Annotated in this window: 82 protein-coding genes and 1 rRNA gene; 30 read left to right on the forward strand and 53 right to left on the reverse strand. The window is 64.1% G+C overall.

Going from position 1 to position 90853, the window contains the following annotated elements; genetic code table 11:
* Window positions 1-283: 283 nt before the first annotated feature.
* Both FV139_RS21325 and FV139_RS19970 read right to left on the reverse strand, forming a co-directional pair.
* Window positions 284-415, reverse strand: coding sequence for a hypothetical protein (locus FV139_RS21325; RefSeq protein ID WP_268939995.1), 132 nt, complete (start codon window positions 413-415; stop codon window positions 284-286).
* 197 nt (window positions 416-612) lie between these two features.
* Complete coding sequence (locus FV139_RS19970; RefSeq protein WP_148070265.1) at window positions 613-981, reverse strand: YbaN family protein; 369 nt, start codon at window positions 979-981, stop codon at window positions 613-615.
* Between the two features lie 231 nt (window positions 982-1212).
* On the opposite strand from FV139_RS19970, the gene FV139_RS19975 reads away from it, so the two are divergent.
* A complete protein-coding gene (locus FV139_RS19975) occupies window positions 1213-1962 on the forward strand; it encodes a proteasome-type protease (protein WP_148070266.1) in 750 nt (249 codons plus the stop codon).
* On the opposite strand, the gene FV139_RS19980 is transcribed toward FV139_RS19975, so the two are convergent.
* From FV139_RS19980 to FV139_RS20005, 6 genes are all read right to left on the reverse strand, one after another.
* On the reverse strand, window positions 1934-2956 hold the full coding sequence (locus tag FV139_RS19980; protein WP_148070267.1) for a zinc-binding metallopeptidase family protein: 1023 nt from the start codon (window positions 2954-2956) through the stop codon (window positions 1934-1936). The two genes, FV139_RS19975 and FV139_RS19980, sit on opposite strands and share 29 nt — an antisense overlap.
* The gene (locus FV139_RS19985; protein WP_148070268.1) at window positions 2956-3849 is read right to left on the reverse strand and encodes a transglutaminase family protein; all 894 of its coding nucleotides are present in this window, start codon (window positions 3847-3849) and stop codon (window positions 2956-2958) included. Before FV139_RS19985 ends, FV139_RS19980 begins: the two co-directional genes overlap by 1 nt.
* Window positions 3846-6395 (reverse strand): circularly permuted type 2 ATP-grasp protein, encoded by a 2550-nt coding sequence (locus FV139_RS19990; protein WP_148070269.1) that lies wholly within the window; start codon window positions 6393-6395, stop codon window positions 3846-3848. The genes FV139_RS19985 and FV139_RS19990 overlap by 4 nt, the downstream gene beginning before the upstream one ends.
* A gap of 59 nt (window positions 6396-6454) precedes the next feature.
* Window positions 6455-9790, reverse strand: a complete 3336-nt coding sequence (locus tag FV139_RS19995; RefSeq protein WP_148070270.1) for a transglutaminase family protein — start codon at window positions 9788-9790, stop codon at window positions 6455-6457.
* Between the two features lie 120 nt (window positions 9791-9910).
* The gene (locus tag FV139_RS20000; protein WP_148070271.1) at window positions 9911-10846 is read right to left on the reverse strand and encodes an alpha-E domain-containing protein; all 936 of its coding nucleotides are present in this window, start codon (window positions 10844-10846) and stop codon (window positions 9911-9913) included.
* Window positions 10843-12297 carry a circularly permuted type 2 ATP-grasp protein gene (locus FV139_RS20005; protein WP_148070272.1) on the reverse strand — a complete coding sequence of 485 codons (1455 nt, stop codon included), beginning with the start codon at window positions 12295-12297 and terminating at the stop codon, window positions 10843-10845. Before FV139_RS20005 ends, FV139_RS20000 begins: the two co-directional genes overlap by 4 nt.
* A 227-nt stretch (window positions 12298-12524) precedes the next feature.
* Here FV139_RS20005 and FV139_RS20010 point away from each other — a divergent pair, with 227 nt between their 5' ends.
* The 4 genes from FV139_RS20010 to FV139_RS21270 all read left to right on the forward strand — a co-directional run bounded on the left by FV139_RS20010 (window position 12525) and on the right by FV139_RS21270 (window position 17880).
* Complete coding sequence (locus tag FV139_RS20010; RefSeq protein WP_148070273.1) at window positions 12525-14672, forward strand: molybdopterin oxidoreductase family protein; 2148 nt, start codon at window positions 12525-12527, stop codon at window positions 14670-14672.
* Between the two features lie 63 nt (window positions 14673-14735).
* Window positions 14736-15332, forward strand: coding sequence for a LemA family protein (locus FV139_RS20015; protein WP_148070274.1), 597 nt, complete (start codon window positions 14736-14738; stop codon window positions 15330-15332).
* Between the two features lie 40 nt (window positions 15333-15372).
* Window positions 15373-17328, forward strand: coding sequence for a M48 family metallopeptidase (locus FV139_RS20020; protein ID WP_148070275.1), 1956 nt, complete (start codon window positions 15373-15375; stop codon window positions 17326-17328).
* A gap of 138 nt (window positions 17329-17466) precedes the next feature.
* Window positions 17467-17880 (forward strand): helix-turn-helix transcriptional regulator, encoded by a 414-nt coding sequence (locus FV139_RS21270; RefSeq protein WP_235898740.1) that lies wholly within the window; start codon window positions 17467-17469, stop codon window positions 17878-17880.
* A gap of 38 nt (window positions 17881-17918) precedes the next feature.
* On the opposite strand, the gene FV139_RS20030 is transcribed toward FV139_RS21270, so the two are convergent.
* From FV139_RS20030 to FV139_RS20090, 13 genes are all read right to left on the reverse strand, one after another.
* Entirely contained in the window at window positions 17919-19784 is a 1866-nt protein-coding gene (locus FV139_RS20030; protein WP_148070276.1) for a sensor domain-containing diguanylate cyclase, read from the reverse strand.
* Window positions 19785-19926: 142 nt separating this feature from the next.
* The gene (locus FV139_RS20035; protein WP_148070277.1) at window positions 19927-21228 is read right to left on the reverse strand and encodes an adenylosuccinate synthase; all 1302 of its coding nucleotides are present in this window, start codon (window positions 21226-21228) and stop codon (window positions 19927-19929) included.
* 6 nt (window positions 21229-21234) lie between these two features.
* Entirely contained in the window at window positions 21235-22419 is a 1185-nt protein-coding gene (locus FV139_RS20040) for an ATP phosphoribosyltransferase regulatory subunit (protein ID WP_148070278.1), read from the reverse strand.
* Window positions 22419-22610 carry a DUF2065 domain-containing protein gene (locus FV139_RS20045; protein ID WP_148070279.1) on the reverse strand — a complete coding sequence of 64 codons (192 nt, stop codon included), beginning with the start codon at window positions 22608-22610 and terminating at the stop codon, window positions 22419-22421. Before FV139_RS20045 ends, FV139_RS20040 begins: the two co-directional genes overlap by 1 nt.
* Before the next feature lie 220 nt (window positions 22611-22830).
* Window positions 22831-23706, reverse strand: a complete 876-nt coding sequence (hflC, locus tag FV139_RS20050) for a protease modulator HflC (RefSeq protein WP_148070280.1) — start codon at window positions 23704-23706, stop codon at window positions 22831-22833.
* A gap of 1 nt (window position 23707) precedes the next feature.
* The gene (hflK, locus tag FV139_RS20055) at window positions 23708-24868 is read right to left on the reverse strand and encodes an FtsH protease activity modulator HflK (RefSeq protein ID WP_148070281.1); all 1161 of its coding nucleotides are present in this window, start codon (window positions 24866-24868) and stop codon (window positions 23708-23710) included.
* A 94-nt stretch (window positions 24869-24962) separates the two neighbouring features.
* A complete protein-coding gene (gene hflX, locus FV139_RS20060; protein ID WP_148070282.1) occupies window positions 24963-26234 on the reverse strand; it encodes a ribosome rescue GTPase HflX in 1272 nt (423 codons plus the stop codon).
* 61 nt (window positions 26235-26295) lie between these two features.
* Complete coding sequence (hfq, locus tag FV139_RS20065; RefSeq protein WP_116367153.1) at window positions 26296-26544, reverse strand: RNA chaperone Hfq; 249 nt, start codon at window positions 26542-26544, stop codon at window positions 26296-26298.
* Between the two features lie 174 nt (window positions 26545-26718).
* Window positions 26719-27669 carry a tRNA (adenosine(37)-N6)-dimethylallyltransferase MiaA gene (gene miaA / locus FV139_RS20070; protein ID WP_213004192.1) on the reverse strand — a complete coding sequence of 317 codons (951 nt, stop codon included), beginning with the start codon at window positions 27667-27669 and terminating at the stop codon, window positions 26719-26721.
* Window positions 27670-27718: 49 nt separating this feature from the next.
* Complete coding sequence (mutL, locus tag FV139_RS20075; protein ID WP_148070284.1) at window positions 27719-29575, reverse strand: DNA mismatch repair endonuclease MutL; 1857 nt, start codon at window positions 29573-29575, stop codon at window positions 27719-27721.
* Window positions 29576-29599: 24 nt separating this feature from the next.
* Window positions 29600-30937 carry an N-acetylmuramoyl-L-alanine amidase gene (locus tag FV139_RS20080; RefSeq protein ID WP_235898741.1) on the reverse strand — a complete coding sequence of 446 codons (1338 nt, stop codon included), beginning with the start codon at window positions 30935-30937 and terminating at the stop codon, window positions 29600-29602.
* Window positions 30938-30964: 27 nt separating this feature from the next.
* Window positions 30965-31447 (reverse strand): tRNA (adenosine(37)-N6)-threonylcarbamoyltransferase complex ATPase subunit type 1 TsaE, encoded by a 483-nt coding sequence (tsaE, locus tag FV139_RS20085; RefSeq protein ID WP_148070285.1) that lies wholly within the window; start codon window positions 31445-31447, stop codon window positions 30965-30967.
* A complete protein-coding gene (locus FV139_RS20090; protein WP_148070286.1) occupies window positions 31444-32952 on the reverse strand; it encodes an NAD(P)H-hydrate dehydratase in 1509 nt (502 codons plus the stop codon). Before FV139_RS20090 ends, tsaE begins: the two co-directional genes overlap by 4 nt.
* A 142-nt stretch (window positions 32953-33094) precedes the next feature.
* Here FV139_RS20090 and queG point away from each other — a divergent pair, with 142 nt between their 5' ends.
* Window positions 33095-34198 (forward strand): tRNA epoxyqueuosine(34) reductase QueG, encoded by a 1104-nt coding sequence (gene queG / locus FV139_RS20095; RefSeq protein WP_148070287.1) that lies wholly within the window; start codon window positions 33095-33097, stop codon window positions 34196-34198.
* Here the strand turns inward: queG and FV139_RS20100 are convergent.
* Window positions 34195-34941 (reverse strand): FHA domain-containing protein, encoded by a 747-nt coding sequence (locus FV139_RS20100; RefSeq protein WP_235898742.1) that lies wholly within the window; start codon window positions 34939-34941, stop codon window positions 34195-34197. The two genes, queG and FV139_RS20100, sit on opposite strands and share 4 nt — an antisense overlap.
* Window positions 34942-35177: 236 nt before the next feature.
* Window positions 35178-35726, reverse strand: a complete 549-nt coding sequence (gene orn, locus FV139_RS20105) for an oligoribonuclease (RefSeq protein ID WP_148070288.1) — start codon at window positions 35724-35726, stop codon at window positions 35178-35180.
* A gap of 89 nt (window positions 35727-35815) precedes the next feature.
* On the opposite strand from orn, the gene rsgA reads away from it, so the two are divergent.
* Window positions 35816-36844 carry a small ribosomal subunit biogenesis GTPase RsgA gene (gene rsgA / locus FV139_RS20110; RefSeq protein WP_148070289.1) on the forward strand — a complete coding sequence of 343 codons (1029 nt, stop codon included), beginning with the start codon at window positions 35816-35818 and terminating at the stop codon, window positions 36842-36844.
* A gap of 9 nt (window positions 36845-36853) precedes the next feature.
* On the opposite strand, the gene asd is transcribed toward rsgA, so the two are convergent.
* Both asd and FV139_RS20120 read right to left on the reverse strand, forming a co-directional pair.
* Window positions 36854-37702 carry an archaetidylserine decarboxylase gene (asd, locus tag FV139_RS20115; RefSeq protein ID WP_148070290.1) on the reverse strand — a complete coding sequence of 283 codons (849 nt, stop codon included), beginning with the start codon at window positions 37700-37702 and terminating at the stop codon, window positions 36854-36856.
* A 109-nt stretch (window positions 37703-37811) separates the two neighbouring features.
* Window positions 37812-39248 carry a PhoH family protein gene (locus FV139_RS20120; protein WP_148070291.1) on the reverse strand — a complete coding sequence of 479 codons (1437 nt, stop codon included), beginning with the start codon at window positions 39246-39248 and terminating at the stop codon, window positions 37812-37814.
* Window positions 39249-39720: 472 nt separating this feature from the next.
* Here FV139_RS20120 and FV139_RS20125 point away from each other — a divergent pair, with 472 nt between their 5' ends.
* Window positions 39721-41700, forward strand: coding sequence for a ribonuclease R family protein (locus tag FV139_RS20125; RefSeq protein WP_148070292.1), 1980 nt, complete (start codon window positions 39721-39723; stop codon window positions 41698-41700).
* Between the two features lie 94 nt (window positions 41701-41794).
* Here the strand turns inward: FV139_RS20125 and FV139_RS20130 are convergent, their stop codons facing one another.
* The 4 genes from FV139_RS20130 to FV139_RS20145 all read right to left on the reverse strand — a co-directional run bounded on the left by FV139_RS20130 (window position 41795) and on the right by FV139_RS20145 (window position 45345).
* A complete protein-coding gene (locus tag FV139_RS20130; protein ID WP_148070293.1) occupies window positions 41795-42142 on the reverse strand; it encodes a hypothetical protein in 348 nt (115 codons plus the stop codon).
* 138 nt (window positions 42143-42280) lie between these two features.
* Window positions 42281-43678 (reverse strand): asparagine--tRNA ligase, encoded by a 1398-nt coding sequence (gene asnS, locus FV139_RS20135; RefSeq protein WP_148070294.1) that lies wholly within the window; start codon window positions 43676-43678, stop codon window positions 42281-42283.
* Window positions 43679-43779: 101 nt separating this feature from the next.
* Window positions 43780-44334, reverse strand: coding sequence for a lipid-binding SYLF domain-containing protein (locus tag FV139_RS20140; protein ID WP_148070295.1), 555 nt, complete (start codon window positions 44332-44334; stop codon window positions 43780-43782).
* A gap of 12 nt (window positions 44335-44346) precedes the next feature.
* A complete protein-coding gene (locus FV139_RS20145; RefSeq protein WP_148070296.1) occupies window positions 44347-45345 on the reverse strand; it encodes an SDR family NAD(P)-dependent oxidoreductase in 999 nt (332 codons plus the stop codon).
* A gap of 149 nt (window positions 45346-45494) precedes the next feature.
* Between FV139_RS20145 and FV139_RS20150 the strand changes: the two genes are divergently transcribed.
* A complete protein-coding gene (locus FV139_RS20150) occupies window positions 45495-45884 on the forward strand; it encodes a PPOX class F420-dependent oxidoreductase (RefSeq protein ID WP_148070297.1) in 390 nt (129 codons plus the stop codon).
* A gap of 6 nt (window positions 45885-45890) precedes the next feature.
* On the opposite strand, the gene FV139_RS20155 is transcribed toward FV139_RS20150, so the two are convergent.
* From FV139_RS20155 to FV139_RS20165, 3 genes are all read right to left on the reverse strand, one after another.
* Complete coding sequence (locus FV139_RS20155) at window positions 45891-46976, reverse strand: transglutaminase domain-containing protein (protein ID WP_148070339.1); 1086 nt, start codon at window positions 46974-46976, stop codon at window positions 45891-45893.
* 169 nt (window positions 46977-47145) lie between these two features.
* A complete protein-coding gene (locus FV139_RS20160) occupies window positions 47146-47598 on the reverse strand; it encodes a GAF domain-containing protein (protein ID WP_148070298.1) in 453 nt (150 codons plus the stop codon).
* 262 nt (window positions 47599-47860) lie between these two features.
* Window positions 47861-48487 (reverse strand): phosphoadenosine phosphosulfate reductase domain-containing protein, encoded by a 627-nt coding sequence (locus tag FV139_RS20165; protein ID WP_148070299.1) that lies wholly within the window; start codon window positions 48485-48487, stop codon window positions 47861-47863.
* Between the two features lie 269 nt (window positions 48488-48756).
* Between FV139_RS20165 and FV139_RS20170 the strand changes: the two genes are divergently transcribed.
* On the forward strand, window positions 48757-49881 hold the full coding sequence (locus FV139_RS20170) for a nitronate monooxygenase (RefSeq protein ID WP_148070300.1): 1125 nt from the start codon (window positions 48757-48759) through the stop codon (window positions 49879-49881).
* Here FV139_RS20170 and FV139_RS20175 read toward each other — a convergent pair.
* The 7 genes from FV139_RS20175 to FV139_RS20205 form a co-directional block, all read right to left on the reverse strand.
* Window positions 49878-51416, reverse strand: coding sequence for a cryptochrome/photolyase family protein (locus FV139_RS20175; RefSeq protein ID WP_148070301.1), 1539 nt, complete (start codon window positions 51414-51416; stop codon window positions 49878-49880). The two genes, FV139_RS20170 and FV139_RS20175, sit on opposite strands and share 4 nt — an antisense overlap.
* A gap of 46 nt (window positions 51417-51462) precedes the next feature.
* The gene (locus FV139_RS20180) at window positions 51463-52905 is read right to left on the reverse strand and encodes an aldehyde dehydrogenase family protein (RefSeq protein ID WP_148070302.1); all 1443 of its coding nucleotides are present in this window, start codon (window positions 52903-52905) and stop codon (window positions 51463-51465) included.
* A 204-nt stretch (window positions 52906-53109) separates the two neighbouring features.
* Window positions 53110-54018 (reverse strand): dienelactone hydrolase family protein, encoded by a 909-nt coding sequence (locus FV139_RS20185; RefSeq protein ID WP_148070303.1) that lies wholly within the window; start codon window positions 54016-54018, stop codon window positions 53110-53112.
* A 58-nt stretch (window positions 54019-54076) separates the two neighbouring features.
* Window positions 54077-54874 carry a ParA family protein gene (locus FV139_RS20190; RefSeq protein WP_148070304.1) on the reverse strand — a complete coding sequence of 266 codons (798 nt, stop codon included), beginning with the start codon at window positions 54872-54874 and terminating at the stop codon, window positions 54077-54079.
* A gap of 113 nt (window positions 54875-54987) precedes the next feature.
* Complete coding sequence (locus FV139_RS20195; RefSeq protein ID WP_148070305.1) at window positions 54988-56148, reverse strand: iron-containing alcohol dehydrogenase; 1161 nt, start codon at window positions 56146-56148, stop codon at window positions 54988-54990.
* Between the two features lie 15 nt (window positions 56149-56163).
* A complete protein-coding gene (locus tag FV139_RS20200; RefSeq protein WP_148070306.1) occupies window positions 56164-56799 on the reverse strand; it encodes an FKBP-type peptidyl-prolyl cis-trans isomerase in 636 nt (211 codons plus the stop codon).
* A gap of 182 nt (window positions 56800-56981) precedes the next feature.
* Window positions 56982-57557: an NUDIX hydrolase gene (locus FV139_RS20205; protein WP_328592298.1), complete on the reverse strand. Its 576-nt coding sequence runs from the start codon at window positions 57555-57557 to the stop codon at window positions 56982-56984.
* A 119-nt stretch (window positions 57558-57676) separates the two neighbouring features.
* On the opposite strand from FV139_RS20205, the gene FV139_RS20210 reads away from it, so the two are divergent.
* Complete coding sequence (locus FV139_RS20210) at window positions 57677-58963, forward strand: CinA family nicotinamide mononucleotide deamidase-related protein (protein WP_148070307.1); 1287 nt, start codon at window positions 57677-57679, stop codon at window positions 58961-58963.
* Between the two features lie 18 nt (window positions 58964-58981).
* On the opposite strand, the gene FV139_RS20215 is transcribed toward FV139_RS20210, so the two are convergent.
* Window positions 58982-59452 (reverse strand): lipocalin-like domain-containing protein, encoded by a 471-nt coding sequence (locus FV139_RS20215; protein ID WP_148070308.1) that lies wholly within the window; start codon window positions 59450-59452, stop codon window positions 58982-58984.
* A gap of 19 nt (window positions 59453-59471) precedes the next feature.
* Complete coding sequence (pdxH, locus tag FV139_RS20220) at window positions 59472-60110, reverse strand: pyridoxamine 5'-phosphate oxidase (RefSeq protein WP_148070309.1); 639 nt, start codon at window positions 60108-60110, stop codon at window positions 59472-59474.
* Between the two features lie 47 nt (window positions 60111-60157).
* Here pdxH and FV139_RS20225 point away from each other — a divergent pair, with 47 nt between their 5' ends.
* On the forward strand, window positions 60158-60793 hold the full coding sequence (locus FV139_RS20225; protein ID WP_148070310.1) for a GNAT family N-acetyltransferase: 636 nt from the start codon (window positions 60158-60160) through the stop codon (window positions 60791-60793).
* A 23-nt stretch (window positions 60794-60816) separates the two neighbouring features.
* Here the strand turns inward: FV139_RS20225 and FV139_RS20230 are convergent, their stop codons facing one another.
* Together FV139_RS20230 and FV139_RS20235 are read right to left on the reverse strand one after the other, a co-directional pair.
* A complete protein-coding gene (locus FV139_RS20230) occupies window positions 60817-61368 on the reverse strand; it encodes a DUF4136 domain-containing protein (protein ID WP_148070311.1) in 552 nt (183 codons plus the stop codon).
* Window positions 61369-61713, reverse strand: a complete 345-nt coding sequence (locus FV139_RS20235; RefSeq protein WP_148070312.1) for a hypothetical protein — start codon at window positions 61711-61713, stop codon at window positions 61369-61371.
* A 90-nt stretch (window positions 61714-61803) separates the two neighbouring features.
* Here FV139_RS20235 and ggt point away from each other — a divergent pair, with 90 nt between their 5' ends.
* Window positions 61804-63552, forward strand: a complete 1749-nt coding sequence (gene ggt, locus FV139_RS20240; protein WP_235898743.1) for a gamma-glutamyltransferase — start codon at window positions 61804-61806, stop codon at window positions 63550-63552.
* A gap of 452 nt (window positions 63553-64004) precedes the next feature.
* On the opposite strand, the gene FV139_RS20245 is transcribed toward ggt, so the two are convergent.
* The gene (locus FV139_RS20245; protein ID WP_235898744.1) at window positions 64005-64814 is read right to left on the reverse strand and encodes a thioesterase family protein; all 810 of its coding nucleotides are present in this window, start codon (window positions 64812-64814) and stop codon (window positions 64005-64007) included.
* 95 nt (window positions 64815-64909) lie between these two features.
* On the opposite strand from FV139_RS20245, the gene FV139_RS20250 reads away from it, so the two are divergent.
* The 14 genes from FV139_RS20250 (at window position 64910) to FV139_RS20315 (ending at window position 79580) form a co-directional block, all read left to right on the forward strand.
* Window positions 64910-66307: an energy transducer TonB gene (locus FV139_RS20250; protein WP_148070314.1), complete on the forward strand. Its 1398-nt coding sequence runs from the start codon at window positions 64910-64912 to the stop codon at window positions 66305-66307.
* 69 nt (window positions 66308-66376) lie between these two features.
* The gene (locus tag FV139_RS20255; protein WP_148070315.1) at window positions 66377-66691 is read left to right on the forward strand and encodes a hypothetical protein; all 315 of its coding nucleotides are present in this window, start codon (window positions 66377-66379) and stop codon (window positions 66689-66691) included.
* Between the two features lie 13 nt (window positions 66692-66704).
* Window positions 66705-67490 carry a hypothetical protein gene (locus FV139_RS20260; protein WP_148070316.1) on the forward strand — a complete coding sequence of 262 codons (786 nt, stop codon included), beginning with the start codon at window positions 66705-66707 and terminating at the stop codon, window positions 67488-67490.
* The gene (locus FV139_RS20265; RefSeq protein ID WP_148070317.1) at window positions 67487-68704 is read left to right on the forward strand and encodes a hypothetical protein; all 1218 of its coding nucleotides are present in this window, start codon (window positions 67487-67489) and stop codon (window positions 68702-68704) included. Before FV139_RS20260 ends, FV139_RS20265 begins: the two co-directional genes overlap by 4 nt.
* Window positions 68705-68748: 44 nt before the next feature.
* Window positions 68749-70275 carry a tetratricopeptide repeat protein gene (locus FV139_RS20270; RefSeq protein ID WP_148070318.1) on the forward strand — a complete coding sequence of 509 codons (1527 nt, stop codon included), beginning with the start codon at window positions 68749-68751 and terminating at the stop codon, window positions 70273-70275.
* The gene (locus FV139_RS20275; RefSeq protein WP_148070319.1) at window positions 70276-72345 is read left to right on the forward strand and encodes a PEGA domain-containing protein; all 2070 of its coding nucleotides are present in this window, start codon (window positions 70276-70278) and stop codon (window positions 72343-72345) included.
* A 3-nt stretch (window positions 72346-72348) separates the two neighbouring features.
* Window positions 72349-72570: a hypothetical protein gene (locus tag FV139_RS20280; RefSeq protein WP_148070320.1), complete on the forward strand. Its 222-nt coding sequence runs from the start codon at window positions 72349-72351 to the stop codon at window positions 72568-72570.
* Between the two features lie 31 nt (window positions 72571-72601).
* Complete coding sequence (locus FV139_RS20285) at window positions 72602-73387, forward strand: MotA/TolQ/ExbB proton channel family protein (protein ID WP_407946835.1); 786 nt, start codon at window positions 72602-72604, stop codon at window positions 73385-73387.
* Entirely contained in the window at window positions 73387-74661 is a 1275-nt protein-coding gene (locus tag FV139_RS20290) for a hypothetical protein (protein WP_148070322.1), read from the forward strand. Before FV139_RS20285 ends, FV139_RS20290 begins: the two co-directional genes overlap by 1 nt.
* 15 nt (window positions 74662-74676) lie before the next feature.
* The gene (locus tag FV139_RS20295) at window positions 74677-75768 is read left to right on the forward strand and encodes a vWA domain-containing protein (RefSeq protein ID WP_187276664.1); all 1092 of its coding nucleotides are present in this window, start codon (window positions 74677-74679) and stop codon (window positions 75766-75768) included.
* Window positions 75768-76766 (forward strand): vWA domain-containing protein, encoded by a 999-nt coding sequence (locus FV139_RS20300; protein ID WP_148070324.1) that lies wholly within the window; start codon window positions 75768-75770, stop codon window positions 76764-76766. The genes FV139_RS20295 and FV139_RS20300 overlap by 1 nt, the downstream gene beginning before the upstream one ends.
* Entirely contained in the window at window positions 76738-77430 is a 693-nt protein-coding gene (locus FV139_RS20305) for a hypothetical protein (protein ID WP_235898745.1), read from the forward strand. Before FV139_RS20300 ends, FV139_RS20305 begins: the two co-directional genes overlap by 29 nt.
* A gap of 2 nt (window positions 77431-77432) precedes the next feature.
* Window positions 77433-78098: a hypothetical protein gene (locus tag FV139_RS20310; RefSeq protein WP_407946836.1), complete on the forward strand. Its 666-nt coding sequence runs from the start codon at window positions 77433-77435 to the stop codon at window positions 78096-78098.
* Between the two features lie 12 nt (window positions 78099-78110).
* Window positions 78111-79580, forward strand: a complete 1470-nt coding sequence (locus tag FV139_RS20315) for a M48 family metalloprotease (protein ID WP_235898746.1) — start codon at window positions 78111-78113, stop codon at window positions 79578-79580.
* Here the strand turns inward: FV139_RS20315 and FV139_RS20320 are convergent.
* The 5 genes from FV139_RS20320 to FV139_RS20340 form a co-directional block, all read right to left on the reverse strand.
* Window positions 79577-79894: a DUF2288 domain-containing protein gene (locus FV139_RS20320; protein WP_148070326.1), complete on the reverse strand. Its 318-nt coding sequence runs from the start codon at window positions 79892-79894 to the stop codon at window positions 79577-79579. The genes FV139_RS20315 and FV139_RS20320 overlap by 4 nt on opposite strands.
* Window positions 79887-80537, reverse strand: a complete 651-nt coding sequence (locus FV139_RS20325) for an MBL fold metallo-hydrolase (RefSeq protein WP_148070327.1) — start codon at window positions 80535-80537, stop codon at window positions 79887-79889. The genes FV139_RS20320 and FV139_RS20325 overlap by 8 nt, the downstream gene beginning before the upstream one ends.
* A gap of 56 nt (window positions 80538-80593) precedes the next feature.
* Window positions 80594-81886, reverse strand: coding sequence for a dicarboxylate/amino acid:cation symporter (locus FV139_RS20330; RefSeq protein ID WP_148070328.1), 1293 nt, complete (start codon window positions 81884-81886; stop codon window positions 80594-80596).
* A 15-nt stretch (window positions 81887-81901) separates the two neighbouring features.
* On the reverse strand, window positions 81902-82180 hold the full coding sequence (locus tag FV139_RS21330; protein ID WP_148070329.1) for a Kazal-type serine protease inhibitor family protein: 279 nt from the start codon (window positions 82178-82180) through the stop codon (window positions 81902-81904).
* A 97-nt stretch (window positions 82181-82277) separates the two neighbouring features.
* The gene (locus FV139_RS20340; protein ID WP_148070330.1) at window positions 82278-82772 is read right to left on the reverse strand and encodes a SixA phosphatase family protein; all 495 of its coding nucleotides are present in this window, start codon (window positions 82770-82772) and stop codon (window positions 82278-82280) included.
* 210 nt (window positions 82773-82982) lie between these two features.
* Here FV139_RS20340 and FV139_RS20345 point away from each other — a divergent pair, with 210 nt between their 5' ends.
* Window positions 82983-83384: a CBS domain-containing protein gene (locus FV139_RS20345; protein WP_148070331.1), complete on the forward strand. Its 402-nt coding sequence runs from the start codon at window positions 82983-82985 to the stop codon at window positions 83382-83384.
* A gap of 139 nt (window positions 83385-83523) precedes the next feature.
* Window positions 83524-85848, forward strand: a complete 2325-nt coding sequence (locus FV139_RS20350) for a Tex family protein (protein ID WP_148070332.1) — start codon at window positions 83524-83526, stop codon at window positions 85846-85848.
* 33 nt (window positions 85849-85881) lie between these two features.
* On the opposite strand, the gene FV139_RS20355 is transcribed toward FV139_RS20350, so the two are convergent.
* From FV139_RS20355 to rrf, 4 genes are all read right to left on the reverse strand, one after another.
* Entirely contained in the window at window positions 85882-87111 is a 1230-nt protein-coding gene (locus FV139_RS20355; RefSeq protein ID WP_148070333.1) for an HD-GYP domain-containing protein, read from the reverse strand.
* 124 nt (window positions 87112-87235) lie between these two features.
* A complete protein-coding gene (locus tag FV139_RS20360) occupies window positions 87236-89104 on the reverse strand; it encodes a hypothetical protein (RefSeq protein ID WP_148070334.1) in 1869 nt (622 codons plus the stop codon).
* Window positions 89105-89180: 76 nt separating this feature from the next.
* Window positions 89181-89969, reverse strand: coding sequence for a hypothetical protein (locus FV139_RS20365; protein WP_148070335.1), 789 nt, complete (start codon window positions 89967-89969; stop codon window positions 89181-89183).
* Between the two features lie 487 nt (window positions 89970-90456).
* A 5S ribosomal RNA gene (rrf, locus tag FV139_RS20370) occupies window positions 90457-90572 on the reverse strand.
* Window positions 90573-90637: 65 nt separating this feature from the next.
* Between rrf and FV139_RS21170 the strand changes: the two genes are divergently transcribed.
* Window positions 90638-90853: hypothetical protein (locus FV139_RS21170; protein WP_213004190.1), on the forward strand; the 216-nt coding region annotated here is incomplete at its 3' end.

Genomic DNA, 90853 nt, shown 5'->3' on the forward strand with positions numbered 1-90853 from the left:
GGAGACGTCGAGCAAAGACGGTGGTATTCCGAAAACAACAAACCCCGGCTAAATAACCGGGGTTTGTCAGCAGTCTGGCCAGTCATTCGACTGGCCTTTTTTGTTTCCAGAACCCGCTAAAAACCAATACGTTCGGGTACAGCGCACCCGGACCGGGCCTGCTATGGGCGTCGAGTACGCGAGGGACTACTCCAGAAGAGCCGGCTAGCGTTATCGCCACAAACGCTCACCACACGGCAAGCGCGCCGGCGCGCACCTGCCGCGTAGCAAGGCGTTGTTCATCTCAGCCTGCGATCAGCGTAATCGTCGTCGCAAGTGCAGCAGTAGCCAGCATGAAGCTGCCGATGACTATGGCAAGACGACGCATGATCTGCACGTCTTCGCGGGTATCCTGTTCGAGAATGTGCTGGGTCATTATTGATCTCCTTTTCCCGATTTTGCCGTTACTGGCACCTCGGCCAGCTTGCAGCCCATGGTGGTCAGAAATGCCGGACAACGCATTGACCCAGATCAAGGAAATCGGCCACGCTCACCGTTGACCGAAGCGGTTTCGCGGCAAGTATCCCGTCAGGGGCAGTCTTGCAGCCGATCAAAACGTAAACCGGTAGAGCCCTAGCGATCAGGCCGCTGCCAGATCCAGCAGGCCACGCAGACCAGCACCGCCGGCAGGGCGATTCGCAGGGCGGTCGGCGCCGGCCACAGCCACAGCGACGCCGAGCTCAACGCCATCATGGCCGTGGCAGCCCATTTCGCCTTGCGGGGTATGGCGCGGTGCTCACGCCAGTGCTGGATGGTTTCACCGTAGCGGGGATGGGCCAGCAGCCAGGACTCGAGTCGGGGCCAGCCACGGCTGCCACACCAGGCGGCAAGCAGCAGGAAGGGAACCGTCGGCAGTCCGGGGACGACAATACCGACCAGGCCCAAAGCCAGGGTCAGCAGCGCGCCCAGCCGCCACGCCAGTATCGACAAGCCCCGTATCATGCCGCCATCACCCTTTTCCCTGCCCTGCCAGCCACCTGCTCACCCGCGGAGTCGTGCAGTGTAGCCACTCCCGGGCCGATCCGCAGCGGGCGGAACCAGGTCACATCCCTGTCATACAGATATGAACCACCCCGCCCATGCCCCCAAGAGGGTAGTAGCAATGTCCCGATAGAGGCTATATCCTTCGCGGCTCAGAGTTTTTCCCCGCCCCGGGGCCAACCGGTTTCGCCCATGACCTACTGCCTTGCCATCACCCTCAACGAGGGCCTGGTGTTCTGTTCCGACTCCCGCACCAACGCCGGGGCCGATCGGGTCAGCACCTACAGCAAAATGCACCGCTTTTCGGTGCCTTTTGACCGTTCCCTGATACTGCTGACCGCCGGCAACCTGGCGACCAGCCAGGCAGTCGTTGCCCAGATCCAGCGGGACCTCGAGGAGGAGACGGAATTCAACCTGCTCAAGGCAAAGTACGTGTCCGAGGTGGCGGATTACATCGGCAAGATGAGTGTACGCGAGCAGTCCAAGCACACCGGTGACAATGCCCCGATGGCCGGATTTGACGCCGGCGCCACCTTCATCCTGGGCGGCCAGATCAAGGGCCACGCGCCCGAGCTCTACATGATCTATCCCGAGGGCAACCACATCACCGCCTCGGAGCAGCACCCCTACCTGCAGATCGGCGAGACCAAGTACGGCAAGCCCATCCTCGACCGGATCATCCGCCCGGACACCCCCTACGAGACAGCCATGCGCTGCGCCCTGGTGTCCATGGACTCCACCATTCGCTCCAATGCCACCGTGGGCCCGCCGCTGGAGTGCCTGTTCTACCGCGCCGACAGCCTGCAGCCCCAGGCCCAGTACTTCAAGCTGGACGAACACCACCCCTACCTGGCGCGTCTGCGCCAGTCCTGGGATGACAACATCCGCCAGGCCTTCGACAACCTGCCTTCGCTCAGCGAAGTGTTTGAAACAGTGAAATAACCCGGTCGACGAAGGTCAGCTTGAGCTCGACCGCCGTGTTGAGCACAAAGGGGTAGGCATCCGAGAGCCCGATACTGCGGTTCAGTTCATTCAGGGTCACGCTCAGATCCCGCCAGCGTGTGATGCGCTCCTGCACCGTCATTTCCTCCGGTCCCTGCGGTACCAGCCCGTGGGCCGCCGCGGTTTCCAGGGCATCGTATATATGCAGGTAATGCCCCCAGCTCTCAGCCCAGTCCTCTGAAGGGTGGGCGCTGGCATAGGCACTGATGAAACGGCTCGACCAGTCCTGCGGTGGCCCCTGGGTGTAGTGCGCCTCCAGCGCGGCGGCGTAATCCTCAAACTCGTCGCCAAACAGCGCCTTGAATGCCCCGGCGATATCGGCATCCGGCTGCAGCAGGTGCCAGAAATAATGCCCGGACTCATGGCGTAGGTGGCCGAGCACAGTGCGGTAGTCCTCCCGCAGGAATTCCCGCTGCTCCTCGCGTGCCACGTCATCCGCTTCCAGCAGGTTGATGGTGACGATCCCCGCGGCGTAGCCGGTGTGGGCGAAGGACTCGCAAAACCCCTGACCGCTACGCTGGTCCTCCACAAAGTCAAAGGCCAGGCCTCGCTGCGGCGACTCCGCGAGCGTCGCGAGGGGCAAGCCGAGCTGCAGCAGGGTGTAGAACAGCCGCTTCTTGGCCTGCTCGAGTCGCGCCCAGCGCTCTGAATTAGCCGGCTGCTCCAGATTGGGCACGGTGCGGTTGAACTGGCAGGCCCGGCACAGGGGGCTTTCCTGGTCCGCATGCAACAGCCAGTTACACACGCCGTGCTGGATGGCGTTGTCGCACAGCAGCCAGGTCGCTCCGTCTTCCGACACCCACTGGCCGTCGTCCGGCTGCAGTGCGCGCATCACCAGTGCCTCGGAGTCGAACCCGAGGCGGGCCCCACAGGCAGTGCACTGGGCGTTGTCAAAAAACACGGGTTGGCCACAGCGGCAGGTGAAACGCTGCATCAGGCCGGCATGCCTTCCAGTCGGGTCACATCCACCTCCACCTCCAGCCCGTGGCTGTCGCCACCTCCCTGTATGGTGCCCTTGAGGGGGGTGACGTCGGCGTAGTCGCGCCCCCAGGCGGTGGTGATGTGCTGGTCGGCGGCCAGCAGGTTGTTGGTGGGGTCGAAGTCGCACCAGCCCTCGGCGGGCGAGTACACGGAAAACCAGGCGTGACTGGCATCGGCGCCCTGCAATTTGGTCTCGCCGGGCGGCGGCAGGGTTTCCAGGTAACCACTGACATAGCGCGCCGGAAAACCGAGGGTGCGCAGGCAACCGATGGCGAAATGGGCGAAGTCCTGACATACCCCGCGCCGGTGCTGGATCACCTCGGTCAGGGGTGTGGCCACATCGGTGTAGTGGGGGTCATAGGCGAAGTCGGTGAAGATGCGATGGGTGAGATCGCGCACGCCCGACAGGAAGGGCCGGTCACTGGCAAAGCTGTCAGCGGCGTACTCAGCCAGTTCCGGACCACAGGCGACCAGCGGCGAATCGAGCTGGAACTCCCGCACCAGCAGGTTGCTCTCGACGCTGGCATCCTCCAGTTGCGCGAGTACTTCCGCACAGGTGGGGCCGAAGTCGAGCGCGAGGCTGCTGCGCCCCTCCGACACATCCACCTCGCTGACCGCCGTAATCTCCAGCACTTCATGGGGCTCCTGCACCGAGAAGTGGTAGCTGCGATTGCCAAAATAGTCGCGCCGGTCCGCGGCCAGCACGGGCAAGGGGTTAAGCAGCACTTCGGCCCGGCTGCACTGCTGGTAGGGCGTATCCCGCGGCAGCAGGTGGGCGACACTGTGACACTGGTTCACCGTGTCGCGGTAGAGATAGCGGGTGGTGTGGGTAACCCGGTACTTCATCGCGGTTCCTCCCCGCTCCACCCGGTACCCAGCGGGCGCGGGCCACCGGTGTGGTCGAAGCAGCTGTCGCTGATCGCGGTGGCGATGGCGCCTACCAGGCGGTGACTGCGGGACAGCAACTGGTCGAGGGCGCTGCGCAGGTACTTGCGGTCGATGGCGGCCAGCTCCGGCAGATCCGCCAGCTGCAGATTGGTGCCGGCTTCCAGCAGCAGGCGCTGGGGCAGGCTCAGGCGACTGCCCTCGTCAAATCCGGGAATACGGTCGAGGTGGAGCTTGAGGTCGTCGAACTGGAACATCACCGAGCGCGGATTCTCGGTATCCAGCAGCAGGTGTTCGAGCCCGTTCGCCACATCCAGGTAGCGCTGGTAGCGGCGGCGGTGGGTAATCAGCGAATCCATGCACAGCAGCACGGTCTCCAGCAGCAGGTCCTGGTCCTCGCCCGAGGTGTTCTGGACCCACAGGGAACGCATCAGGGACAGGGTCTGCAGGGCTCGCTCAATCCGTCGCCCGGCCTGCAGGAAATGCCAGCCCTGGCCGCGGATCATGGATTCCTGGACCAGCCCGGCGAGGGCCAGCAGCGAGGTCACCAGGGCATCGAGCTCTTCCTCGCGGACCAGGCCGAATTCGGACCCCAGGCGCTCGGGCAGTACCTGCATATGGTCGCTGAGGTCATTGAGAATGCGCTGGGTATCCCCCGACATGAAGTCCTTGACCTGGTCCACGGTATTCAGCAGGGAGGTCACCGAGTGGGCTACGGTACCGGGGCGGTCGCCGTCCAGCACCACCGAGCGCAACTCCTGCAGGGGATCGCCGCCACTGACTGCCTCGTCCATGAAGCCGGGGTAGGTACAGGTGAGCTGGGTAACCGCCCGCAGCAACAACTGGCGGCTCTCCGCCCCCGGCGGTGAGGCGCCGGTGAGCTTGCCGAACACGATGCGCAACAGGCGCAGCGCGTACTCGGCCCGCTCCATGTAGCGCCCCATCCAGAACAGGTTTTCCACCACCCGGCTGGGCAGCTCGGCGCCGGCACCCCGTTCGCTGTCGGTAGCGACGAGCACTTCCGGCAGTTCCGGCTCCGAAGCGAGCACCCAGGTATCCTTGCTGGGTGAACCGGCGCGGTTGGAGATCTCGAAGCCGCCGTCGGCGGGCGCCACCCGGGTGAGCCCGCCAGGCATCACGATGTAGGACGACTCTCCCGCCACCGCGAAGGTGCGCAGGATGGCCGGGCGTGCCGCCTCGTTCTGCCCCCACACCGGAGCCAGGGACGGCGCTATGTATTCCTGGGCGCAGTAGTCCCCGGGGCGGGCCTGGATCGCCGCCCGCAGGGTTTCCCGCTCCGCCTTCGACAGCGAGCCGGCGTGCACCGTACGGCTGTCTATGGCGCGCCAGACCGGCTTGATGACCATCTGCTCCAGGTTGGCGAGCACCGCGGCCAGGTCTTCCCGGTCTCCGCACCAGCGCGTGGGCACCGCTTCCAGCGCCGGTTCACGGCCCAGCAGGTGGCGCGCCGCCGCGGGCAGGTACTTGAGCAGGGCGGTGTTTTCCAGTACCCCGCTGCCCAGGGGATTGGCCACCACCACCCGACCGGCGCGTACCACCTCCAGCAGGCCAGCCACCCCGAGTTGGGAATCGGGCTTCAGTTCCACCGGGTCGCAGTAGTTGTCGTCGACCCGGCGCAGGATCACGTCGATACGGCGCAGCCCGTTGAGGGTTTTCAGCCAGACGTAACCGTCGCGCACGGTGAGGTCGTTGCCCTGCACCAGGGAATAGCCCAGGTGGTTGGCCAGGAACAGGTGTTCGTAGTAGGTCTCGTTGTAGATCCCCGGCGTGAGCATCACCACCCGCGGCAGGCCGCCGTTGGGCCCCAGGGCATTGAGCCGCGCCCGCAGGCTGTTGAAATACAGGGACAGGCGATGCACGTGGCTGTCGCGAAACAGGCTGGGGAACACCCGCGACATGACAATGCGATTTTGCAGCGCGTAGCCGGCGCCGCTGGGCACCTGGGTACGGTCGGAAATCACTTTCGCCCTGCCATCCGGCCCGCGCAGCATATCCACCGCGTACTGGATCAGGGGCTGGTCGCCGGGCAGGCTGATGCCGTCGCAAACGCGCAGGAAGCCGGGGTGGCCAAACACCAGCTCCGGCGGAATGATGCCAAGGCGCACCAGGGAGCGCGGACCGTAGAGGTCCTGCAATACCAGGTTCAGCAGTTCGGCGCGCTCGCGCACCCCCGACTCGATATTCTGCCACTCGCGGCTGTCCAGCAGCAGCGGCACCGGGTCCAGCCGCCAGTCGCGCCCGCTGCCGCCGGTGGTGTAGTCGTTGTAGGTAACCCCGTCGTCGCGCAGGATGCGCTCGACCATCCGCTGGCGCTCGCCGCGTTCATCGGGGTTGAATTCCCCAAGGCTGCCAAGCAGGTACTCCCAGTGCGGCCGCACCTCGCCCCCGGGGCTGTGGGCCTCGGTGTAGGCAAACCCCGCAGCCGCCGGTGGAACCGGGCGCCCGGGCGGGGTTTGCAGGCTCTGGTTCTGGTCCTGGGATCCCATGGCGGGGCCTGTCAGCGAAATACTCGCGCCATTATCACGCACTCATCCACTGGCAGCCATCACGGGCCGATCGGCCGCCGCAGGTCGAGGGTGTGGGGGTATTCTTCCGTGGGCTCCTCCGGGGGCGGCGCCATGGGCCGCGGCGGCTGCTGGTTGGGGAAGAACTCGCGAATGCTGTCCAGCCCTCCCACCGGCGGCAGGATGCTCTGGCTGTGGCCGGACTCCCAGAAACGACTGACCCGGCGGGACTCCGCCTCGAAGGCATTGATGGGGAAGGTGTCGTAACTGCGCCCACCCGGGTGGGAAACGTGGTAGGTGCAGCCGCCAACCGAGCGCCCGTTCCAGGTATCGATGACGTCGAACACCAGCGGCGCGTGAATGCCGATGCGCGGATGCAGGGCCGAGGGCGGCTGCCAGGCGCGATAACGCACGGCGGCCACGTACTCCCCCTGGCGCCCGGTATTGCGCAGGGGCACACGCCGACCGTTGCAGCCCAGCACATAGCGGCCCGGGGTGAGACCGGTCAATTTCACCTGCAGGCGCTCCACCGACGAATCCACATAGCGGGAGGTGCCGAAGCTGCTGACTTCTTCGCCCAGCACATGCCAGGGCTCGATGGCCCAGCGCAGCTCAAGATTGATATCGCCGATATCCATGTTGCCGTAATGGGGGAAGCGAAACTCCTCGAACGGTGCCAGCCAGTCCAGCTGGAACGGCAGGCCGTGCTCATTGAGGTCCTCCACCACGTCGCGAATATCCGACCACACGTAGTGGGGCATCATGAAGCGGTCGTGCAGCAGGGTACCCCAGCGCACCAGGGGCGCCTTGTAGGGCGCCTTCCAGAACCGCGCCACCAGGCTGCGCAGCAGCAGCACCTGCACCAGGGCCATCTGCGGGTGGGGCGGCATTTCGAAGCCGCGGAACTCGAGAATCCCCTGGCGGCCGCTGGCGGTGCCGGGGGAGTACAGCTTGTCGATGCAGAATTCCGAGCGGTGGGTATTGCCGGTAATATCAATGAGCAGGTTGCGCATCACCCGATCCACCACCCAGGGCTCGGCGATCTCCCCCTGGGGCAGCTGGCTGAAAGCAATCTCCAGCTCGTAGAGCATCTCGTCGCGCCCCTCGTCCACCCGCGGCGCCTGGCTGGTGGGGCCGAGGAACAGGCCGGAGAACAGGTAGGACAGGCCGGGGTGATGCTGCCAGTAGGTCACCAGGCTCTGCAGCAGGTCAGGGCGGCGCAGCAGCGGGCTGTCCTCTGGACGCCAGCCACCCAGGGTGACGTGGTTGCCGCCGCCGGTGCCGGAGTGGCGACCGTCGAGCATGAACTTCTCGGTGCCGAGGCGCGACTGGCGGGCCTCCTCGTACAGAATGTGGGTGTTGTCTACCAGCTCCTGCCAGCTGTCCGAGGGGTGAATATTCACCTCGATCACCCCCGGGTCAGGCGTCACCAGCAGGCGGGTCAGGCGCGGATCCCGAGGCGGTTCGTAGCCCTCGATGATCACCGGCAGGTCCAGTTCGCCCGCCACGTTCTCGATGGCGTGGACCAGGTCCATGTAATGCTCGAGGTATTCCAGCGGCGGCAGGAAGATATGCAGCTTGCCGTCCCGCGGCTCCACACACAGGGTGGTGCGGATGATCCAGGGCACGGGGGGGTTGGCTTCGGCGTCGGGCTCGCTGTCCCCCTCGCTGGACGTCTGCAGGCGGGTGGCCGCAGGCAGCGGTTCACGCGGCGCGAAGGGGTCGCGCTCGGGCACCAGCAAGTCGTTCTTGTCCTCCGGTTGCTCCAGGGAATCCAGCGGCAGACGCAGGCCCATGGGGGAGTCCCCGGGAATCAGGTTGATGCGGTCGGCCCGCAGCTGCCAGCGACTGGACAGCCAGGGGCCGGTACCCTGGCGCTCCACCGGGAGAATAAACCCGGTGGCCTCGTTGAGCCCGCGGCTGAGCAGGCGCGCCAGCCGGCGCCGCTCCTGGTCGTCCTTCAGGTCGGCCTTGGCCGGATCGACGTTATCGGGGAGTTGCTGCTCCCGCCACAGGTAGTAGAGGTTATCCTCGTAGGCAGGTTGCACGCAGTCTGGCGCTACGCCCAGGCGCCGGGCGAGGGCCTGGACAAAGGCCTCCGCCTGGGGCAGTTCGTGGCCGTAGTCCTTGTCCACCCGCGCCAGCAATTCGGGACGCCGCCACACAGTGTCGCCGTCACCGCGCCAGAAGCAGCCCAGCGCCCAGCGCGGGGTCGGTTCACCGGGATACCACTTGCCCTGGCCGTAGTGCAATAGCCCGCCCGGCGCGAAGCGATCCCGCAGGCGCACCAGCAGGTCCTTGGCGAGCTTGAGCTTGTGAGCACCCAGAGCAGCCACGTTCCACTGGGCCGAGTCCATGTCGTCGATGGAAACAAAGGTGGGTTCGCCACCCATGGTCAGGCGCACGTCGCCCCGCTCCAGCTCCTCGTCCACCGCCTGGCCCATGGCCTGGATAGCAGCCCACTGGTTGTCGCTGTAGGGTTTGGTGACCCGCGGGTCCTCGTGAATGCGCTCGACCTCGTTGACGAAGCTGAAATCCACCTTGCACTTGGTGGTGGCACCGGTGATCGGAGCGGCGGAAATCGGTGAGGGGGTACAAGCCAGGGGAATATGGCTCTCCCCGGCAAACAGGCCGGAGGTTGGATCCAGGCCCACCCAGCCCGCTCCCGGCAGGAACACCTCACACCAGGCGTGGAGGTCGGTAAAGTCCTCCGCCGGGCCGGAAGGGCCATCCAGTGACTTCATGTCCGGCGCCAGTTGCACCAGGTACCCGGAACAGAAACGCGCGGCCAGTCCCAGGTGGCGCAGAATCTGCACCAGCAGCCAGCCGGTATCGCGGCAGGAACCGCGGCCCAGTTCCAGGGTCTCCTCGCAGGTCTGGACCCCGGGCTCCATCCGCACGTTGTAGTCGATATCCCGCTCCAGCCGCTGATTGAGTTCGACCAGGAAGTCGTTGATCGGCTTCTTGTCCCGGGACACATTTCCCAGCCAGGCTCTCAGCAGCGGGCCGTCGTCGGTGATCTCCAGGTAGGGAGCGAGTTCCTTGAGGCTCACCGCGTCGTATTTGAAGGGGTAGTGCTCGGCGTGCTCCTCGACGAAAAAGTCGAAGGGGTTGATCACCGTCATGTCGGTGATGACTTCCACTTCCACGCTCAGGTGATTCTGCTTCTCGGGGAACACCAGGCGGGCGAGGAAGTTGCCGAAGGGGTCCTGCTGCCAGTTGATGAAATGCGGCTCCGGCTGCACCTTGAGGGAATAGCTGTAAATCCGGTTCCGACAGTGGGGCGCAGGCCGCAGGCGCAGAATGTGCGGCGCCAGGGTCACATGCCGGTCAAACTTGTAGTAGGTGTTGTGTCGAACCGCGACGCGGATACTCATGCTCGATTCCTGCCTTGCTGTCGCCTAAATCATGTGTCGTCAGAGACACCCTACCGCTTGCGTGTTACGCGGCGGATACGCTGGTTGGTATTAACGGCCCTCCAACAGGAGGGCCAGAACTCAGGTTTCCGGGCGAAACCAGGTGTCACTGACAATCTCGTGCAGCTCGTTGATCAGCAGCTGGAAATTGTCGATAAAGCCGTGGAACTCGTCCGGGCTGATTTGCTCCACATGCAGCCGGGACAGCTTGCGCCGCATACGCTCGATCTGCCGCAGCGCGTCTTCATTTCTGGCGAGCCCCTTGACCGCATCGCGCATGCCCCGCAAACAGTACACGACCGAGCGCGGATGCTCCCGGTCCTTGAGCACGAATTCTGCGACCGAGCCACCTTCCAGCAGAGGGCCGACGACCCTGCGGTAGGCACCCAGCGCCGACAGGGACTGCAGCAGCGAACTCCAGATGAGTGGGTCAAAAACGGCAAAGCGTGCGTCCCGCTCCATCAGCTCCATCACGCCGACATCGACCACTCGGGTGGTCATGTCACAGCGCTCGATCAGGTGGCCAAGCAGGGTGAAGCGGTAGGCGTGGTCCCGACTCAGGGTGGTCTGCAACAGGCCGGATATCATCTGGCTGTGACTGATCACCTCATTCAGGAAAGCCAGTCGATTGCGCCGGCCGATCGATTTCTCCGCCGCCTCCCTGACGAACAGGTGCAGCTCGTTGACCTGCTCCCAGGTCTCCTCGGGCAGTACGTCGCGGGTGGTACGCACATTCTCACGGGCAGCGCGCACGGCGTAGGCCACGCTCCCCGGATTGTCCGTGTCTGCCACCAGGAACTTGACGATATTCTGCTCACTGGCCACCCGGTACCGGCTGTAAAACTGGGGCTCGGCGTCGAGGATGCGCAACAGCACTTCCCAGCCCAGGTCGGCGCCCCGGGGGATGTCCATGATCAGCATATGGTAGCTGCTGACCAGGCGTGCGGTGTCTTCAGCACGCTCAAGGTAGCGGGATTTCCAGTACAGGCGGTCCGCCACACGGGACAGCATGGTCATGACTTGCCCTCCACGATCCAGGTGTCCTTGCTGCCGCCACCCTGGGAAGAATTCACTACCAGAGAACCTTTGACCAGCGCTACCCGGGTCAGCCCTCCGGGTGTTACCCAACTGTCCTTGCCCTGCAGAATGAAGGGCCGCAGGTCAAGATGGCGCGGCTCTATTTCACCATCGCAGTAGGTGGGCGCGGTGGAGAGCGACAGCGTGGGCTGGGCAATGTAATTGCGCGGGTTTTTCTCTATCAGCCCGGCAAACTTGCGCCGGGTCGCAGCGCTGGCGTGGGGGCCGACCATAATGCCGTAGCCGCCTGACTCATTGGCGGGCTTGACCACCAGCTTGTCGAGGTTGGCCAGTACGTATTCGCGGTCTTTCTCGTTCATGCACAGGTAGGTGGGCACACTGTCGACCAAGGGCTTCTCGCCGAGGTAGTAGCGGATCATCTCGGGGACGTAGGCGTAAACCACCTTGTCGTCCGCCACCCCACTGCCGGGGGCATTGGCAATAGCCACCTTGCCCGCTTTCCAGGCCCGCATAAGACCGGCAACACCCAGCACCGAATCCTCGCGGAAGGCTTCCGGGTCCATGAAGTCCTCGTCGATACGGCGATAGATCACATCGACCCGCATCGGGCCGTCCACGGTACGCATGTAGACGCAGTCGTCGTCGCCCACCATCAGGTCCGGCCCTTCCACCAGTTCAGCACCCATGCCGTGGGCCAGGAAGGCGTGTTCAAAATAGGCAGAGTTATAAATACCCGGCGTCAGAACAACGATGCAGGGACGTTTGCGCTCTCGCGCCCGGGGCGACAGGGAGGCCAGCGTCCGGTACAGCTGGGAGGGATAGTCGTCCACCGGCAGGATACTGTAATTCTCGAACAGTTCCGGGAGCACGCGCTTGGTGATCTCCCGGTTCTCCACCATGTAGGAGACCCCTGAGGGCACCCTGAGGTTATCTTCGAGCACGTAGAACTTGCCGTCGAGATCACGCACCAGGTCGGAGCCGCAGATATGGGCCCACACCCCGTAGCGTGGGGACATCCCCTTGCACTGGGGCTTGTAGTTGGTGGACTCCAGCACGATATCGGCAGGCAGGATACCGTCCGCCAGAATGCGCTGTTTGTTATATATGTCATCAATGAAGCAGTTCAGTGCCTTGCTGCGCTGGATCAATCCGCGACTGACGCTCTGCCACTGCTTGCTGGAAATGACACGTGGAATGATATCGAAGGGCCAGGCACGATCGATATTGCCGCCCTCGGTATACACGGTAAAGGAAATGCCCATCTCGCGGATGGCCAGTTCCGCCGCCTCCCGCCGTGCAGACATATCGTCCGCACTGAGCTGCTGGAAGAGGTTCACGGCTGCACGGGCCGCCATTCGCGGTGAGCCCTTGTCCGTGATCAGTTCGTCGTAGAACCCTTCCGCCTGGTAGTTAGCCCACTTGCTGTTCATCGCTGTCGTATTCGCTCCTTGTACCGGCGCGGCGCGTTGGTTGCCGCCAGGAGCCGGAGACCGCTGACCACTGGAGACTATCGAGAGTACCCGAAAGATCTGGCCTCCGCCATACGGCTCAACGAGACGCACCGAATCAAGTCACGCCGCTTCAAAGTGCACCACTTCAAGACAGGAGGGCCAGACGCTACACTCCAAGATAGATAATCAGAATACGGAACGCCACTATGCCGCTCACGCTTCATTCCCACGATACCAGCGAAACCCGGACTCACTATCGGGCATGCCACCTCTGCGAGGCCATCTGCGGCCTGGTCATCGAAACCCGCGACGAAGAAGTCATCAGCATCAAGGGCGACCCAAACGATCCGCTGAGCCGTGGCCACATCTGCCCCAAGGCGATCGCGCTCAAGGACATCCACGAGGACCCGGACCGCCTGCGCGGCCCGGTGAAAAAAGTGACTGCAGGAGCCGGTGAGGTCGAGTGGCAGGCCATCAGCTGGGAGGAAGCCTTGGATACCACGGCCGAATGGCTGGTCGCCATTACCCGCGAACACGGAGTCAATGCCCTGGGCATCTACATGGGCAACCCCACCGTACACAACTACGGCATGATGACCCACCAGGGCCAGCTATTCCGTCACTTCCGCACCGACAACCGCTTCTCCGCCACCTCAGTGGACCAGTTACCGCACCACCTGGTGGCCCTGTGGCTGTTCGGGCACAAGTTGATGTTTCCGATCCCGGATATCGACCGCAGCGATTACTTCCTGATGCTCGGCGCCAACCCGGTGGCCTCCAATGGCAGCATCTGGACGGTGCCGGATATCCGCAATCGCATCAAGGCGTTCAAGCAGCGCGGCGGCAAGCTGGTGGTGGTCGACCCGCGCCGCACCGAAACCGCGGCCCTGGCCAGCGAGCACCTGTTTATCACCCCGGGAACCGATGCGCTATTCCTCGCCGCCGTACTGCAAACCCTGTTTGCCGAGAAGCTGGCCGACCCGGACCACCTCGGCGCCTTTACCTCTGGCCTCGACACCGTGGCGGATGCACTGGCGGACCTCACCCCCGAGTTCGCCGCTGCGCACTGCGGCATAGACGCCAACACCATCCGCACCGTGGCGCGGGAACTGGCCGCCGCGGGCGCCGCGATCTGCTACGGCCGCATGGGCGTCTCGACCCAGCGTTATGGCACCCTGTGCCAGTGGCTGATACAGGTCATCAATATCGCCACGGGCAACCTCGACAAGCCCGGGGGCTCCCTGTTCACCCTGCCCGCCGTGGACCAGATGCAGAGCGTCAGCCCCGGTGGTTTTGGCCGCCACACCAGCCGGGTACGCGGCCTGCCGGAGTTCGACCGCGAACTGCCCGCCTCCACCATGGCCGAGGAGATCACCACGCCGGGCGAGGGCCAGATTCGCGCGCTGTTCACCGCCGCCGGCAACCCGGTACTCTCCACTCCCAATGGACGGCAGTTGGACGCGGCGCTGGATCAGCTGGACTTCATGGTATCGCTGGACCCCTATATCAACGAGACCACCCGCCACGCCGACATCATCCTTCCCCCCACCTCGCCGCTGGAGCACGACCACTACGACCTCGCCTTCCACGTGAACGCGATGCGCAACACCACTCGGTTCAGCGAGCCGGTGTTCGACAAACCCGAGGGAGCCCTGCACGACTGGGAGATATTCAACGCCCTGGCGGCCCGGGTCGCCGCGGCGCTCGGTACCGAGCACCAGGATGCGCCCGCGCCGGACAGGATCATCGACTTCGGCCTCAAGCTCGGCCCCTACGGCGACCAACACCCGTTGAAGCTCGATCTCGCCCGCCTCAGGGACAACCCCTCCGGTATCGATCTGGGCCCGCTGCAGAGCCAGCTCCCGGAGCGCCTGCGCACCGCAGACAAAACCATCAACTGCGCGAGCGCGAAGCCCCTCGCCGACCTCGAGCGCCTGAGGGAGGAATTCAGTGCCGGCCGGGACGACGACCTGCGCCTGATCGGCCGCCGGCACGTGCGCTCCAACAACTCCTGGATGCACAACTACCACCGCCTGGTGAAAGGCCCCGAACGCTGCACCCTGCTGATGCACCCCGAGGACATGGCCCTGAGGAATCTGCAGGACGGGATGGATGTCACCCTGCGCTCCCGGGCCGGGGAAGTCCGGGTCGCCGTGGAGGGCAGTACCGACATGATGCCCGGCGTGGTCAGCCTGCCCCACGGTTTCGGCCACCACCGCAGCGGTATGCAGGTAACAACCGCCAGCCAGCACGCCGGGGTGAGCTGTAATGATGTCACCGACGAACTGGCGCTGGACGCCCTCTCGGGGAATGCCGCTGTGAACGGGGTCCCGGTTTCCGTCACCGCCGCCTGAACCGCGCTTTGTGTGGTCGTGTGACTCGGATACACTCGGGGGAAACCTGCAGGGAGAAGACCCATGGAAGTGTCGACCATCGTATTCTGGCTGGTAGTACTGGGACTGGTGATCTATGTCATCAGCATCTACAACAATCTGGTGACCCTGAAGAACCGCTACCTCAACGCGTTCTCCCAGATCGAGGTACAGCTCAAGCGGCGCTATGACCTGATTCCCAACCTGGTGGAAACCGCCAAGGCCTACCTGAGTCACGAGCGGGAAACCCTCGAGGCGGTGACCACCGCCCGCAACGACGCCGCCGCCATCCTCAAGGCCGTCAGCGACGGCAATGTCGGTGGCGAGGCGATGCACAAGCTCGCCAGTGCGGAGAACGCGCTGCAGGGCGCCCTGGGCAAGCTGAACGTCACCATGGAAGCCTACCCGGACCTGAAAGCCTCGGAAAACATGCAGCAGCTGTCGGAAGAACTGACCAACACCGAGAACCGGGTGTCCTTTGCCCGCCAGGGTTACAACGATGCGGTGATGGCCTACAACACGTTCCGCCAGAGCTTCCCGCCGGTGTTTTTTGCCAGCAAGTTTGGCCACCCCAATGACGCCGAACTGCTGGAGTTTGACGACTCGGCCCAGATCCAGGCAGCCCCCAAAGTCAGCTTCTGAGGATAGCGCCGCAGCCCCCGGCGGCGCTCACTGAGCAGGCGTGGATTTTTTCCAGCACCAGGATATCGCCAGGCGCAACGCGCGTCTGCTGACCGTACTGTTCCTGATCGCAGTGCTGCTGCTGATACTGCTGACCAACGCAGTGGTCGCCGGCTTCCTGTTCTTCAACCAGGACTACAACGTCTACAACGGCAGCAATGACGCCCAGGGCTTTTTTTCGTTCTTCAGCTGGGCCCGCTTCGGCGGCATCGGCGTGGCCATCACGGCCACCGTCGCCTTTGTGATCATGCTGAAATGGTTCCAGCTGTCCACCGGCGGCAAGGTCGTGGCCGAGGCCATGGGCGGTACTCGCCTGCTGCCCCAGACCCGTGACCGTTTCGAGCGCCGCTGCCTGAACGTGGTCGAGGAGATGGCCCTCGCCGCCAACATGCCGGTGCCGGCGGTCTACGTACTCAACGGCGAGCGCGGCATCAACGCCTTTGCCGCCGGGATCACTCCCGCCGATGCCGTGGTCGCCGTTACCCGGGGCACCCTCGAGCATCTCAAGCGCCACGAACTGCAGGGCGTGATCGCCCACGAGTTCAGCCATATCCTGAACGGCGACATGCGGCTGAATATCCGCCTGGCGGCCATGCTCAAGGGCATTACCTTCGTCGGTGACGTCGGCCACTTCCTGCTGCGCTCTTCCAACCGGGTGCGCACCGGGGCACGCGCTCGCAGCGGCGAAGGCACCGCAGGGCTGCCCGTGCTGGGCCTTGCGTTGCTGGTTCTGGGGTGGATCGGCGGTCTGGCGGCCGGCTTTATCAAGGCGGCGATTTCCCGCCAGAAGGAATTCCTGGCGGACGCCTGTGCCGTGCAGTACACCCGCGACCCCGAAGGGATCGGCGATGCCCTCAAGGTGATCGGCGGCTACCTGCCCGGCACCCTGGTGCACGCGGCGCGGGCGGCGGAAATGTCCCATATCTTCTTCGGCCAGATCGAGCACTCCCTGTGGCAGCTGTTTGCCACCCATCCTCCCCTGGAGCAGCGCATTCGCAAAATCGACCCGCGCTGGGATGGCAGTTACATCGAACGCCAGATCCAGCAGTACCCCACTGAGCCGACCCGACCCGGCAGTGGCGCCGTCGGTGTAGGACGGGCCACCTTGGTCGCCGCCGCGATCGCCGGAGCCGCGCTGGAAGACGAGGAGCAGGAAGCCGACAGCGACACCCAGGAGCAGGCCGCAGCACAGCGCTACCAGTTACCCCTCGCCTTTGTACAGCAGGCCCATAACCCGGTAGGGGCCCAGGCCCTGACCCTGGCCCTGCTGATCGCCACCGACACGGAAGTGAGAGACCGCCAGCTGCAACACGTAGAGGCCACTGGAATCCAGGGGCTGAGCGACCTCGTACATACGCTGGCTCCCGGAGTGGCGGAACTGCAGAGTAGCCAGCGCCTGCCGCTGGTGGAGCTGTGTCTGCCCGCCCTCAAGAGCATTTCCGCCGACCAGTACCAGGCCTACAAACGCTGCCTGCTGCAGTTGATTCGCGCGGATCAGCGCACCGACCTGCTCGAGTGGTGCCTGTTCCAGTTGCTGCGCCACTACCTCGACCCGGAGTTTTTCCGGGTCAAACCGAGCCGCCCGCGCTACGCCCGGCTGGGGCGGGTCAGCCGGGCCCTTGCGGTGGTCCTGTCGGTGCTGGCCAGGGAGAGCTCCGAGGACCCGGAGCGGGCGCTGGCCCTGGCCGCCGGGGAACTGGAATTACCGAAACTGGCACTGCTTCCCCCCGAGGAAAGTGGGGTAGCCGAGTTCAGCAAGGCTGTCGCGACCCTCGCGGACTGCTACCCCCTGCTCAAGCCCCGCATACTCAAGGCCATGGCCCTGGTGGCCGGTATGGACCAGAGCATTACCGGTGCCGAGCGCGAGATCATCCACAGCGTCGCCGCGGTAATGGACTGCCCGGTACCGGACGAGTCCGCCTGGATCAGCCGGGCGACGACGACTGATTCACCATAAGTGACCACCACCCCCCATCACGCTGGCGACGAACCGCGGCTCTGCTAAGGTAAAAAACAGGCACCAGCCCAGGGACGGGCCGGGCCTGAAAGGCACGACACACACTCCAGTCACAGGACCGAACAAGGATGTTTGGCTATGGAACTCAATACCGCCGCAGATCGCGGCTGCCGGGATGTGGGGCCGGCGGCCGATAAACCCCCGTACTTTCCCCTCTCGCGCACCACCGACCGGGTGCTGGATATTCTCCTCGACGGCGACCTGTCGCGCCTGCGGGCAGAGAGCGTGGCCGAACAACTGGGCATGAGCTGCACCACCCTGCGGCGGCGCCTCCGGGCCGACCATACCCACTACCAGTTCCTGCTGGACCGCGCCCGGCAGTACCGCTGCGAGCAGTGCCTGAAATCAGTCTGGCTGCCGGGGAAGTGCCTGGCGGACGAACTCGGGTATCTGGAGGTGAACAGTTTCTATCGCGCTTTCCGGCGCTGGACCGGCTTCAGTTACAGCGAGTACAAACTGCGCCGGGAGCGCGGCCAGACCTGGCTTCACTGATCCCATTGCCCCCGACGTCTGCCTGTGCCGGGTTGTCGTCAGGGTGTGGCGGCGGCGCGGCGCTCAATGTCCAGAACCACGCGATTGCGGCCGGCATCCTTGCCGCGGTAGAGGGCGGCGTCGGCCCGGGCGACACAGTGGTCGAGGCTTTCGCCCCGGCGGTACTCTGTGGCACCGAAGGTCATGCTGATGTGCAGGCGGGTGCCCTGGAAATCGAACAGGTGCTCCTCCAGCCGCTCGCGCAGCTTTTCCGCCACCCGGGCAGCACCTTCGCCGCCGGTTTCCGGCAGCAACAGGATAAACTCCTCTCCGCCCCAGCGAGCCACCCTGTCGACATCGCGCACCCCGTCGCGCAGCAGACTCGCAACGCGGGCCAGCACGTGGTCGCCACAGGCGTGCCCGTAGCGGTCATTGATCGACTTGAAGTGGTCCACATCCGTGAGAATCACACTGAATCCACGCCCACCCCGAAACAGGCGCTTGATCTCCACTTCGGCCTCTGCGGTAAACCCGCGGCGGTTGAACAGGCCGGTGAGAGGATCAACCAGGGCGGCCTCCGTCAGGCGCCGGTTGGCTTGCTCCAGTTCTGCCGTCCTCTGGGCCACCTCCTCTTCGAGATGGCCAAGGGCCGCCGTCATCCTATTCGCCAGCGACACGGCCATGAACGCCACAAACACCAGAAAGCCCCAGTGCAGCAGGCGTGGGTCGCTGAGCTGAAACTGGTCCACGGCGATATCGTGCAAGCACGCAGCGATGAATAGCATCGCGCCCAGCCCCAGCGTGCGCGCCTCCTCGTGCCCCTCCAGGGCGCTTTGCGAAATTCGCCAGCCGGTCAGGGCCAGGGCCGGCAGGGTCCAGAACTGCCAGCCCGGCAGGGTCCGCCAGTGAATTTCCAGGCCCGGCGTGACAAGAAAGGCCGCCCCCGCCAGCAGAAAGCTGAGCTGGTAGATGCGCAGGACACGGCCGACCGGCCGGTCCAGTAGCGACCAGACCCCCTGCAAGCACAAGGGCGGCACCAGGTAGAGCGCCGCGTATTCAATTTTCTTGTAGGCCACGAAGTCCCAGCCAAGCAGATAGCGCCACTGGCTGAGGGAGAGCGCGTAAACACCGATCACAATCGCCGTCAGGCCGAACCAGAGGAAACTCTCCAGGTGGCGATTACGGTAGTAGATGTAGATGTGGTAAAGGCCAAACACGAAGCACAGGACTCCGGCGAGCAGGCCCGGTATTTCGTCGATGACCATGCCGAGCAGCAAGCGGTCCTGCCGACCCAGTTGAAACTGCCCCCGGTAAGGCCCCGACCCCCAGTTGGCCTCCACCGTGTGTTCCCCACCCCACACCCTGAGGGCGAGAACCAGTTCACCATTGGCATCAATCGCCGAGGCCGGCAGGCTGATTATCTGGTGACGGTCGTAGTCGATAGCCGGGTCGGGGGTCGGCGGGAGGCGGCCCAGACTGCCTACCAGTTTGCCGCCGGCATAGAGTTCGTAGGCACTGAGGACCGCCCCCATGCGCAGGGCCAGAGACTGCCCTGTCAGCCAGTCTGGCTCACTGCTGAAGCGGATATGCAGCCGGTACCAGCTGTAGGCGCCAGCGTCTTCGCCCGCGGAGGGTTCCCAGCGGTGCGGCAGATTGACCTCGCCCCAGTCCCGATCGTCATACCCTGGGCGGGCCCAGGCAAGGTCGTCACCCACCCTGAACCGCCAACCCGACTTGAGCTTCTGCCCTTCCTGCGCCTGAGCCGGGTCCAGCACCACGATCCCGGAAGCGCGCTCGGCTCCCAGGGCGGGCAGGCCGAGGAAAACGCCGGCCAACAACGCGACCAGAAGGCAAGCGGCAGCACGCGGGAAAATGGGCTGGCTGTTAACGAGTGAAAACATGGCGCCATTATAAATGGCGGGCACCAATGGCACCCCCGTACCAACGAGGGTTTTAGACGGCCGTCACAGTTTCCATCGCTGGAATGGGTCAACAACCCTGAAACGGAGGGCTAGCGGAGGGGTCGAGAGGCCCGGAGGGCAATGCCGCCCTCCGGACTGCGTATGATCAGGCCGATTCGCCGAACGGATTGCGCAGGACGATGGTTTCCACCCGGTCGGGGCCGGTGGAAATGATGTCGATGGGCGCACCCACCACGTCCTCGATCTTCTGGATGTAATCGAGGGCCGCCTGGGGCAGCTCGGCGAGGGATTTGGCACCCAGAGTCGATTCCTGCCAGCCCGGGACGACCTCGTAGACCGGGACCAGGCCGTCGTAGTCGTCGGAGTCTACCGGGTTGGGGACCGCATTGCCGTCTTCGTCGGCGTAGCCCACACAGATCTGGATGCTCTCCAGGCCGTCGAGCACGTCGAGCTTGGTCAGGCACAGGCCGGAGACCGAGTTGATATTGACCGCATTGCGCAGCGCTACGGCGTCGAACCAGCCACAGCGACGGGGGCGGCCGGTGGTGGCGCCAAATTCATGGCCGCGCTCGGCCAGGCGGGCACCCGTTGCGTCGAACAGTTCGGTCGGGAAGGGACCGGAACCCACCCGGGTAGTGTAGGCCTTGGTAATACCCAGCACGTAGTCGAGGTACAGGGGGCCGAAGCCGGACCCGGTGGCGGTGCCACCTGCCGTCGTGTTGGAGCTGGTGACGAAGGGGTAGGTACCGTGGTCGATGTCCAGCAGTGAACCCTGGGCGCCCTCGAACATGATCCGGGCGTTGGTCTTGCGGTATTCATGCAGGATGGCGGTCACGTCGGCCATCATCGGCAGCAGTTGCTCGCCCATGGCCAGGGTCTCCGCCAGCACCTGCTCCACATCCAGCGGCTCCACCTTGTAGTAGTGCTCGAGCTGGAAGTTGTGGAAGTCCATGACCTCGCGGAGTTTGCGCGCGAACCGGGCCTCGTCCTGCAGGTCACCCAGGCGCAGGCCACGGCGGGCGGCCTTGTCTTCGTAGGCCGGACCGATACCGCGACCGGTAGTGCCGATTTTTTCCTCGCCGCGGCGCGCCTCGCGGGCCTGGTCCAGAGCCACGTGGTAGGGCAGGATCAGGGGGCAGGCGGGAGAGATCCGCAGACGTTCGCGAACCGGAACACCCCTGGCCTCCAGCTCGGCGATTTCCTTCAGCAGGGCGTCCGGGGCCAGTACCACACCGTTGCCAATGAGACACTGCACATGTTCACGCAGGATGCCCGAGGGGATCAGGTGCAGTACCGTCTTCTCACCTTCAATCACGAGGGTATGGCCGGCGTTGTGCCCGCCCTGGAATCGCACTACGGCGCTGGCCTGGTCGGTCAGCAGGTCGACGATCTTGCCCTTGCCCTCATCACCCCACTGGGTGCCCAGGACCACTACGTTCTTGCTCATGCGGATTTAACTCGTTGCTTGGTCGATAGTCAGGGACTGCAGGTCCCACTCCCCCTCGCGCTCCACCAGCTCGCGGTCGCAGCGGGGGTCCGGCACGCCGGAGAGGCAGTTGATCACCACCTCTCCCGCGGCACGCAGGGCGTTGACCCGGTCCAGCAGGGCCGGGTCATCACTGTCAGGCATACTGATGGCGCCGCGCCCGGTCTCCTCCGCGGGCAACAGCGCCATCAGCGCCTTTAAATCGGTGGCAAAGCCGGTAGCGGGACGCGCCCGGCCGAAGACCTTGCCTACATCATTGTAGCGCCCGCCATTCGCCAGCGCCTGCCCGTGGCCGGGCACATACGCAGCAAACACGATGCCAGTGTGATAGTGGTAACCGCGCAACTCGGCGAGATCAAAGTAGATCGCCACGTCGGGGCGCTGGCGGCAGATATCGGTGGCCACGTCCTGCAGGGCCTCAATGGCCGCCAGGGCCCTCGGGGCGCGCTCCCCGAACAATTCCCGGGCCCGGGTCAGCACCGTCTCGTCGCCGTGCAGTTCCAGCAGGCTGAGAATCAGTTCCCGGGTCGCCTCGTCGGCGCCGGCCAGGGCCAGCTCGAGATCGGGCCGGGACTTGCGCTGCAGGGCGTCGAAGACGGCGTCTTCCTGCTCCTGTTCGAGGGCGGCAGCCTCCAGCACGGCACCGTAAACACCCACATGACCGAGGTCCAGGGTAATGTCCGACAGGCCGGCAGAAGCCAGGGTGGCCAGCATCAGGCGAATGATTTCCACGTCAGCAGCCAGGCTGTCGTCGCCATAGAGCTCGGCACCCAGCTGGATCGGCGACCGCGAGCCGGTGGGTGTGCGGGGCCTGGTGTGGAGAATGGAGCCGGCATAGCAGAGGCGGGTCACCCCCTCCTGGCCGAGACTGTGGGCATCGATCCGCGCCACCTGGGGGGTAATGTCGGCCCGCACCCCCAGAGACCGGCCACTGAGCTGGTCGGTCATTTTGAAGGTGAGCAGATCCAGATCGGCTCCAAGGCCGATCAGCAGGGATTCGGTAAACTCCACCAGCGGCGGGATTACCAGCTGGTAGCCCCAGCTGCGATAGAGGTCCAGCAACTGCCGGCGCAGACGCTCGGCGGCGGCCGCCTGCTGCGGCAGCACCTCCTCCACGCCATCGGGTAGTTGCCAGCGATCCACGCTTGTCATCAATTCACCCAATACAATAACAACAGCCCCGCCAGCATACTGCCGAGGCCGATTTTGCGAATCACCCGGTCGTCCAGCCGCCCCACGGTTTGCAGCATCTCGCGCCAGGCAGCGGGGCTCAGAAAGGGCAATACGCCCTCAATAATCAGGACCAGAGCCAGGGCGACCGGGAGTACGTGCCAGAAGTCCATATTGGGTCCTGAGGTGTTCGACCTGTTGTGGATCATCTTCGACGGACTGGAGCCAGCGGAGAGATCCCGATCGCTACCGGCATCCATGCCTCCCGCGATCTACCGTACATCCTGTACATAAAAAAACCGCGAGGGGCTGGTGCTTTAAAAAAACACCAGTGCTCACGGTTGCGGAATACTACCACAGGCACCGCGAGAGGTACCTGTGATTATTTGGGTATTACTGCCCGCCCTTGGGGTCCTTCAGGTAGCGGAAGAACTCGCTATCCGGACGCAGCAGCAGCATGTCGCCGCTATCCTGGAAGGCCTCGCGGTAGGCCCGCAGGCTGCGGGTAAAGGAGTAAAACTCCGGATCCTCGTTGAAGGCGCCGGCGTAGATGGCGGTGGCCTGGGCGTCGCCCTCACCGCGAATCAGCTCCGCATCCCGGTAGGCGTTGGCCTCGATCACCGTCACCTCACGATCGGCGGCAGCGCGGATCCCCTCGGCCAGCTCCTGACCCTGGGACCGGTGCTCACGGGCTTCCTTCTCCCGCTCGGCGTTCATCCGCCGGTAGACCGACTCGGAAACGTCCGGCGGCAGGTCAATCTGCTTGACCCGCACATCGACCACCTCGACACCCAGTTCGGTCAGGGCGACCTCGTTGAGCTTGTTGGTGATGTTCTCCATCAGCTGGTCACGTTCACCGGACACCACCTCCTGGATGGTGCGCACGGCCACCTGGTTGCGCAGGCCGTCGTTGATGCGCTGGGACAGCAGGCCCATGGCGCGAGTCTCTTCACCGTTGGTGGCGGTGTAGAACTTGGCCGTGTCCGCGACCCGGAACTTGGCGTAGGAATCCACAATCACCGCTTTCTTCTCCTGGGTGAAGAAGCGCTCGGGCTGTGAGTCCACGGTCAGCACCCGGCCGTCGAAGCGGCGCACGTTGTTGACGAAGGGAATCTTCCAGTGCAGGCCCGGCTCGATGTTCGGATTGACCACTTCACCAAACTGCAGCATCACCGCGCGCTCGGTCTCGCGAATCACAAACACGGAGTTACTGACCACAAACAGCACCAGCACCGACAGCAGGATGATGGTCACATTGCGTCCTGACATATCAGCGTCCTCCCCGGCGGCTGCTGGAGCTGGCGTCGTCGCGGCGCATCTGCTCGGCCACGGCATTGGTCAACTCGCGAATATTGGAACTGTCGATCTGCAGGCGGCGGCTGCCGCCGGTAACGCCCGACTTCTCCGCCAGCTTGTCGAGGGGCAGGTACATCACGTTATTGCCACCCTCCACATCAACCATGACCTTGCTGGTGCTGGAGTACACGCCCTGCACCGCATCCAGGTACAGGCGTTCGCGGGTCACCTCGGGCGCCTTGTTGTACTCCGCCAGCAGCTTGCTGAAGCGCTCCGCCTCACCCTCGGCGTTGGCGATCACCTGCTCCTTGTAGGCGCTGGCCTCCTCGATCTGACGCTGGGCGCGACCGCGTGCCTCGGGCACGATGCCGTTGGCGTAGGCCTGTGCCTCGTTCTTCAGGCGCTCCTCGTCCTCCCGTGCCTTGATCACGTCATCAAAGGCGGCCTGGACCTGGCTCGGGGGCTTGGATTCGTCCACGTTCACCTTGGACACGCGAATACCGGTTTCATACAGGTCGAGATAACTCTGCAGGCGGCTGCGGACATCCGTGGCAATCTGGGCCCGACCCTCGGTGAGCACCAGATCCATGCGGGTATCGCCGACCACGTGGCGCACGGCGCTCTGGGCGGCGTGTTGCAGGGAATTTTCCGGTGCCCGCACCTTCAGGACAAACTTGGTGGGGTCGTCAATGACGTACTGCACCGACATGCGGACCTCGACGATATTCTCGTCCTTGGTCAGCATGATTTCGCGGAAACTGGCGGCACGCACCTTGGTGGTATTGACCTTGACCACCTCGTCAATCAGCGGCGGATTCCAGCGCAGACCCGGCTGGGCGGTCACGTGGTACTTACCAAAGCGCAACACGACGGCGCGCTCCTGCTCGTCCACCTGGTAGAAGCCCATCAGTGCCCACACCACCAGCGCACCGGTGAGCAGCACTAGCAGGAGGGAGCCTGACAGGCCACCTCCGGAGCCGCCGGAGGAAGCGCCTCCGCGACCACCACCGAACAAACCGCCGAACTTCTCCTGCAGTTTCTTCAATGCCTCGTCCAGATCGGGTGGCCCCTGATCGCCCCCGCCCCAGGGGTCCCTGGGCTTGTTGTTGCCACCGCCCGGCTCATTCCAGGACATACCTGTCTCCTAGTGTGAAAGTGCTCGAAGTCTAACATTATTCGCTGGGGTAGACAGGCGCGGAGCACATCGCCTGCCTGTGTTTTCGAGTGCCTCAGAACAGCGGCTCCGGCCCTTTTTTCATCAACCGGTTCCAGTCCGAACGGGGCAGGCGCACATGCAGATGCGCCACGCCATCGTCGCCATAGGCTTCCGACTGGACCGCCCCCATGCGATACAGGGCGGCGCGCAGACCGCCCTGGTCCGGCAGCAGGCTCAACTCTTCCTGCACCATGTCCTCGCCTACCAGTTCCGCCACCGCCTCCAGCAACAGGCCACACCCCTCACCGGTCACGGCGCTCAGCCACACCCGTTGCGGCCGGCCGGCCTCATCGCGATCAATACGCGCAGGCTGCTCCAGCAGATCGAGTTTGTTGAATACCTGCAGCCGGGGAATGTCGCTGGCACCGATTTCTTCCAGCACATCTTCCACCTGGTGGATGTTGTCCTCCCGCTCTTCCGAGGCCGCATCGATCACGTGCAGCAGGAGGTCGGCATTGCGCGTCTCTTCCAGGGTGGCCTTGAAGGCCTCTACCAGCTTGTGTGGCAGGTGCGCGATAAAACCCACCGTGTCGGCCAGCACCACCGGCCCCACCTGTTCCAGTTGCAGTCGGCGCAGGGTGGGATCGAGGGTGGCGAACAACTGGTCGGCGGCGTACACCTCGGCCTCGGTCAGGCGATTGAACAGGGTCGATTTGCCAGCGTTGGTGTAGCCCACCAGCGACACCGTCGGCATCTCTGCCCGGCGGCGGGAGCGACGCCCCTGGTCGCGCTGGCGCTGCACCTTTTCCAGACGCGCGGTGATCGACTTGATGCGGGCGCGCAGCAGCCGGCGGTCAGTCTCCAGCTGGGTCTCACCCGGGCCGCGCAGGCCGATACCACCCTTTTGCCGTTCCAGGTGGGTCCAGCCTCGCACCAGGCGGGTACTCATGTGCTGTAGCTGGGCCAGTTCGACCTGCAGCTTGCCCTCGTGGGTGCGGGCGCGCTGGGCGAAGATGTCCAGGATCAGCCCGGTGCGATCAAGCACCCGGCATTTCAGTTCCCGTTCGAGGTTGCGTTCCTGGCTGGGGCTGAGGGCGTGATTGAACATCACCACTTCGGCATCGAGGGCCGCCACCTCGGCAGCGATCTCCTCCAACTTGCCCTTGCCGACGAAGGTGCGGGAGTGCGGTACATCGCGCTGCCCCATGACATATGCCACCGGGTCGCCGCCCGCGGACAGCACCAGTTCCTCAAATTCACGGGGATCTTCCCGCTCTGCTTCGCTTGCGAGGTTCAGGTGAACGAGCACAGCCCGTTCGCCCGATTCGGGCCTGTCAAAAAACAATGGAACCTCGGTAAGTCACTTCAGAGCCGCGAGTGGCGAATGCCACTCGCGGCGAAGGGGCTCAGTTTCCACCCTCTTCCTCGGGCGGATTCTGCATCGGCAGCCGCACCACGCGGGAAGGGACAACGGTGGAAATGGCATGCTTGTACACCATCTGGCTGACGGTGTTTTTCAGCAGTACCACAAACTGGTCAAAGGATTCGATCTGGCCCTGCAGCTTGATGCCGTTTACCAGGTAAATCGAAACGGGAACGCGTTCCTTACGCAGAATATTCAGGTAAGGGTCTTGTAGAGTGTGCCCTTTTGACATAACTCTCTCCTCGGTCGGCTCAACTCGAGCCCAAAAAATGAAAAAACGACCTCTTGTTCAATCCGGTGGTGTCAACGGCCCCCCACCGGGGATGACATCGGGTCTTCCGTCGGCGCCAACTACCCTGTTCAGGGGATGATAACGCACAGTGGAACAGTATAGATCACTCCAACATCAGTGAAATGGGGCCTCGTCAATAAATTTCAAGGCCTGTTGAAGAAGATTCTCCACGCACTGCTCCACCGCTGAATGTGACCGCAGGGGTGGCAGAACGTTCCCGGCGGCGTCGGTTTCCAGCCAGTTCAGGCCCGGCCACTTGCGCAACCAGGTCAACTGGCGCTTGGCCAACTGGCGGGTGGCGGCGACAGCGCGCTCCACCGCCTCTTCCAGACTGCAGTCGCCATCCAGGTAGTGCCACAGCTGGCGGTAGCCCACAGCCCGTATCGCGGGGAGTTCCGGATGCAGTTCCGGACGGGCATGCAGCGCGCGGACCTCGTCCAGGAAGCCCCCCGCCATCATCTGCTCGAAGCGCAGGGCAATGCGCTGGTGGAGCACGGCCCGGTCCCGCGGACAGATTGCCAGCTGGCAAAGTCGGTAGCGGCTGGCCGCACCGCCACCCTGCTGGCGCCGCTGCCACTCACTGATGGGAATCCCGCTGCTGCGATAGACCTCCAGGGCCCGCGACAGGCGCTGGGAGTGATTGGGGTGGATGCGCGCGGCGGCTTCGGGGTCGACTTCCTGCAACTGCGCGTGCAGGGCGGGCCAGCCCTGCGCCGCCGCCTCCGCTTCAATCGCAGCCCGAATGGCGGGGTCGGCCGCGGGCATGTCCGCCAGCCCCTCCAGAAAGGCACGAAAATAGAGCATGGTGCCCCCCACCAGGAGCGGGGTTTTACCCCGGGCGACGATGTCGTTGACCACCCGCCCGGCATCTGCCGCAAAATCGGCCGCCGAATAGGGCTGGTCGGGGTCGCGGATATCCACCAGGTGATGGGGGTAGTCCGGCTTGGCACTGCCGATATCCAGGCCCCGGTACACCAGGGCGGAATCGACACTCACCAGTTCACAGTCCAGCACCCGGGCGAGGTCGATGGCGAGATCGGTCTTGCCCGAAGCCGTGGGGCCCATCAGGCAGATCAGCCGGGGGCGGGTTGTGTCCACTGGCTCAGCCATCGGCTCAGCGGCCGCGCAGAAACAGACGGTCGAGCTCGTCCAGACCCAACTGGGTCCAGGTGGGGCGGCCGTGATTGCACTGGCCGGCACGCTCGGTCTCTTCCATGTCGCGCAGCAGGGCGTTCATCTCGGGAATCGTCAGGCGCCGGTTGGCCCTCACCGAGCCATGGCAGGCCATGGTCGAGAGGATTTCGTCCATGTGGGCTTCGATACGGTCGGAACTGCCGTACTCCGCCAGGTCCGACAGCACGTCACGCAGTAACTGTTCGACGTTGGAGTCCCTGAGGGCCACCGGGATCTGACGGATCAGCAGACTCTCCTCGCCGGCGCTGTCCACCTGCAGGCCCAGGCGCTCAAACAGCCCGGCGTGCTCCTGGGCCAGGGTCACCTCGCGGCTGCTTACCGCCACCGCCTGGGGCACCAGCAGGGGCTGGCTGCGGATACCCTCGGCGTCGCGGGCCTGTTTCAGGCGCTCGTAGGTGATGCGCTCGTGGGCGGCGTGCATATCCACCAGCACCAGGCCGTGGGCGTTCTCGGAAAGAATGTAGATGCCCTTGAGCTGGGCCAGGGCGTAGCCCAGCGGGGGCACTTCCTCGGCCTCGGACTCCGGCAGGGGAGCCGCGGGCGGATGCAACTGGCCGTAGGCCCGCACCTGCTCCGCGGTACGCGCCGGCGACACCGCCGGGGCACTGTAGCCGCCAGCCGGCATGGCGCGCCCGCTGCCCAGCGGCGCAGCGCCGGGGCTGCCCCAGGCCAGGGCCGGCTGACTGCGAATCTCCCCGGTCTGCAGGTCCACGGTCTCTCCCGTTCGCGCCCCGTCCTCTGACACTGGCACCTCGACGCCGGGCTGCCCGGGCCGCACATCCGCCAGCGCCTTGTGCAGGCTGGAAAAGATAAAGTTGTGCACTTCCCGGCCGTCGCGGAAACGCACCTCGTGCTTGGTGGGATGCACATTGACGTCCACCAGCGCCGGGTCCAGTTCCAGGTAGAGTACAAATGCCGGGTGGCGGCCGTGGTACAGCACATCGCGATAGGCCTGCTTGACGGCGTGGGCCACCAGTTTGTCGCGAATGACCCGGCCGTTGACGAAAAAGTACTGCAGGTCCGCCTGGCTGCGGGAGAAGGTGGGCAGGCCGACCCAGCCCCACAGACGCAGGGCGCCGCGCTCGTGCTCCACGTACACCGCCTGCTCCATGAAGGCCGGGCCGCAAACTGTCGCCACCCGCCGCTGACGCTCTGCGGTGCTATCGGCGGCCCGCAGGCTGTGAATCCCGCGGCCGTTGTGGCGCAGGCTGAAGCCGACATCGAAGCGGGACAGGGCCAGCCGCTTGACCACCTCCTCGAGGTGGTTGAACTCGGTTTTTTCGGTGCGCAGAAACTTGCGCCGCGCCGGGGTATTGAAGAACAGGTCACGCACTTCCACCGTGGTGCCCCGGGGATGGGGTGCCGGCTTGACCGTCACTTCCATGTCCCGCCCCTCACACAGGGCGCTGCTGCCTTCACTGCTGTCGTCCCGGTGGTTGGAGGTCAGGGTCAGGCGCGACACCGAGCCGATACTGGCCAGGGCCTCGCCGCGGAAACCGAGGCTGCCGACCCGTTCGAGGTCTTCCAGGGAACTGATCTTGCTGGTGGCGTGACGCGCCAGGGCGAGGGGTAAATCCTCCGGCTCCATGCCCTGGCCGTTGTCGCGGATGCGGATCAGCTTGACGCCGCCCTCTTCCACATCCACGTCGATACGGGTGGCGCCGGCGTCGACAGCGTTTTCCAGCACCTCCTTGACCACGGAGGCGGGGCGTTCGACCACCTCACCGGCGGCAATCTGGTTGGCGAGCCTCGGGCTGAGGCAGTGTATTCGAGCCATGGGATCGGTCTGGGGTGCTCTGGATCAGCTAGTGGGTATTTTCAGCGTCTGCCCGACCATGATGCGGGTGCCGGACATGCCGTTGGCGCTCTTCAGGTCGGTGACCGAGACGTTGAAGCGCTGGGCGATACCCGACAGTGTATCACCCCGGGCAATGGTGTACTGCTGCGCGCCCTGCTGTTTCTGCCAGGCCAGCAGGGTACCCGCCGGAGGATGCTGGCTGAACCAGTCGCGGATGCCGCTGTGGATGGCACTGGCCATCTGCTTCTGGTAGCTGCGGGTATTGAGGCGGCGGGCCTCACTGGGATTGGAAATGAACCCGGTCTCTACCAGGATCGAGGGAATATCCGGTGATTTCAGCACTGCGAAACCGGCCTGCTCCACGCTGCGCTTGTGCAGGCGGGCAATGGTATCCATGCGCGACAGCACCCGCCCGCCCATTTTCAGGCTGGTATCCAGGGTGGAGGTCATGGACAGGTCGGCCAGCACGCCCGCGAGCACGTCGTCCTTGTCCGACAGGCTGACACCGCCCACCAGGTCGGCGGCGTTTTCGCGCTGGGCCAGGTAACCGGCAGCGGTACTGGTGGCGCCTTTGGTGGACAGGGCATACACCGAGGCGCCATTGGCCTGGGGTTTGGTAAACGCATCCGCATGAATGGAAACGAACAGATCGGCCTGACGCTGGCGGGCCAGGTCCCGGCGCCCCTTCAGGCTGACGTAGTAATCACCGCTGCGGATCAGGGTGGGCTTGAAGCCGCTGTCCTGTTCGAACAGCCTGAACAGCTCTTTCGAAATGGCCAGCACGACATCTTTCTCGCGCAGGCGGTTGGGGCCGAGCGCCCCCGGGTCCTCGCCACCATGACCGGCGTCAATGGCCACGATCAGGTCGCGCCGCCCGTTGGCGTCCACCTGTTTCCTGACCGGTTGCGGCTCACTCTGGCTGGCGGCCTGCAGGTCGTACAGGTCCAGTACCAGGCGATCACCCGCCTGCTGGTTGGCCTTGAGGGCAAAACTGCGGGGCTTCACCTCCTCGCTCATATCGAAGACCACCCGCAGGTCGTCACCCTCGCGGATACCGGAGCGGATAGTGCCAATCGGGGTCTTGTCGAGTTTGAGGCTGGCCAGGCTGGCCTTGAGGCTGACATCGCTGATGTCCAGCACAATCCGGCTGGGGTTCTCCAGGGTGATGAGCCGGTGTTCGGCGGGCCCGGTCAGGTCGAAAACCACCCGGGTGTGATCTGGCGCGCGCCAGAGACGGACGTCGTGCACCTCCGTCCCCCACGCGGGAACGGCAGAAACGAACGCCAGCCACCACAGGACCGCAAAGGTCCAGCACACCCTGCCCATATCACTCCAAGCCATTCTCGTTATCGAGCGTGGTCCCCGGGCTCAGGCGGCCCCTAGCCACCGCCCCAGCACGGTATTCCCCAACACCGTGTTGGCACACACCTCAAGCTGGCGGCCCAATCCCGCTGGGCTTATGGTAATCCCAATGTCTGCCGGGGGCAAAACGCCACGCCCCCGCCCCGGCCACTCCACCAGACACACCGCATCGGGGCGGAAGTAATCGCGAATCCCCATGAACTCGAGCTCCTCCGGATCCCCGAGCCGGTAGAGGTCGAAGTGATACACATCGAGCCCCTGTAGCTCATAGGGCTCGACCAGGGTGTAAGTGGGGCTCTTCACCGCACCGCTGTGCCCGAGGCCCTGGATCAGCCCCCGGCTGAAGGTGGTCTTGCCCATGCCGAGGTCGCCCTCGAGGTAGATCACCAGCCCCGGAGCAAGGTTCCGCGCGAGAGCCTCGCCCAGCGCCACCATGGCTGTTTCATCAGGGGCCTCGACCTGCCGCGCCCCCTGCGCACCTCCGCTCATCCCAACAGCTCCCGCATCGGCGCCATCAGGTCCGCTGCCAGCAATCCGCGCTGCCCCGCGGCCGCGGCGTGATCCGCCGCGGCACCGTGCAGGCACACGCCAAGCGCGGCGGCATCGACCGGCGCGAGGCCCTGGGCCAGCAGGCCGGCGATGACACCGCTCAGCACATCCCCCATACCCCCGCTGGCCATCCCGGGATTGCCATAGTCACTCAGCAACAGCAGCTCCGCGCCACACACCAGGGTGCCGTTGCCCTTGAGCACCACCACCCCGCCGTAGCGCGATTGCAGGGCCCGGGCCGCGGCATAGCGATCGGCCTGGACCGAGGCAGTATCGGTTTCCAGCAGGCGCGCCGCCTCCCCCGGGTGCGGGGTCAGCACCCAGTTGTCACGCGGCGGTGTCACGCCACCGCAACCGCGCACCAGCAGATTCAGGGCGTCCGCGTCCAGCACCATCGCACCGGCGTCACCACTGCAGGCCGCCTGAGCGCAGGCCGTCTGGAACAATTGCTCCGACCAGCTGCTTTGGCCGAGACCGGGACCGAGTGCCAGCACGTCGGTCCCGGCAACCAGGGACGCCAGGTCCTGGCCACCGCGCACCGCATGAGCCATCACTTCGGGACGCCGCGCCAGCAGCGCCGCCACGTGGACATCCCGGGTGGCAGCGCTCACCAGGCCAGCACCACAGCGCAGGGCCGCTTCCGACGCCATGATGGTCGCGCCTCCCATCCCGTGATCACCGCCAACCACCAGCACCCGGCCGCAGTGTCCTTTGTGGGTATCGGGCAGGCGCGGCGCAAGCTGGGCCAGCAGACTGCGAATCTCCAGCCGGCGCACCCCGGGGGGCAGGTGTCGGATCAAACCCGGGGGCACGGCGAGATCGGCGAGCTCGAGTTCACCACAGTGACCCGGCCCAGCCGCGGTAAAGAGCCCACGTTTGGCGACGATAAAGGTGATGGTTGCACTGGCCCTCACCGACACACCGAGTACACGGCCGGTGTCGGCACACAGGCCGGAGGGAATATCCAGCGCCAGCACCGGCAACCCGGAGGCGTTGATCGCCTCGATAGCCTCGCGCTGGACGGGCCGCACCTCGCCCCCGAGTCCGGTGCCGAGCAGTCCGTCGACCAGCACCCCCTCCGGTTCGAGACAACCCTGGTGCCAGGGGGTGACAGGCACGCCGCTGGCCAGGGCCTGGTTACGGGCATGCAGGGCATCACCGCTAATCCGCGCACTGTCCCCCAGCTGCCAGACCATCACCGGGTAGCCGCGCTTGTGGGCGATATCCGCCAGTAGATAGCCGTCACCGCCGTTATTACCGGTGCCGCAGATTACCTGTACCCGGGCCGGGTCGGGCCAGCGCGCCAGCAGTGACTCCCAGGCGGCCGCGGCCGCGCGCGCCATCAATATTGGCCCGGGAATCCCCCCGAACTCGATGGCGTGGCGGTCCAGCGCGCGAGTCTCTTCGGCACTGTACAGGCCCTGCTGTGCGCTGTAGTCGAACATGGCTTCCTTCGGTTATGTCTGCGGGAAGGACAGCTCGCGGCATGGCGAGGCGCCCTCTCTGACAGACCCGTCTGATAGAATTGGGCCTTCCCGGCCCTGTGCCGGCAAATTATAGGCGCCAGGCCAATTTCGTCACAGCCCGATGACCCCGGACAAGCCAACAACTGACACACCCACCCTGTCCCCGGAAGCGCAACAGGATCTGCTGGGCCGAATCCACGCCTGGGCGGCGGAGCTGGGATTTCAGCAGGTCGGCGTGGCCGATGTCGACCTGGGCGAACACCGCGAGTACCTGCAGAAATGGCTCGATGCGGGTTATCACGGCAGCATGGACTACATGGCCCGCCACGGCAGCAAACGCAGTCGCCCGGAAGGGCTGGTACCGGGAACCTGTCGTGTCCTCAGCCTGCGCATGGACTACCACCAGAACGACACCCAGCCGCTGGCGGTTCTGGACAACCCACAGCAGGCCTATATTTCGCGCTACACCCTGGGGCGGGACTACCACAAACTGATCCGCAAGCGCCTCGCCCAGCTGGCCAGACGCATCGAACAGGAGGCTGGCGGTGGACACTTCCGCGCCTTTGTCGACAGCGCGCCGGTACTCGAGCGCGCAATTGCCGAACGCGCGGGCCTGGGCTGGATCGCCAAGAACACCATGCTGATCAACGACAAGGCCGGGTCCTGGTTCTTCCTCGGGGAAATCTATACCGACCTGCCCCTGCCCGCCGGGCCGCCGCAGACCAGCAAACACTGCGGTACATGCACCGCGTGCCTGGACGTCTGCCCCACTAACGCCTTTGTCGGCCCCTACCAGCTCGACGCGCGGCGCTGTATTTCCTACCTGACCATCGAGCACGACGGCCCCATCGACCCGGCGCTACGCCCCCTGATGGGCAACCGGGTATTCGGCTGCGACGACTGCCAACTGGTATGCCCCTGGAACAAGTTTGCCCGCCCTACGGCGGAAAGCGACTTCCGCCCCCGCCACAATCTGGATGCCCCGGATCTGGTAGAGCTGTTCCTGTGGGATGAAGAGACCTACCTGGCGCGCACCGAGGGCTCTGCCCTGCGGCGCATCGGACACGAGCGCTGGCTGCGCAATCTCGCCGTCGCCCTGGGCAACGCTCCCGGGAGCCCCGCAATAATGGCCGCACTCGACAGCCGCCGGGAGCATCCTTCAGCACTGGTCAGGGAACATGTGGAGTGGGCACTGGCGCGCCACCGGGGGACCCAGGGGGATTAGCTGGTCTTGTCCTCGTCCGGGCCGTCCCCGGCTTTCATGTCGTGCCGGGTGGTGTCGATGAACGTGGTCATGCTCATGGCGTCGTGTTCCGCGCGGCCTCCGCTGAAGTGCTCCGATACACGGAAAATGATGTCGTGAAAGCGCACTTCGTCATCGTTTTGCAGGCGGTGGCGACCCTGGGTCTCCTTGCCATTGACCACGGTGCCGTTGGATGACCCCAGGTCCTCGATAAACAACCGATCGCCTTCCAGGTCCAGCCTTGCATGCATGCGGGACACGTGGGGGCTCACCACCGCCACATCGCAGTCCAGGGCTCGCCCCATGGTCAGGGGCCGGGTCACGCCAAAGCTCAGGCCGGACAGGGGGCCGGTTTCCGCAGAGAGCACCCAGCGAAAGTCGGGATGCTCCTCACCGCGGCGAAAGTAGGTCGACACGGCCTTGCCGCGACGGTCGTTGATGGGAGAGATATTGGTCAGTACCCGCCGCTCGACGAACGACGGAGTCTTGACGATCCCCTGGGGCGTGATCTGGAAAAACCACGCCAGGGCGAAGGTGACGGGAAAACCGAGGATTGCGCCAACCAGTAGATAGCGTGAGGCCACTTCATCGTCCAGCCCCATGGCCGGGAAGACGATATCCCCCACCTGCAACGCACCCCAACAGACCAGGATATACAGCGCGCAGGTACGGACGACCTTGCGTCGCTTCAGCTCTCTGAGAAACGAATTAATGCCGCCACTCACCGGGTCTTAATCCTTGTTGGCAAGCCGCGCGAGCGCGTGAGGCGCCGTTGCGTCCGGGGTGTATTCAGGAAACGCCAACAGCCGTCCATCGCAACGCTGACTCACCACTTTCACACTCTCCCCTGATTCGCACCTGCCGCCTACACCCCCACAGTGCTCGCTGCAAGCTTGCAGCTCGGCCAGGCACGCTGATTATTAGCGAACACTTGCCAATATTGACGATAACCCGGGCGAGTTCAAGCCTCGGTACGCAGAAAATGCGCCCGGTAATAGCGCAACTCGTCGATCGATTCTCGAATATCGTCCAGCGCCAGATGGGCAGCGGTCTTGCGAAACCCGGCGTCGAGCTCTGGCCGCCAGCGCTGCATCAGGATTTTCAGGGTGCTTACGTCGAGGTTGCGGTAGTGAAAGTAACGCTCCAGTTCCGGCATGTGCCGGGCCAGGAAACGGCGATCCTGGCAGATGCTGTTGCCACACATGGGTGAAGCGTCGGCTGGCACCCACTGGCGCAGGAATTCGATGGTCTGCCGGGCGGCCTCCTCCTCATCGACACGACTGGCGCGGACCCGCTCCACCAGGCCCGACGCCGTATGGTGGGTAGTATTCCACTCATCCATGGCCGCCAGGCGCTCATCGCTCTGGTGCAGGGCCAGCACCGGCCCCTCGGCAAGGGTGTTCAGATCGCTGTCGGTGACAATGGTGGCAATTTCGATAACGACGTCACGATCCGGATCCAGCCCGGTCATTTCCAGGTCAATCCAGATCAGGTTGGCTGGATTCTGCATGCCCTGTCCCCTTGGTTTTGGCGCCAGTTTAACAAATCGGGGGTCGAATAGTATTTGCGCCATTTCTACCCGCCGCGAATAATGGCGCGATGGGAAAACGCAAACTCAGCCGGCGACAGGCCTGGCGGGTCAAAAAAATCCAGGAGGAACGCGCAGAACGCGCCCGCCGCCGGGAGGATATCGCCGAGGAAAACCTGGGCGGCGGTGCGCTCGGGCCCGAGCAGCAGGGCCTGGTAGTGGCCCACTTCGGCACCCAGGTAGAGGTGGAGTCCGCACCCGGTGAAACCCGCCGCTGCCACCTGCGCGCCAACCTGGGCAGCCTGGTGACCGGCGATAGGGTGATCTGGTGCGACGGCGACCCGACCGGGGTGGTTGTCGCCCAACTGGACCGTGACAGTGAGCTGTGCCGGCCGGATAACTACGGCCAGCTCAAGCCCGTAGCCGCCAATATCGACCGCATTTTTATTGTCGTCGCGGCGCGGCCTGAACCCCATGCCAACCTGATCGACCGCTACCTGGTGGCCAGCGAAACCGTGGGTATCGAGCCGGTACTGGTACTGAACAAGGTTGACCTGCTGGAGGCTGAACCGGAACTGGCGAGTGCACTGGCTGCAATGCTGCAACCCTACAGCGACCTCGGCTACAGCACGCTGCGGGTCTCGGCCCGGGAGGGAGGCACCCAGTCGCTGCAAGCGGCCCTGCTGGAACACACCAGTATCTTTGTCGGCCAGTCGGGGGTAGGCAAGTCCTCACTGGTCAACAGCCTTCTGCCCGGCCTGGACCTGCGGGTCGGCGCCCTGTCGGAACTGACCCAGAAAGGCACCCACACCACCACCACGGCCCAGCTCTTTCACCTGCCCTGCGGCGGCAGCCTGATCGACTCCCCCGGGATTCGCGAATTTGGCCTGTGGCATATGACCCGGGAACAGGTAGAGCTGGGGTTCCGTGAGTTTCGGCGGCACCTGGGCCACTGCCGCTTCCGCGACTGCCAGCACCAGCAGGAGCCGGGCTGCGCAATCCTCCAGGCGGTTGAACAGAGCGAGATCAGCGCCGAGCGCCTGGCGAGCTACCGGCGTATTGTCGCCAGCCTGGACGAGGGCCAGGGCGGCCCTGGCTAGGCGGCAGCGCTAGCCTGCTGTGGCAAGCGCCTCACCGAGCCGGGTGGTACTACCGGCGGTGTAACCCTCATCCCAGCTGACCGCACCGTCGGCAAACAGCAGGATTACCGTGGAGCCCAGCTTGAAACGCCCCATCTCCGCACCCTGCTCCAACTGGACGGATTCCGGCGGGGCGGCGTAGTCACGGTGGGCGATCCGGCGTGGCGGGGGCGCCTCCTGGCCCGACCACACAGTCTCGATGCCCGCCACGATCATGGCGCCCACCAGCACCATAGCCATCGGACCACAGGCCGTATCGAAGTAGCACACCAGCCGCTCATTGCGCGCAAACAGGCGGTCGACATTGTCTGCCGTCGTGTTGTTCACCGAAAAAAGATCGCCGGGAATGTAGCGCGTTGCCAGCAGTCGGCCGGCCACCGGCATGTGGACCCGGTGGTAGTCCCGGGGTGACAGGTAGATGGTGGCAAAGCGCCCGTTGTGAAACTGGGCCGCCCGCTCCGTATCGCCACCGAGTAATGCCCAGGTCGAATAGCGCCGGCCCTTGGCCTGGAAAATACTGTGCTCCTCGATACTGCCGATCTGGCTGATGGCGCCATCGGCCGGGCACACCACCGCGGCGTCTGCCATCGGGCGGGCGCCCTCTTGCAGCGCCCGGGTGAAGAAGGCGTTGAAATTCTCGTAGCGTTCCGGGTTCGACTCCGCCGCCTCACTCATGTTGACGTCGAAATGGCCGACAAAGCGGCGAATCACCCAGTTTTTGAGCCACAGGGGCGAGCGCAACTCGGCAAGCCAGCCCACCAGTCGGGACAGCAGGTGCTGGGGAACAATGTGCTGAAAAGCAATGAACAGCGAATCCATGGCGCCAGGGATATCCTTGATTGCAGTTTGTTGTTATGCGGTGCGGGGTCGGCCGCGGGCGCTAGTGTAGCACCCGTGACCGCCGCAGAAAGGCGCAATAAACCCGGCCCTAGAGATTTTCCTCGGCAAAGGCCGCCAGCCGCGAGCGCACGATGCCATTGACGTGCATGATGCCGGCATGAGGGTAGGCCTTGGTCTTCTCGACCAGGTAGGTCAGGCCGGAGGTCAGTGGTGAGATGTACTTGTTGTCGATCTGCGCCAGGTTGCCCAGCACCACGATCTTGGAGTCTGCTCCCACCCGGCTGATCACGCTCTTGAGCTGGAACTGGGTCAGGCCCTGGCTCTCGTCGATGATGATGTAGGCGTTGTTGAAGGAGCGCCCGCGCATGAAGTTGAGCGACTTGAACTGGATATTCGCCCGTTCTTTCACGTACTCGATGCTGCCGTGGCAGGACTCGTCGGCGCCGTGGAGGATCTCCAGGTTGTCGTCGAAAGCTGCCAGCCAGGGGGCCATCTTCTCCTCCTCGGTACCCGGCAGGAAACCGATATCCTCGGCGATGGGCGGGGTGGAGCGGGCCACGATCAGCTTGTTGTAGCGTTTCTGCTCGAGAATGGCATGCAGGCCATAGGCCAGCGCCAGCAGGGTCTTGCCGGAACCCGCGGGGCCGGTCATCACAGTCATGTCGACGTTGTCATCCTCCAGCAGGGCCATGGCCATGGCCTGCTCCAGGTTGCGCGGGGCCAGGCCCCAGAAACGGCGGTGCATGAGGTTGTCGCGGCTGTCACAACGCAGGTACACATAGTCGCTGTCGATCCGCTTCACGAAGGCCATAAAGTCGTTGTCGTCGAACAGGAACATGTTGGGGTAGGCCTGGGGCAGGGACTTGCGCGGCACCCGGTGCAGGGTGCAGTCCCCCTCGCGCAGGGTGTCGACCTCCGAAATACCGGCCCAGAAATCGCCCTCGAGGTGTTCGTAGCCCTTGGCCAGCAGGTCGATGTCGTCCAGCACCCGGTCGCGGCGGTAGTCCTCCACGTGCAACAGGCCGGAACCCTTGGCCTTGATGCGCATGTTGATGTCCTTGGTGATCAGGCACACGAACTCATTGGGTCGCTCGGCCTGCAGGCGCAGGGCCACATTGATGATGCGGTTGTCGTTGGCCTGGTCCTGGGTGGCGTCGAGGAAGGGAATCTCCGAGCTGTCAGTCAGCAGTTGGTCCGGGTAGATCGCCAACGTGCCGAGAATGCCCTCGATATTGCTCCCGGGGACCTCCACCCCCTCCTGGATCTCCTGGGGTGAGGCGGCGTCCACTACCTTGTCGATCATCTGGATGGCTATGCGGGCTTCGCGGCTCACGGTTTTGTCGCGGCGGTCCTTGATGTGGTCGAGTTCCTCCAGCACCGTCATCGGGATGACCACGTGGTGCTCGTTAAAGGCGGCTATGGCGGTGGGGTCGTGCAACAGGACGTTCGTATCCAGAACGTAGGTCTTCTTGATGACGGGTTTCAGGTTCGGTTTTTCTATGCGCAGGGTGGAGCCTGAGTCCATGAAGGATTCCTCATACGGATTGAGTCTGGAATGCTTGCTGCTCTCGTCGGAGGTGAGGAGAGTGCTGGGAGTACAGCGGGGGCCGGCGCGCGAAGCCGGGTCTGGAGTGGTAAGGAGGGGTGTAGGGTCCCGCCCGGAGCGGTCCGTGAGTGATTCGGCGTTGAGACCGCGGCGTGCGGAGGGTAGGCCGAGTCGATTCCGAGCGGTGAAAACTCTGTACGATATGGCTGGCGCTGTAGGTAAGACTCCGGACCGGAACAGGTGCAGGGGCCGGCCGGGGTCCGGAAATTCTTCAAAAGGCGGTTCCCGGATGCTGTGCAGCGACGTTCCCCCGATTATTAGGCCCGCCGCCGGCGACTGTCAACGACGGATCACGGGAATCGCTTCATCCGGTCATGGTCACTGACAGGGAGCCCCTTTTCCGCTAGGATAGCCCGCTTGTGTACCCATTATGTAAGACTCTGTATCCGCAATGCTCAATCAGGACTCGCTCGCCCAGCTGAAGGGCCTCAAAACGCAAATGGAGGCCGAGAAAGAGCGGGCCGAGGCCGTGGTCAAGGGCACACAGGCCCGCTATGGCTTCGCCGTCCTGGATGACGGCCGGGAAATTTTCATCCCCCCGGACGAGATGCTCAAGGCCTTCCCCGACGACCGCGTCCAGGTTTGTATCCGGCCCGCCAAGGACAACAAGACTGTCGCCGACATCGAAAAGCTGCTGGATAGCCCGCTCACCGATTTCACCGGCCGCTGCGTACGCAAGGGCAAGGCCTTTTTCGTGCAGCCCGACCTGCCCCAGCTCAAGCGCTGGCTTTTCATTCCCCCCCACGCCCGCAATGGCGTCAAGGAGGGGGATTACGTGCGCTGTGCGATCCTGCGCCACCCCATTCGCGACGGCAAACCCCAGGCCAAGATCCTGGCGGTACTCGGCAACGACGATACCCCGGGGATCGAAAACCTCTATTGCATGGCCAAATACCACCTGGCCAGCGAATGGAGCCAGAGCGCAAAGAAGGACCTGGACACCTGCCTGGAGCAGGCCAGCCCACTGACCGGCGACAAACGCACCGACCTGACGGCACTGGAATTCATTTCCATCGACGCCGCCAAGACCCAGGACATCGACGACGCCCTCTACGCCGAAGTCAGTAACGACGGCTGGACCCTCTACGTGGCCATCGCCGACCCGACCGCCTACATCACCCCCGATTCGCAACTGCACCGGGACGTGGCCGCCCGCGGAACCTCGGTGTACTTCCATGGCGACATCCTGCCGATGCTGCCCGAGGCCCTGTCCCAGGACACCTGTGCCCTGTCGGAGGGCGTGGACCGGCCGGCGCTGGTGTGCCGCATTGCCGTCAGCGACAGCGGTGAAGTGGGCGAGGCGGAATTCCTGGTGGCCAGCGTGCGGTCCCGGGCCAAGCTCTCCTATTACGCAGTGGACCGCTACCTCAACGGCCAGGCCGACGAACTGATGAGCCACGCCAGTCCACTGGAGGCCCTCTACCAGGTTTACCGCGCCCTGCGCGCGCGGCGGGAAACCCAGGAACTGGTGATGGAAGATCGTCAGGAGTTTCGCTGGGTGCTGGATGACAACAAGCAGATTGACCACATCGAGCCCTACGAGAAACTGCTGTCGCAGAAGCTGGTGGAAGAGTGCATGGTGGCCACCAACCGCTGCGCCGCACGCTTCCTGGCCGAGCACAAGGTCAGCGGCCCCTTCGTGCGCCATGCCGGCTTCCGTGCCGACCGCCTGGAGGAGACTCGCAAATTCCTGGCCATGCACGCCCCCGAAGTGGCCGAGCTGGACCCGACCACCCGCTCGGGCTACCGCAACATCATGCGCGCCCTGGCCGCCGGAGGCAGCGACCTGCCCCTGCGCGCCATGGTCAACCGCCTGCTGACCCGGGCCGAGCTCGGCACCGAGCCCGGCCTGCACATGGGCATGGCGCTGGAGTGCTACACCAACTGCACCTCCCCCCTGCGCAAGTACGTGGACTTCCTGGTCCACCTGAAAATCAAGGCCGTGGTACTGGGCGAGGAGATCGCGCCGGACGAACAGACCGACCTCGGCCAGTTGCGGGAGCAACTGGCCAATGCCCGCAACGCCACCAACGAGGCGGAACGCTGGCTGGCCAGCCGCTATCTGCAGCGGCTGGAAACCGCGGAACCGGGCCGTACGTACCAGGCCACCGTGGCCCATATCAATAGCAGCGGCTTTAATGTACGCCTGAATGACAACGGCCTGGAGGGCTTCGTGGACCTGCGCAAGGACCCGGAAAAGTTCAGCTACGACAAGTGGACCGCCAGCCTGACCAGCACCACACGGCGCTTCCAGCTGGAACAGTCGGTGGAAGTGCGGTTCTCAGGGAGCGACGAGGAAGCGGGCTACCTCAGCCAGTTTGTCATCGTTGAGGGCTGTGGCCTGAAACCGCCCAAGCCGGCAAAGGCCTGACCCTCCCTGCCGGGGTAGTCCAGCCGGGGATGTCGTTGGGGATTACTGCGACGTCAGAGAACAGGGCCGAGGCCCGAGGGAAGGCAGCGCGGGGTTAACAGGCCCCCGCCCGCTCACCCGGCGCCGTCTCAGGGGCGGCGGGCGTCGTGAACATCAAACCACTGTGCTGGACCCGCGCCACCAGGCTGACCATCTCGGCCACCCCAAGCGCACGCAGATACTCACCCATGGCGTAGAGGTCGTCGGTCGCGACATCCGGTTCCACCTCGCGCAGGGCCTCGATAACCCGTAACTCCGCGACATCGTACTCCCCACCATCGCCAAATATCAGGCGGGTGAAGGTGTCGACAATGATCATTTCTTCGCTGTTGCGGGGCGGGTCATTTCGGGGTGAATCAGCGCAGGGGGCTTCACTACCCCGCTGCGGCATTGCCTGTGCCATGATTGCCTTTTCCCGGTGCCGCCAGGGACGACACCTCTCCATTATCTTTGTAGAAAATCAGTATGGCCCAGCCGGGCCTCTGCTCTGGATAAATTTTAGGCAATATTCACGGATTTGCTTATTTTTTGTGCGTTTTTCTCAAAATGCGGCGTTACCAGGAGTCCGCGGGAAGGGAATCGCATCGCGGACGTTCTCCATGCCGGTCACATAGTTCAGCAGACGCTCGAAACCCAGGCCAAATCCGGCGTGGGGTACCGTACCGTAGCGGCGCAGGTCGCGGTACCACCACAGCTCTTCTCTCAGGTGTTCGTCCATGCGGGAATCCAGCACGTCCAGGCGCTCCTCGCGCTGGCTGCCGCCGATAATCTCCCCGATACCCGGCGCCAGCACATCCATGGCTGCCACGGTTTTTTCGTCGTCGTTGAGGCGCATATAGAAGGCCTTGATGTCTTTCGGGTAGTTCATCAGCACCACCGGGCGGCCGACGTGCTTCTCCGCCAGGTAGCGCTCGTGCTCGGAGGCGAGGTCGATACCCCAGCTGACCGGGAACTCGAACTTCTCACCGCAGGTTTCCAGGATGCGAATGGCCTCCGAATATTCCATGCGCTCGAAACGGTTGTCGATCACGCTGCGCAGGCGGTCGATGACCGTGTTGTCGATGCGCTGCTGGAAGAAGGCCATGTCGTCCTCGCGCTCCTCGAGCACCCGGGTGAACAGGTATTGCAGGAGGTCCTCCGCGAGGGAGGCGTTGTCACTCAGGTCGGCAAAGGCGATTTCCGGCTCCACCATCCAGAACTCGGCCAGGTGGCGGCTGGTGTTGGAGTTTTCCGCCCGGAAGGTCGGGCCGAAGGTGTACACCTTGCTCATGGCCAGGCAGTAGGACTCCACTTCGAGCTGGCCGGACACCGTGAGGAAGGCGTCGCCACCGAAAAAGTCCTGACTGTAGTCCGGCTGCCCGTCGGCACCACGGGGCAGGTTCACCGCGTCCAGAGTGCTGACCCGGAACAGCTCGCCGGCACCTTCACAGTCGCTGCCGGTGATGATCGGGGTATTGATCCAGTGGAAGCCGCGCTCGTAAAAATAGTTGTGGATAGCGTTGGCCAGGGTGGTGCGCACCCGGGTGATGGCACCGAAGGTATTGGTGCGCGGCCGCAGGTGAGCCTGGGTTCGCAGGTATTCAAAGGTATGACGCTTCTTGGCGATAGGGTAGGACTCAGCGTCGTCTACCCAGCCCTGCACCGTCACTTCAGTAGCCTGGATTTCCACACTCTGGCCCTTGCCCTGGGATTCCACCAGTTCGCCCACCACCGTCACCGCACAGCCGGTGGACAGTTTCAGTACCTCGGATTCATAGTTCTCCAGGCTGCTGGGCACGACCGCCTGGATGGCGTCGAAGGCCGATCCGTCGTGCACCGCCAGGAACGAGATGCCCGCCTTGGAGTCGCGCTTGCTGCGCAACCAGCCGCGCACCTCGACGGTAGCGCCTGTGGCGACCTCGCCACGGAGGGCGGCGGCAACGGAAATGAACTGTGACATTGGGGGGACTCTCCACTGGGGTGTTGACGCGCGGAGGATACCGAAACCGCGCCGGCGCCGCCAGCGACGGCCACCGGTTCTTGGCCGTCCAGCTGAGGACTCTAACGGGCGATCCGGTTGATGGTAGTGCCGTTCAGGTCCAGGTTGCCCAGCACGCCGGCGTCATTGAAGCTGACACCCAGCACCGGGGGGGTATTGCGGGCCGTTTCCAGCCTGCCGCGCTCGTCGACCCGCACCTTGGTGACCCCTTCGCTCACCCCCACTTTCCAGTTGATGGTGTTGCGAAAATCGATCAGCGCCTGCTGATCCATGAACAACAGGACCTCGACCTTGCGCCCGCCCTGGTCCTTCATGTTGTGCGGCGCTCCAGCGGAGGCGTAGTAGGCCACCGGCTCGCCCTTGATCAACAGGGCCCCTTCACCGTAGCGCCCGCGTTCGCCGAAGGTCATCTCCACCACGTCGGGGAACACCAGGACACCACTGGCACGCTGGATCAGTTTATCGATTTCCTTCGCGTGCTGGCGCAACTTGGCCAGCGCCGCCTGGCTCTTGCTTTCGATCTCGGTGCGATCATCCGCTCTTGCCAGGCCCGCCGCCAGCAGTGAGGTCAGTGCCAGCGCAGCCAGTGCCCGCCAGCCGCTTGCCCGTGTTGTCATCCCCGGTCTCTCTTATTGGTCAAAGGTAAAACTTTCACCGACCAGCGCTTCCGAGAGCTGCCAGAGCTGCTCGGCCAGGGCCGGGTCGGTGGCATAGGATTCTACCCCGCCGGCGGTTTCCTTGCCCGCTTCTTCTGCCAGATGACAGTCTTCGAGGTAGCGCCCCCCGATACCGGCCAACGCCGGTGATGTGGCGGCGTAGACCGAGGTAGCCGCGCCCTGGGGAATGGACTTGAACAGGCTGCGTGGCTCGCCGCCCGTTTCCTGCCCGCTTGCGGCCGACCGGCTGGCTGCCCGGGCCCTGATGGCCTCCATATCCGCTTCGTCCATATGCCGACCGAGTTCGGTCATGATCATGCCGGGGTGGACAGCGAACACCCGCACGCCCAACGGTGCCAGGCGGGCGTCCAGGCCCACACTGAACAGGACATTGGCAGTTTTTGACTCACCGTAGGCCCGCCACTTTTCGTACTCCCGCTCGCGGTAATTCGGGTCGTCGAAATTGAAAGCGCCAAAACGGTGACCGCCGGAACTCAGGTTGATGACCCGCGGTTCAGAGCCAGCGGCGGCCGCTGCCATGAGGGCCGGCGCCATCAGGCAGGTAAACAGGAAGTGGCCGAGGTGGTTGGTACCGAACTGCATCTCAAACCCCTGGGCCGTGCGCTGCAGCGGACAGGCCATGACTCCCGCATTATTGATGAGCAGGTCAACCTGAGGGTAGAGATCGAGCAGAGTGGCGGCAGAGTTGCGCACCTTGTCGAGGTCCGCCAAATCGAGCAGGGCGCTGTCGATTTGACCGGGCAACTCCTCGGCCTCCAGCACCGCGATAGCCGCGTCCAGCTTTTCACGACTGCGGGCCAGCATGACCACCGTGGCGCCGCGGGCTGCCAGAGCCCGGCACGTCTCCAACCCCAGGCCAGAGGACGCCCCCGTCACCAGCGCCAGGCGCCCCTCCAGCGAAATGCCCTCCAGGACCTCATCGGTTGTCGATGCAAAACCAAACTCTGCCATGTGTAACTCCTTTATTGTCATATTCGGCGCCCCGTCAGGACCTGCCCTGTTGTTTGCCGGGAACCAGTGTCAGAGAATCAGCTTAGACGTTGTACCGCCGGCGCTTCCAGCGCAGGAGCACACGAGACCAAACCAGGGGACATCTTATTATGCCAAAGGCACTTCAGGCTCTGGAGAGAGGCAGCTATATCAGTTTCGCCACACGCAAGCGCTCGGGTGAATTTGTTCCCACGCCGGTGTGGTTTGCCCCTGCAGACAACTGCTACTACCTGTTTTCCGCCGGCGATGCCGGCAAGGTCAAACGCCTGCGCAATTTCAGCGAGGCGCGTATCGCACCCTGTACTGTCACCGGGAAACTCACCGGCGACTGGCTGGAAGCCAGGGCCTGGCTGGTGGAGAGCAAGGCAGAGGAGGCCGCTGCGCTGGCGGCCCTGCGACAAAAGTACGGCCTGCAAATGCGTGTTGGCGACCTCTTCGCCCGCCTCAGCGGACGCTTCACCCGCCGCGCCTACATCCGGGTGGACCTGCCGCAGGAGTGACCCGGGCTAGCGGGTCACCAGCGCCTCCTGCCGGATGCTTTCCAGCTTGAGGCGGTAGTCCTCGACTTCGCCCTTCAGGGTCGCATTGTCGATGGCCTGGCCGATAAAGTCCGTCGCCGCAACAAAATCGCCGCGCTGGTACTGGATGATGCCCACAGCATAGAGCAGGCGGCTGTCCTCACCACGCAACTCCAGTGCCCGCTGGTAGTGCTCGAGAGCCCCGTCCCAATCGCCGGCTTCACCGGCCTGGTCGCCCAGCCAGGCGTGGTAGTAAGGGTTGGTCTCGCGGTAGCTGACGACCCGCTCTTCCCAGTACGCCTGGTCACTTTCGCGCCCCTCGCGCTCATAAAGCACCATCAGGTTGTTCATGGCAGAGCGGTCGCGCTCGTTGAGTTGCAGCGCCACAAAGTAGCTTTGCTCCGCCGGGCTGTATTGGCCCGCGGTGCGATAGACCGCCCCGAGGTTCACCCACAGGTGACCCATGTCAGGACTCAGTTGCAGGGCCCTTACCTCCCGGCGCCAGGCTTCCGCCAGGTCTCCCGCCGCCAGCGCCTCCATGGCCAGGTTGTTGTGATACAGCGCCAGGGCGTCGGCATCACTGATAACACGGCTGTCCGCCACATCGTGGGAGGGCAGCGGGTCGATATCGACCATGTATTCCTCGCCCCCGGGCAGGCGCACGACCACGTTCACGTGCAGACGCAGGGCAACCCGTTCGCCCAGCCGGGTCCACTCGGGGCGCACCTCTACCCACTGGTAGCGGGCATCGAGGCCGGCCTCCCGCGCCAGGGCCACAAACAGGTGGGCGTAGCTGAGGCAGTTGGCCGCGCCGAGGTGAAACACCTCACGGGCACTGCCGTCGGCGTAGGGGTCATAGCGCATCCCCAACATACCGGCGCCCTTCACCGCACTGTGCAAGGTAAGCAGACGCACCCGCGCCGAAGACCTGGTATTGGCATAGCGCCTGACAAACGCTCGCATCTCGTCGTCGAGTGCCAGCAGATCGGGATCCTGGATTGCCCCGGCATCCGGGATCGTAACAACCTCCTGCTCCAACTGCAGGGGAGACAGGGTCGCCACGGCCGGGCCCATCGACGGCTGCTGGGCGCAGGCGCCCAGAAAGAGACTCAATAAAGAAAGTACAATAGTGCGACACCAGCGGGGTTGCTGGCAGCACGAGCGTGGCCTTGCGGGCTGCGCCATAACATCCTCCCACGCACCGTAATTTTATTGTTTGCGCGGTGCGTGGGAAGAGTATAGCTCAGGCGAACTGCTGCTCACAAAAGCAGCTTGCCAGGGCCTCGATATAGGCGACATCACCGGCGTCAAAGCGGTCCGTTACCGGACTGTCGATATCCAGCACCCCGACCACCTCATCCCCCTGCCACAGGGGTACCACCACTTCCGAGCGGGAGCGCACATCACAGGCGATATGCCCCGGAAACGCGTGCACATCAGCCACCACCTGGGTGCGACGCTCCGCTACAGCGGTGCCACACACCCCCTTGCCCACCGGAATCCGGACACAGGCCGGGCGGCCCTGAAAAGGACCGAGCACCAGCTCGCCCTCCTTCAGGAAATAGAAGCCGAGCCAGTTGATGGTTTCCAGTTGCTCATTGAGAAAGGCGCTGAAATTGGCGGCATTGGCGATCAGGTCGGATTCACCGGTCATAAGGCCGGTGAGCTGCTGTTTGGCTTCGTCGAGGGGGAGCATTAGAGAGTCCTGCTAAATCTGTGGTTTCAGGATCAGAATCGGAGTGCCCAATCAGGCGACGAGCCCCGGTGCTGCCTGGAGGGACCGTCAGCGACCAGGGATGGTCGCTGCCGAGCGCACATGGACGTGCTCGTAGCGTGTCCCGGAAGGCAGTACCGGGGATCGGCGCCGGCGAGGCTGGCACCGGCGTCAGAAATCAGTGGGAAGAGTACGTAGGACGGCTCTGGCTTACAACTGTGAGCTGCGGAGATAGGTCAAATGTTCAGGCCGCGGTATGCAGCCCACACTCCCGCCCATCCATCACCTTGGTCGGATCAAAATAGTGCTTGCAGGTGGGCAATTGGAAGCGAGACATATAGCCCTCAACCTGGGCGTCATTCCAATAGAAAATCGGCGCCACCTTCACAATGCCCCGGGCATCCATCGACACCACATCCAGCGTCTTGCGATGCTCCGTTTCCTCCCGGCGAATACCCGTCAACCAGATATCCGGCTTGAACTCCGTCAACGCGCGATCGAAGGGCTCCAGCTTCACCTGGCGGGTGAACTCAGTATGGCGCTCTTCCTCGTCGACCGTGGGAATTCCCCCCATAATCGCGTTGCGACGCTCCGAGGTCATCTGGGGCGAATAGACATGCATATTCAGGTCGAGATCGCGAATCAGGCGCTCTGCGACCACATAGGTGTCGCGCAGATTGTAGCCCGTGTCCACCCAGATCGTCGGCACCGAGGCATCCACCTGGCTCACCAGGTGCAGCATGACCGCCGCGTTGCGCCCCATGCTGGTAGTCGCAATCGTACGCCCGCCCTGAGCGAGCGCCCAGCGCACGATTTCCTCCGGCGAGGCGTCGCGTAAAGTGGCGTTGGCAGCTTCGATGTCCAGTTGCAAAGCGAAAAGATCCGTCTATGGCATGTTCAGGGACGAAACTTTAATGAATCAAAACCCTGTCGACAAATAACGATCCTTTATATGCATATACCTGGCCAGAGAACTGCCAGTGCGCCGCCACGCGCTGGGCGCCTGACGATTCACGCACCGGGATGGGCGAAGCCGGGCCTGACCCAAAGCGCCAGTTTCTCTGGCACTTAAACATCATTGCCGACGTGGCACCGAGCACCAATACTGGACCCAATAAGAACAGGTCCAGGAGCCCGATGATGGCTAATCAACTGTGCGACAAACTCGGCATCGAATACCCGATTTTTGCCTTTACCCACTGCCGCGACGTGGTGGTCGCGGTGAGCAAGGCCGGCGGCATCGGTGTGCTGGGCGCTGTCGGTTTTTCCCCGGAGCAGCTGAAGGAGGAACTGGACTGGATCGACGAGCACATTGGCGACAGGCCCTACGGGGTCGACATCGTCATCCCCCAGAAATACGAGGGCATGGGGGACATGAGTGCCGAAGCACTGGAAAAGAAACTGTGGGAGATCGTGCCCCAGGAGCACATCGATTTCGCCCAGAAGCTGCTCGCCGACCACGGCGTGCCCGAGTGGCCCGACGGCAGTACCAGCATGGGCCTGATGGGCTGGACCGAGGCGACCGCCACCCCCCTGCTGGAAGAAGCCCTGACCCGCCCCAAGTGCAAACTGATTGCCAACGCTTTGGGCACGCCCCCGGCGGACAAAATCAGGCAGGTACAGGATTCCGGCCGCCTCATCGGGGCCCTCTGTGGCAAGGTCAAACAGGCCGTGGCCCACAAGGAGGCCGGGCTGGACTTCGTGGTGGCCCAGGGTGGTGAGGGCGGCGGCCATACCGGCGACGTGGGCTCGGTGGTGCTGTGGCCCCAGATTGTCGATGCGATAGGCGACCTGCCCATGCTGGCCGCCGGCGGTATCGGCAACGGCCGGCAGATTGCCGCCGCCCTGGCCATGGGGGCCGCCGGTGTCTGGACCGGCTCCCTGTGGCTGACCGTGGAAGAGGCCCACACCCAGCCGGCCCAGAAGCAGTCCCTGCTGGATGCCACCAGCGAGGACACCGTGCGCTCCCGCTCCTGGACCGGCAAGTCCTGCCGCATGTTGAAAAACGACTGGACCGAGGCCTGGGCCCGGGACGACACTCCCGATCCGCTGGGCATGCCCCTGCAGGGTCTGGTCACCTCGGACGGCATCCGCCGCACGGCCGTCTACGCCGACAAGGGCGAATGCCAGAAAGTGGCCTTCAACCCCTGCGGCCAGGTGATCGGCCAGATCAACCAGGTTGAATCCTGTCGCCAGGTCATGCAGCGCCTGCTGGAAGAGTACGTGGACGCGGTGGAGAAAGCCGGCAGCATGTTACCGGGCTAGCTGCCCTCCCCCACCAGCGTCGCCAGTACCCGCTCACCCCAGCCGAGGATCGCGTCCTGCTCCGAGGCTTTGCGCTTGCGCCAGTTGGCCAACACCAGCGCCATGCGCGGGTTGTTTTCGAAGGTCTGCTGGTGGCGGTGAATAAAACGCCAGTACAGGGCATTGTAGGGACAGGCGCCCTCTCCAGTCATTTGCGCAGGGTTGTAGCGGCATTGCGCGCAGTGATTGCCCTGGCGCTGGATATACTTGCCGCTGGCGGCGTAGGGCTTGCTCGCCATCAGGCCGCCATCGGCGTGCAACGCCATCCCCAGGGTATTGGGTAGTTCCACCCACTCGAAGGCGTCGACATAGTCCGCCAGGTACCAGTCACACACGGCCGCGATGTCCAGGCCCGCCAGCAGGGCGAAATTGCCAATCACCATCAGGCGCTGGATGTGGTGGGCATAGCCCAGGTCCAGGGTCTGGCGCAGGGCCTGGGACAGGCAGCGCAGGTCGGTGTCACCATCCCAGAAAAAATCCGGTAACGGGGTGGTAGCCGCGAGAGCATTGCGCCGGCGGTATTCCGGCATGTGCAGCCAGTAGATCCCGCGGACGTATTCGCGCCACCCCAGAACCTGGCGAATAAAGCCCTCAGCGGCGGCGAGACTGCAATGCCCCGAACGCCAGGCCTCCTCGACCCGCTGACACAGGGCCAGCGGCTCCAGCAAGCCGATGTTCAGGTACATGGATACCCGTGCGTGGAACAGCCACACCTCGTTCTCGGCCAGGGCATCCTGAAAACGACCGAACTGCGGCAGGGCGTGCTCACAGAACCAGTCAAATTCAGCCTGCGCCTGGCCGGCGGTCACGCCGTAGCTGAACCGGGAGAGGTCACCGGGGTTGCCGGGGAAGGCTTCGGCCACCAGCTCAAGCACCTCGCGGGTCACGGCATCGTTGCGCAGGGAGCGCCGTGGCGGAATCGCTACCTGGGCGCGCCAGCCCTCGCGATTCTCTTTGTCGTAATTCCAGTGGCCTCCAGCGGGCCCTCCGTCTGGCTCCAGCAGGACGCCGTAGTCGCGCCGCATCTCGCGGTAGAAGTGTTCCATCCGCAGCTGGCGACGGCCACTGGCCCAGCTGCGGAAACGGTCATGGGCGCACAGAAAGCGACTGTCCTCGAGAATATCCACTGGCAGGCCCAGGCGCTCTGGCCAGGAATCCATCAGCCGCCGCAATCGGAACTCACCCGGCTCGCAAACACAGACCCGGGAAAAGGCGTGCGCCTGGCAGGTCTGCACCAGCGCCTCCTCCAGCGAGGGCAAGCCTTCATCCAGCCGCCGGTAATGCACCCGGTAACCCCCCCGCTCAAGTTCGCTGGCAAAATGCCGCATGGCAGAAAAAATCAGCGCAATCTTGAGGCGGTTGTGGGGTACGTAGCCCGCCTCTTCGTGCACTTCGGCGAGCAATACCTCGTCTTGCCCGGGGGCAGCGCCGATCAGGGCGGGATTGTTGAAACTGAGCTGGTCACCCAGTACGAGAATGAGGCGGCGGTCGGTCATGGCAGGAAATACGCACACGCCGCCCGACTGGACCGCTAACCCGCGGCTAGGGCAGCCCCAGGTTCCGGATCACCAGGTTGCGAATCTCGGTCATGTCTTCCATCGCGAAGATCACCCCCTCACGCCCGAGCCCGGAATCCTTCACCCCGCCATAGGGCATATTGTCAACCCGGTAGGACGGCACGTCGCCGACCACCACGCCCCCAACATCGAGAACGTCCCAGGCCCGCTGTACTTTGTAGAAGTCGCGGGTGAACAGGCCGGCCTGCAGGCCGAACTTGGAGTCGTTCACCTCTTCCAGCGCGGCCTCGAAGTCGGTGAATTGCGACAGGATGGCCAGCGGGCCGAAGGCCTCCTCGGTGTAGGCGTTGCAGCTGCGATCGACACCCTCCAGCAGGGTCGCCTCCAGCATGGCACCCTCGCGTTTGCCGCCGCAGAGCAGGGTCGCTCCGGCAGCCACCGCCTCCTGAATCCAGCCATCCAGCCGGGAAGCCTCACCCTCGGAGATCATCGGACCGATGAAGGTGTCCTCTTCGCGGGGGTCACCGGCCACCAGGGACGCGGTACGCGCTACCAGTTTCGCCTTCACTTCCTCGTAAATGGAGGCGTGAACAATAATCCGCTGGACCCCGATACAGGACTGGCCGGACTGGTAGAAGGCGCCAAAGATAATACGCTCGACGGCGTCATCGATGTCGGTGTCGTGATCCACGACCACCGCGGCGTTGCCCCCCAGTTCCAGTACTACCTTTTTGCGCCCGGAGCGGGCCTTGAGATCCCAGCCCACATCCGGGGAGCCGGTGAACGACAACAGCTTGAGGCGGTCGTCCACGGTGAACAGGTCGGCACCGTCGCGGGAACAGGGCAGGATCGAGAAGGCCCCGCGGGGCAGGTCCGTCTCGGCCAGCACCTCACCCATGATCAAAGCCCCCAACGGCGTACGCGACGCCGGCTTCATCACGAAGGGGCAGCCCACCGCCAGGGCCGGCGCCACCTTGTGGGCCGCCAGGTTCAGGGGGAAATTGAACGGTGAGATAAACGAGCAGGGGCCGATCGGCACCCGCTTCCACATACCGCGATAGCCGCGGGCACGGGGGGAAATATCGAGGGTCTGCAGCTCACCCTTGAGACGGGTGGCCTCCTCCGCGGCGATGCGGAAGGTATCGATCAGCCGCGACACCTCACCCCGGGCGTCCTTGATGGGTTTGCCCGCCTCGATGCAGAGGGCAATAGCCAGTTCCTCCGCCCGCTCACGAAACCGGCTGACACAGTGGTTCAACACATCCTGTCGCTCATAGGCCGCCATGCGCGCCATGGGTTCCGCAGCCTCCACCGCCGCGGCGATACCGCTGTCGATAGCGGCGGCATCCGCCAGCGCCACGCGCGTCGCCACCTCGCCGGAAAACTTGTCGGTCACGGCCAGGTCGGTGTTGGGCATCTGGGCCTCATTGGCCAGATAGTAGGGGTAGCTTGATTGCAATACGCTCATGGCGAGTTCTCTGCCTCCTCAGCAGGGTGATGACGACAGGGAGCCCCCAGGTGGCGCGCAGTTGCACACAAAGCCGGGAGAACCTCTGACGTACCCACAACGGTCCTTCGAAGTGTAGACCCTCTATGACAGCCTAGACCGTTCTCGGCAGCGCGGCAGATTTTTGTCGGTGACCGCCCCGGCGCGGGCGGGTAAGCGGGGGCTTCACACCAGGTGCTTGTTGAAAAATGCCAGCGTACGCTGCCACGCCAGGTTGGCGTTCTCCTCGTCGTAGCGGCCTGTGGAATCATTGTGGAAGCCGTGATTGGCGCCGGGGTACAGGTGCATGGTGTAGTCCACCCCCGCCGCCTTAAGGTCGGTCTCGTACTCTGGCCAGGTCGCATTGACCCGCTCGTCCAGCTCCGCCAGCTGGATCAGCAGGGGCGCGCTGATGTTGTTGCGGATCGATCTTTCCGCCGGCGTGCCGTAAAAGGGGACCCCGGCGTCCAGCAGGTCGGGCGCCGCGGCGGCCAGCATATTGACCACGTAGCCACCGAAGCAGAATCCCACGGCACCGAGTTTGCCGTTGCTCAGTGCATGGGATTTCAGGAAGGCGGCAGCGGCGATGAAATCCTGCTCCAGTTTCGCCCGGTCCATCGAGCGCTGCAGGGCCCGGCCGTCATCATCGTTGCCCGGGTAACCACCGAGGGGATAGAGGCCGTCCGGCGCAAAGGCGACAAAACCGGCCTTGGCCAGGCGCCGGGCAACGTCCTTCACATAGGGGTTCAGGCCGCGGTTTTCATGCACGACCAGCACCGCGGGTGCGCGCTCGCCCATGGCGGTGGGCACCACAAGGTAGCCCCGGCCCTCGCCATGCCCCCCGGAAGAGGGAAACACGGCGTAGGAGGCTTTGATGTCCGGATCATTGAAGGACACCTGCTCGGCAGCCGCGTAATTGGGCGTGAGAGCCGGCAGGAGCATGCCCATGGTCAGGGAAGCGGTGGCCAGGGAAGACAGGCGGGCCAGAAACGTCCGCCGATCGATCAGGCCGTGGGCGTATTCGTCATACCAGTCGAAGGCCTCCTGGGGAATGGGAGGATGCTGCGTCGTGACCCCGGAATCCGAATTCGCCATCGTGACCTCGTAACAGGGAAGTGTATCGACAGTGGTGCCCGCCCTACTGGCGGCCCGCTCAGGCCGCCTTGGACAGGGCGCTTTCCAGCTCCTCGTGCAGGGCCAGGTACTGCTGGGTCAGCTTGTGGCTGGGCGCCAGGTCCACCAGCGGGCGGTGCTCGCGATGGGATTCGCGCATTTTCACCGAGCTGTTGAGGTAGGTATCCAGCACCGGGTAGCCCTCCTCTTCCAGTTCGGCCACCAGTTCGCCCGGCAAACGCGCCTGGCTGTTGAACTGGTTGATCACGATACCCTCAACCTCCAGTTCCGGGTTGTGGTCCTCCTGCAGCTCGGCGATGTTTTCCATCAGGGCGTACAGGCTCTGGCGGGCAAAGCTGTCGCAGTCGAAGGGCACCAGCACGGAATCCGCGGCAATCAGTGCGGACTTGGAGTAAAAGTTGAAGTTGGGCGGGGTATCGATGTAGATGCGGTCGTACTCCTCGTCGAGCTTGTCGAGGGCGTCGCGCAATTTGTAGATCTTGTAGCGGGACTCCAGCTCCTTCTCCATCTGGGTGAGGACCGGGCTGGAGGGCATCAGGTAGAGGTTGTCCCAGGGGGTTTCCCAAACGAAAGAGTCCGGGTTGTTGCGCATCTTGCGCGGCCCCACGGTCTGCTTGAACAGGCCGGCCACACCCTGGGCCTCGGCGGGAAAGGCCTCGGCGTCGATTTCACCCACCAGGTAGTGGGTGGTATTGCCCTGGACATCCAGGTCCAGCACCAGGGTGCGCAGGCCGTGACGGGCGGAGATAGCGGCGAGGTTACAGGTGATGCTGGTCTTGCCAACACCGCCTTTCTGGTTGAATACAACACGTCTCATGGGCACAGATAACCACGTTAATTCACAAGGGGAGAAGAGCTTTGAGTGTAATCAAAGCCGTGTGGCAATGTAAGCGCCACAAGGCCATGAGGCCCCAAAAGGGGGCCTTCGATTCAGGCAGCCCAGACCTTCTCGTACAGGGCGACGATGTCTTCCGCCCCGGGCTGGCGCGGGTTATTGGCCGGGGAGCCCGAGGCCAGAGCCTGCTCCGCCATCAGCGGCAGCAGGGACTGCCAGCGCCCGGCATCGATGCCCCAGGCCGCCGGTCCGGGCACCTCCAGGTCGGCGTTCAGCTGGCGCAGGCCGGTAATCAGTTTCTCCAGGGCCAGCTCATCGCTGTCCCCCGCCGCCGCCATATCCATCACCCGGGCGCAATGGGCGTAGCGCGCCGGCGCACCGGACACGGACCAGGCCGTCACTTCCGGCAATAACATGGCATTGGACAGGCCGTGGGGCACGTGGAAGTGGGCGCCCACGGGGCGGCTCATGCCGTGAATCAGGGTCACCGAGGCATTGGCAAAGGCCATCCCGCCCTGGGTGGCCGCCAGCATCATGGCTTCCCGGGCGGCCCGGTTGTCGGGCTCGTCGCAGGCAGTGCGGATGGTGCGGGCGATGGTCGCCATGGCGGATAGCGCCACCCCGTCGGTGAAGGGATTGGCCTTGCGGCTGACGTAAGCCTCCAGAGCGTGGCACAGGCTGTCCAGGCCGGTATCCGCTGTCAGGCGCCGGGGCATGGACAGGGTCAGCTCGAAGTCCACCAGCGCCGCCTCGGGCACCATGCCCAGCCCCATGCAGAGCATTTTTTCCTCGGTATCGGTGTCGGTAATCACCGCCGCCCGGGTGACCTCGGAGCCAGTACCCGCGGTGGTGGGTATGGCAATCATGGGCACCGCGCTGTGTACCGCCGCCGGCACCTTGTAGTCCCGCATCTGGCCGCCGTGCCGGGCCAGCACAGCCACGGCCTTGGCGGTGTCCAGGGAGCTGCCCCCGCCCAGGGCCACCAGGCAGTCGTAATCCCCGGCCTGCCATTCAGCCAGGGCCGCCGCGACACTGTCGGTGGTCGGGTCGGGGACGCACTCGCCGAACAGCCCCCAGGGTATGCCCGCCGCTGCCAGCGGCGACGTCATGCGCTCGGCAAACCCCTGCTGCACCATGAAGGGGTCGGTGATCAGCAGCGGGCGGGCGTAGCCGAGTTCACCCAGCACCGCCACCAGCTCGGAGCTGGCGCCGGCGCCAATGCGCAGGATGCGCGGCAGTGTGATGCTGGCAGACATAAGGAACCTCCCGACTCAATCCTTCACCGCGATCAGGTGCACTTCAAACACCAGCGCAGTATTGGGCGGAATGGTACCGCCAGCGCCCTGTTCACCATAGGCCAGTTCCGGCGGGCAGGCGATGCGCCACTTGTCCCCCACCGACATCAACTGCAGGGCTTCCGTCCAGCCGGAAATCACCTGGTTGACACCGAATTCGGCGGGTTCACCGCGGTCCACCGAGCTGTCGAATACCGTGCCATCGACGAAGGTGCCGTGGTAATGCACGGTGACCTGGTCTGTGGGCCCCGGTGAGGTACCGCCGCGCCCAGCCTCGAGGACTTCGTACTGCAGCCCGCTGGCGGTGGTGGATACTTCCTCACGCGCCGCATTGGCGTCCAGGAACTGCCGGGCGAGCTCGCTGCGTTTTTCCGCCAGCGCCGCGGCGGCGGCCTGCTGCTTGTCCTGGATAGCCTGGTAACTGAGGTTGAGTTCGGCGTCCGAGAGCAGGGCCTGCTGCTCATTGAACCAGTGTTGCATGCCCGCCATGACCGCGGCCAGGTCCAGGCCCTCGAACTGGTTGCGGCGCAGCTGGTCGCCAAACTGGAGACCGAAGCCGTAGCTGACTTTCTGTTCGTCGGTGGCCAATTCCACCTCGGGTTGTAATGCCATGAAATTTATCCGCTATGCTGGGTGGGTGGATTGCGTGACGTGCCGAGAGCCGGCACCTTACCACATTTGCCGCACATCACGAGGGCCGGGAGCCCACCCCGGAGGAGGTCGCCCACTTGCTCGAGCATGGCGGGTTCCAGGGTCTGGAATCGGGGTCGGGATTGGAGCGAGTGGCTCGGGAGTCAGCGCGTCGCAACCGGCCTGAGGGTATAGCTGGCGCCGGTCATCTCGGCGTGCCAGACCTCAAAGGTATCGGTTTCCAGATCCCGGTATGCCTGTTCGATGGCATCGTTTACCTCGGGATAGGCCACCTGGTCCCAGGGGCATTCCTCCCGCGAAAAGAAGCCGCAGTCGAGGGATTCGGCCCCGGCGAGGCTGAAATCGGTGTCCACCGTGGCCCGAAAACCCACATAGATCTGGTTGATGAAGGTCAGGGTGCCGGTCATGTACAACTGCAGGTTGTCCGGCGCCAGCACCACCCCGGTTTCTTCGCGTAGCTCCCGGGCCGCTCCCTCCGCCAGCCCCTCGCCGCCTTCGAGGTAGCCGCCCGGTATGGCCCACAAGCCTGCCTTGGGTGGCAGCGCCCGGCGAATCCATAGCAGGCGCGGGCCGCTGGCCACGAAGCAGGTCACTACAATCATGGGGGACTCATAGCGGGGGGCATGGCAGGCCGGGCACCAGCCGTGGTTGCGCCGCTGCCCGGCCACCACATGAGGTACCAGCGGGCCACCGCACTCAGGGCAGAATTGCATGCTCATCGACCGCCCTCCCTCGCTCTGGGCCAGTGCCTTGGCGTCAGTGCCGACGTTAGCACTTTGGGCCTCCCGGCGCATTGTGGGATAAGCTGTGCCCACCGATCCACAAGGAAACGACTGCCATGGCAAACCAGACACCGCATGTGCAGCTACTGCTCACCGGCAACGAGATCATGAGCGGCGACACGGTGGACTCCAACTCGGCCCTGATTGCACGGCGATTGGGCGAGCTCGGTGTCCCGGTACTGCGCAAGGTCACGGTGGGTGACGACCGCAACCTGCTGATACGGGAGCTGGCGGCCATGGCAGAAGTCGCGGACCTGGTCATCGTCAACGGTGGACTGGGCCCCACGGTGGACGATCTCACGGCGGAAGTTGTCGCCGCCGTGGCCGGGGTACCGCTGGCGGAGCACCCGGGGGCCATCGCCCACCTTGAAGCCTGGTGCGCCCGCCGCAACCTGCCCCTCAATGCCGCCAACCGCAAACAGGCCATGCTGCCCGCGGGCTGTGCCCTGCTGGACAACCCGGTCGGCAGCGCCGTCGGGTTTGACGTCAGTGTGGGCAGCTGCCGGATTCTTTCCACCCCCGGCGTGCCCGGTGAACTGGCGAAGATGCTGGATATCATCGTGGCCGACCTCGGCAGGCGGCTGGAGCGCGCCAGCGAGCACAGTGTACTGCGCCTGCAGACTTTCGGGCTGGGGGAGTCCTCCGCCCAGCAGCTCATCGCCGACGCCTGCCCGGACTGGCCGGCCGAGGTGGAACTGGGCTTCCGCGCCGGCGCGCCACAGATGGAAATCAAGCTCAGCGTCGACAGTGCGGCAGCACTACCGGCCCGCGACCTCTGCCGGGCGCAGCTGGAATCCCTGTTTGGCGATCACATTATCGGTGAAGGCGACACCCAGCTGGCGGAAGCGGTGCTGGACCTGCTGCGGGCCCGGGGCAAGACCCTGACCACCGCCGAATCCTGCACCGGCGGGCTGGTGGCCAGCATGCTCACCCGCATCGCCGGCTCCTCGGACGCCTTTCACGCCGGCTTTGTAACCTATGCCAACGACATCAAGAGCGCGGTGCTGGGAGTGGATGAGCAGACCCTGCAGGAACACGGCGCGGTCAGCGAACCGGTCGTGCGGCAAATGGCGGAGGGGGCGCTGGCGCGCGCCAGTGCCGACTACGTCATCGCCGTGAGCGGTATCGCCGGCCCCACCGGCGGCACCCCGGACAAGCCGGTGGGCACCGTGTGGCTGGCGTGGGGGGAGCGCGACGCCATTGAAACCCTGCAGCTGTGCTGGCCGGTGGAGCGAACCCTGTTCCAGACCATGCTCGCCGCCGCCGGCCTGGACATGATCCGTCGCCGCCTGCTCGGGCTGAACAGCCAGCCCCGTTACTTCGCCCAGCGCCGCGTGGGTTGAGGTGAGGCCGCGGCCAGGCTATTCGCTGTCGATCGGCGGTGTCGCATCACCGGCTTTTGGTACCCGGTGCCACACCAGTGAGTGAAAACGGGTGACTTCCCCCACCTGGTCCTTGCCACTCAGCACCAGGGTCTGGCCGTCGAGTTCGGCGTGGCGCAACTGCTCACTGCCCGGGAAGTTGGGGTTCATGCTCTGGGTCACGTAGTGGATGACATCCCCGTCCTGTACCCGGTAGCGCCCGGCGTAGTGAAAGTAGCTGGCATAGGCCTCGGCCTTGAGGGCGTCGGGCAAGGTGCGGGGACTCTGCCCCGCCGGCAGCAGCGCGCGCTCCGGCAGGCACACCGAGGCACTCATCCAGCCGTCGTCGGTATACAGCAGCAGGCCCTGGGGATCCTCACCAAAGGGCATGCTCATCTCGTCGCGATCGGAATAACCGATGGTCCAGGATTCCAGTTGCCAGGTGCCGGTCAGGTCACTCGCTTGAATCATGGTGTTCTACCTCCAGGGATCAGGGTTGTAACTGTTCTATCTGCCAGCTGTCATCAGTCTGACGAGTGTAGCGGAAGCGGTCGTGGAGGCGATGGGCACCGCCCTGCCAGAACTCCACCCGCTCGGGTATCACACGGTAGCCACCCCAGAAGTCGGGCATGGGAATCTCCCCGCGGCCGAATTTGTCACGCATCTTCTGCACCTGGGCTTCCAGCAGCGCCCGCTTGGAAACGGGGCGGCTCTGCCGCGATGCCCAGGCTGCCAGCTGGCTCTCCCGCGGCCGGGTAAGGAAGTAGCGGGCGGATTCCGCGGCGCTCATTTTCTCGGCGCGGCCGCCGACAATGACCTGGCGGTCAAGCACGTTCCAGGGGAACAGCAGCGATACGCTGGGGTTGGCACTCATATCCCGCGCCTTGTTGCTGCCGAGATTGGTGTAAAACACGAAACCCGCGGTGGAGACCCCCTTCATCAACACAATGCGTTGCCATGGCAGCCCTCCCTCATCGATGGTGGCCAGCACCATCGCTGTCGGGTCCTCCAGCTCGCTGTCCACGGTCTGTTTCAGCCAGTGTTCGAACTGGCGGATGGGGCAGTCGTCGAGCATGTCGCGAGTGAGGCCGCCGGCCAGGTATTCGCGCCTGAAGTCCTCGTAACCCATTGGGCCTCCTGTTAGGCTTGCGGGGCAGTCATGGTAGGGGCGGCGCAATGGAAGGTAAAGTGGCACATGGCCTGCAGGCCCCGGTCATCGAGTGCGCCTCGCCGGCCCAGTTGGACATCCTCGTCGACACCCTGAGCGATGCCTTTGCACACGACCCCATCCTCAACTGGATCTTCCCCGACAGCAGCCTGTACCCCCACCTGTTCCGGGTCATTCTGACTGGCAGCGCCCTGCCCCGCGGCCTGGTGCAACTGGAACAGGACGGCCGGGGTGCCGCGCTGTGGCTGCCCCCGGATACCCCCTTCGAACTGGCCCCCGGTTTGCCGCTGCTACAGCTGGTATTGCGCAGCCTGTGGCGCATGGGCCCCGGCCCACTGCTGCGCCTGCGCCAGCAGGCCGGCCTGTTCGCCCGCCACAAACCGGCCGCCCCCCACTTTCACCTGCAATTTATCGGCTGCCGCCAGCGCAACCAGGGCCAGGGCGTGGGGGCGGCGCTACTGAAAGCCGGCTTGCAGGCCTGTGACAATCAGGGCATGCCGGCCTATCTGGAGTGTTCCAACGTCCGCAACCTGCCCCTGTATGAACGCCACGGCTTCGAGACACAGGCCGATGGCGTTCTGCCAGGGGGCGGGCCGCAGGTATGGTTCATGTGGCGGGAGGCGCGGGTCGACCACACGCGCTGACAGGTGGCGCCCGGCCCGGGTGTCTAGGGGCCGGGTGGAAAGCTCGCCAGGATCGAACGGGCGGCATCACGGCGCTCTTCATCACTGAGTTGATCGCCCGGGCTCAGGGTCAACCGCGTTTCGAGTTCGGCCCGCCACAGGGAACGCCCATCGCCCCGGTCGAGCACGTCCACCACCAGGGTGCCCGCCTGCCACGCGGGCATGCCGGGTGATCGCGTGGCCGGGCCACAGCGCCAGCAACTGTAAAGCGCCACCTGGTTGTAGGCGGCGTTGGCCTGGGGGTCGCTGCTGGCCAGGTGCCAGCTGAGCACGGCGTCGGCGTTATCGAAGTCTTCCACCACCGTAATCCCCTTCTCGACCACCGCCGCGGCCAGGGCAAGGGTGATGGCCTCGACCCGCTCGGGAGCCAGTCCGGCAGCGTGTGCCTCGGCGGGCGCCCGCAGCGCCAGGCGCCCCAGTTGGCTGAAGTCATAGTCGCCATTGAAATCGGTGCGCGGGACGAAAGACTGTGTCGCACAGGCGGCGACGGCCAATACCGCCACGGTCACTGCAGCGCGCCATCCAATTGCTGTCATTCACTCTTCCTTTGCTGGTGACCCGGCCGGGCCTGAATCCTGGTCGTGATCAGAGGTACTGGGATAAACGGGGGCACGCTGCATCACCGCGGGAATCTGGGGGAAGGGATAGAACTCCCCCCAGTCATCGCCCAAGTCCCGGTCGAGGCCGCGCCCACACACCTGGCGGTAGGCCACATCCATGGCGGCCTGCAGCCGGGCCTCGGCCCCCGGGTCCAGGATCGCCAGCGCTTCCATCAGCCCCTCAGCGCGCAGCCGCTCGCCCGGCGGCACATCCAGGCCGGCCTCCAGCTGCTCGAAGATGCTTTTCCAGCGACGCTCCAGCTCGGTCAGCAGCAATAACATGACAATTCCACGGGCTCCAAAACGCTCGCCAGTATGCGCTGTGGGGCAAAACAGTTAAAGTTCTGGATTGCCATCCATAGGGAGACTGCTGTGACCTCCGCGCTTCGTAAAACGCTATTTGTATTCACCTGCTTTACCCTCCTGCTCCAACCCCTCTCCTACGCACAACAGGCCGCCGACGCCCAGCTGCCGATTATCGACTACCGCAGCCGTTTCCTGCCGACGGTCGCCGAACGCGGCATGGTGGTGGGGCCGGAAACCCTGGCGGCGGAAATCGGCACGCAGATTCTGCAACAGGGCGGCAATGCGGTGGATGCGGCGGTGGCCACCGGCTTTGCCCTTGCAGTCACTTACCCCCGGGCCGGAAACCTGGGTGGCGGCGGCTTCATGCTGATCCACCTGGCCGATGAAGGTCGCGAGACACTCATCGACTACCGCGAAACCGCACCGGCAGCCGCCGGGCGCGACCTGTACCTGAACGAAGACGGCGAAGTCGACCGGATGCGCATGTACTTCAGCCACCAGTCCGCAGGCGTACCCGGCACGGTGGCAGGACTGCTCTACGCGCTGGAGAAATACGGCACCATGAGCCGCGAGGCGGTGTTGGCACCGGCCATTACGCTGGCAGAGAAAGGCCAGAAAGTCTCCTTCGCCCTCAACTTCGAAATCGGCTCCCGCGCCGACCGCTTGCGACAAAACCCGGAAGCGCTCCGCCTGTTTTTCCACGAGGACGGCAGCAGCTATGCCATTGGCGAAACCTGGAAGCAGCCCGATCTCGCCTGGACCCTGAAACAGATCGCGGCCCGTGGCAACGAAGGCTTCTACCAGGGCGAGGTAGCCGAACGCATCGTCGCCGAAATGGAACGCGGCGACGGCCTTATCAGCCTGCAGGACCTGGCCGGCTACCGCGCCGTGGAACGCGAGCCGGTACGCGGCACCTTCCACGAGTTCGAGGTGGTCTCCACTCCGCCACCCTCCTCCGGCGGTATCCATATCATCCAGATGCTTAACATTCTGGAGGGACTGCCGCTGGCCGAGGCAGGCCACAACAGCGCCGCTTACCTGCACTACCTGGCGGAGAGCATGAAGCGGGCCTACGCCGACCGCAGCCAGTACCTCGGCGACACCGATTTTGTCGATGTACCGCTGGCGTTACTCACCAGCAAGGACTACGCCGCCCGCCAGCGCGCGACCATCGACCCGGCGCACGCCACCCCCTCTGCCGAGATACGCCCGGGAGAGAAAATGAAGCCTGAGAGCAAGGACACCACGCACTACTCGATCGCCGATGCCGCCGGCAATGTGGTGAGCAACACCTACACCCTGAATTTCAGCTTCGGCTCGCACATCGCGGTGCCCGGCACCGGCATGCTGCTAAACAACGAGATGGCGGACTTTGCCGCGGCGCCGGGCGTTGCCAATGCCTACGGGCTGGTGGAAGGTGAGTCCAACAAGATCGAGGGCGGCAAGCGCCCCCTGTCATCCATGAGCCCGACCCTGGTGCTGCGGGACGGCAAGCCCTGGCTCGCCACCGGCAGCCCCGGCGGCAGTGTCATCATTACCACGGTACTGCAAACGATTCTCAATGCGATGGTGTTCGACATGAATATCGCCGCAGCAGCGGCCGGCGCCAGAGTGCACCACCAGTGGCTGCCGGATACTTTGCGGGTGGAACAGGGGATAAGCCCGGACACTATCCGATTGCTGGAAGGCATGGGGCACCAGGTGGAAATCGGTGACCGGACGCTGGGGCGAACCCAGTCCATTCTGCTGCAGAATGGGTACCTGTACGGTGCCACTGATACGCGGCGGCCGGGGGGGCATGTGGCGGGGTATTAAACTCCGGTCGTACGCTAAAAATTCTCGCAGATCGAAAGGAGTCTGGAGCGACAGGTGCTCTGAACCCGCGCGCACGGAGCCCGGGGCCCTTCCGGGACACGCCGTGAACCCGTCCATGGGGGCTCCTCAGCGGCCATCCGGGCCGCTGAAGGTCCCGGAAGGGCCCCGCGCACCGCACACGCTCCCTCAGCAGTAGTTCCCGTCCCACCACTACGCATCCTGCTTCATCAAATTCCGCTCTAAACCAGGGAGTGAGCTGGGGGTGTACCTCTCCGGACCTTCTGCGGCCATGGATGGTCTGGGCCGCATCCGGACTGAGGAGCGAGACATGGATGTCATGCTTTATAGCGTGTCCGGAGAGGTACACCCCCAGATCGCGACCGGCCTACGAAGTCCACCAGGTCAAAAGCGCATTCTGGAATTCTGTTGAATCGCTGCACCCAAGTATCAGGCTACTTCGGCAGCCGCACCTTCGCCGTCTGCCGCGACAGGGCTACCAGCGTACCCTCGCTGTCCCAGTATTCACCGTCTTCCTCCACCACGCCGTCGGTGAGAAAACGCGAACTGAGCCTGGCCATCAACGGCCCCGGCGCCGGGTGCGCACGGACCTGTACCGTCAGTTCTACCGTGGGCACCCAGCCCACCAGTCCGACCAGGTCGAAGGCCGGTGGAGGGAAGGCGTCGGCGAACATCAGGAGGCTGATCGGGTCGGGGTCGACACCGTCGATATGGGCGAGCCAGCCGCCAAATACACCGCCACCGCTGGGCTCCCGTGTCACGTAGAGCTCGCCTCCCTCCACCAGACGCAGATCCACCCGCTGGCGGAACTCCAGTTTGGGCCCGCCAATCGAGCTGCAATCCTCAAAGGGCGGGTAGGCCGGCGGTGGGGTTTCATTCCAGTTGGGGCCATCCAGGCGCTCCAGGGCCGTGTAGGCGGCGGTAACCACCACCTTCAACTGGCCTTCCTGGTAGAGACGGGCGCTGGCGTGGCTGGTGTTGCCGCCCTTGCGCAACACTTCCACTTCGCAATCGACGGGCCCAAGAACGGTGGGCGCGAGGTAGAACGCGTTGACCGCCAGGGGGTCCTTGTGGGGCAGGGCCTGGGACAGGGCCTGTCCTGCCAGCGCCAGCACATAGCCGCCGTTGGGGACCGCGCCAATCCGCCAACCCTCCTGGATTTCGCCGCGCCAGAGGTTCTCTCCCACCGGCGCCATCGCGGTTTCACGTTCGAAGTAGCCCACCTGCCCTGCCCCAATTGCCAAAAAAGCCAATCAGTCTAGCAGGAGAGGTACTGTTTTTGTGTACGTCTCGATACAGTGTATATACTGGTATACAGGCCCGACGATGGATACGTGCCGTGGATAATACGCTGCTCTCCCCACCCGGCGCTGCCGGAGGGTATTCGCGCCGCCTGCTCCTGGCAGCATGGCTGGCTTTTACCTGTAGCTGGACGGACGCTATTTACGCGTCGGACTCACCGCCAGAGTCCCCACCCGACGACCTCGCTGAAGCGGCTCCCGAAGTCGCCTCCGATGCGGATCCCAACTCGCCCGCCGGCGCAGATGCCGGGGTCGCACCACCCCCTGCGGTGGCGACCGTACCCAATGCCCCCATCAGTTCGCTGGAAGAGCTGACCCGCGAGCAGGACAGGCTCGACATCCAGTCCTACCGTAACGTCATCGCCGACATCGAACACAGCGAAGGCGCCTACAGTTCCAATGTGTCAGAACACCTGCTCAGCCTGGGCAGTGCACTGCAGCAAGCCGGTCGCCACGCGGAGGCCATCGACGTGTTCAAGCGCGGCGTTCACCTGTCGCGCATCAACGACGGTCTCTATGGCGCAGAGCAGATCCCCCTGCTGCAGTCGGAGATTCGCAGCCACCTGGCCCTGGGCGAGTTCGCCGCAGCCGACGAGCGCCAGGTCTACCTCTACCGTGTGCAATTGCGCAGTTTGTCGAGCGGGCCGAGACGGGCCAACGCCCTGATGCAGCAGGCCAGCTGGCAGCAACAGGCCTACGAGCTACGCCTTGGCGAACACGGCTTCAACCGCCTGATGAACATGTGGGACCTGTATCGCCTGGCCCTCAACGACATCATCAAGCTCGAAGGCGACACCTCGCCCTCCCTGCTGTCCCCGCTGTACGGCATGTTGCGCTCCCAGTACCTGATCTCCGATTACCAGAGTGAGAGCAACTCCGGCTTCGGCTCCGAGTACGATTTTGCCGAGCGCCAGGGCCAGAGCCGGTTCAATGCCTACCGGGCCCAGAGCTACAAGAAAGGGCTGTCCGTCATTCGCGCCATACAGGACATCGAAATCCAGAACGAGCCCGACAACCACGTCGCGGCCGCCAACAGCTATCTGCGCCTGGGCGACTGGATGATGTGGCATGGCGAGGACGACGAGGCCATGGAAAACTATCAGCTCGCATTGACGGAACTTGCGGCCAGCAATGATGCCCAAGTACTCGAACACCAGATATTCGGTGCGCCCGTGGCCCTGCCCGCCCTGGAAGGTGTGGAGAGTCTGCCGCCCACCGTGCCGCAGGACCAGGGCAACGCTCTGCTTGAGTTCACCGTGACTGCCAGCGGTCGCCTGGTAGACCTCGACCGGCTCGATGACTTTGAGGAGAACGAGGCCAAGGTGAACCGACTCATGCGTCGCCTGCGTAAGACCCAGTTCCGGCCGCGCTTTGAGGAGGGCAAACCGGTGGATACGGAAAAAGTTGTGTGGGCCTATGACAGCAACAACTGGTAAGACCATTGGCCAGTTCCGTACGGCCGCCCTCTCGGCGGCCGTGCTTTCGTCGTGCCTGTTTCTGGCCGGGTGCCCCAGTTCCAGCAATCCGACCATGCCCCAGCCGCCGTCGATGCCGAGTTCAAGCTCATCCTCGAGTTCTTCCAGTTCCTCCAGCTCATCGAGTTCCTCCAGTTCGTCGAGTTCATCCAGCTCTTCCAGTTCGAGCTCCTCATCGAGTTCGTCATCACCATCCAGCTCCAGTTCGTCTTCACCGGGCGGAGCGTCCTCCCCGCCATCGGGCAGCAGCTCCTCCCCAGCGGGAGCCAGTTCGCCGGCCGGCAGCAGTGGGTCCAGCGCGTCCAATGGCGGCAGCCAGTCCCCCGCCGGCAGCAGCGGTGCTGAATTCCCGGGGGAGATGCCCGGCCAGGGCAGCGACGGTGAAGCGACCGCCAGCGCAGGAGAGTCCGGCAGCAGCGAGACCGGGGAGGGGCAGGATGCCGGCGAGCCTGGCTTTGGTACCGGAGAAGGCGGCGGACAGGCCCTTCCGGACCTGCGCGACGAACCCGTCGTCCAGTCCAGCATGCCGAGCATGGAACAGGTCATGGCCGAGGCCGCGGCCCAGGCGGGGGGTGGAGGTGCCGCAGGCGGACAGAATGAAGGTCAGCAAGGTAGCCAGGGTGGTTCACAGGGCGGTGGTAGCCAGGCCGGCATGCCAGATGGCGGTGCTCCCGAAGGCGGTACCCCTGCAGGCGGTATGGGTGGCATGGGTGGTACCGGCCCGCTGACACCGGCCGAGCAGGTGGCGATACTCGACGCCCGCCTGGAAGAAGGCACCGGTGAATTCGATGCCATGATTCTGGAAGAACAGGCGGCGCAACGCCGCGCCCAACGCGACAATCCTGCGCCGGAGCCGGCCCAGAGCAATGAACCTGCAGGCGGTGGCGGCAACAGCCCCTACGGTAGCGATATCGCCGACGCCGGCGGTTCCAGCACCGGTGGCGGCATGGGCGGCGCCTCTCGCGGCGGCGGCCAGATGCCGCAAAATACCGCCAAGTACCCGCCACCGGCGGACATTCCCAGCGGCGATGACGACGATGTCGTTGCCCGCCAGTTGCGCGAGGCCGCCATGCGCGAGCCCGACCCCGCAGTGCGCGAGAAGCTGTGGGACGAATACCGCAAGTACAAGGGCATCTCTCCGTGACCCATGCCCTGAGGAGCCTCGGCCTGCTGCTGGCGGCTGCCGCCCTGGCGGGCTGTGTCAGCCAGACGGTCAAAAGCACCTCGGTACCACCACTGGCCACCACCGCAGAACCGATTCCTGAGGAACTCCTGCTCGATGTGGGCATCGCCATTTTCGACCCGGGCCTCGAACAGTACGAAGAGGACGAGCAGGTCTACCCGGAAGTACGCAAGGCCGAGGCCCGCTACATGCCCCGCCTGTTATCAGAGGCCATGCAGAACAGCGGCGCCTGGGGCGCGGTGCGTGTGGTACCCAGTGCCGCCCAGATCACCGACCTGCGGGTAGAAGGCAAGATACTCAAATCCGACGGTGAAGAGTTGCAACTGCACATCACCGCGAAGGATTCACGCAACCGCGAGTGGCTCGACAAAACCTATTCCGGGCACGCCAGCCGCTATGCCTATGACAGCGCCACCCGCGTCAGCTACGACCCGTTCCAGGCGGTGTACCACACCATAGCCAACGACCTGCTGCAGCACATGGAAACCCTCCAGCTGGCCGAACTCGAACATGTCCGGGTGGTCACCGAATTGCGCTTTGCCCGAACGTTTTCGCCAGACGCCTTTGGCGATTACCTCGAGGAAACCAGCAAGGGTTACTACAAGGTGTTGCGCCTGCCGGCCCACAATGACCCGATGCTGGAGCGCATTCACAGCATTCGTGAACGCGACAATATGTTTGTCGACACCATGCAGGCCTACTACGGCAGTTTTACCGGACAAATGGAGGCCCCCTACCAGGAGTGGCGCAAATTGAGCTATGAGGAGGCCATCGCCCTGCAGGAGCTCAAAGAGGAGAGCACCCGCAGGCTGATTGCCGGCGGTGTAGCCGTGCTGGCAGGTATTGCCGCCGCGGGTAGCAGCGAGGGTTCCAGCCGGGCCGCAGGCAATGTCGCCATTATCGGTGGCGGCTACCTGCTCAAGAGCGGGCTGGAAAAACGCAATGAAGCGCAGATTCACGTTGAAGCCCTGGAAGAACTGGGCATGTCGCTGGAGGCTGAAATCACGCCACAGGTGATCGAACTGGAAGATCGCACTATCATGCTTAGTGGCAACGTGGAGGACCAGTACGCCCAGTGGCGCGAAATCCTCGCGGATATCTACCGCGCGGAAATGGGAGAACTGGCCCTGCCCGAAGCCGCCCATTCGCAGGCCGCTCGTACTGAATCACCCTGAGCAGGCCCCGGCCCCAGGAATAGCACAGGCGGTACCAACCAGGCATGTCTCCAAACCAGGATCAACTCACACCGACCCCCTTCGAGCCGGCGGCCCGGCAATCCAGTACAAGCAGCGCCCCCCCGGCAAGCGCTTCGGGCAGCCCCCGCTGGGTTGTACCCGCGCTGCTTGCGCTGGTCGCGGTCGCGCTGGGCGTGGTTTTCCTGTTACCTCAACCCTCGCCAGACCCTGTACAACCTCTGCCCGACACCGCCGGCGAACCCGCCACACAGGCCGCTCCCCGCGCCACCAACAGAGACACCAAAGCTCCGCCTGAAAGCAGCCCCTGGGCCGACGCCCAGCAGGCCGAACTGCGCAAGGAGGCCCAGGACGCCCTGGCGGAGTTGCTGGAATTGCAACGGGAGCTCGAGGACCAGGGCGCCGAGCAGTGGGCGGCTGAGGAATTTGCCGCGGCAATTGCCCTGGCTGCTGACGGTGATGCCCTCTACCGCGAACGCGAGTACGTTGCCGCAGGACAGCAGTACCAGGCCGCTCTGGAGGGCCTGCAGGCCATCGCCGACAGTGTCCCCGAACGTCTCGCCAGCCAGCTCGAGCAGGCCCGCCTGGCCATCGAGGCGGGTGCCATCGAAGCCGTCGGCCAGCACCTCGAACAGGCCGCGCTACTGGGCCCCGACAGCGCGGATCTGGCCGCCCTGCAAGCCCGGGCAGAGCGCCTCCCTGAACTCCTTGCAGAAATGGATGGCGCCGCCAGCGCGGAGGCCAGCGGCGACCTTGCCGCAGCAGAGGCCGGCCTGGAACAGGCCACGAAGATCGACCCCGAGCACCAGCGAGCCGCCGCCGAGCTGGCGCGAGTAAAAGAGCTGCACATCGCCCAGCGCTTCAATCGCGCCATGAGCGAGGGCTATGCCGCCCTCGACGAGGGCCGTTACAGTGCCGCCCGCGAGGCCTTCAAAAAGGCCCGCGGGCTGCGTCCGAATGCGGCGGAAGTCGACAGCGCCCTGGCGGAACTGCAGAGCACGGAGACTGCTGCTCGCCTCGCCGGCCTGCGCCGCCAGGGCGAGCAACTGGAGTCCGCCGAGGACTGGAAAGCCGCCGCCGACAGCTACCAGAAGGCGCTGGCCATTGACGCCAGCGTGGTCTATGCCCAGGAAGGGCTGGCCCGGGCGCAACCGCGTGCCGAGCTGCAGACCCAGTTGGAAGAGATCACCGACAAACCCGAGCGCCTGTCAGACCCCAGTGTAGCCAGGGCGACGACTCAACTACTGGAAAAAGCCCGGGCGATTCAGCCGCAGGGACCAGTACTGGCAGGTCAGATCGCTGAAATCGATAACCTGCTGGCCATCGCCAACCAGCCCATTGCCGTCACCCTGCGTTCAGACCAGCAGACCGCGGTTACCGTCTACAAGGTGGCGCGGCTGGGCCAGTTCAGTGAACGCCAGCTGGAACTGCGGCCGGGCACCTATACCGCGGTCGGTACCCGCAACGGCTATCGCGACGTGCGGCGTACCTTTACCATCAGTCCGGATACTCCACCGGAAACGGTCCTGATAGCCTGTACGGAACCCATCTGAATGTCTGACACCAGCGGCGCCCGGGATGGCGCCATCACGCCGGCCGCGTTCGAACCCCTGACGCCCGGGGCAAAGGCTCCCGGGCCCCGCCGCCACCCGCTGCGCTGGGTGCTCATCGCGCTCGGTTTGCTGTTTGCACTGCTGATGGCCTTCCTGCTCACCGCGCGCTCGGTGCTGATTACCGTCACGCCCCAGAGCGATGCCAGCGTCGACGTGGGCGGCTTGCACCTGCCCTTTGGTGAACGGATTCTGATCCGCCCCGGCCATTACGATCTCTCGGTCACCGCACCCGGTTACTTCCCCTTGCAAACCAACCTCGAGGTCACCGATGAAGACAGTCAGGAAGTCCTGCTGACCCTGACACCCCTCCCCGGCCGTTTGCATTTTGTGAGTGAGCCCCCCGGCGCCAGGGTACTGCTGGACGGCGAGGAACTCGGACTGACACCGCTGGAGGATGTGGAAGTCGCCGCCGGACCCCACGACCTGACCCTGCAGGCGCCGCGCTACCAGCCCTGGGAGCAGGCCATCGAGGTTACCGGGCGCGAACAGCGCCAGCAGGTACAGGCACAGCTGTTGCCGGCCTGGGCCGAAGTCAGCATCACCAGCGAGCCGGTCGGAGCAACGGTGACGGTCGCCGGAGAACCCGCCGGCACCACCCCCGGGGTGGTCGAGATACTGCAAGGAGAACAGGAAATCGGCCTGCGCCTGCCGGGCTATGCCGACTGGACCAGCACCCTGGCAGTCACGGCGGGCGAGCCACAGGACCTCGGCAGCATCACGCTCATCCCCGCCGCCGGTATTCTGGCACTCTCCAGCAACCCTGCCGGAGCCAATGTCACCCTCGACGGCGAATACCAGGGACAGACTCCACTGACCCTGGAACTGGCGCCAGACAAGTCCCAGCGTATCCACCTGTCACGCCCGGGCTACCGGCGGCACAGTGAAACCATCACCCTCGCGGCAGGTGAAAGCACAGAGCGCGCCATTCGGCTGCAGGCACAGCTCGGGGAATTGCGCCTGGTGGTCAGCCCCGCCGAGGCCAGCGTCAAGATCAACGGCAGGGTCGTGGGCCAGGGCAGCCAGACCCTGAGCCTGCCCACCTTCGAACACCGGGTCGAGGTCAGCCTGCCCGGCTACGCGACCCTGTCGCGCCGGGTCACCCCGCGCATGGGTATCGAGCAGCAGCTGGACTTCGCCCTGCAGACCCAGCAGGCCGCCAAGCTCGCCAAACTGACGCCGGAGATCACCACGGCCCTGGGCCAGACCCTGAAACTCTTCACCCCGGGAGACTCGCCGCTGAGCGAATTCACCATGGGCGCCTCGCGCCGCGAGTCCGGCCGCCGTGCCAACGAGGTGCTGCGGCCGGTTGCCCTGCAACGCATGTTCTACCTGCAGACCACCGAGGTGACCAACGCCCAGTTCCGGCAGTTCCAGGCCAATCACAACTCGGGCCAGGTGGAAGGCAACAGCCTGAACCAGGAGCACCAGCCGGTCGTGGCCGTGAGCTGGCAGCAGGCTGCCCAGTTCTGCAACTGGCTGAGCCGCAAGGAGGGACTGGAGCCCTTCTACACTCAGCGCGAAGGCATCGTCACCGGCTTCAACCCGGACGCCCTCGGCTATCGCCTGCCGAGCGAGGCCGAGTGGGCCTGGGCCGCGCGCGCCGAAGGGGAAGCCCTGCTCAAATTCCCCTGGGGTGAAGACTTCCCCCCCACTGCGCCCGTTGAAAACTATGCCGATAACACGTCCGCCTACGTTACCGGCCGCATCCTCAATGGCTACACTGACGGCTACGTGGTCAGCGCCCCGGTGGCCTCGTTCAAACCCAACAGCAAGGGCCTGTATGATCTGGGCGGCAACGTCGCGGAGTGGGTGAACGACGTCTACACCATTCCCCAGGCCAACGGGTCTCTGGAAACTGATCCGCTCGGCGGCCAGAGCGGCGACAACTACGTGGTCAAGGGCGCCAGCTGGTCCCTCAGCAAACTGGCGGAACTGCGGCTGTCCTATCGCGATTATGGGCAAGCCGGACGCGATGACGTAGGATTCCGTATTGCACGTTACGCGGAGTAGAAGATGAAGTTACGCCCGGCACTGCTGCTGTTGATGCTGCTGGCTACAGGGCTTGCCGGCGCCCAGGACCCCGCAGACCCGAATACCCCGACTGACGCCAACACCCCGGCACAGGCCACCGCGAATGCGCCTCCTGCGCGACAGCAGGACGATTCCCCCTTCGATTACCAGGCATCGGAGCAGATTTCCGAGGATCTCTCGGTCTCCTTCCCGGTGGACATATAGGACCCGCACAGGACCGCGCATGAAAACCCGAATGTCATCCGAATTTATCTTCCAGATTTTCGCCCTGCTGATCGCGATCATCGTGGTGCACGCGGTGTATGTGGGTGCCATTCGCCCCGCCGCCGACGCCCAGATCCGCCAGGAAATGGCCCTGCAGGCGGCGGGTGAAGACTTCGTGCCGGAGCGCAGTTTTGCCGTGGTCATTCGCGATTTCGAACAGGAGGCCTGTTTTATCCTGCTGATCTGGGCCCTGGCCATCATGGCCTACAAGGGGCGCCGCACCGTGCAAGAACAACAGCTACTGGATCGGGCCCTGCTCGAGGTACCCGATGGCACCAGTGTGCTGCCGGAAGACGCCCGCGAATACAGCCGCGCCCTGGAAGCCCTGCCGGACAAGGAGCAGGATTTACTGCTGCCCCGCACCCTGCTCTCGGCCCTGCAGCGCTTCGCCACGACCGGCAGCATCCAGGCCGTGTCCGACACCATCAAGGAACAGTGCGAAATCGAATCAGACCGCCTCGACTCCGAGCTGTCGATGGTCCGGTACATCTCCTGGGCCATTCCCTCCATCGGGTTTATTGGTACCGTCCGCGGTATCGGTGACGCCCTGGGCCAGGCCTACAAAGCGGTAGAGGGGGATATCTCCGGCGTTACCGTGAGCCTCGGGGTGGCGTTTAACAGTACCTTTGTGGCGCTGGTACTCTCCATCATCATTATGTTCTGCCTGCACCAGCTGCAGCTGTCGCAGGAACGGCTGGTGCTGGATTGCCAGCGCTACGCCGACAAACGCCTGCTGCGTCACCTGGTGGCTCACTGATGAGTATCGCTGTTCTCGACATCAATGACGCCAACCTGCAACTGTGGCACGGCGACAAACACGTGCAGAGCCCCGGTTACGCCCTGCTGGTGGGCACTGAATACCGCTTCGGTGCGGCCGCCCGCGCCGCAGCCCGGCTGCGGCCACGGGATGTCTCCACACGCTACTGGGGACAACTGAACACCCAGCCCCTGCAGCCAGCCCTGGGCCCCGCCCGCCACAGTGCCGACCTGGTCCACGCGCACCTGCTGGACTTGCACAAGGCGGCCGGGGAACCCGCTGAAGTCCTGCTGGCGGTGCCAGGCAACCTGGAGCGGGAGCAGTTGTCTCTGCTGCTCGGCATCATCGAACAGTGCCCTTTCTCCGCCGTAGGACTGGTCAATCGCAGCGTGGCCCTGGCCCAGCCCGAAGCGGGCAACGGGCGCCTGTTTCACCTGGAGTTCCAGCTTCACCAGGCCCTGCTCAGCGAGTTCGAGGACAATGGCGGAGAGCGCCGCCTGCTGAGCAGCCAACCCCTTCCAGGATGCGGCATGCTGCCCCTGCAGGAGCGGCTGGTTGAGATCATTGCAAACCACTTCATCCGCCACACCCGTTTCGACCCACGGCGCAAGGCGGGCACCGAACAGGATCTGTACGATGCCCTGCCCTCAGCCCTTATCGCCCTGCGCCAGCGGGGCGAGGCCAGCCTGTCCATCGCCGGCTACAGCACAAGGATCCAGGCCGCGGCCTTGCTCGAGGCCGGCCAGCGCCTGTTCTCGCGAGTGAAGGAACTCACCCGCGGCAGCACTCCTCGCCTGCTGGCGGACCCCCTGGCCGGCCTGCTCCCGGGCGCCGAGTCGGAACTGCCCGGGCTGCACATACTGGAACCCGACCGACTGCCCAGGGTGACATCGGAACAACAGCCACACATCGTGCACCGGGACCAGCCCCTGTCGCTGGTCACTACCCTGCCCTGCGCCGAGGCATCTCCCGAGCCTCCGGCGCCCGAGCCCACCCCGGTCAATTTAAACGCCGCCCCCTCCCCGACTGTGGCACCTGCGGAGGGCCCCAGCCATCTGCTGCAGGGTTTCAGCGCCCGCCCCCTGCAAGCCGCAGGCACTCTCCTGGCCGAGGGCTGCGAACTGTATTACGAAAATGCGCAATGGCAGCTGCGAGGAACCGGCGCCACCGTCAACGGCCTGCCCTACCACCCGGGGCGCCCCCTGCACTGCGGTGACACCCTGGCGGTCGCCGGGCAACTGGTGGGCGTACTGATCGAGGTCGTGGACCCCTAGGGTCGGCGCAGACTGATGGCCAGGAAGAAACGCGGCTTTACCACCTTCAACCTGAGTTTCCTGGACATCATGTCCTGTGGCTTCGGCGCGGTGGTGTTGGTGTTCCTGATCATCGACCACTCCATCGAAGTCCAGTCAAAAGAACTGAACCAGGACCTGCTCTCCGAGGTCAATCTATTAGAGGAGGATATCGCCGACGGCGAGGAGGGCTTGGTGCGCCTGCGCAACACCCTGTCCGACATCGACCTGCAAATGGTGGAGGCCCAGGGCCGTGCCAGCCGCATCAACGAGCAGATCACCGAGTACGAAGCCCTGATCGAGGCGCTGCGGGCGGAGGGCTTTACCGAGCGCGAGGACATCGAGCAGCTCAAGGCCGAGATTCGCTCGCTGGAAGAGGAGGTGAAAAAACTGCAGGAGGCGGCGCGGGAAAACAGCGGCCGTAGCGCCCGGACCTATACCGGGGACGGCAATCGCCAGTATCTCACCGGCCTCAACCTGGGCGGCAAATACATCGTCCTGCTGGTGGACGTGTCCTCCAGCATGCTGGCGGATCGGCTGGTCAACATTATCCGCCTGCGCAATATGGATCCGGCGGTGCAGCGCAAGGCCGACAAGTGGAGCCGCACCCTCAATACCGTGGACTGGCTCACCGCCCAGCTACCCGCCAGCAGCTACTATCAGGTCATCACCTTCAATACCGCGACCAAGGCGGCTCTGGCGGGCACCGACGGCAAGTGGCTGGAGGTGGCCAACCAGCCACAACTGGAATCCGTGTCCACCGAATTGCGCAAACTCACCCCGTCCGGTGGCACCAGCCTGTTCAACGCCTTTTCCGAGCTGCGCAAGCTGTCTCCCGCACCGGACAATATTTTCCTGATCACCGACGGCCTACCCACCCGGGGGGCCAGCGCCCCCCGGGGCACCAAAGTGAGCGGCAAGGAGCGCCTGGAACTCTACCGCCAGGCCATTAAACAGCTGCCGCGCAATGTCCCGGTGAACATTATCCTGGCGCCGATGGAAGGCGACCCGATGGCCGCCTCCGAATTCTGGCAGCTGGCCCAGCTGACCAAGGGTTCCTTTATGAGCCCGTCGAAGGACTGGCCCTGATGGCGAAGCGACGCCCGCCAGAGGAGTTCTCCCTGTCCTTCCTGGACGTGATCTGCTGTGGTTTCGGCGCGGTGATCCTGTTGCTGATGATCACCAAGACCGTGCAGCCGCAGATTATCGAGGCCTCTACCGTCAACCTCGAAGGCAAGGTGGCTGAACTGCAGGAGCAGTTGTTCGAAATCCGTGGCGAAACCACCGTCCTCAACCGGGACCTCAATGCCAAACACGAGCAGCTCTCGGAGTACGAGGAAAAAATCGCCATTCTTCGCGGCCAACTGGCGAGCGCGCTATCCCGCTACGACAGCATACAGGTACAGGACAACAGCAATTCGGTGATCGCCGGAGAACTGGCCGATGCCCGCCAGACGCTCACCGCGGAAATGGAACGCCTGCTGGGCCGACAGCACCAGTCGAGCAACAACCTGATCGGTGGGATTCCGGTCGACAGCGAATACATCATCTTCATTATCGACACCTCCGGCTCCATGTTCTCCTACAGCTGGGACCGCATGCTGGCGGAACTGGAAGCCACCCTGAGCATTTACCCGGAAGTGAAGGGCATCCAGATCCTCAACGACATGGGCAACTACATGTTCAGCCGCTACCGCGGCCAGTGGATCCCCGACACCCCCGGCCGGCGCAAGGTCATCATGCAGAATTTGCGCAACTGGAACGTATTCAGTAACTCCAGCCCGGTAGAGGGGATTACCCAGGCCATCCGCACCTTTTACGACCCGGGCAAGAAAATCAGCATCTACGTGTTCGGCGACGAATTCACCGGCGAATCCATCGCCCAGGTGGTGCAGACGGTGGACAGGCTCAATAGCGAGAATGCCGAGGGCCGGCGCCGGGTGCGCATCCATGCCGTGGGCTTCCCGGTTCAATTCATCAGGCCGCCGCATCTGCAAACTACCGGCATTCGCTTTGCTACACTTATGCGTGAACTGACCTACCGTAATGGAGGCACCTTTGTCGGGCTCAATGATTTCAGGCCCTGAGGGTCGTCGTTTTACTCCCTGGCGCGCACTGCTGCTGGCGGTGTTTGCGTTGCTATCCGCCTGCGGACCCAGCGAGGTGGCAGTCCAGGGGCAGTTTCCCGCCCCCCTGATGCAAAAGCTCCCGCTTTCACTGGGGGTGTGGTACGACGAGGGGTTTCGCACCCACGAGTTTTTTGACGAGGCCAAGGGCCGCGCAGAGTCCGGATGGATTGTCAAAACCGGCGACGCCCAGGTGCAGATGTGGGACACCCTGTTACCGGGCATGTTCCGCGAACTCACCCACATGAAGGCCAAGCCGGAACCCGGCCAGATGAACCAGGCAGTGGATGCCGTGCTGATTCCCCACGTCGACGAACTGCAGTACGCCATTCCCACTCACACCAACGTGAAAGTCTACGAAATCTGGATGCGCTACCGCTTTGAACTGGTGTCTCCCGGCGGCAAGCCCCTGGCGGAGTGGACCATGACCGCCTACGGCAAAACGCCCACAGCCTTCCTGCAGAGCGATGAGGCGGCGGTCAACCTGGCGGCAGTGGTCGCCCTGCGCGACGCCGGCGCCAATTTCGCCACCAATTTCACCCGGGTACCCCAGGTCCAGGACTGGCTGGCCCAGCGCCGCAACACCGCGCCCCGGGTGGCCGGCAACCAGGAGGTTGAACCATGAGCATGATGCGCCGCGCCCTGTTGCTTGCCCCCCTGGTGTCGCTGCCATTGCTGACCGGCTGTGTGACCGCGACGGTGGACGAGATGGTCTTCAACGAGCCGGTGGAGGGCATCGGCGATGCCAGCGTGGTGATCCTGGGACGTCGACACGCCAGCGACTACGAAACCGAACCGGACTTCATCGAGTGCGTGGGCGATCACATTTCCTCCCGTGACAATTCGATCGAGGTGATCGATGAACTCGATTTCATCAACGCGCTCTACCCCTGGTTCGAGCCCCGCACTGCACCGCTCTACCCCGAGGACCTGGAGAAACTCCTGCAGCAACCGCCGGTGGCCCAGCGCCTGGCAGAGTTGCGCACCCAGTACATGATCTGGATCGATGGCAGCACCATCCGCACTGACTCCGCCGGCTCGATGACCTGCGGCATCGGCCCCGGCGGCGCCGGCTGCTTCGGCTTCGGCACCTGGGGCAATGACTCCGACTACGAGGCCACGATCTGGGACTTTACCAACCGGGCCGAGGTCGGCCGGATCAACGCCAGCGCCAGCGGCCAGTCCTACATGCCGGCCGTGGTGGTCCCCATTCCCATTATCGCCCCGGTCCAGGGAACCGCCTGTGACAGCGTGGGTGACCAGTTGCTGCAGTTCCTGTCCAGCGAGTACTAGAGGTAGCCCATCGTGAATCCCAGTCCCCTCCTGCGCAACTTTCTGCTGGGCTCCCTGGCGGCGCTTGCAGTGAGCGGGTGCGCCAGCAGTTCATCGTCCTCCGGGGGCGGCTCCGGCGTTGTAGTGACAGCCGGCGGCCGCGAAGTGAAGATCGAGGACGAAAGCGACGAACTCTACGCCAAGATGATGGAAGAAGGGGCCGCCTACGACGACCCGGAGCTGCAGGCCTACATCGAGCGCATCGGCCAGCGCCTTGTCGCCCACAGTGACCAACCCGACGGCGAGTTCATCTTCACCGTCATCGACAGCCCCGACATCAACGCCTTCGCCACCCCCGGCGGGTACATCTACATCAACCGGGGCCTGCTGGCCTACCTGGACAATGAGGCGGAGCTGGCGGGGGTCATATCCCACGAAATCGCCCATGTCACCGCCAACCACCACGGCCGGCAGAAATCCGGGCGAATCACCAACCAGGTCATTGCCACCACGGCCTATATCCTCACCGGCAGCGGCGACCTGGCGGATGCCTCCTCCATGTACGGACAGGAATTGCTCAGCGGTTTTGGCCGCGAGCATGAACTCGAGGCCGACGGCCTCGGCGCCGAGTACATGCACAAGGCGGGTTACGACGCCCAGGAGCTGCTGGAAGTGATTGGCGTGCTCAAGGACCAGGAGCAGTACCAGCGGGTCAAGGCGCGCTCTTCCGGCAAGCCCTCGGGCACTTACCACGGCCTTTACGCCACCCACCCTCGCAACGACCAGCGCCTGCAGACGGTGATTCGCACCGCGGGCGAACTGGACGAGGACGAGCGCTCGCCGGACCCCGTCATTCCAGGGGAATTCAAGCAGATGGTCGATGGCATGGTGTTCGGCCCCTCGATCCAGGGCCAGAAAGACGAGAACCGTTTTTACCACAACAAGCTGGCCTTCACCTTCGCCCATCCCCCGGGCTGGAGCGTGAGCACCGGCTCCTCGGCCATTGTCGCCAGCGCCCCCGATGGCGCAGCGAACCTCACCATTACCATCGCCCGCCGGGATGCCGCCAAAACCCCGGAACAGGCCCTGCGCGCAGGCGCCACAGGTGACCTGAGTGACGGCAAGGTGCTGGAGCAGGCCGGCCTGCAGGGTTACTCGGCGGTAGCGTCGGCGGGTGGTACCGCCAAGCGCCTGGCGGTGATTGACTACAAGGGACTGAACTACCAGTTCGAAGGGGCGGCGGGCGACTTTGCCGCCATGGACAAGACCCTGCTGGAAATCATCGAGAGCTTCCGCCCCCTGCTGGACCGGGAGCGGCGCAGTGGCACGCCGCTGTACGTGCGTTACGTCCAGGTGCCTCGGGGAGCCACCTACGCCAGTATCGCCAGCAGCATCAGGATTCCCGACGCCGAGGCCCAGTTACGGTTGCTGAACGGCCACTATCCGCGGGGAGAGCCGCGCACCGGAGACTGGATCAAAGTGATACAACCGGGGCCGAGCTAGCGATCCTGTACCAGAACCCAGGGGGCCGCGACCACAGCCCACAATTGAGCCCCTGACTCGTACCAGGCCAGGGCTTCGGCATCGCTGACCGGGGCGACCAGGTCAGCGCCGGTCCACTCCTCGAAGCGCTGCTTGTTGTCCATTCCCAACTGCACCGCAACCTCCACCAGATCGAGATCCGGGCTCACCCGTATCACGCTGCCGTGGGCGTAGTAGGTCTGGAGGTCGGTCCAGGGGATGCGTGCCGTCTGGGCGTGGTATTCGCGCCGCAGCAGGTCCTCGCGGCTGGTGTCGCCCGTGGAGGCCTCAGCCATAGCGGGAGTCCGCCACGAAGGGATTGCTGCGGCGCTCCTGGCCAAAGGTGGAGGTGGGACCGTGCCCGGGGATAAAGGTAATGTCGTCTCCGAGGGGGAACAGCTTGTCGCGAATAGCGCTGACCAGTTCCTCGTGATTGCCGCGGGGAAAGTCGGTGCGGCCGATGGAGCCCTGGAACAGGACATCCCCCACCCAGGCCAGGCGCTGGCCCTCGTGCAGGAACACGACGTGCCCCGGCGTGTGCCCGGGGCAGTGATATACCTGCAGTGTCTGCTCGCCCACCGTCACTGTGTCGCCATCTTCCAGCCAGCGATCGGGCACAAAGGCGTCCGCATGGGGAAAGCCGGACATCTTGCACCACTCCGGCAGTTTGGCGATCCAGAAGTCGTCTTCCTTCTGGGGGCCCTCGATGGGTACCTCGAGTTGCTGGCGTAACACGTCGGAAGCCGCACAGTGGTCCATGTGACCGTGGGTCAGCAGTATTTTTTCAACGGTGGCATCCAGGGACTTCACCGCCGCCAGGATACGCTCCACGTCGCCACCCGGGTCGACGATGGCCGCCTTGCCGGTCGCTTCGCACTTGAGGATGGAGCAATTCTGCTGGTACGCCGTCACCGGCACTATGGTTACTTTGATCGACATAGTTCGTTCCAAAAGCTTTTCGTAGCGTAGGTTTCGTGGGCCGCGCGTAGAGTGCGCTACGCGGCCTCGTCATCCTGTTCCATATCGGCTTTCGGATTCAGGAAAATACGCTCATCCAGGTGGTTTTCGCTCTTGCCGACCACGACTGCCACTGTCGCATCGCCGGTGACATTTACTGCGGTTCGCACCATATCCAGCAAGCGGTCGACACCGATGATCATGGCAATCCCTTCCACCGGCAGGCCTGCCTGATCCAGCACCATGGCCAGGGTGATCAGACCGACACCGGGCACCGCAGCGGTGCCAATGGAAGCCAGTGTGGCGGTGAGGATAACCGTGAGGTAGGCCGTGAAAGAGAGGTCAACACCGTAGACCTGGGCGATGAATACGGTAGCCACGCCCTGCATGATCGCCGTGCCATCCATGTTGATGGTAGCGCCCAGGGGAACGGTAAAGCCGGCCACCGAATTGTGCACCCCGAGCCGGCGTTCCACCGTGCGCAGGGTCACCGGCAGGGTGGCTCCGGAAGACGCGGTACTGAACGCGAAGGCCCAGACCGAGCGCATCTTTCTCATCATGATAGCGGGTGACAGGCCGGCTATGCCCTTAAGCAACAGGCTGTAGACCACGAGCGCGTGGAAGATCAGCACCACCAGAACCGTGAGGAAGTAGGCGCCGAGATCGACGATGGCACTGAGCCCCATGTCCGAAAACAGGCTGGCCAGCAGGGCGAATACGCCGTAGGGCGCCAGCTCCATGAGTATGCCGACCATCCGCATGATGACTTCTTCCAGGTCACGGAAGAAGTCGGCGACCCGACGGCCGGCTTCGCCGGCGTGAGAGATGGCGTAGCCAAACAGCAGGGCAAAAACGATGATCTGCAGCATGTTGCCCTCGGCCATCGCCGCCACCGGGTTGGAGGGCACAATGCCCGCCAGTACGTCGATCAGCGGCGGCGGCGAGGTCGCCTCGAATTCGGCGCTGCCCGGCATGGAGACGTGGGCACCTGGGCCGACCAGTACGGCCACCAACAGCGCGGTGCTGATGGCGATGGCCGTCGTCATCAGGTAGAAGATCACGGTCTTGCCGGCGATGGGCCCCATGCGGGCACTGTCGCCGAGGGAACTGGAACCACAGATCAGCGACACCAGCACCAGGGGGACCACCAGCAATTTGAGGGAGGCAATGAACACCCGTCCCACGAGCTCCAGCACACCATCAACCACATAGTCCTGAATGATGTTGTGGAATCCGGAGGAAATACCGGAGCTGCTGAGAATCAGGTCCAGCAGGGATCCAAACAGGATACCTGCCACCATGGCGATAAGAATTCGATTGGTCAGACTCATAGGAGGCTCTTGTTGTTAGCGCAGTCCGCCCACCGCAGAGGCGTCTGCGGCCTCGCAGACCCCCTTGAGGTAGCTCACCACCGCGTCGTGGGCACAGGCGTTACAGGGGGAGGAGTAGTCCGAGCGCCCGCCACCGGCCAGTTGCCCGCAGACTGGGTCGTACTCCATGGTGCAGACCTGTGGACGCGGCTCGGGACATTGCCCGGCCAGGGACGCGGGAGGCGGGGGCGGCGGTGGTGCGGCACTACAGGCAACGAACAGGAACAGTAACGGGAGCAGTGCAGCTCGCGGCATTGACGGGCACTCCAAAGGCAGTCAGGGATTCAATGTGCAAGACTACCACCGTAGCGCCCTGAACGCAGCCCGGGGAGGCCATGGGGTCAAACATGATTCAGCGCAGTTCCCGGGGAAACAGCCGCTCGCTCAGTACGCCGGAGCCGGGCAAATCCGTCCACCCGTCAGTGGACAGTTCCAGCCGCAGATAGCCGGCGGTGGGCAGGTTATCCAGCACCGGGGTACCAGTGAGCACATTGGCGAGGTCAGTAAAAGCCGGGTTATGCCCCACCAGAAACAGGCTGTCGCTGCTGCCGGGGACGCACGACAGCCAGTCCAGCAAGTCCCGATAATCAAAGGTATAGAGGCTTTCCTGAATGTCGTGAGCACAGTTCGCGAGCTCGGGCCAGCCCTGGCACAGGCCCTCCAGGGTGAGCCGGGCCCTGCGCGCCGGGCTGCAGGACACCGCCATGGGATCCAGGCGGGTGCTCAGCGCCTGCCCCATGCGCGGTGCGTCACGCTGCCCGCGGCGATTCAGGGGCCGGTCCCTGTCGGCCAGCAGTGGGTCATCCCAGGAGGATTTGGCATGGCGGAGCAGGTGTAGTGTTTTCATGGGGCAGCCCCGGCGCAAGGTTTCACGGAAGGTCTGACTGCAGGTCTCAATGTAAGTGTAGCTGGGGTGGAGGATTTCCACGACGCTCAGGTCATGCTGCAGCAGGCACCGAACAGCACCGTGTGCCGAAGTGCACCCTGCGCGTTCCAGCATCTATACTTCTGACAGGCAGTCGCCTTTTCTGGCGGCCCGGCGCACAAGGAGATCGCAATGCTGCAATCCGTTAATCTGCGTGATTACATCCTGGCCAACCCGGTCAGAGTGAAAGCCACCGACAATATCTTCGACGCCATGCAGGTCATTATCGACAACAAGATATCCGGCGTCTGTGTAGTGGATGAGCAGAACAACCTGGTCGGCATCCTGTCGGAACTGGACTGCCTGCGAGCGGCCCTGGGGGCCATCTACAACGAGGGCGCACTGGGGGCTGTAAAGGACTACATGGCGTCGGACAACCTGGTCGTAGCCCACCCCGACGAAGACATTGTCGACGTGGCTCAGGACATGCTCATGAAGAACAAGCGCCGCCGGCCGGTGGTGGAAAACGGCAAACTGGTGGGGCAGATCACCTGTCGCCAGCTGCTCACCGCGGTGCGCAAGTTTCGCGGCTAGCGACGGTGTCCGGGCACCCGCCCTGCCGGGGGCCCTCAGCTCAGCCACAAACCACCTGAAATTTCCAGATCGTTTTCGCCGCGAGACTCGCGCATAATGCCGGACGTTGTCTGTCCACAAAGCCCGATCTGAATACTCCATGACTACAGCAATCTACTCGCGCATCGCGCAGGAACTCGCCGTGGGCGAGCACCAGGTCTCCGCCGCCGTCAGTCTGCTGGACGAAGGCGCCACAGTCCCCTTCATCTCCCGCTACCGGAAGGAAGTCACTGGCGGTCTCGACGATACCCAGATGCGCCAGTTGGAGGACCGCCTCCACTACCTGCGCGAAATGGAGGACCGGCGCCAGACGATCCTCGGCTCGATCGAAGAACAGGGCAAGCTCACGCCTGAGCTGAAAAAGTCCATTCTCGAGGCCGACAGCAAGAACCGGCTGGAAGACCTCTACCTGCCCTACAAGCCCAAGCGCCGCACCAAGGCGCAGATTGCCCGCGAGGCCGGGCTGGAGCCGCTGGCGGATGCCCTGTTATCCGACCCCACGCTCGACCCGGAGCAGGAAGCCGCTGGCTACCTGAACAGCGACGCCGGCGTTGCCGATACCAAGTCTGCGCTGGATGGTGCCCGCCAGATACTCATGGAGCGCTTCGCCGAAGACGCCGACCTGCTGGCGCGAGTGCGAGACTTTCTCGCCGACAACGTCCAGCTCGCTTCGCGCCTGGTGGATGGCAAGGAACAGGAAGCGGCGAAATTCCGCGACTACTTCGAGCACACCGAAGGCCTCGCCGGCGTCCCCTCCCACCGGGCCCTGGCCATGTTCCGCGGCCGTAACGAAGGCTTTCTGCACCTGAGCCTGGTCATGCACGCCGAGGAAAAACCCTCGGACGCCCACCCCTGCGAGGCAATGATCGCCGAGCACTGGAAGATTGCTGACCACAGCCGACCGGCTGACCGCTGGCTGCTGGATACCGTGCGCTGGGCCTGGCGGGTCAAGCTGCTCACCCACCTGCAAACCGACCTGCTGGGCCAGTTGCGCGAACGCGCCGAGAGTGAAGCCATCGAGGTGTTTGCCAACAACCTCAAGGACCTCCTGCTGGCTGCCCCTGCGGGTGCCAAGGCCACCATCGGCCTGGATCCCGGGTTGCGCACGGGGGTGAAGGTCGCCGTGGTGGACGCCACGGGCAAACTGATGGACCACTGCGCCATCTTTCCCAACCCGCCGCAGAATCGCACTGCCGAGTCGGCCGCAAAACTGCTGCAGTTGATCCAGAAATACGGGGTGGAGCTGATCGCCATCGGCAATGGTACCGCCAGCCGTGAGACGGACAAATTCGTCGGCGACCTGCTGTGCCAGCACCCGGAGCTGAAAACCAGCAAGGTCATCGTGAACGAGTCCGGCGCCTCAATCTACTCCGCCTCCGAGTTCGCGGCCCGGGAGTTTCCGGATCTCGACGTCACCATCCGCGGCGCGGTAAGTATCGCCCGCCGCTTGCAGGACCCGCTGGCGGAACTGGTCAAGATCGAGCCCAAGTCCATCGGGGTCGGCCAGTACCAGCACGATGTCAGCCAGGTCCAGCTGGCCCGGCAGCTGGATGCCGTGGTGGAGGACTGCGTAAACGCGGTGGGGGTAGACGTCAATACCGCGTCAGTACCCCTGCTCACCCGGGTATCCGGCCTCAACCAGTCCATTGCCAGCAACATCGTTGCCCTGCGGGACGAGGCGGGCAGCTTCGCCAATCGCAAGGCGCTGTTAAAGGTGGCGCGTTTTGGCGACAAGACCTTTGAACAGGCGGCGGGCTTTCTGCGCATCTCCGGCGGAGACAACCCCCTCGATGCCTCCGCTGTGCACCCGGAATCCTACGGTGTGGTGGAAGCCATCGCCGATCGCCGCCAGCGCGATGTTGCCAGCATCATCGGCGACAGCAGCTTCCTGCGCGGCCTCAAGCCCCAGGATTACACCAGCGACAGTGTCGGCCTGCCCACCGTGGTGGACATCATTGCCGAGCTGGACAAGCCGGGGCGCGACCCGCGACCGGAATTCCGTATGGCGGTATTCCAGGATGGCGTGGAGAAAATATCCGACCTGCGCCCCGACATGGTGCTGGAAGGCACAGTCACCAACGTCACCAACTTCGGCGCCTTCGTCGATATCGGCGTCCACCAGGACGGGCTGGTCCATATCTCTGCCCTGGCCGACAAGTTCGTCAAGGATCCGCGGGACGTGGTGAAGGCAGGCGATATCGTCAAAGTGAAAGTGATGGAGGTGGACGAGGCTCGCAAGCGCATCGGCCTCAGCATGCGACTCGGCGACAAGGCCAGTGACCGGGCCGGGGACAGACCCTCCGGCCCACGGGGTGATCAGCGCCGCGGCGGCGGGAAAAGTACTGCGCGCGCTCCACGCAACGAAAAGCCGGCCGCCAACAATGCCTTCGCAGCGGCCTTCGCCAATGCGCGCAAGGGTCGCTGAAACTCGTCTACGGGGGCAGCGGCGCCATCGGCCCTAGAGCTGGATGCCGGCCATGTCAATGCCGTAAGCCTCGGGCTCCAGGCTTCCGACGATTGCCAGGTTCGGTCCGCTACCAGCCTGGCTTTCCGTGACGAGATCGATGAGTCTGGGACTGGCAAGGGGCTGCTTGTCCTCGCCAAGCAGGACCATGACCTGGGGCCGCAGGCGGCGGGAGCGGTACTCCGAGACCACAACCGCCACTTCCCCCGAAGACAACTCCACCAGTGAGCCAGCCGGGTAGATGCCCACGGCCTGAATAAATTCCTCCACCAGCTCAGCCTGAAAGTCGACATCCCGCCACTCGTAAAGCTTCTTGATCGCCTCGGCGGGCGAGGTGGCACGAGCGTAACTTCGATGGCTGGTTATGGCGTCATAGCAATCGACGATGGCCGCGATCCGGGCGAAGATGGGGATGTCATCGCCTCTCAGACCCTCGGGATAGCCCGAGCCATTGTGCCGCTCGTGGTGGTAGGCGACCATGTCCAGCACGTCGCTGTTCATCAGGCCCGTCTCGCGGATCATCTCCAACCCGAGCTGGACATGCTCCCGCACCCGCTGGAATTCCTCGTCGCTCAGTGGACGGTCGGCACGCAGCAACTCAGGGTCTACACGCAGTTTACCCACATCGAACAGCACGCCGCCGATGGCCAGCGAACGCAGATCAGACCTTGGCAGCCCCAGCTGGCGACCGAGGGCTACCGCCCAGATCGAGGCACCGAGGGAGTGCTGGTAAGTGTACTGGTCCTGTTGCTTGATGCGCGCCAGCCAGATGCAGGCGTCGGGATTGCGGGAGATGCTGTCGATCATCGGCTCGACGGCTTTGCGCACCCGCAGTACATCGAGTGCACCGCCCCGTGAAACGTTTTCGAAAACGGTTTCAATGCCTTCGGAGATATCCTGTACCGCCGCCCGGGCCCGGGGAAATTCCTCGCTCCAATCGGCCTTGTCTTCGTAGGCTTTCAGACGACGGCCACCGAACAGTTCCTGGGGGGCGCGCCGCGGGCGGCTGACAGTACGCCGTGGGGCAAGCTTCTCCCCCTTGGCGCTTTTCTGATAGTCGACGTAAACATACTGGCAGAATTCGCGCAGCTTGCGGATATCCTCGGAGGACTCAATCTGGAAGCCCTGCAGGAAAAAGGGCGTTTCCAGCCAGGGCCTGTCCAGGGAGGAGATATACATCCCGACTTCCAGGTCGACTGTATAGACTTTTTCGATGTTGATCATACCGCTTGGCAATCCGGCCGGTGCTCGCATCACCCAAGCATAGCGCGCAGCGCTACCCCACCCGCTGATCGAATGGTCGCAGTGTGATCAGGTTCACAGAGCGGGGCCCGCCAGGCCCGCCGGTTCAGAGGGTAGGCGCCACTTCCCGGATGCGTCGCCAGGCACGCAGTGCAGTGGCAAAACCGGCCGCACGGGTCTGAATTACCTGGACAATCGCAGACTCGTCAACGTCGTCGGGCACGTCAGGAATATCCGCCAACGCAGCCGGCTGCTGCAAAGCGGCAACACAGGCTCTGGCGTTGTTCTCCAGATAGCCTTTCCAGTTGGCATCCAGAGTACCTGTATCGGCGAGTCGGTCGTTGAGCGTCTGTAACGCAAACCCCTGGGCCCGCGTCAGCAGGGCGCGATATCGGGCAACAAGGCCCGAGGGCGATAGCTGGGCCAGTGTGTCGAGGCGTGCGGCCAGCAAATCCATGCGGGTGTCGTAGTCAACGCTGGCATCGAAAGGCTTGAACTCACCAAGCCAGGAACCCAGCAACTGCAGCCCGCCCTTTGGTACCACACTGTCCCCCTGCGGATTACCTGCACGGTTCTCTACGGGCAGGTGCGGGACCGACCAGGCGTACTCCAGGACCACGGAGTCCGGAATCAGGAAGTCGAGCATGATCCCGAATAACTGGTCTTCACCCCGCAACGCGGGGAAGTAGGGCGGCAATTCCGCGCGATTGTCGAGGCCGGTTACCTGTGACATCACGGCCCGCTTGGTCACGGTATTACGCGGCTGACCTACCCAACACTGCCGTGTAGTCAACGCGGTGTGCAAGCCACCTTCCGAGGCGAGCATCGAACGGACATTGTCCGACCCTAGATTGGGTAGCCAGGCATTATTGGTCGTGCCCGGATCGCCGACAGCGCCAGATTGAGTGACCAGAACGCTTGATTCGGCGTGGAGGTCGCGAAACAGCGACAGACTGGCGCCGGCGAGTTGCCCCGGCTGCAGCCCTTCGCTACCGAACTCGGCTAACGCCTGAGCCAGGGATTGACCCAGGCAACGCCCGTGCCCGGCGAGGGGGTCAAAGTCCAGCGGCTGCCACTGACGTTGCCAGCCTGTCATGTCCTGGTAGAACTCGGCACTGCGCATCCCGTCGGCTACCACCGGGGCATTCTCCGTACCCGGACGTGCGACCGCCATGGCCAGGACGTCGTCATCCAGGATCACCGCGCGCTCGCCAACGGACAGCAGGAGGCACAGGTTGCGGGATCTGCCGTAAGTTTTCTGCCCGCCCCACTCCTCCCGGGAAAACAGAAAACGAACCGCAGGCTCATCCTCAGGCAATGCCGCACAGAGCTTTGTAATCAGGTCAGCCTGTTCTTCCGGGCCGATGTAGGCGAGCGTGCTGGGACTGACAAGATTGAACTGCTCGACGGCTTCGCGGTTGTGCCGGGCATTTTCCGCCTGGCGTGAATCATCGATCAGGTAGAGCTGTTTCTGCTGTGCCAGCTTGCCGTTGTGTAACAGGGACTCCAGTAGTCGGGCGACGGCTGCCGGTCGGTCACAGGTGATAATAAAGGACTTGGTGCGATCGACAGCGTTCGTACTCACACTTTGATTAACCCGCTCGCAAATGCTGCCGGCGGATATCATCAGGCCGGAATCCTTTACCAGCCCAAGTACCCTGAGCGCATCGTTGACGTTGCCGCCAAGTTGCGGAAAGAGCGCGGTCAGCCGCTGGGCATGCTCACCCAGCGTCCTGAACTCGAGGCAATGCTGCAGGACCATCGCCACTTGTGGCTGGCTCAATAATTGAGCCCCGGTGTGCTTGCCCACCAACAGTGTGCCTCCGGCAACACTGAGCGATTCAAAGTCGTCTACTGCGTACAACATCTGATCGGCCTCCTGCCGCACGGGCTGGGCAGGCGCACCTTCCGTGCGCGACTGGGGCGCACCGGTATTCATCTGAAAGGAATAGGAGACTTTGGGTTCGTCACTCATGGTGATTACTCACTGTTGTGCCGCAAAAAAGCGGGGATTCTAGGGAGTTATAGCAGGACTGTAAACGCGACGCCGCCTAGAGGGCCACTTCCAGCCGATAGTCCGCCGCCTTCAGGGTTAACTGAAAACCATCTTCTGTGTCAGCGACGGTGTTGCGAAGCCAGCCCTGTGTCGCCTTGAACAGTGGACCGTTAGCCGCCAACACGGGCAGCCGCAGTAGCAGGACATCGCCCGCTGAATTCAACCGTACCGAGTGGCCGGTCTGGCCTATCCGGCGCTGGATGTCGAGCCTCGCCCACTCGATACTGACCCCGCGCCATATCTTCCATCGTAACTCTTCCGCCAGGGATGCCAGTTCGGAGTACAACTGCTCACACAGTGACCGCGCCCTCCGGGGCTCATTGTGTCGAGTGAACACCAAGCTGATCCCCTGGTACTGGCAGTTCATTCCGTCCTGGTTGAAGGACCATTGTATTTGCACAGGGACAGGCGGTGGAGGTGCGGGGGCATCAGTCACCAGAGGCGTGGGAAGTAAGTCCTCACAATCCGCTGAGCGGCAAAAAGTATTTAGCACCTGCTGTTCGTAAGCTGCCTGTTGGTCGCCACGTGGATGGCTCAGCATAACCCGGTGCTCACCGGCTACCACCATGGCCGCCTCGCCACCTACCCCGGAAAACAGCCTGACAACTTCACCAGCGGTAACGCTGTTCCTGGCCGCCAGCAAAAGCTGGGTGTAACTCTCGACAGACAGTGCCCAGGAACGGCGATCCTTCCCATCTTCCTCATCCTCCGCCTCGCGCAACGCGAGGTCCGCTTCGGCGTAGTAAACCTCGACCAGTGCCTCCAGGGCTGAATTCGCGAACACACGCTGCTGTTCCTGGTCGGCGCTCTGTAGAGCGCGAACGATTCGGGTATAGCGACTTGCTGCTGGAATGCCTTCGTTCCCGGGTTCTGGTAGCGGTGTAGCGCTGAGTTGCGGTACCAGAAGGATCAGGAACGCTATCAGCGCTGGAAATCTTGTTGTGGCGGGAGTTGGCATGCCTGCGGTCCGGGAAGTGAGAGGAGATTATAGCGTGGGGGGGTGGGAGGGGGGGGTGGAGACAGTGGGCAGGTTCGAGTGGCAGCCCTTCGGGCTGCAGAGCCCACCCCGCTGTATCGGGTGTGACCTACTTTAAGTAGCGAGCGGTGCTCGCTATCCCTTCGGGACGCCTTCGGCGCTTAAAGCCCGTTCCTGCGGAACAGGGCTTTGCACATGGCGGCCCTCCGGGCCGCGTCAGGGCGGGAGAGAAGATCAACGCATCCTAAAAAACAAAACCCCCGCAGCGGCGCTGCGGGGGTTTTCTTTTTTAGAAGCCTGGCGATGACCTACTCTCACATGGGGAAACCCCACACTACCATCGGCGATGCATCGTTTCACTACTGAGTTCGGGATGGGGTCAGGTGGTTCCAATGCTCTATTGTCGCCAGGCAAACTGGCATGCCTCCGGTCTCAATCTCAACAACCGGCAGCACTGACCTCCATGGATGGAGGAAATGCTGGAAATCGTCTGGAACGATTTCAGTGCAAATAAGGCGGTAAATCAAGCTTGTGAAGTTGAGTCGCTCTTTCTGCTAATGCTTTCGCACCGGCATTTAACACTGGACTTAATCACAACATCCTGCGAAGTCTGCAACGTGTGCCTCTTACTGCGCACACCAAACAACTTGGATTATATGGTCAAGCCTCACGGGCAATTAGTACTGGTTAGC

It is taken from the genome of Parahaliea maris, assembly GCF_008064665.1.
GTDB classification, from domain to species: domain Bacteria; phylum Pseudomonadota; class Gammaproteobacteria; order Pseudomonadales; family Halieaceae; genus Parahaliea; species Parahaliea maris.

Excerpts from the sequence above, each read along its gene's own strand:
- asnS (WP_148070294.1), bottom strand. The coding sequence starts at position 43,678 with ATGTCACAGTTCATTTCCGTTGCCGCCGCCCTCCGTGGCGAGGTCGCC.
- FV139_RS20360 (WP_148070334.1), bottom strand. The coding sequence starts at position 89,104 with ATGAGTGACGAACCCAAAGTCTCCTATTCCTTTCAGATGAATACCGGT.
- FV139_RS20310 (WP_407946836.1), top strand. The coding sequence starts at position 77,433 with ATGATGCGCCGCGCCCTGTTGCTTGCCCCCCTGGTGTCGCTGCCATTG.
- FV139_RS20200 (WP_148070306.1), bottom strand. The coding sequence starts at position 56,799 with ATGGCATTACAACCCGAGGTGGAATTGGCCACCGACGAACAGAAAGTC.
- FV139_RS20005 (WP_148070272.1), bottom strand. The coding sequence starts at position 12,297 with ATGAACAGCAAGTGGGCTAACTACCAGGCGGAAGGGTTCTACGACGAA.
- FV139_RS20225 (WP_148070310.1), top strand. The coding sequence starts at position 60,158 with ATGGAAGGTAAAGTGGCACATGGCCTGCAGGCCCCGGTCATCGAGTGC.
- FV139_RS20155 (WP_148070339.1), bottom strand. The coding sequence starts at position 46,976 with ATGGGCCCGGCCGTGGCGACCCTGTCTCCCCTGCAGTTGGAGCAGGAG.
- FV139_RS20035 (WP_148070277.1), bottom strand. The coding sequence starts at position 21,228 with ATGAGCAAGAACGTAGTGGTCCTGGGCACCCAGTGGGGTGATGAGGGC.
- FV139_RS20350 (WP_148070332.1), top strand. The coding sequence starts at position 83,524 with ATGACTACAGCAATCTACTCGCGCATCGCGCAGGAACTCGCCGTGGGC.
- FV139_RS20045 (WP_148070279.1), bottom strand. The coding sequence starts at position 22,610 with ATGGACTTCTGGCACGTACTCCCGGTCGCCCTGGCTCTGGTCCTGATT.
- FV139_RS20285 (WP_407946835.1), top strand. The coding sequence starts at position 72,602 with ATGTCATCCGAATTTATCTTCCAGATTTTCGCCCTGCTGATCGCGATC.
- FV139_RS20290 (WP_148070322.1), top strand. The coding sequence starts at position 73,387 with ATGAGTATCGCTGTTCTCGACATCAATGACGCCAACCTGCAACTGTGG.
- FV139_RS20215 (WP_148070308.1), bottom strand. The coding sequence starts at position 59,452 with ATGATTCAAGCGAGTGACCTGACCGGCACCTGGCAACTGGAATCCTGG.
- FV139_RS20340 (WP_148070330.1), bottom strand. The coding sequence starts at position 82,772 with ATGAAAACACTACACCTGCTCCGCCATGCCAAATCCTCCTGGGATGAC.
- FV139_RS20140 (WP_148070295.1), bottom strand. The coding sequence starts at position 44,334 with ATGACAACACGGGCAAGCGGCTGGCGGGCACTGGCTGCGCTGGCACTG.
- orn (WP_148070288.1), bottom strand. The coding sequence starts at position 35,726 with ATGCAGAATCCAGCCAACCTGATCTGGATTGACCTGGAAATGACCGGG.
- FV139_RS20325 (WP_148070327.1), bottom strand. The coding sequence starts at position 80,537 with ATGTCGATCAAAGTAACCATAGTGCCGGTGACGGCGTACCAGCAGAAT.
- FV139_RS20330 (WP_148070328.1), bottom strand. The coding sequence starts at position 81,886 with ATGAGTCTGACCAATCGAATTCTTATCGCCATGGTGGCAGGTATCCTG.
- FV139_RS20295 (WP_187276664.1), top strand. The coding sequence starts at position 74,677 with ATGGCCAGGAAGAAACGCGGCTTTACCACCTTCAACCTGAGTTTCCTG.
- hflC (WP_148070280.1), bottom strand. The coding sequence starts at position 23,706 with ATGTCAGGACGCAATGTGACCATCATCCTGCTGTCGGTGCTGGTGCTG.
- FV139_RS20160 (WP_148070298.1), bottom strand. The coding sequence starts at position 47,598 with ATGCTCCCCCTCGACGAAGCCAAACAGCAGCTCACCGGCCTTATGACC.
- FV139_RS20320 (WP_148070326.1), bottom strand. The coding sequence starts at position 79,894 with ATGGCTGAGGCCTCCACGGGCGACACCAGCCGCGAGGACCTGCTGCGG.
- FV139_RS20150 (WP_148070297.1), top strand. The coding sequence starts at position 45,495 with ATGCCAAAGGCACTTCAGGCTCTGGAGAGAGGCAGCTATATCAGTTTC.
- FV139_RS20090 (WP_148070286.1), bottom strand. The coding sequence starts at position 32,952 with ATGTTCGACTACAGCGCACAGCAGGGCCTGTACAGTGCCGAAGAGACT.
- FV139_RS20355 (WP_148070333.1), bottom strand. The coding sequence starts at position 87,111 with ATGATCAACATCGAAAAAGTCTATACAGTCGACCTGGAAGTCGGGATG.
- FV139_RS20120 (WP_148070291.1), bottom strand. The coding sequence starts at position 39,248 with ATGGACTCAGGCTCCACCCTGCGCATAGAAAAACCGAACCTGAAACCC.
- FV139_RS19980 (WP_148070267.1), bottom strand. The coding sequence starts at position 2,956 with ATGCAGCGTTTCACCTGCCGCTGTGGCCAACCCGTGTTTTTTGACAAC.
- FV139_RS20205 (WP_328592298.1), bottom strand. The coding sequence starts at position 57,557 with ATGAGCATGCAATTCTGCCCTGAGTGCGGTGGCCCGCTGGTACCTCAT.
- pdxH (WP_148070309.1), bottom strand. The coding sequence starts at position 60,110 with ATGGGTTACGAGGACTTCAGGCGCGAATACCTGGCCGGCGGCCTCACT.
- FV139_RS20080 (WP_235898741.1), bottom strand. The coding sequence starts at position 30,937 with ATGGCTTGGAGTGATATGGGCAGGGTGTGCTGGACCTTTGCGGTCCTG.
- FV139_RS20300 (WP_148070324.1), top strand. The coding sequence starts at position 75,768 with ATGGCGAAGCGACGCCCGCCAGAGGAGTTCTCCCTGTCCTTCCTGGAC.
- mutL (WP_148070284.1), bottom strand. The coding sequence starts at position 29,575 with ATGGCTCGAATACACTGCCTCAGCCCGAGGCTCGCCAACCAGATTGCC.
- FV139_RS20190 (WP_148070304.1), bottom strand. The coding sequence starts at position 54,874 with ATGAGACGTGTTGTATTCAACCAGAAAGGCGGTGTTGGCAAGACCAGC.
- FV139_RS20145 (WP_148070296.1), bottom strand. The coding sequence starts at position 45,345 with ATGGCAGAGTTTGGTTTTGCATCGACAACCGATGAGGTCCTGGAGGGC.
- FV139_RS20280 (WP_148070320.1), top strand. The coding sequence starts at position 72,349 with ATGAAGTTACGCCCGGCACTGCTGCTGTTGATGCTGCTGGCTACAGGG.
- hfq (WP_116367153.1), bottom strand. The coding sequence starts at position 26,544 with ATGTCAAAAGGGCACACTCTACAAGACCCTTACCTGAATATTCTGCGT.
- FV139_RS19990 (WP_148070269.1), bottom strand. The coding sequence starts at position 6,395 with ATGGGATCCCAGGACCAGAACCAGAGCCTGCAAACCCCGCCCGGGCGC.
- FV139_RS19975 (WP_148070266.1), top strand. The coding sequence starts at position 1,213 with ATGACCTACTGCCTTGCCATCACCCTCAACGAGGGCCTGGTGTTCTGT.
- FV139_RS20170 (WP_148070300.1), top strand. The coding sequence starts at position 48,757 with ATGGCTAATCAACTGTGCGACAAACTCGGCATCGAATACCCGATTTTT.
- FV139_RS20210 (WP_148070307.1), top strand. The coding sequence starts at position 57,677 with ATGGCAAACCAGACACCGCATGTGCAGCTACTGCTCACCGGCAACGAG.
- FV139_RS19995 (WP_148070270.1), bottom strand. The coding sequence starts at position 9,790 with ATGAGTATCCGCGTCGCGGTTCGACACAACACCTACTACAAGTTTGAC.
- FV139_RS20260 (WP_148070316.1), top strand. The coding sequence starts at position 66,705 with ATGCCCGGCCAGGGCAGCGACGGTGAAGCGACCGCCAGCGCAGGAGAG.
- rsgA (WP_148070289.1), top strand. The coding sequence starts at position 35,816 with ATGGGAAAACGCAAACTCAGCCGGCGACAGGCCTGGCGGGTCAAAAAA.
- miaA (WP_213004192.1), bottom strand. The coding sequence starts at position 27,669 with ATGGGCCCCACGGCTTCGGGCAAGACCGATCTCGCCATCGACCTCGCC.
- FV139_RS19970 (WP_148070265.1), bottom strand. The coding sequence starts at position 981 with ATGATACGGGGCTTGTCGATACTGGCGTGGCGGCTGGGCGCGCTGCTG.
- FV139_RS20175 (WP_148070301.1), bottom strand. The coding sequence starts at position 51,416 with ATGACCGACCGCCGCCTCATTCTCGTACTGGGTGACCAGCTCAGTTTC.
- FV139_RS21270 (WP_235898740.1), top strand. The coding sequence starts at position 17,467 with ATGGAACTCAATACCGCCGCAGATCGCGGCTGCCGGGATGTGGGGCCG.
- asd (WP_148070290.1), bottom strand. The coding sequence starts at position 37,702 with ATGGATTCGCTGTTCATTGCTTTTCAGCACATTGTTCCCCAGCACCTG.
- FV139_RS20345 (WP_148070331.1), top strand. The coding sequence starts at position 82,983 with ATGCTGCAATCCGTTAATCTGCGTGATTACATCCTGGCCAACCCGGTC.
- FV139_RS20230 (WP_148070311.1), bottom strand. The coding sequence starts at position 61,368 with ATGACAGCAATTGGATGGCGCGCTGCAGTGACCGTGGCGGTATTGGCC.
- FV139_RS20130 (WP_148070293.1), bottom strand. The coding sequence starts at position 42,142 with ATGGCACAGGCAATGCCGCAGCGGGGTAGTGAAGCCCCCTGCGCTGAT.
- queG (WP_148070287.1), top strand. The coding sequence starts at position 33,095 with ATGACCCCGGACAAGCCAACAACTGACACACCCACCCTGTCCCCGGAA.
- FV139_RS20010 (WP_148070273.1), top strand. The coding sequence starts at position 12,525 with ATGCCGCTCACGCTTCATTCCCACGATACCAGCGAAACCCGGACTCAC.
- FV139_RS20185 (WP_148070303.1), bottom strand. The coding sequence starts at position 54,018 with ATGGCGAATTCGGATTCCGGGGTCACGACGCAGCATCCTCCCATTCCC.
- FV139_RS20275 (WP_148070319.1), top strand. The coding sequence starts at position 70,276 with ATGTCTGACACCAGCGGCGCCCGGGATGGCGCCATCACGCCGGCCGCG.
- FV139_RS20015 (WP_148070274.1), top strand. The coding sequence starts at position 14,736 with ATGGAAGTGTCGACCATCGTATTCTGGCTGGTAGTACTGGGACTGGTG.
- FV139_RS21330 (WP_148070329.1), bottom strand. The coding sequence starts at position 82,180 with ATGCCGCGAGCTGCACTGCTCCCGTTACTGTTCCTGTTCGTTGCCTGT.
- FV139_RS20040 (WP_148070278.1), bottom strand. The coding sequence starts at position 22,419 with ATGACAAGCGTGGATCGCTGGCAACTACCCGATGGCGTGGAGGAGGTG.
- FV139_RS20125 (WP_148070292.1), top strand. The coding sequence starts at position 39,721 with ATGCTCAATCAGGACTCGCTCGCCCAGCTGAAGGGCCTCAAAACGCAA.
- FV139_RS19985 (WP_148070268.1), bottom strand. The coding sequence starts at position 3,849 with ATGAAGTACCGGGTTACCCACACCACCCGCTATCTCTACCGCGACACG.
- FV139_RS20195 (WP_148070305.1), bottom strand. The coding sequence starts at position 56,148 with ATGTCTGCCAGCATCACACTGCCGCGCATCCTGCGCATTGGCGCCGGC.
- tsaE (WP_148070285.1), bottom strand. The coding sequence starts at position 31,447 with ATGAGCGGAGGTGCGCAGGGGGCGCGGCAGGTCGAGGCCCCTGATGAA.
- FV139_RS20270 (WP_148070318.1), top strand. The coding sequence starts at position 68,749 with ATGTCTCCAAACCAGGATCAACTCACACCGACCCCCTTCGAGCCGGCG.
- FV139_RS20180 (WP_148070302.1), bottom strand. The coding sequence starts at position 52,905 with ATGAGCGTATTGCAATCAAGCTACCCCTACTATCTGGCCAATGAGGCC.
- FV139_RS21325 (WP_268939995.1), bottom strand. The coding sequence starts at position 415 with ATGACCCAGCACATTCTCGAACAGGATACCCGCGAAGACGTGCAGATC.
- FV139_RS20000 (WP_148070271.1), bottom strand. The coding sequence starts at position 10,846 with ATGACCATGCTGTCCCGTGTGGCGGACCGCCTGTACTGGAAATCCCGC.
- hflK (WP_148070281.1), bottom strand. The coding sequence starts at position 24,868 with ATGTCCTGGAATGAGCCGGGCGGTGGCAACAACAAGCCCAGGGACCCC.
- FV139_RS20235 (WP_148070312.1), bottom strand. The coding sequence starts at position 61,713 with ATGTTATTGCTGCTGACCGAGCTGGAGCGTCGCTGGAAAAGCATCTTC.